Raw genomic sequence first — 110,222 nt, 5'->3', positions numbered from 1 at the left:
TTGTCGCACTCATCTGCCTGGTCGGCGTACTGCCTTATATTGCCTTGCAGCTCAAAGGCATCGTGCTCGGCGTAAACCTGCTGATCGGCTCGGGCGCTGGCGCCACCGGCACCCGCGCGCAAGACACCGCGCTGATCGTGTCACTGGTACTGGCGCTGTTCACCATTTTGTTCGGCACACGCAACCTCGATGTCACCGAACACCACCGCGGCATGGTGCTGGCGATTGCCTTTGAGTCGATCATCAAATTGATGGCCTTTTTGGCTGTCGGCGCATTCGTCACCTTCGGTCTCTACAACGGTTTTGGCGACCTGCTTGGCCAGGCCCGCGTCGCGCCGGAGCTGAACGAGTTCTGGAGCGTGGCGGTCAACTGGCCGTCGATGCTGGTGCAAACTGCCGTGGCCTTTATCGCGATTGTCTGCCTGCCGCGCCAATTCCACGTCACAGTGGTCGAGAACATCGAGTCCGGCGACCTGCGTCTGGCGCGCTGGGTGTTCCCGCTGTATTTGTTGCTGGCCATGCTGTTCGTGATCCCCATCGCACTGGCGGGCCAAATGCTGCTGCCAAGCGGCGTCACGCCCGACTCCTTCGTGATCAGCCTGCCGCTGGCCGAGGCGCATCCGGCGCTGGCACTGCTGGCCTTTATTGGCGGCGCTTCAGCGGCCACGGGCATGGTGATTGTCGCATCGGTCGCGCTGTCGACTATGATTTCCAATGACATGTTACTGCCCCTGCTTCTGCGCCGACAAAACACCGAGCGCCCTTTTGAAGCGTTCAGGCACTGGATGCTCTCTGCCCGGCGAGTGAGCATCGTCCTGATTCTGCTGATGGCGTACGTGTGTTACCGCCTACTGGGCTCCAGCACCAGCCTGGCCACTATTGGCCAGGTTTCCTTCGCCGCCATTGCCCAACTCGCCCCGGCGATGTTTGGCGCCTTGGTCTGGAAACAAGCCAACCGCCGGGGCGTATTTGCCGGCCTCGCGGTTGGCGCGTTCTTCTGGTTCTACACCCTGGTTGTGCCGCTGCTTGCCGAGAGCCTGGGCATTTCTTCCCACAGCGTGCCGGGCCTGCATGCACTGCTTTATGCGCCGGTAGGCTTTGAGGTCGACCCGCTTACCCGTGGCGTGGTGCTGTCACTGGCGGCCAACTTCACGCTGTTTGCCTGGGTCTCGTTCTTCTCGCGCACACGTGTTTCCGAACACTGGCAGGCCGGGCGCTTTATCGGTCACGACTTCGGCCACAAGCCCAGCGGACGCAGCATGCTGGCGGTACAAATCGCCGACCTGCTACTGCTCTCCAGCCGTTTTGTCGGTGAGGACCGTGCGCGTCAGAGTTTCGTGCGTTTCGCTCAGAAGCAAGGCATCGACTTTCACCCGAGCCATCCGGCCAATACCGATTGGATCGCCCACACCGAGCGCCTGCTCGCGGGTGTCCTCGGTGCGTCCTCAACGCGTGCGGTAGTGAAAGCGGCAATCGAGGGCCGCGAGATGCAGGTTGAAGATGTTGTGCGCATCGTCGACGAAGCCTCCGAGGTCCTGCAGTTCAACCGGGCGCTGTTGCAAGGCGCCATCGAGAACATTACTCAAGGCATCAGCGTGGTCGATCAGTCACTGCGGCTGGTGGCCTGGAACCATCGCTACATCGAGCTATTTGAGTACCCGGAAGACCTGATTCATGTCGGCCGGCCGATTGGCGACATCATCCGCTACAACGCCGAACGCGGCCTGTTCGGCGAGGGCAGCGTCGAGGCTAACGTCAGCAAGCGCCTGTACTGGATGCGTCAGGGCACACCGCACACCTCCGAACGCCTGTTCCCCAACGGCCGGGTAATTGAGCTGATCGGCAACCCGATGCCGGGCGGCGGCTTTGTAATGAGTTTCACCGACATCACCGAATTCCGCCGCGCCGAGAAAGCCCTCAAGGGCGCCAACGAAGGCCTGGAACAGCGGGTTGCCGAGCGCACCCATGAACTCTCGCAACTGAACTGTGCCCTGAGCGAAGCGAAAGCTCACGCCGAATCCGCCAACCAGTCGAAAACCCGGTTTCTGGCAGCAGTCAGCCACGACCTGATGCAGCCACTCAACGCGGCGCGATTATTTTCTGCGGCGCTGTCGCATCAGGAAAACGAGTTGCCGGGCGAGGCGAAAAAACTGGTACATCACTTGGACAGCTCACTGCGCTCAGCCGAAGACCTGATCAGCGACTTGCTGGATATTTCTCGCTTGGAAAGCGGACGCATTACCCCGGACCGCAACGCTTTCCCCCTGAGCAATCTGTTCGACACGCTGGGCGCCGAGTTCAAGGTCATGGCGTCGGAGTATCACTGCGACTTCCACATGCGCAGCACCCGCTTGCGTGTGGACAGCGATATCCGCCTGCTGCGAAGGATTTTGCAGAATTTCCTGACCAATGCCTTCCGCTATTCGCAAGGCCGCGTGTTGCTCGGCGTGCGCCGTCAGGCCGGGCATTTGCGTCTGGAAGTATGGGACCGTGGCCCGGGAATTCCGGACAGCAAACGCGCGGTGATCTTCGAGGAGTTCAAACGCCTCGACAGCCATCAGACCCGCGCCGAAAAAGGCCTCGGCCTTGGCCTGGCGATTGCCGACGGCCTCTGCCGCGTGCTCAACCACAGCCTCGAAGTGCGTTCATGGCCGGGCAAGGGCAGCGTGTTCAGCGTTACCGTGCCGCTGGCGCGCAACCCGCAACCCAAGCCGCAGCTTGCACCTGCTCACACGGAACAACCGGGCCAACTGCTTAACGGCACGCAGGTTATCTGCATCGACAACGAAGACAGCATTCTCACCGGCATGCAGAGTTTGCTCTCGCGCTGGGGGTGTCAGGTCTGGACAGCGCGCAGCCGCGCCGAATGCGAGGCGCTGTTCAACGAGGATGTGCGCCCGCAACTGGCGCTGATCGACTATCACCTTGATGAAGGCGAAACAGGCACTGAGCTGATGGGCTGGCTGCGCACGCGTCTTGGCGAACCCGTGCCTGGCGTGGTGATCAGCGCTGACGGGCGACCTGAACTCATCGCCGAGGTGCATGCCGCAGGTTTGGATTACCTGGCCAAGCCCGTTAAACCGGCGGCCTTGCGCGCCCTTTTGAGCCGTCACCTGACCCTGCGCTGATGTGTAACGAGGCTGTGTCTCATCTGCGCAGCTAGACTAGGGAGAACTTCGGTGATGGGACACCCGCATGACGCCAACAGTCGAGTTAGCCCTGAATTTGCTTACAGCCCTGGCGCTGGGCTTACTGATTGGCACCGAACGCAGCTGGAGCCAGCGTAGCGAGGAAAGCAACAGACTGGTGGCCGACATTCGCACCTACGGCCTGGTCGGCTTGCTCGGCGGCCTGGCTGCATTGTTTGCGCAAAAGTTCGGCATTGCCGCCTGGATCAGCTTGTTGGTGGTCTTTGTAGTGCTCGGCTACACCAGTGAACAGCGCAAAAAGGGGGCGGGCGGCCTGAGCAGCGAAATCGCCATGGTGCTGACCTTTCTTCTGGGCAGCCTGGCAGTCAGCGAATACCGCGAAATCGCCGCCGGTTGCGCGGTCATCATCGCCTTGCTGCTCAGCTTGAGAGAACCGCTGCACAGAGTGGTCGGCCAGCTTACCGCTGCCGAACTCAGCGGCGCGCTGAAACTGATGTTCATCTCGCTGGTAATGCTGCCGGTGCTGCCGAATGTCGGCTACGGCCCGTGGCAGGTCTTCAACCCTTACACGACATGGTGGATGGTGGTGCTGATTGCCGGCATCGGCTTCGCCGCCTACGTGGCGATTCGGTTGGTGGGCACCCGTTACGGCATCGTCGCCACCGCCCTGCTCGGCGGCTTGGTGTCGTCCACCGCGATGACTCTGACGTTAGCCCGCCTGCATGACAATAAGCGCTTACGCTCGATTCTCGCCTGCGGCCTGCTCGCCACCTCGGCTCTGATGTTTCCGCGCATCTTGCTGATCACCGCCGCCGTTAACCGTGAACTTCTCGCTCAGCTGATTTTGCCGCTTGGCCTGGCCGCGTTGGTCTATGCATCCGGTGCGCTGCTGCATTTTCGCACTGCAGGTGAAGAATTGCAGGGCGAGGTCGAACCGCCATTGAAGAACCCCTTCGAGCTGGCGCCGGCATTGCGCTTCGCCCTGCTTTTGGTAGCCATTTTGTTCATGGTCGAAGCCGGTCGCTACTGGCTCGGCGATACCGGGGTGTATCTGGTATCGGCGCTGTCCGGGCTTACCGATGTCGATGCCATCAGCCTGACGCTGGCGCGCAGCTCATTGAGCGACCTGAGCGCAACCGTGGCTTATCAGGGGATATTCATCGCCGCGCTGGTCAACAGCCTGGTCAAGGCACTATTGATCATGCTGATTGGCGACCGGGCGCTGGCGTGGCGCACGGTGCCGATCATGCTGGCCGGGTTGGCAGTCGGGCTTGCTGCGCTGTTCTTGCAGTGAGCGTGCAGCCACTGCGCGAACGGCTATTCCTCCAATGGCAAACCTGCTGCCTGCTCAAGTAACTCGGGAGACAGGCTTTTGCTGGCGCGCGCGCCTAAAAGCTTGAGGTTCTCGACCCGGCTGATGATATTGCCACGGCCCTCACAGAGCTTATTGCGGGCGGCGCTATAGGCTTTGTCGAGTTGCTGCAAGCGTGAGCCCATTTCATCGAGGTCGACGATAAAGGCGTAGAACTTGTCGTAGAGTGCGCCCGCGCGCTCAGCAATTTCACGGGCGTTCTGGCTTTGCCGCTCCTGACGCCACAGGCCATCGGTGACGCGCAACGTCGCGAGCAAAGTGGTCGGGCTGACCACCACAATATTTTGCTCGAACGCCTCCTGAAACAGCCCCGGATCAGCCTGCAGCGCCGCCGCAAATGCAGCCTCGATAGGAACGAACAGCAGCACAAAATCAAGGCTGTGCAGCCCTTCAAGGCGCTGGTAATCCTTCAGCGACAACCCCTTCAGGTGACTGCGCAACGACAACACATGCTGCTTGAGTGCTTGCTGGCGGGTTGTGTCATCTTCTGCGGCCACATACTGCTGATAAGCCGTGAGGCTGACCTTGGCATCGACCACCACCTGCCTGTCGCCTGGCAGATAGATCAACACGTCGGGCTGAAAACGCTCGCCTTCGGTGCTGCGCAAGCTAACTTGGGTCTGGTACTCACGCCCCTTCTCAAGCCCGGCATGCTCAAGCACACGCTCCAGAATCAGCTCACCCCAGTTGCCCTGAGTCTTCTGGCCCTGAAGGGCACGGGTCAGGTTAGTTGCCTCATCACCCAGACGCTGATTGAGTTGCTGCAGGCGTTCAAGCTCCTTACCCAGCGAGAAGCGCTCGCGGGCCTCTGTCTGGTAGCTTTCCTCGACGCGCTTCTCGAAGGCTTGTATGCGTTCCTTGAGCGGGTCGAGTAACTGCCCGAGGTGCTGCTGGCTGGTTTCGGCGAAGCGCTTTTCGCGCTCATCGAAAATCTTCCCGGCAAGCTCGGCAAACTGCGCACGCAGCTCATCACGTGAACCCTGCAAGTCCTGCAAACGCTGCTGATGGCTGTCTTGTTGTTCACGCAACTCGGCGCTGAGCGCTGCTCGTTCGGCTCCCAGACGACGCAACTCGGCTTCCTGCTGCTCGCGCTGGGTTTGCCAGGATTGCGCCGCCTCGCGGGCGACCTGCCGCTCATGCTGCAACAGTTCTGTCTCGCGACGGGTCGCCGCCAGCTCAGCTTGCTGGTCGGATTTGATCTCGCTGATTTCAGCTAGTTCGTGGCGGGCGTCATCCAGCTGCGCAGTTAATCCGGCTTGCGCCAGTTGCGCGCCGCTGAGTCGTTCCTGGAGCAATTCGGTTTCGGAGCGGAGCGCAACGATGCGCCGCTGGATCACCAGCGCCAGCCCGAGCATGGGAATCCCGGCAGCCGCGAGGCCGATCATTAAGGAAGGCAGATCGAAAGGCATGGGCATCTCCGCTTGAATATAACTGGAAGTATAACCAGTAGTTCAAGCGGACGTCAGTGCCTCATTAAACCTCGTCGAGGAGTTTTTTGGCTTCTTGCGAACCACGAGCTGCCGCCAGTTCCAGCCAATAGCGTGCGCGCTGTGGCTCATTGTGGCGTGGCTTCAAGTAGTAACGGCCCAGCTCCAGCGGAGCATGGCTGTCACCGGCACGCGCGGCGTGGCGCAACAGCTCCATGCCCATGCGGCGGTCACGCGGGTTGCCACAATCGCGGCAAAGCATTTGCCCAAGACGGCTTTGCGCCAACACTTCCCCTTCACGGGCCGGCTGTTTGAGCAGTCGTCCAGCGAAACGCTTAACACTTGGCGCATGGCCAAGGCGTGGGCTATCCAGCAACCAGATCGCAACCCGGGTGGGCAACTTGGAAGAGGCATTGGAGGTATCAGCAGTGAGACGTGGCAGAACGCGAGGCATGAGAAAACAGCGGTAGATGGAAAGGCGCGCAACTCTACTCCTTTTTTCTCAGAGGTAAACCCCTGCAAACAGCAATTTTTGCTCGGACCGGTAATGCCGCAAGACAATCCACAGAAGCTGTGGATAACTCTGGGGGTAAGATGGGAGCAATTCCTCAAAGCGCTGATGCTACGGGGCCTGAGGTTAAACTGACGATTTTTTCACCAGAAAAAAAATTGATATTTTTCATTGACTTAAAAAATGTTTAAGCAGAATCAAGGATTTACGCGCGGGACTGAATCAAGCGTCATAAGGCGCATCTTCTATGTGCACAAGTCAATTTAAAATAACTGTTTGATGCCCTTTTTCAGGGCATTTTCAGTCGCTTTATAACCACGGCTCATTACACCGCCAATCGGCCACCTCGCTGAAATCCACAGCCCAAGCGCATCGCGTAAAAATCAATAAAAACTTTATTATCCTTTAGTGCGACAACACGACGCGCACAACAATATGACAATTGTTCGTGTGGCCAACCGAAAATGCCTGACGGGTAAAAAATCTTCCGGCTTTAAAAGCGCTATTGGCCCGTCGATTGCTGGCGATTGATTACCACTATTTCTTCCTTCAGCGCGCACTCTGCGCGCAGTTAAACCGCCCGCAGCTTTATTGCCGACGCCACTGATGTGGATAACTCCTGGCTAATTGAGGGTGGCAGTGCTGAGGCCAGTGGCGCAGACGCCCCGCTCTGCCCAGAATTACAGCCCGTCGATTGGCACGTATCCCTGCATGCGGTAACGTCCACGGCACATTCAGAGCTCGGCTAAACTTGCAGCCATCTGGTGATCGCTTAAGGCCGTGCAAAGGACGCAAAGCCCTGATGGAACAATTGTTGTGAAAATTCGGCGACTTGGGCACAGCCTCATCGGCCTGCTGGTATTGCTGATCGTGCTCGCTGTCCTGGCCTACATAAATACCCAGCGCGTGCTGCAAAGCCAGGGCATCGACGACATTGACTGGCAGGGACTGCAGGTATCGCTGCAAGGCGTCCATGTCGGGCAACTTAGCCTCAGGCAACACGGCAGCGAGGGTGCAGCCTTGCAGCTGGAACTCGGCGAGGTGGATTTGCTGTGGCGGCAATTCAGCACCCTGCCGCCGTTCTGGCAACATGTACGTATTGGCCAGGCCACTGTTGACTGGCAGCCAGGCACGGCGCAGGAAACCACTCAAGCCAGCGCCGAAAGCGTCCTCAACCAGTTGAGTGAGATTGCCGGGATGCTGCCCCTCACCGGCCAAATCGACAACCTGCGCGCCACACTGCCCTGCACCAGCGGTCGCTGCACCTTGCTCGGCTCTGCAACGCTGAACAAACTGGCAAGCTCGCCCGCCAAGCTGCAAGTGCAGCTCGACCTGCGTGAACAGCAACAACGCATTGCTTTGTCCAGCGAGCTGGAAATTAGCCCGCAAACCCTGCAACTCCAGCTCGGCGTATTGGTTGACGATCAGCCGCAGCTGGGTCTGCACTTTACTGCGGATAATGCAGCCGACGGCCTTGCGCTGAGCGGCAATCTCGCAGCGCCCGATCTCAATCAGGCGACCACGTTGCAACGCTGGCTCAGCCATTGGGTATTGCCGGCGAACACCGCATTGCCACAAGCACCAGGCGCAGCATCGCTGGCGGCCAATTGGGATTTGCACGCACCCAGCCTTGATCAGCTGATCAGCGCAACGGGCACTGTTGATGTACAAGCCAACCTGCCCGAGCCCTGGCCTGTACCGGGGATCGGCCAGTTGCAAGGCAAGCTGGCGCTGGCGGCAGACAGCAATGAACAAGGCTGGCTGATCAAGCGACTGGAGGCCGACCTTGGCCTTGAATACCTCTCGGCGGATCTACTCGCCAAGCTGCCTGCCGAGCTAAAGGTCGAGGCTTTGCAGTTGCGCGTCCAGCCTACAACCGCTGCGGCCCATCTAGCGCCCACACTGGCGGATCGCTCACTGCCGCTGACACTCGATTTAGTCAGTAAAGGGGCCAGCAATATCAGCCTGCAAGGCAACCTTACGCTCGCCAACTCCCTACCATGGGCACTGCAACTGACCGACGCCACCCTGACTGCCGACACCCCGCGCCTTAAATACACAGGCTACAAACTGAGCACGCCAAAAGCGCAACTGCAGCTGGATGCTTACGCCGATGCAGAGGCCATCGAGTTGAGCATCAAGAAAAACTCGACGCTAAGGTTGAGCCAGTTAAGTGGCGCAGGCGTAAAACTGAGCAACCTCGAAGCCAGCACCAGCGGCCTTGAATTCAGCGCAAGCACGCCTTCTATAGCCGATAGCTGGCAAATGGACGGCGCACTCAAACTTTCAAGCAAACGCCTTCAACATGAACAATTGCACAGCATGGGCTGGGATTGGCAGGGATCGATCAAAGGTTCCGGCCATGCCGGTGACACGCCGCTGCAGCTGAACCTGAATGGCAAATTCAGTGCCGATAGCGGCCTGCAACTGCCGGCAAAAATCAGCTACGCCAGCAACGGCCTGACAATTGAGGCCGAACTTGCTGAGCTGTTTTTACGCGCCGGCAACCCTCTGGCCAAGACTCTGAAAAGCTGGCCCGCCTTACTGGATCTCAATCAGGGCAGATTCAAGGCTGATGCGACGCTCAAGCTGCCAGCCGGCAATGGCAAGCTGAAACTGGACGCCAACATCACTGGCAAGGGCGTTGGCGGGATTTATGATCGAACTGAGATCAGCGGGATCGATGGCAATGTGCGCCTACAACTCGACGGCCAGAACCTGCGCGCCGATATCAAAACGCTAAAAATCGAGGAAGCCAATCCGGGGATTCCGGTCGGACCGATCCAGCTACGCGGCAGCTACAACACGAAACTCAACACACTGGACGCTGGCCTGCTCAAATTGAATCTTGCGCAGGCTGGCTTGCTCGGTGGCAACGTCAACATGGCGGCCGGCCAATGGGACATGAGCCAAAACCAGTGGCGGTTCCCGGTTAATGTGACGGGGCTGCAGTTACAAACACTGTTCGCCCTGTACCCCGCAGAAGGGCTCTCTGGCAGCGGGCTGATTGACGGCTACCTGCCGATGATCGCAACTCGCCAAGGCGTGCATATCGACAAAGGCGAAATACACGCACGTGCGCCAGGCGGTCGCCTGCGCTTCGATAATGACAAGATCAAAGCGCTGGGCCAGAGCAATCCGGCGATGCAGTTGGTGGCACAATCACTGGAGGATTTTCACTACACCACGCTTAACAGCGACGTTGGCTACAGCGAGCAAGGCAAACTGCAATTAGGCTTGCGCCTGGAAGGGCAAAATCCGGCAATAGAGAACGGTCGCCCCATCCACTTCAACATAAACCTTGAAGAAAACATCCCCACGTTGTTGGCCAGCTTGCAGCTGAGCGATAAAGTGAGTGAGATTATTCAGCGGCGGGTGCAAAAATTCATCCTGGAGCGCAACAATAAATCCACCTCGCCCAAAACCCCATAAGGGAGTACGCACAATGCGCATCAACTACGCACTCGCTGCGGTGTTGCTAGCTTTACTGAGCACAGCCTGTACCCCAACGGTGCAACTGGCGGTGCCGAACGAGCCGATCAATATCAATCTCAACGTCAAGATCGAACACGAGATCTACATCAAAGTTGATAAAGCGCTGGACAGCATGTTCAGTGAATCAAGCGGACTGTTTTGAGGAGCCACACCATGACCCTGCCTAAACGAATTGCCAGCCTGATGCTGTTACTCAGTTTGAGCTTGCCGGCCCTTGCCATGAACCTCAACGAGGCCATGTCCGAACTGGGCAACGCCAAAGCCAATGGCTTGGTGGGCGAAATGCCCAATGGCTACCTCGGCGTGGTCAAGTCCGCTGGCGAGGCAGATGCGATCACCAAGTTGATCAACCAGGCGCGGGCCAACGAATACCAGAAGCTGGCTCAGCAGAATGGCATTCAGAAGACCGATGTCGAGGCGATTGCCGGTAAAAAAGCCATCGAGAAGACCCCGGCAGGCCAGTACATCCAGCTAAATGGGAAGTGGATCAAGAAATAACTGTGGCAGGCGCACCGGCTTCGGGCCGGTGCTTGCCCAGTAACCAAGGACCTCTATACTCAGCGTTCCTGCAGAATTGATTGTGCCCGCTTAACTTAGCCCTGATCGGGCCGATATACATACTAAGGATCAGTATTGGTTGACGCGCACGCTGTAGTTTCTGAATTGACAGGAAGCGGTATGAGTCCAGAAAGCCCAAAAGAAAAACAACACCTACTCTCACTGATCTGGCCCTTTATCGGCATTGCCCTGTTCCAGGCCCTGCTGCTGCTCATCAGTCTGAATGTGTTGTCTTCGGTCCGCGCCTACGTCAATGGTGAAAGCCTCTGGTCCAAAGGCTACAAGGATGCAATCTTCTTTCTGGGCTTGTACGTCGATAAGCCGGATGAGATCTACCTCAAGCAATACCAGCAGGCCATAGCTACCCCGCTGAACTTCCAACACGCCAAGAGCGCACTCGAAAGCCCGGTTTTTGATCCGCATGCCGCTCAAAGAAGCCTGGTTGCTGGCGGAATCGACCCGCAAGATGCCCCTGGCATGGTGACCCTGTACCGCAATTTCAGCCGATTTGGTTTCATGAGCAGCTCCATTAGTATCTGGAATGAGGCAGATTCGTTCCTGATCGAAATCGAGCAGCTGGCAAGCACTATCGAACAAACAGTTGCAAGCGGTCAGGTGAATGAACAGCAGATAGCCAACTGGAAAGCCCAGATATACAAGCTCAACCGCAACGCGACCCCGCTCACTGAACAGTTCAGCGTTGAGCTGGGGAGAAGCTCGCGCTCACTCAATGAGGTCCTGATCTGGCTCAACCTGAGCATTGCTGCTGCTTTAATTCTGCTGGCCTTATCCCGCACCGCAAAGCTCATGCGCCAACGCAGCGAATTTGAAGACGCACTGGCAACGGAGAAAGAGCGGGTGCAAATCACTCTGGCGTCTATTGGTGATGCGGTTCTGACCATCGACGATGCCGGCAAAATTGACTACATGAACCCGGCTGCCGAGCAACTGACCGGCTGGCGCGGAGCGAACGCCTCGGGTCTGGCACTGGACAAACTGCTACCCGATGCCGGAACGCAGTCAGTCGCACCGGCGACCGCTATTCTTGAGCAGATGTCATCAGACAACAACGAGACCACTGCACATAAGCTCATGCGTGCCGATGGCAGTGCCGTGGTGGTCACGCTTATGGCGGCGCCGATCCGTAATCAGGACAAAATCAGCGGCATGGTGCTGGTGTTGCACGACATGACCCGCGAGCATCAATACATCGCCAATCTCTCATGGCAGGCTAGCCATGATGCTCTCACCGGCCTGTTGAACCGCCGCGAGTTTGATCGCCGGCTATCGCGCAGCCTCGAAAATCTGCAACAACAGCAGAGCGAGCACGCGTTGATGTACCTCGACCTCGATCAATTCAAAATCATCAATGACACCTGCGGCCATGCGGCTGGCGACCAGTTACTGCGCCAGGTTTGTACGGCGCTGCAAAGCTGCCTGCGTGAAAACGATACGTTGGCCCGCCTCGGCGGCGATGAATTTGGTGTACTGCTGGAAAACTGTCCGGCGGATATCTCCACAAAGCTGGCCGAGCAATTACGCCTGGCTGTGCAGGCGTTGCGCTTTAGCTGGAATGGCCGCAGTTTCAATGTGAGCGCCAGCATTGGCCTGGTCACGTTGGGTCAGAGCCAAGTCACGCTTGAGGAGTCCCTGCGTGCGGCGGATGTCGCCTGCTACATGGCCAAGGATAAAGGCCGCAACCGCGTGCAGTTGTATCATCCAGAAAACACCGAGCTGTCGTTGCGCTTCGGTGAAATGGCCTGGGCACAGCGTATTCATCAAGCCCTTAAAGAGCATCGCTTTGAGCTCTACGCCCAGGAAATCATGCCCGCGCAGAAGGACCTCGACGGCGGTATTCATATCGAGTTGCTGCTGCGCCTGCGTGACGAAGACAATCAACTGGTCGCGCCCGGGCACTTCATGCCTGCCGCCGAGCGTTACGGGCTGATGCCAATGCTCGACCATTGGGTGGTGGAAAATGCCCTGGGCATTATTATCGAGCGCAAAAATGCCGGGCTGGAACCGATACAAACCTGTGCAATCAACCTCTCGGGCAGCACCATCGGCGACCCCGAATTTCTTGCGTTCCTGCGCCAGCAACTCAAACGGCCCGGCATTGATCCGCGGCAAATCTGCTTTGAAATCACCGAAACCAGCGCCATTGCCAACCTGACAGACGCCATGCATTTCATCAAAGAACTGCAGGTGCTGGGCTGCAAATTCTCGCTGGATGACTTTGGCGTCGGCATGTCTTCATTCGCCTACCTGAAGAATCTGCCGGTCGACTATCTGAAGATCGATGGCGGCTTCGTCAAAGACATGCTCAGCGATCCGATTGACCGAGCGATGGTCGAGATGATCAACCGAATCGCCCAGGTGATGGGCAAGGCAACCATTGCCGAATTCGTCGAGAACGAGCAGATCCGCCAAGAGCTTGAAGATATCGGTGTCGACTACGTACAGGGCTACGGCATCGCCAAACCCCACCCGTTCAACAAGGAAAGTACGCTTGTCAGTGGTGCTGCTTTTGCAAATCGCAAGCGCACTGTTCAGACGAGCCATTGAAGGCGTGGGGCTCGCAATCAGTTGCATTGAAATAAGCAATAAACGCCGAAAGTGATCTTTGCCCAACTGCGACCAACTCTGTTTCTACGATTCACTGTCAGCGCTGACGTCTACTACAGGAATGGGCTCAATTGCCCACGCTTTGGCGTTATGCCGCTCGGGGCTGGGGATTGCGCAGGCCTTGCGCCCGGTAAATTCTTGGGCGAGACGCGCCTCATCAATGCGCCAACCCTGTTGCTCAAGTTGCTGCACACGCTTGCGAAAGGCAATTTGCAGCGTATCCGACTTAACCGAGACCTCCGTCTGCCAGGTGTCCGGGACTCGCTCCGGCCGCACATTTTTCAGCACCGCATGGTCTTGGTCGAAAATACGAATATTGCTGGCGATAAATTTTCGATCCAACAGGCGCGAGCGCAAGAACGTGCGCCCCATCATCCACCAGGTGCGCGTATGGGTGGCGTCGATTGGGGTATGCGCAGAGACAATATAAATCCGCCAGCCCTTGGGCAGTTCTAACGCCAAGGTGGTACATGGGCCGGATAAATGAAAGCCTGGCACCGTCCCGACACTGACCCGCTCTGTTGAAGATTTGCGCCGCAACATACCCAGGCGTTTTGGCCTGTGCATGATCATGTGCGCCTGAGCGCTCCAGTCGGCAAGCTCAACATCGAATGCGTCCATTTCCGGATGCTCGGCATCACCAAATGTAGAGCCATGGACAAACGGCGCGTGCGCGAAATCCAGGCCGTTTTCGATAATACGGTCCCAGCTCGCCTGCCAATCGTAGTGCCCGGACACCACACGTACCTCGGGGTCGTCCAGCCAATCGAGTGTGGGCAACGGCGGACGCTGCGACTCCGGCAGATCGCCCAGAAAAGCCCAGATCCAACCATAGCGCTCCACGGTTGGATACGCATCGACCCGCGCCTTAGCCGGAATGCGCAGCTGCGGCTGCGCAGGAATATGCGTACAAATACCATCTGCAGCAAAGCGCCAGCCGTGATACGGGCACTGCACACTGTCGCCTACCTTGCGCCCGGCAGACAACGAGCCACCACGATGCACACAAATATCTGAGAGCAATTGCGCCCTGCCCGCACTGTCGCGAAACGCGACAAAACGCTGCCCGAGCAACTGCACAGGCGCTAATTCAGCGGTTAGCTGTGACGCGGGAAGCACGACGTACCAGAGGTTTTTCAACATAGGCGCTGCTCGATCTAAAAGGTTTCAACGTGAGCGGTTCAAGTCTTATGAACCCTGGCAGCGTGAGCAGTTCATTAGCAGGCCAAACAGCACTGATAACACCCGCCACTCAGAGGGCAATTCGCGAGAATGTATGACCTTCTACAACTGACGCTCCATGGGTAGCCAACCCAATATTGTCGACATCACTCTGCGCCCGATTCCCGCCTCAGGTTCGCTGTCATGCTCAATGTTGCCATCAGTCCAGTGAAGCTGGTCGTCACGCAGCTCCAGGCGCCATGCGTGCTGCGCATCTGATTGCACGCGGAACAACGCTTCAAGTTGCTCTGCCACCGTGCCCTGACGCATAAGAACTCCCTGTTCGGTATTGAGCTCATTGGATCTGGGATCGAGGTTGTAACTGCCCACGAATACATTGTGGCCATCGACCACGAGCGCCTTGGCATGCAGGCTGGCGCCGGACGAGCCAAACAGGCTCGCCCGGGGTCGCTTGGCCGATATCGGTTTGAGCTCCCAAATTTTCACCCCGGCCTCCAACAGACGCTTGCGGTATTTCTCATAACCGCTGTGCGCGGCCACAACATCATTAGAAGCGAGCGAGTTGGTTATCACCCTGACATCCACCCCTCGTTTGGCCAGTTCAGTAATCACTCTTGCGCCATTGGGCCCTGGCACAAAATAGGGAGACAAAATCCATAGCGCCTTTTTAGCGCCCTTGGCCTGAGCCAGTATCTGGCCGTATATATCTGAAACCCCATCAGCAGCAAATGCTTTGAGCGGCTCGTCACTGAGGAACCTGAACTGATCCGTCCAGTGCAGACGCCAGTTACCCAAATTTATCTTCTCAACCAGCGGGTCACGTCGCAGCGTATCAGCCAATTGCGTGGCTTCTTCTGACTGTTTGAGGCCGCTTAAGGTATGCCGCAAGGCTAACAAGGAATCGTGATTGACGTGGTCGGGAGCCAGCAACCCGGCTGGATAACTCAAGGATGAATTCCAATAGCGATCAAATGAATCGGAGGCTTCGCGCACCACCGGCCCGACCATAACCAATCCAAGATCAACGAAATTCACCTCATCACTCGCGCCAAAGTACTCGTCGCCAATATTTCTGCCCCCGACAAAGGCAATGCGGTTGTCGACGATCCAACTCTTGTTATGCATTCTCCGGTTAACCCGCTCGAAATTGGCAACCATCTCGGTAAATTTGCTGAAGGTGCCAGAGCGAGCACTGAACGGATTGAAAAAGCGCACGGAAATATTCGGATGTGCAGCCATGGCCGAGAAGCTGAGGTGTTCTTCTCGCGCATCCATGTCATCGACCAAAATCCGCACCTTTACCCCGCGATCGGCAGCGGCCAGCAGGGCATTAACGATGAAAGCCCCTGTGTTGTCCGGATGCCAGATGTAGGTTTGCACATCAATACTGCGCTCACCGATAGCCGCTGACGCAGAGCGCAAGGCGAATGCTTCATAACCATCAGCCACCAACCGAAATCCACTTGCTTGCAGATGTTGCTTTTCTACTGATTCAAGTGCTTGGTCAAGATTCGTCGTTGAGCCAGGGGCTGAAACCGACTCAAAGGGACGATTAGCAGGCAACTGCGGAAGCTGAGCGCACGCACTGACGAGCACCACGATGATGGGCGCAATGAGCTTGTCTATGCACTTCATTGCTAAACCTTTCCTAACCTGCACAAGCCAGAACCGCCTAACCAGCCTTGGTTAAAGCGCCAGATTGCCAGAGTTTGCGGCGAATGTTTGGTAACTACTGGGAAATTCTAGACGGGAATTGCCTGTTGCATCCCTCACTTCATACCAGAGCGCCTGGGACGCTGCTGAAAAGCAGCGAGTACCGCTGGTGCCTTGGTTGATTAGACGGTAAACACGATTCGCTCATCCGTGGTGCGTGACCATGCTTCTTCAACTTGATCCAACGCCACGGCCTGAGCTTCGACCTTAAGCCCCGCGGGGGCAATTGCGTTGAGTAACTGCCCCACAACTTTAACCAGGTCGGCATTGGAGATACTCCCTAAACCGCTGCCCATGATCTCCAGTCCGGAGCCACGCAGCGGCCCAGCAGCCAACGCCAAGCTGGGACCAGCCAGACCACCGATATTAACGAAGCGAATCCGCGGCGCAGCCTTACCGCTGCCATAACTAACCGCTGCATTTATAAAGCAGTCAGCGGGTGCACCCCATAAGTAATCCAACACAACGTCGATACCGCCACCTTGTATCTCTTCACGGAACGCCGCGGTAAGTTGCTCTACAGGCTGATCCAAGCAAATAAAATGGTCGGCCCCCAGCTTACGTAAATCCCCTTCTACAAGTGGATTACGGGCCGTTGCGATAATCCGTGAAGCCCCCAGGTAACGTGCAACTTGAATGGCCAAACGCCCGGAAACACCAGCAGCGCCATTAATTAGCACCGACTCACCGGCTTTGAAATGCGCACGCTCTTGCAGCGCCGCCCAAGACGACATGCCAGGGTTGGCAATAGCCGCAGCAGTTATATCATCAACACTGTCGGGCAGCCCGACGCATTGATCAGCACTCACCGCTACGGTTTGCGCCATTGCACCCACAGGCCCTCGCGGAAACGCGAAGTAGACGCGCGAGCCGTCAGCTAACACACCCACACCATCTGCGCCTGGCACCATGGGCATGGTCTTGCCGCTGCTGTAATGCTTGCCACTTGCCTGCGCCCTTACCAACTGGCTCAGCGCCGCAGCCTTGACCTGCACCAATACCTCACCCGGCTGGATAATCGGTGTAGCAATTTCGCCGAAGATGGGCGGCTCGCCGAATGCATGAACGATAGCGGCTTTAATCATGAAAAAGTCCTTTGTAATGCTGAGCTGCACGCAAATGCGCTGCAGTACTGTGAGCAACACTCAATCATTTAACAACCTTGGCGCTTTTGCGAAACGCAAAACACAGCGTGTGCCCGCTTGTGACAGGCACACACTGTGTAGCTTGATAAATGCAAGTTAAAGCAGTGCCCGGCGTTCGTGGCTCCGGGCACTGGCATGAGCATCCTGTTCATGGCTTGAAGGCAATTCATCAGTGCCTTATTCAGACATCCAGTCCTCCCCCATATGTGAGGGTGAATACGCTATATCTGAGACCCCATTCAGCCTTCAGTTGCACGGTCAGGACGCAGCCGTGGAAATAACCGGTACGCATTGTTGCGCGCGATTCCTTCATGCTCAGCCTTGGTCAAGCCGCTCAGTTCACGGGCACCTTTTACATTGGCTGCAACCATCTTCGGCGGCGTGAAGGGGAAATCACTGCCAAACATGATATGGCTAGTGCTCGTTATCTGGCGCAGGCTTTCAATTGCGCCATCATGGGCCGAGCCGGCTAAATCGTAATACAGTGATGCCAGCACTTGGCGCACCTCTTCCCCTCCACCCTCAGGCTTAGGCTCTAGAAACGGCAGCGCGGCGAACGATTTAAGTCGGTACGCGAGTGCAGGTAATGCTCCCCCCGCGTGCGGCACGATCATGCGCACATTCGGGTGGCGCTTGAGCGTTCCGGCAAACAACAAATCAGTAACAGTGCGGGCAGTATCCATCGGAAACTCGATGATCGGTGCTGGTCGACCTAAGCCCACTGCTTCAAAGCAAGCTGGTGATGTTGGATGCAGAAACAAGGTGGCTTTACGTTTATCCAGCGCTGCAAAAAGCGGCTCTAATTTCGGATCCCCCAGATACATACCGTCTAGGTTGCTTTCAATTATTACGCCATCGAGTTTCAGATGATCGAGCGCATATTCAAGCTCTGCCAGTGATGCGTCGAGATCAGGCAGTGGCAAGGTAGCGAAGGCGCCGAATTTTTTCGGGTTACGACTGACAACATCCGCGGCAAAATCATTCAACTGACGCGCTAGTTTTTGCCGTGCTTGCGGCTCTTTGAGAAAGCCAACTGAAGGGGAAGACACCGACATCATCATGGCCTCAATGTCGTGCTCCGCCATTAAATCCAACGCTGCCTGCTCCGACCATTGAGGAACGGGGAACCCGCCATCTAAAGTTACCAGGCCCGCATCTGCCAGTGCTTGGGCATAAAACGGTGGTAAATAATGCGCATGCACGTCGACCAGGCCGCAGCTACAGGGCTTGCCCGGCGAGCTTAAAGCGTCAGGACCTGGCTCAGCAGCTACAGCGCCAATCGACGCAACAGCCAATGCAGTACCTGCCACAGTAGTTCCGGCAGCAGTAAGAAATGACCGTCTGTTTTGCTTGAACATACACTCAACTCCTAAATCGATTATTTGAAATATTCTGGGTTGCTTTAGGCATTCGCCAGTTTCAAGCCTCGATATTTACTGGCTGGCATCCTTGGCGGTTTGATATTTTTTGACCTCATTGCCGTAGTGCAATTTGTCAGCAAGCTGAGGATTCCAAAGAATGCCGTTACGCTTCTGACAGGTACTCCACTGCTTCAACAACTCGGTTTTAACCTGTGGCTGCTCATCGCTTAGATCATTAATTTCTGACGGATCTCGTTGCATGTCGAAGAGCTCGAACTCACCCGTACCCCAAGGCTTGTTACTGAAAGCGAGCTTCCACTGCCCTTTGAACAATGCGACGCGTCCAAACAGCTCAGTGCATTGCACATCGTCGGGATTGTGCACGCTCTTCTTGGAGTTGCGTAAAAAGCCCAGCGCCGAGGTACCTTCAATCTTTGCAGCGTTTGGATTGATGTCTGTTGGCTGCTCCGCACTAGCGACTTCGAGAAAGGTCGGAGCAATATCCTTAACACTCACATAGGTGTCGGATATTTCACCGCTACGCATGCCAGGGCCACTTATGAATGCAGGGGTTCGGATCCCTCCTTCATAGGTTGAAGTTTTGTACATACGAAACGGTGTTGAGCTGACTAACGCCCACTGAGGCCCGTAGCTGGCAAACGAGCCTTGCTTGCCAATATTGCCTAAGCTGTTATCGAAATTCTCTCGGATCCACTTCGGGTTCACGGGGGTAATGTCTTCTGGCCCACTGCCCTCTGCGCCGTTATCAGAAAGGAACACGAAGATCGTATTGTCATATTCACCCGTGTCCTTGAGATAAGTCACCAGCTTGCCAACGTTGTCATCCATATTGGTGACCATGGCGGCATAGATCTCCATACGACGAACTTCTAAGGCACGCTCTGTGGCCGACAGATCTTCCCAGACTGGCCACAGACCGGGGCCAGGATTTGAAACAACATCTTTAGCGATGATTCCCTTGTCTTTCAGGCGCTGCAGGCGAGCGTCTGCAATGGCTTTATAGCCTTTGTCATAAACACCTTTATAACGCTGCAAATAGGCTTCGGGCACCTGTAATGGCCAATGCGGTGCGGTGTAGGCCAGGTAGCCGAAGAACGGTTTGTTGTCTTTACGTGTGGCAATATCGCTGATCAATTGGTCGGTATAAAAATCAGTCGAATACTTAAAGCTTTTAGGCAGATCGACTTCTTTACCGTCCTGACGGTAAGTGGCCTTAGGCCGCATCGGGGTAACACCACCCTGGGTAAAATGGTGAGCCGAACCATCCAGCAGAGCAAAGGAACGCTCAAAGCCCCGGGCTGCCGGGCTCAACTCAGGGGTTTTGCCAAGGTGCCATTTACCGGCCATAAAAGTGTGATAACCACTCTCCCGTAATAGCGTTGGGAATGTAACCACACGGTCAGTCAGATACCCCTCATAGCCCGTTTTGCCCTTTTGCTCAGGTAAAATTGTCTCAGCCATAGTGCCCACACCTGCAATGTGGTTGTCAGTGCCGGTAAGCAACATAGAACGGGTTGGTGAGCAGGTAGGCGCCGCATGAAAATTGGTTAGTTGCACGCCGCTGTCCGCCAGGGCATCCAAATGTGGTGTCGCAATCTCACTACCAAAAGCACCTAAGTCCGAATACCCCAGATCATCGGCCACAATGAGCACGATATTCGGTTTATTTGAGTCGTTGCTCACACTGGCCGCCTGACAACTCAGGGTTGCAAGTACATTTAGCGAAGCGGCTAATGTAAGCATTTTGAGCACACAGAATTTATCGGCTAAGCGCATATTTCACCTCATCAATCTGTTTTGATATCGAATTGGGTAGGGACAAAAAGTCCGTTTCTAAAAGAGGAATTGGGTGTAAATGCCCAGGTAATCACTGTTCACCCCATTGATGTCTTTCAGGGCCTGTCCAGCCTGAACATGGGTGTAACCGACATGCACTTTGGCGAAGCGGTTTACCTGCCAATCGAGATAGAGGTTGGTATTGGTTGCGACATGCCGAGCGTCTCCCTGATTGGCCGCATAAGGGGCAAGTGTTGGGTGGAAATAAATTCCATCGTCCGTACTTTGCCGGGCCAGGTATTCAACCTGCAGGGTTGTTGTCAGCTTCGGCGTCCAATCCAAGGTCAGTTGTGGGCCAACATTGATCAGGTTCATCGCGGCAAACCAGTTGGCATCGGTGAACAGCAAAGCGGGGGCCGCTGATATCGGCGCAAAGGTGTTCAGGGTTGAGTCTGATGAATCCTTGTCGCCACTAAAGGCGTTGGCACGAACGCCCAAGCGCGGAGTCAGAGGCAGATCGGTGAATCGATAGCCGGCATCGCTCATCAATCCCCATGCACGGATCTTCTGCCCTGCTGTGCTGCCGCTTTGCCAAACGGCTTCCAGGTCATAGTCCCAGGCATCAATGCCGCCATACAGCCGAGAACCAAAACTGTTACGGCGCTCTTTGCCAACAGCGTTGTTGTAGACCGCCAGGTCTCGACCGCTGCTGTATAGATAGAGATCGAGCTTTCCGTCCTCAAATGGCGAGGCTATGTTTGTGGCATAAACACCTGAATGATCCTTGGTTCTGTCCGGTTGATTATCGAACTCGTCAGGATCGATATCGGTAGGGTGAACAGCAAAGGCATCAATCCGAGTTCCGGGTTTGAGTAACAATGAAGCTTTAACGCCATCGTATGTGTAGCGAACGTTGGCGCCCTCACGCAGGCCCATCAAGCGGCCGCTTCCCAACGGCATAACGAATCGCCCGGCGCGCAAAACAGCGGTGCCAAGCTGATTGACCGGTGCCGATAGATCAACAAACATTTGCTGTACGTCAGTGCGATCATTGTTGTAGCGCGTAGGCACATCAGCCCCAAACTCACGGTTATCGCCAAGCTCGACAAACAGGCGAAACGCAGAGCCCAGATGCAGGTCACCGCTGAGGCGAATACGCTGCTGAAGCATGCTATTGCCCTTATCGGCTCCACGCGTACCTAACAGAGAGTGCTCATAGTCCAGATACTGGTAACGCAGCTCTCCCCCAAGGGAAAAGTAGTCTTGAGGGTCAGCCGAAAGCGGGATGTAACGCAACGCTCCGAGAAAGTCCGAGTTACGCAGTTGCGGGTCAGCCAAATAGCTGGGGTCATCTGCCCAGGGTATGTTGGCGGCCGCCGGCAGCGATCTCTCAGCGGCGTGCACATTATTTAGAGCAAAAATTGCAAGACAGCACAGCGCAGTAGCCGCGCCCGCCAGGGTTTTGTATGGGTTATTCATCGGATACCTTTTTTGTTTTTGTTTTATGCAGCCGAGCACACAGAGCATGCCCTGACGCTGGTCCAGCTAAGAAGGTGTCGTGTTTGAGGAGCGCGATACGGGGCGCAGAACAGCGCCCCGTATCGAAGTGTTAACGCACGGCCACTTTGGCTTGTGACAATTGCGCGCATGGTTCGCGCTTAAGACTTACTTCATCGCACAGGCTCTGCACGAGCGCTGGAATCTCAGAGTGCGTGCTTACGCCGCCATAGAGATAGAAGTCCGGGCGCACCAACACAGCTTGCAGCTGGTTTTCTTCAAAGAACTGATGGTACTTACCCGAGACATCACGGCACGTCCCTGGCGCGCCATCTTTGCTCAAGCGCACGCTGCGCACACCCAACTGATTGAGTTCTCCCAGCAGCTTCTCATCAAGTGATTGCAGCGGGTCTTCACCAATACTGAGCAAGAAGAACCCACGACCGAATGCATCATCGAAGCGTTCAACTTTGTCGTTACGCTCGATAGCGCCGTGTATGCCCAGGCTACCCGATACGCCCGCTTTGGCCGTTTTGAATACCAGCCCCTGTTCAAGGCCAGGAAACGGCGGTAACGGCGGCACTTGGCCAGAGAGGAATTTAGCATCGCGCTCAGCTGCGGCTTGCGGATCTGCAACACAAACCACTTTGCCCATCGCCATTGAGGCCTCAATTACCGCTTGAATCTGAGGTTTACGCTCAGTGGTGTAATTGTTCAGCAACTCTTCTGAGCATATGCCCTTAAGAACCAAATCCAGGCGCCAAGACAAATTCCAGGCGTCTCGTATACCGGAGCACATGCCCTGCCCCATAAACGGAGGCATCAAATGCGCAGCATCACCGGCTAGCAAAATACGACCCTGCTGCCAGTGTTCAGCGATACGGGAGCGGAATTTATAAACAGCATGGCGCACCAGCGAGGCTGTTTCTGGTGTTACCCAGGGCGATAGCAGTTGCCAAACCTTCTCGGTGCTTTGCAGGTCTTCCACGCTCTCGTGCGGCAGACGCATGAACTCCCAGCGACGGTACCCAGGCCCACCAGGCACCATGGTTGTCGGCCGTGCCGGATTACACCACTGACCGATGTCAGGTACATCCAGTTCGACCCCAGCATTCGGTTGCAGGTCAACGACGAGCCAATCCTCATCAAAACCAAGGTCGTGCCACTCAATACCGCACTCACGGCGCACAATGCTGTTAGCCCCATCAGCGCCAATCACATATTTAGCCTGAACGGTACGCGTTTCACCCGCCCCGTCCCCTTCAACTTTGCGCATGTTCAGTTCGCAAGTTGCGTCATTCTGGCTTAGACCCAGAACCTCCCAGCCCTGGTGTACTTGCACATTACCAATGGCTTTTGCTTGGCGGTCGAGGATGGCCTCAAGTGAAGGCTGATTGAACAAGTAGCCAAAGGGACCATCGCTTATCGACTCAGCAGACCAGTCAATTTCAACCAGCACTTTCCAGTCAGCGTTGAACCACTGGTAACACGCCGACGGCTGCGATACTTTTTCCAGTTCGTTTTCCAAGCCCATCATCCGAAATACGCGGCGGATTTCGTGATCATGGAAGACAGCTCGCGGCAGCGGGTAAAGAGCTTGCCAACGTTCATACACGGCAACGTTGTAGCCCATGCGCCCCAGCAAAATAGCCAAGGTCTGGCCAACAGGTCCGTAGCCGACAATTGCAACGTCGAGAATTTTATTGTTGTTCATAGCAGTAACCTGAACCTCGTGTTTCAAAAGACAAGCCGATCCCGCTCACCTACAAGTAGGTGAATTTGTATGGATGATCTGCTCTGAAAAGACAAAAGCTATGCGCTTACGTCTCTTGGGCCTCAGTATTGAAGATGAAATACTCGGGCACTTCCGGCCCCCACAGGTAAAGCGAGTTTTCCGGCGGGAAATCACCTGTCGGCCACTCAATATCCGCTGCGATATAGTCCATTTCTGCAGAGTACTCGCAGAATGAGCCCCAGGGATCGCGGACATAGTGGAAGTAGTTTGAGCCTAGGCAGTGGCGCCCTGTGCCCCAGCCCTCGACGTAACCTGCCGTCGCCATCTGCGCAGCACCATTGCCAACCTGATCAATGTCTTCAACTTCCCATGCAGCATGGTGGAAGCCCTTGGCGCTGCTCTTACAAAATGCGACCAAGTGATGATCGCAACCATGACGAGCATGAGTGAAGGCAATAATGTCTTGCGAGTGGTCTGAGAGTTTCAGCCCTAGCGCTTGTTGATAAAACGCAACCGATGCAGACACATCAGGGCTGAACAGGAGCACATGGGACAAACGATTTGGACGCACTTGCGCCACCATGTCGCGAGTTCCGGCACCGCGTAATGCAGATGGATGGTTTGGGGTTCTGCTGCGCTGATCAGGCATGGTTTTTTCACCTGCCTTAACCTGCAGCAAGTTCCCGTCCGGGTCGCGAAACCAGAAACCAACGCCATCGCCTGGCTCGAATAGTGCACCAGCCGCTTCGACTTGCTGGCGCAGTATTGGGTAGTCCTCGTCGAAGCAATTGAAACTGATGTACGCCAAAGATTTACGCGTAGCCGGCAAGATTCTTGCCCACGTATGCCCATCTGCAGCGCGCAGTTCCAGGCCAGCAGAGGTCTCAAGGACATCTAGACCGAAAGCACCAAAGAACGTTTGTGCCTCAGACAACGAAGGCACAAACAAAGCGTAATGATCAATCGAATGCACGCCACGGGATGTGTGCGTCATGATCGCCTCCATTTTTTTGTAGTCGACGCCCCGGAGGGGAGCTTCGCTTTTTAGCTAACGAGGCCTCAGTCAGGCTTCATCAACTACCGAGTTGACCAGCTTGCCGATGCGTTCAATCGACACTTCAACCACGTCACCCGCTTTCAAGTAGACTTTCGGGTCCATACCAAAACCGACACCTGCAGGCGTACCGCTGACGATAACATCACCCGCTTCCAGCGTTATCGCTTCGCTCAGGGTGGAAATCACAGTTGCGACATCAAACAACATGTCGCTGGTATTGGCTGACTGCACGACCTTGCCGTTCACTCGGGTTTCCAACAGCAAACCTTTACCGCCGGCGGGCAGCTCATCGGCAGTAACGAGCTCGGGACCAAACGCAGCCGTATCGTCAAAATTCTTACCAACTGTCCACTGCGGGGACTTGAACTGGTATTCACGCACAGAACCTTCATTGAACACCGCATAGCCTGCAACGTGCTGCAGAGCATCTTCCTTGGCGATGTGACGGCCGCCACTCTTGAGAACCACAGCCATTTCGCCTTCGTAATCCAGAGTATCTGAGATACGTGGGCGCACCATCGGCTGGTTGTGAGCAATCAATCCAGAATTGAAGCGCGGGAATAATGTTGGGTAGTCAGGCTGAGCATACGGCGACTCTTTGGTGTGATCCGCATAGTTGAGGCCAACGCAAACAATTTTACCGGGCTTGCGCATTAGCGGCAGATAAGCATCTTCAGCAACCTCGACGACTGGGCCTACTGCCTCTGCACCATAGGTGCTGAGATCAACGCCACGCGCCAGCAAGGATTCCAGTGTTTCTTCACCAAGAATTTTTACGCCCTCGGGTGTGCTCACACCCAGAACAGCGCGGTCTTGATGGGTGAAATAAACATAACGCATGGAGCTGACCTCTTATTTTGTGTTTTGCCACGTCCGCCAGGCAGGACGGTTTGAAAACAAATTAGACCGGTAGAAATATATCGTCAACCACAAAATATATTTTTTTAAGATTTTAGATAAACTGCATACTGTGTATTATTCGGTCATACGCTCGCGCCACGGTTGTGAACATGGATCAAACTGCACATCGGTTAGCCCCCACAGAACTGTCAGACAAGCGCACCATGGCCTCCCAATTGGAAGCCATGGTGCGTCAGGACATCATCAACGGTCGTCTAGCCCCCGGAACACGCCTAAGGCTCAAAGAGCTAGCAGATTTCTATGGTGCAGGGGTTATTCCACTGCGTGAGGCGTTGTCACGTTTAGCGGCTACGGGATTCGTCTCTTCAGCCGATCAGAAAGGCTTCAGCGTGGGCCTGATTTCTGCAGTTGAACTGCGTGATATCACCAACACGCGCCTGCACATCGAATGCAAGGCACTCAGTGAGTCAATACAACGTGGAGACGTAGACTGGGAAAGCCGCATCATAGCCGCGCATCATCGGCTGGACCGTCTGCAAATAGTCGAAGGCCCCGATCGCCTGCTTGCCCCTGATTGGGAACTGGCCCACGATGCATTTCACTCCGCACTTATCAGTAGCTGTGGTTCACCTTGGCTGCTGCGCTTCACTCACACTTTACGAGATCAAACAGCGCGCTACCGGATGCTGTCCATGCACTACACCAAAAGCATGCATCGCGACGTACCTGGCGAACACAGAGCGCTACTAGAAGCGGCGCTGGCAAAAGACATTGACCGTGCATGCGAGATCCTCAGCGCCCACTACGAAACAACAGCCCAAAGCTTGCTGCAGCACGAGAGCCTCAATTCCAAGGGGTAATTCAGAGAGGGTTGTCTAGCGTCTGCTGGCAAATGGATCAAGCGACTCAATTGTCTTGTCACTTGCCAGGCAGAGCTATAGCAATAAAAGGATGAACCCGAGCCACACATAGCAAAGCATCAGGCTTGCAAGCGAGATGAAGAGAGTTAAACAACTATCTTCGACCCTCAAGGTTCGGGCTTTTCACGCAAATTGATTAGAAAGGCTGAGTTTGTCCTGAAGATTCACAGCGCATGCGATACTCCTGACTTATTGCAATGGCCGCTGTCTTTTACAGGTTTCACGGTCAGCTCAACTTCTTTTGAGTTGACCGTGCCGGTCTCGCGCAACAGAAAATGCGACAACGCGGGAATCAGAATCAGTGCACCGAGCATGTTCCACAGGAACATAAAGGTCAGAAGGATGCCCATGTCCGCCTGAAACTTGATCGGTGACCAAGCCCAACAGACCACGCCAGCGGCCAGCGTGATACCGACCAGGCCAACCACTCGCCCTGTAAACGACACCGCTTTACGGTATGCATCCGCTAGCGATAGCCCCTGACGTTGAAAGCTCAACTGCACGCTAAGCAGGTACAGCGCGTAGTCCACTCCGATGCCAACGCCCAGTGCGATCACGGGCAAGGTCGCCACTTTAACGCCGATCCCCATGCCAACCATCAAGGCTTCACACAGAATCGAGGTCAGCACCAACGGCAGCAAAGCCACTACTGTTGCGCGCCAACTGCGGAAGGTGATCAGGCAGAATATGGTTACGGCTGCGTATACATACAACAGCATGCTTCTATTGGCCTCGCGCACCACAATATTGGTGGCGGCTTCGATACCCGCGCTGCCAGCCGCCAACAAGAACTGACGATCCTCCGTGCTGTTCTCCTGCGCAAATTTACTGGCGATGGCCACCACGGCGTCCAACGTCTCGGCCTTGTGATCTTTGAGATAGGCAATCACGGGCATTAGCGAGCAATCTGTATTGAACAATTCGGGCGAGTTGACCGAGGCTTGCTGCGCTGCGTAATTGAGCACGTTCTGATTACGTTGAATACTATTGAGTTTGGGGTTGCCCTCGTACGTACCTGCCGTAATTTGACGCACCGCATTAACCAGCGATGAAGTTGCCTGAACACCGGGGTACTGCTGTAACTCCCAAGCCAGGCGATCGGCAAGTACCAGTGTCTGGTAGTTCAAACAGCCTTCAGGCGGGGTTTTGACCATCACCGCGAACAAGTCACTGGAAAGGGCATAGTGGCTGGTGATGTAGGCGTTATCCCGGTTGTAGCGCGAGTCCGCGCGTAACTCTGGCGCTCCGCTGTCGAGATCACCGATTTGCAATTGCAGGCTGATTACATAACCGCCTGCGCCCAACAGGGTTGCGACGAGTACAGCCCCTGTCGCCCACTTACGTGTGGTGAAGCGATCGAGCAAACTCCACAGCCTGCCAAAACCGTGATCCCCTGCTGACTGCATATCGATTTTCAAAGCACGCTCAGCCGCCTTGCTGCCGACGCCTACGTAAGACAACGCCACAGGCATGAGTAACAAGGAGGTGAAAATCAACACGGCAACACCGATGCTGGCGGTGATGGCGAGATCCTGAATCACCGGAATATCAATCAGCATCAACACCGCGAAGCCCACTGCATCGGCGAGTAATGCAGTAACTCCCGCAATAAACAGACGCCTAAAGGTGTAGCGTGCAGCGATCCATTTGTGCGTGCCTCGCGCAATGTCCTGCATGATGCCATTCATTTTTTGCGCAGAATGGGACACACCAATGGCGAATATGAGGAAGGGCACGAGCACAGAATAGGGATCAATGGCATAGCCCAGCCAGGCGACGATGCCTAACTGCCAGATCACAGCGATTAGCGAGCAGCCCACAACCAAAAAAGTGCTGCGCCAACAACGCGTGTAGAGGTAGATGATGAGCAGCGAGGTGAACACTGCCAAGCCGAAAAACATCATGACCTGAACTAAGCCATCGATCAGATCAGCCATTAGCTTGGCAAAGCCAATGACTCGAATTTTATACGGGCCATTGCCCTCCGCACCGGATTGATGCGCGGTGCTGTCGCCAGCAAACTCAATTTTTTTGCGCAACTGCTGCTCCAGCATGCGCGAGAACTGCTGGTAGTCGATAGCCTGCCCTGTCGCCGAAGCTTTATCCAGCAATGGCACAATCAGCATGCTGGATTTGAAGTCACTCGCCACCAAACTACCAACGATTCCGGCACGGCTAATATTACGCCGCAGTTGCTCCAGGTCCTCGGGGGTTCCTTTATAGGTGTCGGGCATCACCGGCCCGCCCTGAAAACCTTCCTCTGTTACTTCAGTCCAGCGAACTCCGGGGCTCCACAACGACTTCATCCACGCGCGGTCGACTCCATCGGTGAGAAATAACTGATCGTTAACCTGCTTGAGGACTTCAAGATACTCAGGGTCAAAGATATCGCCCTGGGTATTCTCGACCACCACCCGCACCGAGTTGCCCAGCCCGCGCAGTGACTGACGGTTATTCAAAAAGTTTTGAATATACGGCTGGCTTTGGGGAATCATCTTTTCAAAGCTGGGACGAATCTCAAGACGCGTGACCGCCATATACCCGAGCACCAACGTGACCAAGGTCATGAGCAGCATGAACAGAGGCCGATAGTTGAATACCCATCGTTCCAGCCTGTTTCCGGAGTGCTGATCGAAATCGCTTAAGTCACGAATCACCGGCATGAGGTCTTGCTTGATATTGCCCATGTCTGGGGTACTCACTCTTATTATTCGAGATCTTATTGCGCAGGCAGAGTCTGTGCGCCACGGTTGCCCACCACCACTAGCGATCCATCAGGCGCAATTGCGGCGCCAGCTACCGGGGACAAGGGCTGCTCGGCGAGCGGCTGTAGTTTTTCAGCGCCGGCTTGATCAATCAGCGCATCGCCGGCCTGCGAGAAAAATTCATACTGGCCCTGCGCATTGATAACGGCGGCGGTGATGCTGACCTGCGTGTTGCTCGGCACATCGCGCCACTGCTGGCCACCGTCAGTACTGCGCACTACGTTGCCACGCAGGCCGAAAGCCATGACGTCGCCGGGCTTGCCAATCACACCGAAAAAACTGCCTTGATACGGCGTCTGCAAGGCGTTGAAACGCTGCAAGGCCGCATCCCATTTGAGTAGTAAGCCCTGCTCGCCAGCGATATACAGCGCATCGCCAGTGGAGGCGATAGCGTTAAGGTGAAACCCTTGCGGGTTATCAGTACGGTCCTGAAACGGCGTCCAGTTTTGGCCACCATCTTCGGTGCGCAATATCAGGTTGAACACACCAACTGCATAGCCGAGTTTGTCGTCAGCGAACCAAACATCGAGAAACGGCTTGTCGGCGCCCTCCTCAACCAAACGCTCACCCTCGCTGATAAAGCCTGGCCAGCTTTCGTTGTCCGGCTGCGCGTGGGCAAGCGCTGAATAATATTTGACTACCAAGTCGCCGATTTGCCGTCCATCCAGCTGTTTGCTCCAGGTCGCTCCTGCGTCACTGCTGTGCAAGACAACACCATCGTTACCGACGGCCCAGCCCTGTTGAGGGGTCGGAAAATCTACGGCATTCAGATCACTACTGACAGGAACCTGTGCCTGCACCCAGTGCTTGCCTGCATCATCTGAATAAAGAATGTGCCCGCGCTGCCCCACCGCTACCATGCGTTCCCCCGCCCGTGTCACACCGAGCAAAGGGCTGCGCGTAGCCAGAGCCGTTGGTTTGGCAGGCATGTCCAGCACATCGACATAGCTGCTCGCCTGGGCTGCGCACGGCACTAATCCGCACGCTGCGCACAGAATTGCCAGCAGAGTGTTTTTCAAGGAATCCATACAGCACCCTTTGAGGGAGCGACGCAGAAATGCACTCAACGCGCACACCAGCATCGAAATCGCTTCGCCACGATGAGCGACCGTTATTGCGCTCATCGACCCGTCATGCTGCCGGGGCGGTGCCCCGGCCTTGAGTGGCTATTGCTTAGCGAATGCCCGCGCCCGCCAATGCATCCGGTGCCCACTGCACTTTCGACAAAGGCTCGCCGTACTTGATGCCGCCGTATGGCCCAACAACACCGTTGATGTTGTATGACCCACCGACCAGGTCATAAATAACGAAAGGTGAAGTATCAGGGGCTTGCTTGTCATAACTCTGAGTCAGAAAGGCAAACGAGCCGCGATAGAGTTTGCCGCTTGAGTCGTACTGATCAGAGGCCAGTGCGATCCAGCTGTCTTCATCTATGTAGAAGCGGCGCTTATGGTAGATGTGTCGGGCGCCCTCTTTAACAGTCCCTTCCACAACCCAGACACGGTGCTTCTCCCAGCGCACATAATCCGGTGCGAGATGATTAGGAGTTGTCAGCTGCTTGGCGTCCTGAGCGTAAGTCAACTTATAGGTGTTGTAAGGCACGATCATTTCCTGTTTGCCGATCAGCTTCCAGTCAAAGCGATCAAGCGCGCCATTGAACACAAATACGTCATCGTAAGTTCCTGCGCCGGCAGTACCCGGATTAGGCGTGTCGTAAGCAAGATTTGGTGCCAGCTTTACCCGACGCTGACCGGGCAAGTACTGCCAGGCTTTGCGCGGTTGCGCTAACGGGTTGGCAGAGTCCTTGAGCATGATTGCCTCACCGGCTCGGCGCGCAGGACCGGTGTAATACAGCTTCATCTGATAAAAAATATCATCGCCACGGATCGGTTTATCCATGTCTTCATAGATTGGATAGCTCATGTATGAACGCCCGGTTGTAGCAAGCGTTGCAACACCGGCCGAGTCCACATTCCATGAGTCGTACTTGGTGGAGAGACTGACGCCCAGGTAGCGCAGTAAGTGATTCCACATGGCTTCGCTGCCTGAACTCGGGATCGGAAACGGCACGCCCGGCAGCACGTTATCAATCGACAGCCCACCCTCTAATGACTTTGCACCTGTGGCGTTTTTCAGGGTGTTATCCACCACTTTTTCAGGCAAGGCCACGGTGCGGTGGCTCGGGTATACATTGACGCGGAAAGTCGGGAATCGCTTAGCCAACTCCACCGTGGTTGCCGTCAGCAAACTTGCATATTGATCAACATTTTTACTGTCGATCACCAGCAATGGTTTCTCGTCGACAAAAGGGTCCGGGCGCATGGTGTCACCCGCTTTAAAACTGGCAGGCGGGGTCGTCATACCCCCGGTATAGGCGGGTATGGAGCCATCTGCATTGCCCGCCATTTCAGCGCCGATCCCGGTAAGGCTGGTGCCCAGCTTCGCTGCGTCCTCGGCGGATACAGCCGCCTGAACTTGAGTAGTCATTAATGCCGCCACCGCAGCAGCCAGCAGGTTTTTAAGACATTTCATCTGAGTTCTCTCCGGTTATTTTTGTAATCTGAGCGTCAATCAGAAGGTGGTTTTGAACGAAGCCGTGACCATTCCCCGGTCCTTCAGCAAGGGGACCAAACCTGCCTGCGAAGTAATCTGTCCGGGAATGCACTGGTATTGGCCATTAGCGCCAGGCGTGTTGTTATCGAAGCCGGTTTCACAGGTATCGAATGGGCCGAAAGCATCCACATACTTCAGGTCAAACCGGTACTTCTGGTAGACGTCCGCCGAGATGCCGACGGAATAACTGCCGGCATCTTCGTTGCCGCCTAGCTGAATGGCAGAGTTGCCTTTGAGCCCCACGTTGTAGGCCATAGGCATGGACATATCGACACCCGGGAATACCTGATACCAGGTCGGGGTAAAGTTGGCTGCGATGGTGTATGCGTTGGTATCAACCTTGTCGACGCCCTGATAACTGGAGTCGCCCTTAAAGGTCTGCTGGCCTTTATCCACGCTGACTAAATGCGTCATTGCGCCTTCTACAGCGAGCGATGAAGCATCCCACAACGGGGTATCACCAAAGGTCGCCAAACCGTTAAGCACTACATGGAAAGTCTTGCCGCGCGCCAGCCCCGTTTCACCATTGTCCGGAACTGCCCCAATAAGGTTGGCGCCGTTAATCAGCCCTGCTTCTGCTGCTGCATTGAGCGAACCATTAATGGTGCTGAAGTTACTCACCAACGGCATGTTTTCACGGTAGTTCAGGTCGAGGCCGACACTGACAGGCCCCACGCTTTTCGAAAGACTCAGGCCATAGATGTCGATGTCATCGGCGTATGCGGTGAGATACTCAACACCTTCAAAGCCCGCAACTCCAGGCTTGTGCAAGTTCGGGGCATTGATCAGCACCGCCGGTAAAGTGTCCGACGTATTGCGGTAGTAAAAGCCTAAGGTTCCGTTCAGCCAGTCCGGACTCCACTTGGCCATTAAGCCGAAATCGCCCGAGTTGTGCGGTTTAACGTCGTGCCCTCGCGGCGCACCGTAGAAGGCACCAGCTCCGCCCAATAACGCCGGGACCGGCAGCCAGAACACATCAGCGCCTTCATCGAGCATGTCGTAAGCACCCATGTAGGTGCCTCCTTCGGGCAATCTGGAGTTCTGAAATTCCAGGAAGTATTGCGCGCCTAAGGTAAGTTCCGGGTTGACCGTGAATGACATCGATAGCTGATTGCGCGGTAGAAACAACTCTTTGGTTTCAGTGCCCGGCACGTTATACAGCTTGGCCAAGTCCAGAGCGGACTGACCGTAGTTAATCCCATTCGCTGCGTTGAATAAGGTCTCTCCCCAGTAGATGTTGTGTTTACCAAGCTTTGCGCTCAGCAAAGACTCATCACCAATCTCTGTGCTGTAAAACACAAAGGCATCGAGGATTTCACCTGAGGGACCATTGTAGTAACGGTCGGTATAGCGACTCAGGCCATGCTTGCGTGATCCATGGCCATTGAGCGAGTCACCGGCTTGAATAACACCACCAACAGGCCGGGCAGCAACCAGATTCCCGGCATTATCTCTATGGCCAGGGAACGGGTTGGAGTTTGAGCCGACGCTATCATAGGCATGGTCATACCAACTGGCGGCGCTGACCCGAAAGCCCATTCTGCGCTTGAAGACCACATCCAGCTCAGTCAGTAAATCGAGGCGTTCGGTCACAGCACTGCCGACGCTAAAGTTCTTGTCACCGTCGTTGAGATTGGAGGTGTTGGCGATCTTCGCGTTCTCACCCTCAACTCGCTGGCCATAACTGGCTTTGAGGGTGTTATCGAATCGTATAGTCCAGTCATCGCTGCCATTTTCGACTTCAAAAGCGTGAGCAGCGGGTAAGGCGGCGAGCATCACGGACGTGGCCAAGAAACTCTGCCGAAGGTATTTATTAGCGGCTGTATGTTTCACGATGTTGTCTCCGTTTTTTTGTTTTTGTTGTTTTTTGTGCGAACAACGCCCGCACCCGGCATTCGGGCGATGCGAGCTCTAAAGCGGTGTTTGTGCTACTGAGGCTTAGCCGTCCAACTGATTGATCAACGCATTAGCCTCAGGCCACTCGCCAAAACCGGCGGCTGGATTGAGATGGCCAACGGCACCGAGGTCCACCCGCTGGCTACCCCAGTCTTCAGCCATTTGGCCAGCGGCTTGCAGGCTGCAGAGTGGGTCATTACTGCTGACCGCTAAAATGGATGGGAATGGCAGAGGCTCTCGCGGTAATGGAATCCATCCGTTGGCTTTGAGGGTTTGCGCGGTTGGATAGCCTGGCGGCCATTCGGCCTCAAGATCAGGTGGCGCAACCAGCAGAGCACCCTTGATCGGACGTTGATTGAGCGCAGCCCAATGCACAGTCATCAGCACACCCGCGCTGTGAGCCACGATAATCACCGGCCCGTCAATCTGATCCAGCTCGCGTTGAATAGCCTCCAATCGTGCGACGAGGCTGAGCTTGTTGTCTTCCAAAGGAGGCACTGAGCGAACCCGTTCAAGCTTTTTCGCCAGCAAGGTTTGCCAGTGATCCGGCACCTCATCACGCAAGCCTGGAATAATCAAAACAGTGGTTTCACTCATCGCCACATCCGCCTTTGGATACGTCACCGATCGGTCCGCTGATATCTCGAACCCTGTAAGCAGACAGTAGATTTCGCCTAACCCTGGCGCTTCACATTTAGCGTCAGGCACTTTTCATTTGGTGACACATCACTCTGATGAATTGATTAAGTCATTCTGACTTTCCATCCAGCGACAAACTCTCTATAAATGGCGGACAAAAACGACACAGAGACCTTCTATGTCACTTGATTGAAGGTAGATAAGCCATGACCGCACTCTCTCGATCTGCCGTGCTCACCAACTACTTGGAAGTAGCCCGCCACCTGCAGCTCAACGTAAACACACTGCTGGCTGACGCCGGTTTGAGCGTTGCGATTCTCAGCGACCCCACACAGCAAATCTCGGTCAGTGCAGCTATCGACTTGCTGGAGCAGTCAGCCAAGCTGAGTAATTGTGAAACCTTCGGCCTGCGCATGGCCGAACTTCGTCAGTTATCCGACTTTGGTGAAGTGAGCCTGCTGCTCAGCCACCAGAAAAATCTTCGCGATGCGCTGCAGGTGATCGTGCAGTACCGTCATCTGCTCAATGACTCACTGGCGATCTTCATTGAAGAAACCGGGAAAACCGTGATTATCCGTGAGGAGTTGGTGACTGAGAGCGGTACGGACAACCGCCAAGCGATCGAGCTTGCCATCGGTATCATGCATCGTTTTTGCGCCGCGCTGCTGGGCGCTCACTGGCAACCGATGAACGTATGTTTCACCCATGAAGCACCAGCCGACCTCACGGTGCATCGGCGGATTTTCGGCTGCAAGATTGAATTCGGGTGCGAGTTTAATGGCATCGTTTGCCCATCGGCCAATCTTGACACCACCAACCCTCTCGCCAACGAAGCGATGGCCCGCCACGCTCAACGCTACCTTGACTCATTGCAAGGCAAGGTCGACCACTCGCTGGCATTCGACGTGCGCAAATCCATCTACCTTTTGCTGCCAATGGGGCGCGCGACCATTGAGCAAATTGCTCAAAGCCAGGGCATGAACGTGCGCACTTTGCAGCGGCGCCTGGACGAAGAAGGAGCCAGTTTCAGCGATTTAATTAATGGGGTTCGCCGCGATCTGGTGATTCGCTACCTGGAAAACCCTTACTACTCACTGGGGCAAATCACCGACATACTGGGCTACTCAATGCCCAGCTCCTTCACGCGCTGGTTTATTTCCCAATTCGGCATGCCTCCAGCCTCTTGGCGTAAAGCGCATAATATTGTACCGCGTAAGGAAGGCTAAACACCCAGCCTTCTCCCTGCGATTTGTACTTGCCGGGTGCGTAAAAAGCGTAAACCGCTGGGGGCGTTATTCGACTGAATTTGCCCCCACTCCATCCCCACGCAAATCACTACATTTCTACAAGCCCCAATGCATCAACAGCAAGACCAGAGCTACTAGGAATACCGTCTCCCCAACCATCAGCAGAATGGGTTTCAGACCTACTGCAGCCAGCTCCTTGAGCTGAGTCTTCATCCCCAGCGCGCTGATTGCGACGACCAAGCACCAGCGTGACAGATCATTGGTGAAACCCTGAATCGCCGGGGCAACCCATCCTGTGCTGTTTACACATGCAAGAATCAAAAAGCCCACCGCAAACCATGGTAATAGTGGCGGTCGTTTGCCTGCAGGATCAGCCCCTTGCATGCGGGTGATCATCGCGGCGCAGACGATGACGGGAAGTAACATGGCCACGCGCATTAACTTGACGACCGTGGCGGTATCACCGGTTTCGGTCGACATGCTGTAACCCGCCCCGACGACCTGCGCAACATCATGAATGGTGGCGCCCAAAAATACGCCAGCCTGTTCAGGCGAGAGCCCAAGGCCATTAGCAATCATCGGATAGATGATCATCGCCAGCGTCGAGAGCGCTGAGACACCAATCACCGTGAATAAGGTCGCACGTTCCTTCTGCGGATGATTTGGCAACGCAGCCGCCAGCGCCAAAGCTGCAGAAGCCCCGCAAATCGCCGTAGCGCCACCGGTTAGCATGCCAAACAAACGCTGAAACCCCATGAGTTTGGCGGCTACCACTGACACCAGAATTGTCACCACAACCAGTGTCACCACCAGCGCCACTGGTTTCCAGCCGAGCGCGGCAATTTGCTCTAAGGTAATGCGCATCCCCAACAGAGCAACACCTATGCGCAACACGGTGCGCGCGGTGAACTCAATGCCCAACTTGCAGCTGCTATCAGCTGCAAGAAAATTAAGGGCCATGCCGAGTAACAAGGCAAACAACATCACGGGCGCGTCGTAGTGCTCCGAGAGAAAGCTGGCAGCGGCGGCGACAATCAGGCTGACAATAAAGCCGGGCAGCAGTTCGCGAGCGCGAGAATGCACAGAGACCAAAGCGAAGGTACTCATACCGCACATTCCTCAGCATCAACGATGATGAAAACTTGGTCGTCTTCTATCTCGACCGGGTAGTTGGCCACTTTGAAGCTGGTCGAGTTGACTAAATAGCCACTCGCAACATCGAAACGTAAACCATGTGCGCAGCACTGAATCACCCGGCCTTCCAGGCGCCCGCCACACAATGAAGCGCCCTGATGCGGGCAACTGTCATCGATTGCATAAAGCTGCCCCTCAATATTGAATACAGCCAGGCTTTTATCTGCTGATCTCAACAACGTGCGCATTCCCAGCGCTGGAACTTTGCCTTTCGGCACTGCAATACGCTGACTCACGCCTGCTGCCCCCCGACCGTAACGTGATCAAGCGCTTCATGCATCGCCTGCAACAACACACTGGCAGGCTGAGCACCGCTCACTAAATACTGATGATTGAAGACAAAGTGAGGCACACCGTTGCTGCCCCTGTTATTCGCCTCTACCGGTTGCGTGCTACCCGCAATGTATTCATCCAAAGTTGCTTTCGAGAAGCCGCATTGCTCAGCGATTGCCAACAGCGTGGTGCGCTCACCGATATCCTCTCCCCGCACAAAATAGGCAGCGAACAGGCGTTCCAATAAAGCGTCACGCTGCGCCACAGTCCCCAAACTTGCAGCGCGCTCAAATAAGCGATGCGCCAGGCCTGTGTTGGGCATTTTTTCAATGCGGCTCAAATCAATCTGCAAATCGACGGCTGCAGCGCTTTGCTCAACCTGTGCCTGACGCATGCGGACCGCTTCGGCACTGCCAAGACGCTGAAGATAAAACGCGGCAAAGGGCACGCCGTTTTCGGGCAGATGGGGAAGCAACTGCACGCCGTGCCAGCTCAATTCGACCTCAACATCAGGGCGGCTGGCAGCCAACTGAGCCAATGCCCGCGCTAGTTGACGCTTGCCAATCAAACACCACGGACACACAAAATCGAAAAATGCATCAATCTGTAAAACAGCTGTCACGACATCACCCCAACCGACTTTTTAAGGCACGCCTCAGACGACTCGTCACCTTTGGGGCGCGCGATGTCGGCGATGTAATGGCGCTTGATATAGATGAACACCGCCGCAGAGCCAATGCTTATCAGCGGTACTAATTGAAATGCCTCGTGCAGACCGATGAGGTCGGATACGCGCCCGGTGATGAACGGCCCTGGCGCGAGCCCAAGCATGTTATTAACCAGGGTCAACGTAGCAAACGCCGTACCGTGCACTTTGTAGTGGGTCAAATTCGCCACCATCGCGCCTGTGGTGCCGTTGGTGCCTGCGGCGATCAGCATTCCCAGAGCAATCAGGATCACCTGCAACGGCCCCGCCGTAAGCGCGAACGCCAGCGAAAGCAGCAGGCAACTACCCAGACAGTAGGCAATCGAAAGGTCAACTTTACGGATCTGCGAATGGCGACACAGCCGATCACTGAGCATGCCACAACACACTGTGCCAGCCCCGCAGCACAGCACAATCAAAGCGGCGAGCCCGCCAGCCTTACCCTCGTCCATCGCGTAGTAACGATTGAAATAACTCGGCAGCCACACAAGCACCGTACCCACCACAAATAGCTGCAGGCCGCTGCCCACATAGGCGCCTATAACTGAGCGCGTGCAGTAAAGCGTGCGCAATGGACGACTGATTGCCGCCTTACTCTTTTGGCTGATAGCGCCAAGACGCTTGGGGGCGATACGCGATTCTCTGACGATGATCGGATACAGCACCGCCAGCACCAATCCAAACAACGCCATGCTCGCGAATGACCAACGCCAGCCCAACTTCACCGCAATAGCCCCGCCGAGAGCCATGCCTAAAACTGAACCGAACAAGCCACCCGCCATAAAGGCGCTGGCAAGGGTTGCGCGCATGCTTTTAGGAAAGACCGACATCACCACGGCAATACCCACGCTGCCATAGGCGGCCTCGCCAAGCCCCACCATAAAGCGCGCTATCAACATGTGTTGGTAGTTCTGCGCCAGCGCGCATCCCAACGTTGCGAGGCTCCACAGCAACGCCATCAACGCAAGGCTTCTGACACGGCCGAAACGGTCGGCTAGCAACGACAATGGAAAGGTCAGCAACCCGACCATCAAGGCAACAATGCCGCTGAGTAATCCGAGCTGACTGTCACTCAGCAGCCACTCACTCTTAAGCACCGGGAACACGGCATTAAGCACCTGCCGCGACATGTAATCTGAAATCAACAAGCCAAAGGTCAAAGCGAAAACGATCCACGCGTACCGACGCGGGATACCTATAGACGTATCCTCTTCATCGTCCACAGCGCTGTGGTGAAAGGCCATGATGCCTCCTGGGTGTGTTGCACCCGTTTTTATTGTTTTGAATATTTTTTAACACGCAGCAGGAGCCTGCCCCTGCTGCGCTAGGCATCAGCCGCGTTGCGGGACGCCTTTCTGGCCTTGCTTGCGATTTGGAGCCATCCCGTTGGCTAGCAGCGTTTGCTCAATGCTTGAGTACTGCACACCAATGCGATAGATCTCACGGGCTTCTTTACCGTTGGCAACCTCACGACCCAACTCATGAGCGATGCGTACCGTTTGCTGGATCTGTTGCACGGAAGTGAAGCGTTTGCCGTGTTGGTCAATAATGGTGTCTTCAGTGCCGACCCGAGGGTGCAGGCCCATGGCCAGAGCCATGGTATTGAGGGGCAACATGTTTTTCAGCAACGATTCGGAGGTCAAGGTGCAGCCATCCGGCACGCGGTGAATGAAGTTGAAGAAGTTGAATGGGTTCGGGCCGTCAAAGCCACCACCAATGCCAATCCACGTCAGGTTCAATGGCCCCATGTAAATGCCTTTGCGCACCAGTCGCTCAAGGGTTTCGAAGGCATGGATGCCCGTCAGCTGAAAGTGCGGCTGGATGTTGCTGGCTTGTAAGCGCTTGAGGTGCTCGGCGACCCAGGCAGGGCCAGCAGGAACCGTCATTTCACTGTAAGCAGCCTGATAGGCAGGGTTTGCCAGGGAAGTGCCTTCCAAATACTCTGGATAGAGCAACTCCATGATGTTCATTTGCGTGGTGTTGATCGCTACGGTGACTTGATCCGGCTTGGGTGACAATTCCGCCAGCATGTGCCGGGTATCGTCAGACAGCCACAAGGCAGCCTCACCGTCGCTCTCTGGCGCGAAGGAGATCGAACCGCCCACCTGAATAATCATGTCGGGTACAGCCTCACGTACCCCAGCAATCAATTCATTGAATTTAGACAGTCGCTTGGACCCCTTGCCGTCCAACTCACGCACATGCAAGTGCAGAACAGTAGCGCCCGCTTCATAGCAGTCAACCGCCTTCTGTACCTGCTCATCCATGGTTACCGGAATGTCTTCCGGGAAGTCTTCTGGCATCCACTCCGGGCCGTAAGGTGCGACGGTAATCACGACCTTTTCCATATTTTCCGGGTGCAGGGAATCATCGAAGAACTGCATGTTCGTCTCCTTTTTTTATTTTTGCCAAACGGCTTTAATGCGCGCGATTGTGCGCTTGATAATTTCCGCCAGACTGCTCAGTAGGTCTTTTCGCCAATCACACCAGCGCGCTCCATCTTGCGATGGCAGGCGGGGTAATCCATTACGGCGTAATGCTGAGTGCTGCGGTTATCCCAGATAGCGATGCTGTTGGGCCGCCAGCGCCAGCGCACCTGATACTCGGGAATACAGGCCTGGCTGACCAAATAGCGCAGCAACTCAGACGCGCCATGGCTGAAGTCCTGGCCAAACCGAATCCGCTCAGGCGTGTGGAAGTTGGTGAAATGAGTGGTGAAGCTGTTAACAAACAACACCTTCTCACCGGTTTCGGGGTGAGTACGCACCACGGGATGCTCTGCGTCCGGATATTGTGCTTTCAGCGCCAGACGTTTCTCGATTGGCATCGCCGCGCCAAAGCTCGCTTCAATGCTATGACGCGCGCGCAGGCCTTCGATTTTCTCTTTCACGTCTGCCGGCAGTCGCTCATAAGCCACCACCATGTTGGCCCACATCGTGTCACCGCCCACCGGAGGGCATTCAACGCAGCGCAGCACACAGCCCATGGGAGGTGCATCGCGCCAGGTTGCATCGGTATGCCATGAGTTTTCGTAGCGGTCTATCGGGCTCTCCGGGCTCTTGTAAACCTGAACCAGCCCGGGATGATCCGGATGGCTGCCGACAACGGGATGATCTTCCAATTCGCCAAACAAGCGGGCAAAAGCTACATGCTCAGCACGGCTAATATCTTGATCTCGCAGAAACAGCACGCGATGCTTAAGCAATTGGGCGCGGATCTCAGCGAACAGGCCGGCATCATGAATTGCATCGGCAAGATTAACGCCCAGCAACTCTGCTCCAATGTTGCAGGTCAGTTGTTCAACTTGCATGACTAATGATCTCCTTAAATGATGAAAATCGAAGAGCCTGTGGTCTTGCGTGACTCCAGGTCACGATGCGCCTGCACGGCGTCCTGCAAACCGTAGTGCTGGTTAATCTCGATTTTGATTTTGCCGCTGCCGACCAAGTCAAACAGCTCGCCGGCCAGATCAGCCTTTTCCGCCGGATCGGCGATGTAGTCAGCCAGTGCTGGGCGAGTCAGATAGAGCGAGCCTTTCATTGCAAGCTGTACCGGGTCGAATGCCGGAATTGGCCCTGAAGCCGTGCCCACACAAACCATCAGACCGCGGCGCTTCAACGAGTCGAGTGAACCCATGAATGTGCTCTTGCCTACGCTGTCGAAAACGACGTTTACACCTACCCCGTCGGTCAACTCCCGCGTGCGTTTGGCCACATCTTCATGGCTGTAATTGATCACATGATCACAGCCATGTGCGCGGGCAATGTCACCCTTGGCGTCACTGGATACAGTACCAATCACGCGCAAACCCAATAACTTGGCCCACTGCGAAACAATCAGACCAACGCCGCCGGCAGCCGCGTGCAATAAAATGCTGTCACCGGGTTTGAAGTCATGGATGCGCCGCAGCAAATACGCGGAGGTCAGGCCGCGCATGGTCATCGCCGCTGCGGTCTCGAATGAAATGCTCTCTGGAAGCTTGATCAACGGCGCAGCCGGGATCAGACGCTCAGTGCAATAGGCGCCGAGCGTATTGAGGAACCCGGTGTAAGTGACACGGTCCCCGACACAAACATTGCTCACGCCCTCACCCACTGCCTCTACGACACCAGCGGCCTCAACGCCCATGCCATTTGGCATTGGAATTGGGTACGTGCCGTTGCGAAAGTAGGTATCGGCATAGTTAAGCCCCACAGCAACCTGACGGAGTCGTACTTCACCTGGGCCGGGATCGCCAACCTCCACGTCCTCGTACTGCATAACCTCAGGACCACCGGTTTTATAGAAGCGGACGGCTTTTGGCATTTACTTGATCTCCAATCTGCGCTCGGGACGCCCTATGGCGTATACGTTGACTGAAATGTAATGCCCAGACGCTTCATCCGCTTCTCATCGAACGACAATGACTTTTCATTTAATGACAAACCCGTTCAGAGTTACCGCCGCCTCTGCATCACGCCCCAAGCTGGGCCAGCGCAAACGTCGCGGACGCCGTCGCTCAGGCGTAACCCTGCATGGCTTGTGGCTGAGAGATAGCTTTAAAAGGCTTGCTGCGAGCCACAAACAAAAAAACGAGGCCCGTTTACCTCGGGCCTCGTTTCACTGTGAGAAATGCTGAGGGTTAGTTGCCGTGTATAAACCAACACCCCTCTGGTTTTACAAAGCGCGTTAGCTGCTGGCGACTTTGCGCAGGGGCGCATTGCTGCGCTGACGGGACTCCCAACCCTGCGCAAGCCCAACTTCAATATCAACCGGCGGCAATGGCGGCAAGCCTCGGACGAGATCAGCAGCGCGCTCGGCCAGCATGATCGTCGGCGCATTCAGGTTGCCGTTGGGCTCGGTCGGAAACACCGATGAATCAATAACTCGCAAGCCTTCGATACCGCGTACACGTAGCGCTGAATCAACCACGGCCATTTCATCCTCGCCCATTCGGCACGAACCACAAGGATGCATGGTGCTTTCCATATTCTTGCGCACAAACGCATCGATCTCCTCATCGGTGTTAACGTCAGGGCCCGGAGCAATTTCGTAATCGCGATACGCATCCATTGCCGGCTGACCAATAATCTCCCGGGTCAGGCGTACACAACGACGGAAACCCTCGCGGTCCTCTTCAGTTTGTAAGTAATTGAAGACAATTTCCGGGTGCGTGTAAGGGTCTGCCGAACGCACACGGACATAACCGCGGCTGGTTGGTTTATTCGGCCCGGTCAAAACCATGAAACCATGGCCCTTCAGCGGTTTGCCACCGTCGTACTGCATCGCGGCGGGGAGAAAATGAAACTGAATATCGGGCCAGCTCAGCCCCACCTCAGAGCGAATAAAACCACCCGCTTCGAAGTGATTACTGGCCCCCAGACCATCTTTGAATAACAACCAGCGCAGGCCAATCATGGCCTTGCTTAACAGGCCCATCTTGCTGTTCAGAGTGATCGGCTGTTTGCAGGCGAACTGGATATAAATTTCCGAGTGATCCTGCAAGTTTTCACCGACACCGGGCAGCTCATGCTTCACTTCGATACCGGCGTTGCGCAGCACTTCACCGGGACCAATCCCGGACATTTGCAGCAACTGCGGCGAGCCAATCGGCCCCGTCGAAAGCAGCACTTCGCGGTTGCAATGCACGGTGTGGGTCTGGCCGTCATGATCGTAGAGAATGCCAACAGCCCGTTTGCCTTCCAACAACACCTGACGCGTCATTGCGTGGGTGATCACGGTCAGGTTTGGACGTTTCATCGCAGGTCGTAAATAGGCGTTGGCGGTTGACCAACGCACACCATTTTTGACCGTCATGTGCATCGCGCCAAAGCCTTCCTGCATGTAGCCGTTACAATCCTTGGTTTCGATGTAACCGGCTTGAACGCCCGCCTCAACCCAGGCGCCATACAGTGGGTTTTGCATATTGTTGCCATTATTGGTGCTCAGCGGCCCCCCTTCGCCACGGTAATCATCGCCGCCAAACTTGTAATTCTCGGCACGTTTGAAGTACGGCAGGCAATTGCGATAACCCCAGCCCTCTGCACCCAATGATTGCCATTGGTCGAAGTCTGATGCGTGCCCGCGGATATAGACCAGCCCATTGATTGAAGAAGACCCACCGAGTACCTTGCCGCGCGGACAATGCAGGCGGCGGTTATCGAGGAAGGGTTCAGGCTCGGTCTCGAAATGCCAGTTGTACTTCTTGGTGTTCATGGGCATTGAGAAGGCACTGGGCATCTGGATCAACACACTGCGATCGCTGCCGCCATACTCCAACACCAGTACCGAGGTGTTTGGGTCCTCACTCAAGCGGTTGGCTAACACGCACCCAGCAGAGCCCGCGCCAATAATGATGTAATCGTATCGTTTAGTCATGGCTCAAGCCTGTGCATCTAAATTCAAAGAGTCGTGCTGACGCTTAGCGCGCGGAGAGTAGGCGCCCCAGCCTAAACGCTCGGCAAAAGCCCGGGTCAGCACAAAATGGATCACGCCGGCCAGCAGGCAAGACGGAATGGAAGCGGAGATGAAGCGAAACCAGGACGCGTTGGCCAGGCTCTGGGGATTAAACAAGAACACGTAAACCCCAACACCCACTAACAGCGCGAATAAGCCAATCGGATTGAAGCCCTTCCAGTAGCGATAAGGTGACAACGCCTCACTGGCATACAGATGACGCAGATTCATCCGCTGCTGGCGCAAGAAGTAGTAATCGGCGATTCCGATTCCTGCCAGCGCGCTGTTCAACGCCGAAGTCCACACCAGGAATATGAAGAAGCTGTCATAGACTTCAGGCGCAAAGCTGACAATCAACAATGGCACAGCGCAGAACATCACCACGAGCAGGGTCCAGCTCATGTCGCGGAAGGTTTTTCCCGCCAACTGACGCAAGCCCACAATAGAGGTGTAGAGGATGTTGATCATGCTGGTGATGTTGGCAAATGCGACAAACCCCAGCGCGATGACACCAAATGCCAGGCCTCCGATGTGGGTCATCCAGATGGTTGGATCACTGTTGCCTAATGCGGCAGATGCCAGCAAACCGACAACCTCTCCCAGCACCGCAGCGGCGAATATGCCGATAATGTTGGGCCAGAATGCTGTGCGCTGATTCTTGCTAAGCCGCGCCAGATTGCCGATATACGGCCACCAGGACAGCCCGGCTGCCATATTGACCTCCACCGCAATCATGAAATTGACGCGTTTATCGCTGAATGGCGCATCGAGTGCCGGCAGCGCCAGCAGTTCCGCCATGCTGTGATCACTGAACACCATGTACAGCATGGCGCCCATGATCAGTACCAGCGCCGGCGCGACGATGGTGTTGAATACCTTGATCGAGGTAGGACCTTTGGCAACAACAAAACCCGCCAGCAGAATTGCAAACAAGCCTGACACCAGCACCAGCGAGCCGGTTGGGTTCGCTTCATGTTCAGTCAGAAGCCCTGTCAGCCCGTCAATCGAACGGCCGAACATGAGTCCCAGAACGGCGAGCCAGCCCATGGTCAGAAACACCACTGCCAAGACATAAACCAGGCGGCTGCCGTTACCGCCGAACATGCTGCGCAAGAAGGTAAACTGCTCTGTACCGTACTTGCCACACGGCACACAAGTGGCGAAAGACGCCAGCAGAACACCCAGAATATTACCGATTACAATCGCCGCTATTCCTTCCGTGACGCCCACAAACAATGCAGTTGCGCCGCCAATCAAAAAGGCCCAGGTGGCAATGGCCAGCGCGGAATTGGCGTAGGTGAACTCCCAAAATCCCCATAGCCGCTCACTGGGTAGCAACGGCGTATCTCCGCGTTGGGCTTCAAGGCCAGAATCAACCGAATCAGACGTTGCCATGGCTCAATACCCCCAAAGGTAGAAGCCGACGACCAATACCAGCGTCATCAGGACTATCACGGTGTAGTCGAGGGCGCTGAGCGCACCCGGCCACTCATCTGCCAGCTCCATCTCCTCATACACGCGAATGCGTTTTTCCAAGTCCTGCGCCCTCAGGTTTTCGGCTGCGGTATTCATATGACCTGAACCTCGTATAATTCTTCTTATTGGTTACGCTGTGTCTCGGCATAACGATGGCGTTATGCCGAGGGGTTTAACTCACGGCAGGGTGATCCATACCGCCTTGGTTTCCAGCAGATAATCGAGCTGCTCTGCGCCCAAGTCCTTGCCAAAGCCCGATTGCTTATAGCCACCGAATGGCATGCACGGATCAATGGTGCTGTGCGCGTTAACGTACACAGAGCCGGCACGCAGGCGCGGTATCAGGCTGTGAACACGGCCGAGATCGTTCGAGTAGATCGCTGCTGCCAGACCAAACCAAGAGTCATTAGCCAACTCCACCGCTTCGTCATCCTCGTCAAAGGGTGCAGTCACCAGCACCGGACCAAAGATTTCCTCCTGAACGATGCGCATATCGTTGCGGCAATTGGCGAAAATAGTTGGCTCAACAAAGTACCCGGGACCGGTGATTGCTTGGCCGCCATACGCCACTTCTGCGCCTTCCTGCTTGCCTGCCTCGATGTATTCCAGAACCCGCGCCTGCTGCTGTGCAGACACCAGCGGGCTGATAAAGCACTCGGCATCTAAACCGGGGGCAACCTTCAATGTGCGGGTATAGGCGATCAGCTCTTCTAAAAATTGGGCATAGACACTGCGGTGAATATAGGCGCGGGTTCCTGCGTCACAAACCTGCCCCGAGTTGAAGAAAACACCGTTGGCTACCGCCTGCGCGGCGGCCTTGATATCGGCATCTTCGCGAACGATTACGGCAGACTTGCCGCCCAGCTCAAGGGTCAAACGCTTCATCTGATCCATAGCTGTTTTGCCGACCGTAATGCCAACAGGCGTGGAGCCAGTAAAACTGAGTTTGTCGATGCCAGCATGGGTCGCCATCGCTGCACCCACTACGCTGCCACGGCCGGTCACAATATTGATCACACCATCCGGGATCCCGGCCTCCTGCACCAACTCAGCAAAGCGCAGTGCCGATAAAGACGTTAACTCAGCCGGTTTAACCACCACTGTGCAGCCTGTGGCCAATGCCGCGCCCAGCTTCCAGGCCATGGTTTGCAGCGGAAAATTCCACGGCACAATGATGCCCACCACACCGACAGGCTCCTTTCGGGTGTATGCCAGATAGTTACCTGGTAAAGAGGGCTCTGCGGTGCGCCCGTGGATTTTTGTGGCCCAGCCAGCGAAATAACGGAATGTATCAATCGTGCCTTGGATATCGACTTCAAGCGCTTGGCTGACCGATTTACCCATATCGATTGATTCGATTTCAGCCAACTCATGCGCATTTAGCTCAATAAGATCGGCCAGGCGTTGCAGCAAGCGCTCGCGTTCTGCGGGCTTGAGCGCGCTCCATTCACCACTATCAAACTGCTCACGAGCAGCCGCGACGGCACGGTCCAAGTCTGCAACTGTGCCCATCGGAATGTGTGTTAATAGCCCTTCGGTCGAAGGCTCCGTCACCTCTGCGTTCGCGCCGTCACTGCCGTCGACCCAAGCCCCGCCAATGAACATTTTTTGCGCCTTGCTCAGAAAGCGCTGAGCGGCCTCACTAATGCCATAGGTTTGCAAATATTGCTTAACAATCGCGTCCATGGTTATGCCCCCTGCGCAGTGCGCGCCTGTGCACGCTCGTGAAAAATAAAGCCGATGCTATTGAGCAGCAGTTGTGCGGCGAGAATTGAGGTCATACCGGTCGGGTCGTAAGCAGGCGCAACCTCGACCAGATCCATGCCCACGATGTTGCCCTGGCTGCGTTTGGCCAGCAGTTGAATGATTTCGAGGATTTCGTAGTAGAGAAAACCGCCGTGGCTTGGCGTGCCTGTACCGGGGGCAATCGATGGATCGAAGCCATCAATGTCGATGGTGATGTAATACGGAACCCCAGTTGGGATTAAGTCCAGCACGCCTTGCGCGCCGAGGCGGCGAACGTCACGGACCGAGAGAATCTGCGAACCGGCATCACGTGCTGCGTCATAGTCATCACGATTGGATGAGGACACGTTGCGGATCCCCATTTGGGTCATCCCGGTGATGTGATTCATCTCCGAGGCCCGGCGCAATGGGCTGCCATGGCCATAGCGGACACCGTGGCGCTCATCGACGAAATCCAGATGCGCATCAACGTGAATGATGTGAATCGGCCCCCGCCCCTCGAACGCCTTGATCACGGGCGCATGCACTGAGTGATCGCCACCCAGAACAACGGGCATCGCGCCAGCATCCAGGATCTTGCGCACTGCAAACTCAGTGTTGGCATTACTGCTGGCCATATCGGTATGGACGATGTCTGCATCACCCACGTCAACCATGCGCACATCGGCTGCGGTCAGGTACATGACATCGTCTTCATGGTCATAAGCGCCCGCATGACCGAACGAAAACAGCGTTGAAGCCTCGCGAATTCCACGGGGCCCAAAACGCGCACCAGAGCGCCACTGCGTACCCATGTCATTGGGCGCACCAAGGATCGCCACGTCGGCATCAAGTGCATCCCAGTCAGTGCACACCGGCGCTTTGGCAAAGGTGCAATGCCCCACAAACGGAAGATTCAGGCGTCCGGAATCATAGTTATTACTCGACATACTCGGGCATCTCCAACTGTTGTTCTTGTTAGCGAGAACGACGTTCATCGGCCTCTGCGGTTGGAGTGACTATGTGCGCAGCTTAGGGTGGAAAAAATACTCAACATCAGATACTTATATCGGCATATCCGATGTATAAAAGTGCGAGGGTGCTTGAATGATTCAGCTGCATGACGTCGACTTAAAACTGCTCAGGGTCTTTGCAGCAATCGTTAAATGCGGTGGGTTTTCTGCAGCTCAGGCTGCGCTCAATGCAGGCCAGTCAACCATCAGCGAACAGATGGCACACCTCGAAACCCGGCTTGGGGTGAAGCTCTGCCAGCGCGGCCGAAGTGGCTTCCAACTAACCGAACAAGGCGTGGCCATTCATGAAGCAACGCTGCGCTTGCTCGCCGCCGTCGAGCACTTTTGCTCGGATGCAGACGTACTCAAACAGGACATCAGCGGCCAGCTCAATCTGGGCATAATCGATAGCACCATCAGTGATCCCGATTCGCCTATACCGCGAACCACGCAGCGCTTTGTATCCCGAGGGCATGATGTGCACCTCAACGTTTACGTCGGCTCGCCTGCCGAGCTGGAAGAACGGGTACTTGATGGTCGCCTGCATCTGGCGGTTGGCCACTTCCCCATCCACGTGCCAGGCCTGCATTACTCATCGCTCTATCAGGAAGCACTGGGCGTGTATTGCGGTCGCCGCCATCCCCTGTTCGCAAGCAAAGCTCAGGGCGCGGATCAGCTCAAGGAAATATCAGAAAGTCGAATCGTGGCTCGGGGCTATATGCAACAGCACGATCTGGAGCAGTTGGGCGTGAGCAAGGCGGCCGCAACAGTCGATAACATCGAAGCGACTGCCATTCTGATTATTTCAGGCGCTTACATCGGCCTTCTGCCTACACATTTTGCGGCGCAGTGGGTCAAAAATGGTGAAATGCGCCAGCTAATCCCCAACCAGTTACAGCTCATGTCACCTTTCGATCTCATCAGCCGCCGTGGGGTTGTTCCGCCACCCATACTTCAAGCATTCCTGGAGGACCTGGCGGCCTGTTCACGTCAAAACGGCTTGGACACAACGGTCTTCGCCAATAAAAGTTGAATGTCCGCGTTTGCTTGAAAAGCGCTGTAAAGCGCTGTAAAGCGTCCGATTGTGACCCTATTCCAAACCAATCAAATATCAAGCTCAGAAAATAGGGCTTGATATTTTGAACCCAACAACAATAATGACACTACGTTTTTGACACCAAAGGCTCCCGCTATGTCCCGCATCTTTGCTTACAGTCGTGTTAGCACCATTGGACAAACTACAGAGAACCAAATCCACGAAATCAAAGCTGCTGGGTTTGATCTACAACCGCAACGTGCAATCGAAGAAACAATCAGTGGCAGCACCAGCAGCAGTGAACGACCTGGCTTCAACAAATTGCTAGAACGCATGGAGTCCGGCGATGTATTAGTCGTGACCAAGCTAGACAGGCTCGGAAGAAACGCAATTGACGTGCAATCAACTGTCGAACTACTCGAAGGCAAAGGAATAAAAGTTCATTGCCTGGCTTTGGGAGGTGTTGACCTAACCAGCGCTGCTGGGAAGATGACCATGGGTGTATTAGCAGCTGTCGCCCAGTTTGAACGCGATCTATTGATTGAGCGAACCCAGGCTGGATTAAAACGGACAAAAGCGGCAGGAACAAAGCTGGGTCGTCCAGTGGTTGCCTCTGCCGAAGATGTCCGGAAGCTAAAACTTGAAGGGTTATCACAATCAGGGGTTGCAGCCCGACTTGATGTGAGCTTATCCACGGTAAAGCGGCTTTGGGTAAAATAACTCGTGAAACTCTCAAAAAGGCCCCTCGCGGGCCTTTTTCTGTTTTTGGTGGTAATCCCTCAGCACACTCATATTCAAATTGATGCAATGTGCTAGAAGTCGTTTACAAGCAAATACGCTCGACAACCAAAGGGCAGGCAGCAGGAAGTAATGCCGGGGGAGGAAGTAAAATTATGGTACCTAACGACCAACTAGCTACAAGCGAACCCGTGCGGCTAGGTGTTATTTAATTAAATACCGGGCGTTGCAAGAAGTCACAAATATGGTTAACACTCATATACAGAATAAATTAAAATTAATACGCAATTAATTTATTAGTAATATGCGATCTCTACAACTCGTCTAGGATGTAGAAAAAACAACCTGCCAAAATCAATTATTGACTGAAAATCTATAAAATTAAAAAAACCAGACCTCCCAATAAATATCACAAACACCACAATCAAAATCACCCATGATAAATTCGTTAGAGCATTTAGCTTAGTCTTTGCCGCACTTGATGATTCCTCAAGACTGCTGAAAGAGCTTTCTATTTCAGCTTTCACATCTTCAACACCCACCACAATATCATCGTATTTTGATATAGACCTTTTGAATTCCTGAATAAGAAGGTCTATATGGCCGACCACATTATTATTCAGCGACATCACCATCCAAGTCGAAATTGCAAAACCAATAAATATTACGAGTACTTCCCAGTAATTATTAGATAATTTTAAAATAGCTCCAACAGCTATCAGACTGCCAGGTATAGCAAAGGCTTTCGTCTGCTGTGACATGATTGCGTCTTGGATTTTGCAGAGAAATCCTATTCTTTCATTTTCTATTTCTGATAAAATTTTATTGACAGAAAACTTGCTTACATAAACCTTATAACGCTCAGTATAAGCATCATAGAATCTATTTATATTCGACATTAGATATAATAAATTTCTTGAACTCTCATCCTTGAAAAACTCAACCACTGCCTCTCTCATGACATGTTTGCGCTCATCGCAATGCACATCATCTTCTTGCTGTACTGATACTTTAAGAGTTTCAGCTCTAACGACAGACTGATTGTCAATGCAAACAGACTCGAACTCCGACAAGTCCATTGCATAAGGAATTTCTAGCTTTGTTAAATAGGATTCCTTGCTGCTAAAAAACACATACTTCATAGGCTGTGTATCATCACCAACCTGATGGCAAAGGCCTTTTAAAGTTGAACGCAATGCAAAGTAAAAATTCAATCTAAGCCGAAGCGCATCCATTTCTTGCTGATCAACACCGATAACAAAGTAATGCTCAGGTTCATTTGGTTTATCTCGAAGATTGTGCCACAAGCTATTCACACTAACAAAAAACGGCACATACTTATTTTTCCAAAAGCCACTCTCAGATAAATGAACCTGCCCATCCAGAGAAAATAATTTGTCCGGCTGTTCACAGCCTAGGCTTTTTAAATATTCTTCTACATCAACTGACGATGACTGACTTGCATCTAGTATTACTTGATCATCATCTAGATATATTTTCTCAAGCATCCCTGCACACCTCAATCTTTACCCGAACCCAGCGCCTTCAGCACAAGGGAGGCTTCGGGTGGTAGTTTTATGGTGAGATAAACGAAATCCTTATCAACACTCAAATCCGAACCTTGCTTGCCGATTTCAATTGCATCTAGCTTTACGCGCCCATTGAAATCACCAGAAGGTAAATTTACATCTACATACCCCATGTTTTTGGCGGCTGAATGTGATGGCTGAAATTCTTCGCTTACTTTAAAACGCTCAGAATTACTTTTGATAAAATCATGAAACTTACCGTTATGCAGAGAGTTTGCGGGCAAACATTTATCAATTTCTCGCTGTATCTCTGAAAGATGGACCCGGTTACCTGCCCTATTTTCGACATACGATACAACCCTACTGTAAATCTTTCGTCTCTCACCAGAGTTCAAATCACTAGCAGACTCTCGGAGGTATGCTGAAAGTGCACTTTTTAAATTTTCGACGCAAACCTTGCCAGGCATAGAGTCGGAGCAGCCTAACGCAGCATTAAAGAATTCACTTTTAGAATTGCCTTTTATGAAATAAAGATAAGAATCACCTTTATTCTCAGGGAAAACAGTAGAGAAACCTGTTAAATCCATACATGCCGCTTGCCGAAAGTCCTGCAAATTCAAACTTTCAGTGCTCTTAGGTGTCATGTTCTCGTTATCGTCAAAATCATAGCCACCCTTTTTGCCCAACATAACTACAAGAACCTGATCTCTTCCTTGGAGATTCTTATAGTGTGCAAAAACAACATACCCTACATTTAATGAGCTTCGATTTGGATCATTTGCCTCAGCACAAAGCCTCTCCATTACCCCATCTACAAACTTTGTAAAATCATAGCCGGTTAGATAATTCGTGAAATTTTCTGCTGCCGTCACAATTCCGGGATCGACGTAGCCGTATATTCGTCCCCCTCGGGAGAATTTCTTCCCAATCAGATTGACGAAATCTACACAGACGTTAGTAGCAAGGTCCCAGTCTTTGCCTTTAACGCTATCGTAGAAAGAGTGTCCACCCAATGACGCCTTGAAAAACCTAGCAGCACACGCGGCAACAACAACAAGGCCTTTTTTTTCTGGCTCGACAATTTCTACTTCGTCCATTTCTTTTACTTGATTGTCCATATCCTGTCCTATCAGCATTTTCCAGTTGTTATCAATACAGCTACCGAGAAGCTGTGTGCTGAAAAATTCAGCGATAGCACTATGCCTTTAACGAAGACGAGCAATCAAGGTTCGGACTGCTGGAACCAACTAGGTTTACACCCGCTTGCGCCGAATTGATGGAACGACAGATATGCAGGTTGCTGGACAGACCCATTAACTGTACATGCATACAGTATAGTCATCTCTGATAACTCGGCAAGCGCCTTTGAAAAATCGATCTCACCGGGAGAGGACTCCGGTGTTGCTAATGGCATGCTCATTGAATCCAAATAGCCAGCCACACCTCTCTAGGGCGGACCTAGATGCAGCCCACGCGCTGGGTAGAAATATTGGATAGAACAGAAAAAGAAAAAGCCCCGTAACTCATTGAATTACGGGGCTTTTCTATATATGGCGGGAAGATAGGGATTTGAACCCTAGGTACCATCGCTGATACAACGGATTTCGAATCCGATAGCAACCCACATTTAGCGCCGCTGATTTTCATAAGATCCAGTAATTACGCCACCTACATGCATGCATACAGATTATGGTGCGTGATCATTTGGGGGAGCCATTCCCCCAAAATTCCCCCAGCAGATAGAAATTACTGGTCGACTAACTTCACAACACACCCCACGATTGACGATTCCGCCGGTGACCCTAGACACACTGGAACCTAAATCATGCGTACCCACCAGAACACATTATAAATCAGCAGGTTACGACGCCCGCATTCGTCACAACCGTCCCACATTTGCCCGCTGTGTCACAGCGTGTCGCCGCGTGTGACACAATCCTGTCACAGCGCCCTTCTCGCCCGTCCTGGGCAACGCATACCACCAATCAATTGATCGGAAACTGCTCACGGGCCAACTCACCGTAGTAAGCCAGCTCGCAGTGCCGGATATCGCCCTGCCGGTCGAAGAAGAAAAGCGCGTTGATAAGCGACTCAGCCCATTCGATCTGCTCGCGATGGGCGCGACTGCTGATTGTTTCGTCTGGCCAGCCAGCAAACAAGGTATTGAACAGCTGATCAACGGCTATCAGGAAGGCGAGCCAATACGAGCGTTTTTCGTAGTCGGGCTGGTAGAGGTCGAGCTTTGTCATGCTATGGCCCGCTATTCGGGAAAGGCCCAGCGGCAGGGGTATAGTCGGATGTATAGCGAGCGCTACCGATAGTTATGCGCAACTCGTCTATGTAGCAACGCCCACCAGCGCCAGCGCCAGCCACCGCAGGGGCCGAACCAATTTGTAAATTCGGCGCAGTCGTCTGGTTTGCAGTTTTCGTGAATGACGCGCCTTGCTGAACGCCATCAACAAAAAATCTAACGTTATTACTGGCATCCCTTGTTATAGCGATCGCCTGCCAAACTCCCGGGGTATATGGGACCGAAACTGTCTCTGTGCCTGCGAAATATGCACGGATGGATGTTGAGTTGGACCTCACCCAAAGGTAAGCGCTTGATGTGTTTGATACAAATTGAAACGAGTTCGAGAGCTCGTTCATAAGCAGCCTGAACTCAACGCAGAACTCACCAACCAGCTTCAAGCTGTCGGCAGCAGCTACATCAACACGCGAATCGTTGGTGGCCGTGAAGCGCCCAGAGGCGCCGCCAAACACGGATTTATCAGTACCGATCACCCCGCCAGCGTTGGCAGTAAGCGTTTTAGGGCTGGCACTTGAATCGACGAATGTCGTACTCCCGTTCAATCCATCCATGTGCATAAGAAGTTGCACATTGGCGAAAAGCGGATCTGTACCGCCCGCGGCTCGCCTTACCTGGCTTGCCAGAACACCAGCGTTAATCATGCTGCCACCAAGCGGCCGACAAGATTCCAGTCGTCAGCCCCGAAGCGTGACAACTGAGCAGCTGAGCCATTCCCAGCCAATACAAGCGTGTCGGTAGCGTGGCACTTGATAGTGAAGCCAGCGCCAGCAACAGCTACAGCTCCTGCGCCGCGCTGGAATATCTCAATGTCGGTGTTGGCTGGCCATGCTGCAGTAGCCTCTGCGTTCAGGGTGAGGGTAACAGGACTGGCATTCGTGCACTCGATCTTGCGCCCTGCGTCCGCGACCGTGATGGTTCCTGTGGTGCCTGTGATGGTTCTGATCGGGGCACCTACATATGAACCGCCCGAGGGAATCTCTACATCGACCACGCCGCTACCGGCGTCGGTTACGGTAGCGCCAATAAAATTGATCGTTGTGGCTGTTGCGACTGGCGAACCACTGTTTTCAATATCGACGCCAGAGCCACCGCCACCACCCGAAAACACCTCCCATGCGCTTCCGGTGTACTTGTAGTAAACATCCTCGTCGTTCACATGCACCAACATGCCTTCACGCGGAGTGACGTAGTACCAGGCTGGAGTGCCTGATGTAAGCCAGTAAGCCAACTGGTTCTCTTTGCCGGCCCACACACCCGTTGCCGTGGCAGTGATGATGTAAAGCGCCTCATTTGCCGGCGAGCCTGGCGGGGTTGCAAGTCGATCCACCACGCCAGCCTGCACAAGCTGGTTGAGCTGGGCAAAGGTGGCGTTGGCGTTCAGATAGTTCGCCTGCCCATTGGCAAGATCGGTTAGCGCCAATTTAGTAGTCACAAAGTCACCTCACGCACGTAACCGCGCCCAACTATTTCGCTGAGCTGGTAAATTCTGAAAGTTATGGATGCCTGTGCAGAGCCGAAGTCGGTTGTCTGATTGGCGGCGGAGTAGCTGAAAGCTGGAGTGGCTGACGCGATCGTACGCTTTACTGTCAACCCACTCATCACGTCGATTTCGTACGCCTGTGTTGTTTCACCAACCGGGGCTTCCACTCCGGATGACCACCACGTACTTCCAAGCCGAGAGCGGCGCGTGAAGGTGGCGGACAGGTTTCCGGAGCCGTCTCGGGTGGCGCGAACACTCACCGGTGACAGGCACTCGAGGTTGACCCCTTTGTAAGTGAAGGAAGTGTTCTCCGCGTCATCTACTGACGCCCCAGACGTCACAGCGCGGTAGTCCCGAGCAAGGCCAATGGTCTGCACGGCGGTGCCGATAAATGCGTTGTCAGGGTCATCCAGCAGGATGAAGTAATCCCCAGCCACGTGGAGGCCGGTCGCCCACTCAGTGCCCTTGTCTCCGCGGACGAATCCGCTCAGCGTGTAGCTGTTATCGGGATTAAGGGTTGCGGTCTGGAAGCGCACAATCTCCCAGCGCCCATTAACGCCGTAGGCGGCGTAGTTGTACCCTGTCAGCAACTGATCGCGCGTTATCGACTCGGGCTCACCAGAAAGAAAGCCTACAGCAAGGGAGCCTTGGTCGATCAAGTAGCCGTTGCTGGCCTGAAGAATGCCGAGGGCGTACCCAATTCCACCCTTGCCTGTATAGGCCTGCAGATCCTCCCATGTTTGCCCGCCGTCAGCGGAGCGAACGAGCACTGCGCCGGGCCAGCCGTTCGTATACCCGGTCGCAGCGGTTACAAACCCAACAGCGTTTTGGCTTACTTCATCGACTAAGGGAATGTCCAGCTCAACGACTAGCGAAGGGCCAGGCAATCCAATAGTGCCAGGCGGTGTAATCCCGGTGCCACCTGTTGCGGTTGAAATGTAAAGCGCTGCTCGGTTTGGTTTGGCCTTGCACTCAGGCCGACCATCTGGTGTGTAATTGATTTCTGTCAGGCGCAGCTCGTAAACAGCATTTTTGCTATTCACCGTCACTACGTCAGAAGGCTCAAGACCGAGATATATCGGTGGCAACGTGATACTGAAATCAGTCCGCTCGAGCCAGGCTATGCCCTGCAGAACCTCGGCAACTTGCGCGGCCTTATCATCAGTAAGCACCATCGCCAGCTCAAGGTCAGTTCGATTCACCGCGGCAGTGTTAATGCGCTGAGCAATCTGCTCCCCGGTTGCATACTCTCGCTCTGACGATAGATAGCTAACAGCTGTGATTGCCGGCAGCTGCGAATCCATTTCGCGGGACTGCGTGATCAGGTCGCCAGCTTCATCAGAGTCATTTGCCCCTAAGTGCTCCCAAGGGATGGTTGCAACACTCGTTTGGCCGCGCGGCACGCATTTGATCTTGTATCCTGACTGGATAACGTCAAACGGATATGCACCTTGCGGCTGTTCAAGCGCGGCGCGAATAGTTCCACCGGATACGCGATATCCCGGCACGCCGGCCGTGATAGAAAGCGTGTCGAGATCCACGGCAGAGACAAGGGAGGATCGCGACACCTCTTGCTCAATGATGCTGGCAAGTGGGTAAACATCCGGCTCGACCGGCTGGGTTAGTTTATAGATTGCGCCATTGCGGACCGCTATCTCATCGATTGGCGCGCCTGATATTCCGGGCGCAACGCCAGCAACCGTTCCACCAGCGTAAGTAAGCAGCACAGAATGATCGACATAATCCAAAACCACAAAGCTTGCGCCGTCTACCGCCAAAATCCCTCTTGAGTGCGCACCCGTAACAACCGTCAATGGCGTAATGGTTGAAAGCACCGCCATTGTTGCGGTATCGAAAACGACCACAGAAACATTGGGATTAATGCCATCACTAAATCCAGCCCCAATATCTCGCGCCATCACTAGTTTCGACCCATCCGGGGACAAGAACAGATCAACCCCATCATTTGGGTTAGTAGTTGAATAGGCTGAGTTCTGCCCTTCCAGTATCAGCTCACGATTGCCAGTACCGGGATTCAGCCCAACTGTTCGCTTCTGGACTTGGACCAGCGAATTGAATGGCTCGAAAAGAACCATGTAATAAGTGTCGCCGCTTTTCAGGAATGAAGACCTGAACGACAGGGATGAGCCAGCCGACACATATGCCTGACCGTTTCTGTATAGCCATGGCGTTCCGCTTTTGGTTGCAACAAACTCGCTGGCGGAGTTCAGCACGCCGGTAACAGTCGCCCCCGTCTGCCCGATTTCATAATCTTTTTTGATTGTCGCGAGCTTGGTTCCGTCCAAGTTGAAGCGCTCTATGTAATAGCCATCCACCCAGCCGAAAGCGCCCTTAAACAATCCGATACGGAGAACTTCAATCCCTCCATTCCTGAATTCAACCCCACCTCTATTGGTCCCTGAAATGCTCGAGCACTGACCAAATGCGGTTGAGTAACCTTCATTTGAGCCAGTGGTGACCACCTCAACCTTGAACTGCGCACCCTGCAGGCTGTTGTTGTAGTCCGCCAACTGGAAGTCTTTGAACTTGATGTAGCTCATGCCGCGCAGCGCCGGCGCATTGCCCACGCCAACATCCGCTTCATAGTCTGGATCGGGCATCTGATCGTCAGTGCCGGTGTAGATCGTCCAGGCGTTCGCGGCTTGGTTGCTGGCAATTATCGTTTCGAGATCGTCAGAACCGGCGTTGTAGATTAGCTTGTCCAGGCACCAGATGCGGCGCACGCCTGCGATTGGACCACCCAAACCGAGAATGAATGTCCCGCTGTAGGTGTAGGTCTTGGTGGTTGTTCCACCACCGCCACCCTTGCCTCCCTGCTTTTTCTTTTTGACGTGCTCGTCCAGTTTGCCGCCTTTGAGCCATAGGACGTTGCCATGTACCGGTACGGTTCCGTAAAAGCGGGTGATCGGGGCGCCGTATGTGGCAGTTTGGACTGTTAGATCAGACAGGCGCGGCCCTGATACGGTTGGGCCTTTTGGCGGGTCGAGCGCGCCGCCGAGCGCAGAGCCCAAGGTGTAGCCAGCCGCAATTGCAGCCGGGTTACCTACCGTAAGAAACGCACCAGCAGCAGCACCGATGACGCCGCCAATTACCGATCCCCATCCTTGACCTGAAGACATTATTCAGCCTCCATGAGTCGGTAAACGCGGACAATACGGAACGCTGCCAGGTCATCAAGCCGGTGCTCTACGCACCCACCATGATCTGAGCTGCCATGGATGATGTAGGGGTGCCCATAGCGCGGTTCGGAAACAATCGCGATGTGCTGCGGGGCGAAGGTGACGCGCATCAGCAGCACGTCGCCTGTGGTCATATCTGCCTTGGCAACTTCGGTAAGCGCTGGCTGAGCATTGAGGATTTTTTCGAGCATTCCGTCATAGGGTGTTCGCGGGTAACCGGTTGTGTCGTCGAACGGAAGCCCCAGACGGCCAAGCACATGCACCAGCACACCGGCGCAATCCATTCCCTTGCCAAGTACTCGCCCTTGATGCTTAAACGGCGTGTCGAGGCATTCGCGGGCAGCAGCGATAACAGCATTCATTGGCCGCGCCCTATCTGTGCGTACTGTGATGGTGTAGGCACGTGCGGCTGCGCCTTCATGTTGATGACGTTGCTGTACTTGTTCTTGCAGGCGTTAATGTCGCGGCGGCATCCGGGGATCATTTCGTACTGATCGCCCACGGTCGGCAGGTAGAACATCGCGTCGAATAGCTGGATGTTGCCGGAGCTGAACGCCTTCACCTGGATAGGCTTGAGCCCGAGATTGGGGCCGGTCGTGAATCGAATCGCGCCATAAGCAAACCAGTCATCAGCCTCACCACGCGCAGAGTCGGTGAAGTAGTACTGGTCAGTGACCGCAGTCAGGGTGCCGGTGACTTTGTAGGCGGACATGACTGGGCCGTCTGGCGCGGAGCGCGGCCCGCTGCAGCGGCTTTGCGAGACAGGCAGCATGGTGCCGTCGAGGCTCTGGTCAAACAGCGTGTTGCTGCAGGTCGGCGAATAGGTCTCGCCGGTTGACTGACTGAGCGCATCGATCAGCGCCATGAACTGAACGACATACTGGTTTTCGTTATTCAGCTCGGCCTTGCCGAAGATGTAGGCCGCACAGGGCTCTTCGTCTTCGATAGGCGACACAAAGCTGGTGGCGAAGATGTATGCCCGGGCGTTATCCCAAACGCCTGAACTCACCTCGTCGAGCGAAAGATGAGTGATGGCGGTTTTCATGATCCCTTGCAGGTCCATTGACGACGCAGCAAATGATGATGTGGCGCTGTAACCGCTGAACTCATAGCCGGAGCCGGCCATGTAGACCTCGCCATTGCTCATAGGCATGTCGATTGGGTATTCGGTAAAGCGCACCACCCGGCCATTGGTCGCGACAATGCGCACGCAAGCCGTCCTCGTCTTCCAGTCTGCGACGTGTGGTTTCATAAGGCCTCAGAAACGAAAAAACCCGCTCAAGGCGGGCTTATTTAAAAGTGGGATGGTCAGTCGAATGGGTTGAGAATTTCCACTATCTGCAAGCCGTTGGCGCTGATCGTGTCCCAGTTTGAGAAGTTACCGCCGAGGTCCGCGTTAAACCGCATCGGAATATCAAACAGGCATCCAGCGGTTACGGCCTCGCCAGCTTGCGGTCTGGTATTGAATACCCCTCCGCTTGTGTAAGCGCTGAACAGGGATGAGTTGATGTTGAGCGTGAACTGCGAACCGGTGCGTGCAGTGACCACGGCGCGGACGCCGTTAATTTGCGTCATGCCAGCCACGCCAGAAATGATAAGGCTCTCGCCAACCACCAACGTATTTGTGGCAGTAACCACGGCGCTCGATGCCTGACTAATCGCAGAAATGCTTCCTGTTTTATTTGCTGCAAGGGTTACGATGCCGGTCGTGTTGTTAACCGACCACTGCGCTGCCGGATACGAAGCCCCGCCTACGCCCACCAGTACCGAGCCGGCTACCGGCTTGTAGATGTGCCTGCGCGAGCTGTCGCCACCATAGCCACCAAACCATTCCACGATCTGGTAAACACCCGGCACAGCAGGGTTAGCCAATATCATTGGCTGATCGTTGAACGTTGGCGTGTCGCGGTAATTGTTGGTCGAGAAGTCGACCGGATGCATCACGCGAAACCCGCGGAGCTTGCCCCCTGCCCTGTTATTCAGGTCAATTACCTCCTCAACAATGAAGTTGGTCTGGCGTTCGAACTCAATGTTCATCGACGCCTTGATGAATGGGTTCATCTGCGAGCGGTATTCATTGCCCCCGGCTGTTTGCGTGATGTAAACCTGATAGCTCGACGCAAAGTCGCTGCCGTAGTCGATGTTTTCTGGCAAGCGCTCTTCGAGAAAGGTGGCCACTAATTGAACCTCGCCGTGCTTTTGAGAATTCCAGTGATCTTCCGCGCGCCTGTTGCAGCCGCCTCACGAACATCCTTTGAGGTGCTGGCATTGGGGAATACGAGCTGAACGCTGGTGTTATTGGTACGGTTGCCCAGCATTTTTGCAGTGTCTTCTCTGCCGGTTACCGATACTGGGCCTCGCACGATTTCAGGGCCGCGCTCGCCAACAATGCCGAACTGCCCTGATGGGATGTTTCCGCCGCTATCAAAGAGGCCGGCAAAGCTTGAGAAAAGCCCCGCCATTCCTGCACCGCTACCGCTCGAAAATAGACCGCCTAATGCCCCGCTTAGCCCTTCCGCAGCCGAGGCCACAATCTGCTTTGAACCGATGCGCAGCAGATCGTCATTGATCGAGTTAACCAGGTCCTTGAATGAAAGCTTCCCAGTCTTGGCGAAGTTGAATACAGCATCCTCGGACTCTTGAAGCGCATTCTTTACCGCGTCACGCATTTGGGCGGCGCCGTTATTCGCTTCGTTCACGTAATCCTGCAGCGCACCGGCGGCACCTTTCAGCCAATCGCTCTCAGCCTCATCCTTGCGCCGAGCGCCCTCTTCAACAATGCGCACCTCTTCCTCCATTGCAGCGCGAAGGGCTTCTACCCTGGCCGCATAGGCTTGCTCGGTCAGTGCATTTGAGGTCCCTTGCGCCCGAGCCAGATCCTCCAGGCGCTTTGCATACTCGAATTCAAGCTGATTGATTTCACGAAGCTGATCGGCTTGCTTGTCCCCAAGGCCAATGGCCTTGACCTCGATATCAATGGCGTTTTGCCGTGCACGCAGCTGATCTTCAAGGGCCGCAGTGAACTCCTTGGTGGCTTCGGCCTCCTCCCTGTTTTTCTTGATCTGCTCAAGGCGATCTAGCTCAACAGCCAGACCTTGCAGGCGCTCTTGCTGCGCCTTGTTGAGCTTAGACAGCTCGCCGTTTTCGATTTCGTAACGGACTCTGGCAGACTCAGTAGCGACACCGAATAGTGCGATTTGCCGCTCAAGCTGCTGCTCGTTCGTGCTATACAGAGTCGAAAGCCGTTTAGCTGCTCGTTCCGTCTCTTTAGAGTCAGTTCCCGAGCCGCTTGAGAGCGGACTTGTACGCGCGGATGCTTGCTCACGCAAAAGCTTGATCTGCTCTTCGCGTTCCGCTTTGGCTTGCTCTCTTGCTTTGCGCTCATCCTCAAACTTGGCTCGCGCGGCTGATCCTGCTTGCAGGATGGCGTCACGCTCGGCAAGCGCGGTGCTCAGGCTGTCGTTGCGCAGCTCATTAAGAGCGCGAAGCTCAGTCTCAAGCTGAGCCGATGCTTGCGCCTGTGTAGCGTCGGTGAATGCCGCCTTTACGGCATTTCCCGCGTACTTGGCATAAGCAACTGTTCTGTCGAACAGCGACAGTATTTCAACCGTAGCAATCTTCACTGCCGCCTGAATGTTAGCGGGCATATCGCGGAAAGCGGTGCCAATGAAGGAGGCAGCATCACCGCCATGTTCTCCAAGCACGTCAAAATCGAGAGCGAGACTGTCAACGTCAGCCGCCATTGCGTCGAAAGTGGTAGACCACGTTGCAAAAGACTGGATGATCGGACCTGTTAACGCTCCAGAGTCAATGAGCTTGGAAAGGTCAAGGATACCGTTTGCCAGACTTGCACTGGCGCCTGTTGCGGTATCAATCTCGCCAACCACGCGCGTAAGGCTGTTGCCGAGAACAGTGAAGGCCTGGCCACCCGTTGCCTGTATTTTGCTGAACTGATCATCAATAGCCGTGCCTTGCTTTAAAAGGGCATCGATAACGTTCTGAGCACTTAACTTTCCTTCTTTGCCCAACTCACGAAGCTGGCCGACCGAAACGCCAAGGCCGTCAGACAGCGCTTTAGCCAATGCTGGCGCACTTTCAAGCACAGCATTCAGCTCGTCACCACGCAGAGAACCAGATGCGAAAGCCTGTCCAAGCTGAACAAGCGCCCCTGACGCTGCTTGCGCGGTCGTCCCGCTAACGGCAAGAGACTTATTCACCGTATCAACTACAGCGGCTACACCAGATGCTGAAAGCCCAAGCTCATCTGCGTTGGTTGCTATGCGCTGATATAGCTCTGCCGTAGCATCCAATGGCTGGCGAGCATTCTGAGCCAGCGAGAACACTGCTTCCTGCGCAGCGATGAGGTCAGTCGTGCCGTCCGTAACAAGCTTCAATCGGTTCGTCAGATTGACGTAGGACTCGGACGCCTGTGCGATCTGACGGGCGCTGAATACCGCAGCCAAAGGGCCAGCAAGACGCCGAAACGCCGACCCAAGCCCGTCAGTCGACTTTTCGGTTTTACCAGCAGTCGCATTCAGCTTTTTGAGGTCGGCGTCAGCCTTTGAGACGGGCCGGCTATCAACGCTGATAACAAGCTTTGCGTATTCAGTCATATCCAGACCCGTTGGAGTGATGCCAATAGATCAGCCTCCCATGCACGTAAATTGCGATGAGTTAGCTGAGACCAATGAGATAGTTCGGTAAATGTGACTGGCTTGGGGATATGCCAGTACCAGTGCCAAATGTATTCGAGCTCTTGCGGGCAATCTGTCTGATCGGCCAACTCAGGCGGCTTGAACCCGGTCTTCTTCCAGATGGTTTCAAGATGCTCGCGAAGGGGCCTGTCTGATCCGGGGGGCGGCCTGAGTAGAACGATCTCAGACTTTCCCCAGTCAATTAACTGATCGATCAGTCTCCGAAAAAACGGCTTCCGTCCTCGGCGATACGCTCAACGTGGGCAAGAATTTGAGGCGCCTCCAAAAGAAAGTCTGTCACCGCCTCGCTGCTGAACTCCAGATCAAACGACCAGCCAGCGATAAGAGCGGAGGCAGCACCTGCGCGACGGCGTCGGTCTTGCTCCTTGCGCAGCTCCTTAGCCTCCTCAGGGCCGGCTTCGGCAGCCTGCCTTCCATCTTCGATTGACTGACGGACAAGCTCTGTGCGAGCGGCCTGATATTCGTCTGACCAGACAGAGCGAATCTGCAGCCATTCCTCTGTATGCTTGCCGTCTGGGGTGCTGAGCGGAATACGCACGCCCTCATTGGCCTTGCTGCGCGTCTTGAAAACGTCAATACCTGTCATATTTAGCTCCGATCCTCGCCGAAGAACCCCGAGTCAGACCCGTCCTCATAGCTAAGCGGCATTTTTACGCCCGAGTTTGATTTTGGGATGGTGTAGAAATCTTCTTTTTTCATAATTTCCTCTGGGCAATAAAAAGCCGCCCGGAGGCGGCTTGTTTGATTGTGTAAAGCTATCTTGTAGAGATGAAAATAATGACCCCAATGGCTAATGCAGCCGCTAGGACTATAGGTAGATGCTCGCCAAACGCCCCGTCCATAGGGTTGTCATCTTCCGCAGGGTATTCAGATTTCTCAGCAGCGTGAGAGCTTACAGGCTCGAGCTCAGAGCCGCAGTGCTTGCACTTAATAGCTTCATTTAAAACGGTCTCCGCACAAAATGGACACTTCCGATGCTTATCGGAAAGCTCCAGACTTTTTGTGCCCGCCTGAATCTTGCCCCCGCCACTCTCAGGCTCGGGCATGAACCACAGAAAAGCCAAAGCCAGAAAAGAAAAAATGAAACCAATGACAAACCAAAGCGCTGGATTCCGCCCCTTCACTCTCGCGAAATACGCGCTAAGCGCTGCCACAACTAGCCAAATAAGCACGTATTCCACAACCATTCCCCCTTTTATGTAAGGGAAGAATGTAGCGATTTGGGTCTTAAGTGGCTAGGCCGTCATAGCTCTTATATTTGCTTCCTATATTCCAGGATATCCATCCGGCTCAAATTCGAACACCCGCTCACCAGCTTTATAGAATTCGATTCCTACGCGAAATGGCTTTCCCGACTTCACGATTTTTTCCAGCTGTTTTGCATCGCGAACGAACATCAAATCACTATCATTTGTTGTGCTTTGCAAGCCCGTCCATTTCTGGACGGGGCCGTCACTCACTCGAATACTAAATCTGCAATCTCTGTAACTGCATTGCATCTGCCCCTCATCGATTCTGAAATACGCATCGAAATCGCTCCCCTTACCCCTAAAACTTAAAGTTAGCCTAGACCCTCCAGCCTTGTTATAGGGGAACTCAAACACGGTATTATTGGTCGATTTCGCCGAGACGACCGTTGTTACCTGATCGGTCATAGCGTCTTTGAACTCGCTTTTCGACCATTTCAGGGGCTTTGGTTTATCGGCGACATCAACAGATAAAGCTGGAGACTTTGCCAAATTTTCTGAATTATTTTTGCCGACTCCAGTTCCTATCGACCATGCCACTGGCAGCACAATGAATATGACGAAAATCCATCCAATAACTCCGACTGACTTCTTCGGCTTTGCACCGCACCCAGGACAAGCTGAGGCTTTGCTAGAAATCTGCCCGCCACACTCCCTGCATTTAATTAATGCCAATTCACATCCCTCCCGATTTAGGTCAGGAGGAATGTAGCGTCTTGAGCATCAAGTGGCTAGGCCGCGATAACTGATTGGCGCGACAGCGCACGGTTACATGCATTGTTTGCTGCTTCTTCGGCTGACTTCATTTCAGCGCCAAACCGAAGCTTTAGAGCTTTCGCCGTAGCGGCGGCACTGCCAACGTGGTCATGAAGCTCGACCCCAGCATTAATACCGAAAGCTTTGAACCCCTCGTACATGTTGTACTTTGTGTATATCCGCTGTATCCAGCCAGCGTGGACAATCAGCGCGTTCAGATTAAGAAGGTCTCCGCTAGTCATGACCTGCGGATTGATTGCCTTTGGCGCGCCGATCCACTCACCTTCCCACTCGTAGCTATCAACGAAAGTGCAGGCTTCTTCAAATTCTTCCTGCGGGATATCGCGATACTGAGCCACCTGATGGCGAGCTTTCAGGTTTGACCAAAGCTCACTGTATCCGGCGCGGCGTCGAGCCTTATCGAGAAAAGCAACCTTGCCGTGAACTTTGGCCGAAAGGTCTAGTTGCTGCTTAGGGCTCAGCGCTTTGCGAAGGCATTCAGCGGCAACTTCTGGAGCGATCTTGCGCAGTTGCTTCTCGCAGTCAATGAAGTATCGGCGAATCCGGCGGCCTGCCTCTGTACGCTCAACCATGGCCAGCTCTTTGGCCATATCGACGGAGAGGCTGTACTCCTGTGAGCGGCGATCACCCCCGCGGCCTTTGGTTACTCGTTTTTGAGTAACCATTGAGAAGTCTTGCCCTTCGATAAAGCCGTACTCAGCTACGCGCCGTGACACCCAGTCATTAAATCGAGTGGTCACACCAAGACAGATATACAGGTCGCGTGCACTGCACAACTGCACCACCTCTCCGTTCAGCTCGCCAAAGCGCACAGGGATAAGCGTTCCGTAGCCCATGACTTGGTTGTTTTCTGTCTGAATTGCAGTAATATTGTTCATGTGAATTGACCTCGAGAATTAATTCGCACCTGAAGCCCCGGCCTGCAAGCTGGGGTTTCTTCGTTTTAGGCTGCAGCTTCCTGCCTTTTCTGGGCTTCTCGCCACTTCAACCCCTCTTCGATCAGAAGCCCGATTTCTGCATTCAGGCTTCGGCGATTCTTGCCTGCCTCAATCTTCGCTTCCTCTTTCACGTCTTCCGCCAGTCGTAACGGAAACGGTGATGGTCTCTGGATCTCTTTCATGGCTTCACTCCTACGTCTTTGTGGATTCATATTGCATCCACATGAATATGACGTCAAGTGGATTCTTGAATCTTTACGAATCCACCTCCACAATTCGCGAAAATTAGTGGGGTAATCCAATGTCAGACCGTCACGCCCTGCCGCCGTATTCGCTTCGAATGACCTCGGAGCTAAGACAGTTGCTCGAAGAGTCGGCGAAGAAGACCAAGCGCAGCCTGAACGCGGAGATAGTTGCTCGCCTTGAAGAAAGTTTTTCCCCGCAATCAATGCTCCTTGTTGATGAGGCTGAACTTTTGCTCAACCCGAATAGCAATATCAGCGAAAAAGAATTCAGAGCGGCCGTCAAAGAGATCTGCGATGCAGCAAAACTAATCTCGAACCATATGCCGAAAGCCGTCCTTGGCGATGAACAAACCTGAGTCAGCTGCGAGTAATACGGATAGAGGTCGTGCCGTCATAGCCTGCGCTGACGGTGTACTGCGGGATCACCGCGCCCGGACCTGACACTTGTTTCTGGCCTTGGGTGTAGCGAACCTTCGGCAGTTCGATGGTGTAGGTGTCGGAACCCTCTTCCAGTACCACAGTGTGGCTGGTTTCAGCTTCTTGCAGAACCTTGGCCCACAGCGTTCCGTCTTTCAGGTACGCGCTCATGCTGCCAGTTACCGTGGCAATGCCGTTGCTGATGCAGTAGGCGCTGCGTTGGAACAGGGAGAAAGCTGCTTCCATCCCGTTATCTACAGTCACCTGCCACTCGGTGGCATACGCGATAGGCGCGCCATCTTCGGCAAAGGAGCCGTTGGTGGTCACCATCATGTCGGTAGTAGTAGCGGCGGCGAACGTTGCGCCAACTGGAAGCGTGTATTCAGCTGCCTCAGTGCCCAGCATGCCGAAGGTGATGCCAGCCTTATCGCCCAGGGGTGCGGTGATGTTCATGGTCGCAACACGGCATCCGGTATAGATGTAGTCCTCACCGATATCCGTGTGACGCTCCAGAACCGCAAAGCTTCGCTCAGTCGAACCGATGATCAGTTCATTAGTTGCCCAGGTGCCTTGAAGTGCAGCTTCAATTAGGTCGTCAAAGCTGCTAAAGCTGACCTCGGCCGCAATCTCACCCTGGGTGCTGTAGGTGCCGCCACGGCTTGGGGCGCGCTGGCGAGCCTGGTTGATTTCGTTCGACTCGATCTGGTTAATGCTCGGGCTCAGACCTTCCGACACAAAGCGGATCGGCTTGAAAACCGGATTTCCGGGGATCGAGCCTTCCATGGTGATAGTCACTGCATCGCCAGCGGCCTCATCAACTAGAGTGACGGCAGTGCCATCCATTGCTGTGACGGTCAACTTTCCGGCAGCGGCAGTGGCTACCTTGAACTTGCCGTTGTTCTCGGCAGAAGTGAAGCCAGCAACCGTGATGATGTGGCCAGCCAAGAAGCCAGCAGTCAGGAAGCCTGTGCCGGTGTCATTGAAGCTGCTGTCACTGGCTGTGACGCTGAATGTGTCGTCCGCGATTTCCGCGAACTCTCGAACGTAGTAGAGCTTTGTGGCTGAGCCATTCGCAAAGCAAGACATGGGTTATACCTCCGGACGGGTAGTGGTGGCGCTGTAGTAAATGGACACGTTGGTTTGCTGCCAGCCGTCTACAGGCCGGATGTTGTTGCGGGTTACGCGGTCGATGTGGACGCATTGGCCCGAGTAGGTCAGGCGGCGCCCTGCAACGAAGTAATCGCGAAGTTTTTGCACGGCAGCAAGAATGCGGCCTGTGCCGTCGTTCATTGGGTAGTTCAGATTGACTTGGAATATCCCAATGGTCTCGTCATTGCCGCCCACCCCCAGACTGGCAACGTCTGTTGATGCGGGGATGTTGAACCAGGCAGCCCAAGGCAGAGTGACCGCCGGCGGAGTGAAGTCTTTTCCCTCATTGCCTGTAGGAATTCCAAGCGCTGCCGCTGCCAGCCCTGTCACAAGGGCAGCATTGATATTTACTTCGGACATTGGCTAAACCCTGTACTTGGATATCGCGGCGTTGACGATGCGCTGAACGCGGGCAAGGTTGCGGCGAACCATTCCCTGCGGTGACTGCTGGCTGCTACCGTTCTCAAGCTCTTCGATATACGGAAGATTGCTCATCATGTAAGTGATGTCGCCAGCGCCCTTGGGTGTCTCCGCCTCAATCTCTGCAAGCGCGGCCGATCCGCTTGGGTCCAGGCGATCAGGAGAGGCTGCGGGCTCGGAGCCAACTCCAACCGTCCATGAGCCGCGCGCCGCCCCTTTATCAACTGGCGTGTCTCGCACGGTTCCACCAAAGAAGTCGAGCGTGGCCGTGCGAGCTATCTTGTCGTGCGCCTCAATGATTCGCTTGGTAGCTGCGCCCATATCACCTGAAAAGCTCATTACTTGCGGCCGTGGATTTCGTAAACCAGCGGAGTTCCAGCCGGATTGGAAACTTTGATATTCACGGCTCGCCATATCGCACCATCGGCCGTGATGGTTGTCGTCAGCGCTGGAGCCCATGAAAGCCCTTTCGCTGCGATCAATATTTTCTTGTCCCCGGTGAGCACTTGTGTGCCCTCGGCATATTTGGCGCCTGACTCTTGCAGGGTGTAGTCGAGCAGAATCAACTGGCAAGGCTGGGTAATCGGCAAATCACCGGATGTTTCGCCTGTAATCGGGTCATATGCGCCGGGAATCACGTCATCAAAGCGTGCTGCTTGGCCAAACTCGCTGATCAGGTCAAGCGCGACCGTTGCCATATCGTCATAAAACGCCATTAGCCGCGCACCAGCTTGAGCTGATTGGAGGATTCGAGCAGGCCAGCGAACTGCGCTGACGACTGGCGAACTGCTGCGGCTTTGGTTGCCGAGGTCTTGGCCTCCGCATACTGCTGCTCAACAGCACCTTCCACGCGGTTTTTGGTAACCGCCCCTTTGCGCTGAGCCGGAGGGTCAATATCGTCCCTGTATATCTCGGCCGCCAAAGCCATCTGGCCTTGCTTAACCTGCGCCGGGATAGCATCTGAGGCGATGGTGAAGCCGTTGCGGCAAACGCCATAGCGCGGCCATGCACCGGTTTGATCCGGGCTGACTGCACGCCCCTTCCATGGCATCGAGGTCATTTCGAGGTAGCCACGGCGCAGCAGCGACTCTTGCGCCGTTTCGTCTGCCGGAATGGTCAGACCGTAGTTGGCGGCGTAAATCACCAGTTCAGCAGCCGTCGAGAATGAATCGGCGCCGGGAACGATTGAGCCGTCTTCGATTACCAGCGCCATAAATTACTCCGCGTCGTCCAGCAGTTTGGCAAGCTCAGGCTTGTTCGCACTTTCGCTGAACTCAATACCTTTCTCGGTCAGCGCGACTTTGATTTGATCGACGTTGAGACCTTTCGATGCCTTAGGCTGTTCATCAAACAACTTGTGCAGCTTCGGGTCGAAGTCAGATTCGTTGATCAGTACGTGATCGCCCTGATCTTTGCCCCATGCCTTTACTTTGATTACGCTCATCTCGTTCTCCAAAAAACTGCCGAGGGCCGAAGCCCCCAGCATTCAGGGTTAGCCCAACAGCAGGCCGATGTGTTCGGACTTCACGGAAGCACAGCCCCATGCAAGCGCGATTTCATACTGCATTTGGCGGTACTGCGCGTACATGGAGACTTCGAAACTCAGGCCGGTGAGCGGGTCGGTCACGATCATGCGATCGACAGCCGAGTCGCCTTGCTCTGGCAGCGCGGGTGCGCGAGTAGCCAGTGCAATAGCAGAGCGAGCGAAGAACATGTTGCGGTTGCCAGTCACCGACAAGGTGATAGCAGTCGCAGCGGCCGGGATGGCTTGGCGCAGACCAGGCGCGGCCAAGGTAATGGTTCCGCCTCCAGACACATCGGCATCACCAGCCACAACCACGTACTTGTTGGCATCACCAGCGAAGGCAACAACATCGCCAGCCAGAATGGTGCCAGTACCGGCCGAGGCCAAGGTAATGACGGTTGCGCCAACTGCGTAACCAGTGGTGTCAGTGGTCGAGGACGCACCAGTACCAGCGGTGTGTCGTTTGATAGCAGCTGACTGACGCAGGGCCAAGCCCTGCAGGCGATCAGTGATACCGTTGCGCAGCATGTCTTCACGGCCCGCTTCGTTCACATGGAACAACCCAGACTGCTTGCCACGCATGTTGAACATGGCATCGCTACCAAGCACCATCTGGAAGTCCAGACCTTGAGCGCCGTTCTCTTCCAGAATGCGCAGCGCACCAGCGGTATCGCTCAGATCGTTTGCGGTAGCAAATGGGGCAGTGCCAGAGGTGCCGTATGCGCGCGAAGCCTTCACATGCAGGGCGGCAAGATCAGCCTCGATCTCGTTCACCAGAGTCCGCATGCCTTGCTGGATCTGGTTGGACAGGATGACGTTGTAGCTTGCGCCGTTGTTGTCCAGGCCGCGCTTTTCCTCGCCATTCCAGCGGATCGGTACGCGGCGAGCTTTGGTGATGGTCATCGGCACATTGCCAATTACCTGGTCACCATCGTCTGGCGGGGTTACAGCCGGGGTAATGTCAGATGCAGTTGCAGCAGGCACAACCGGAGACATTACAGTCTGGCCAACGGCCGCACGGTCATAGGTCATGTCGGAAGTCACAGCCGGGATGAACCCGACCAGTTCGCGGGACACTACATCCAGCGCGTTATACAGAGTAGGCACAAGCCCGGTAAGAGTGTTAGCCATGATTGGCTCCTTGTTTGATCGATGGTTGAGTGTTCAGACTTGCGGGCCATCCGACCCAAGCACCGACCCCATCCGGGCATCGGCAAATTCGGCATTAGTCAGTGACCGTGCCGCCTTCGCGGATGAAGGCCGACTGTTGGTCAGGCTTCATGCCGTCGAAACTTGTACGAGAAACAGAGTTCTTTCCGCCTTGGCCTGCGCCATGTCCAGCGCCAGTGCCGTTTGCACCAGACGACTTGAGAATGTGGTTTTTGTGCGGGTAGGACTCGACCAGAAGCTCAATGGCTTCATCAGCCGTGGCCAGCTCTCCCGGGCGAGCGCGGGAGTAAATCTTTCCACCGTTGGCGTCATAGCCAACAACCTTGCCCTCTTCGACCTTAAGGCTGTTACCGAACAGGGCGCGAGCGATCTCTACACCGGCCGGGCCTTCTGCAGCGAACTTCTCAGCAATGAACTTGGACGAAGAAAACGCGCCGCCGATCAAGTGGCTATTCAGCTGGCCTTTCAGCGTTTCGTTGTCCTTGACCATTGGAGCGTATTTATCTTCAACGGCTTTAATGGCCTCGGCCTTGATCTTGTCGACCTCGCCCGCGTCCATCAGCTTTTTGTCGTCAAAGCTCTTGATGGTGCTCAGCGCCTTGAGTGCTGCAGCAGGGTCATCAATGCCCTCGAAACCTTTCAGCTTGCCCTCGGCCGCTTCTGCGCGTTCGCGGTTGGTCTTGGCCTCGCCGTTCAAGCGCGAAATAGTGGCTACAGTTCCAGGCGCATCAAACGCAACCGTCTGTCCATCGTCGTGCGTATAGACCGGCTTGCCGTCTTGCACTTCCGCGTACTGTTTGCCTTCTACTTCAATGGTTTTCAATTTCATGTGAGTCTCCGGGCATCCGCCCAATTGGTTGGCCATCCGGCCATTTGCGCCCCGCCTCATCCGAAACCAAGGCAATAAAAAGCCCCGCATGAGCGAGGCTTGAATTTGAGTCAATAAAAAGGCCCGCCGAAGCGAGCCATGTGATGTTTAAACCATTTCCGGTCTTTCTAATCCTGATTTCATCTGAACCGCAACATCGCGATGCTTCCAGCATGTGGCGCATATGTTGCGATGGATTATGGCTCCCTTCTTGAGCTTGCCCTTCACAACCATGGAGCCAGCTTCAATGGTCAGCTTTGCCCTTCCACCGCAATGAGGGCACTGAATCATCCCCTCGGGCCTAGGCATAGCCTTGATGCGCTCAATCACCGCCTCCTTGGGAGTCGGGTCACGCTTCGGCACGATGGATAGATGAGGCTTTTCGGTCATGCCCGGATCTTACGCTGCTATCCCTACCCGCTCAAACAAATCAGCATCACGCTGCTTGAGCTGGTCAAGCGTGTAGACCCTGCCTTTGTTGTTGGTAAACCTGTCGACATTCACCTTGCCTTCACGGAATAGTTTGCCGCGCGTTGGGCCGAGCACATCATCCTGGAATGCGGCCGGTTTATTGCGAAGCCAGTCGCTGTAATCGATATCTGCCGCTGCGTATCCGTCCATACTGGCTTGAGTTCCTTTGTCGATTTCATCTGGCGACAGACCCAGCTCTTCCCAACCCTTGATAACTGGAGTTGAAGTGCTGCGGCATCCGATGTGTCTTGGCGGCTGCGGGCCCGAACCAATCGGGAACGTCTTACCCGACAGGCTGGCGCATGTAATCGTTGTGCGGCCATCCAGCGTGGCTAGAAACTGCCACTCACCTACCAAGTCATCGTTGGCTGCGTAGAACGCCTGCCGAGCAAAGTTAGATGTGTGATTAACCGCCGTCCGAACAATCGACTCAGCGCCGCGACGATCAATCTCAAGCAGACCGTCAGCGTAACCGTTGGTTCTGGTGCCGCGTATCCGGCGAACCATCTGATCAATCGTTTCGCCTTCAACAAAGCCGATCCGGATTGCATCCCTAACACGCGTCATGCGCGCCGCTTCCATGTCCTTGGTGAACTCAGAGAGCAACTTACCTTGAAACGGCCTCGCCATAGCGGCGGCGTAAACCTGACTGGCGCTTACCTGTGCAATTGGGAAAACAGCCTGAACTTGCCCAGGTATCGCGCTGGTGAATAGCTTGTACTGATAGCCCGCCTCGTATTCGGCGTAAGACTGCAGTTCGGTATTAAGATCATCGCGCAGAGCACTGTAAGCCGCTGCATTCAACTCACGAACCGACTTTAATAGCCGCTCAAGCCGCTGAACCGTGAATGTTGCCGGGTCCATCTTGCTAATGGCGACAACGATCTGGTCTTGCATGTCGGCATCAACCCTGTTCAGCAGCGATACCATGCGGCGCACTACGCCATTACTGAACATCTGCATACTGACTGCGTGCGATACCTCGGCATCAGCTAAGCGTTCGTTAACGGTCGGCATTAGAACGTGCCTAGTGCTGGGCCTTGCCCCTCAATACGTTCTTTTTCTTCTTCCCAATCCAATTCGTCAGCCAGCACGCCACGGCGCTTGATCTCGCTGAACAGTGACTCATCGCTCAGCTTGCCCGCGGCATTCATATTGAGCAGGAATGGCAGCGTGGTTTGCTGGTCGTAGTCGACTTCAAAGTTGCCTTCTACTTTCACCGAGCCGCCGCTTTCCAGCTTCAAGTACTCAGCGAAGTACTGGAACACCTGATCAATGCAGTCTTCAAGCTGGCCAGCCATGGTTTCTAGCGGGCTCATTTCCTGAGCTGACTCTTCCTCGGCTTGAGTGGCGGTCTTGGTTGCCTGCTTCTCTTTGTAGAGCAGCTTGGCACCGGCAATGCGCATGTCGTCAACGAGGTCTTGCAGAGATACGCGGCCGGCGTCGATGGCTTTACCGGTGTGCTCGACCCACTTCATGTCGCCGCCTACCGGCAGTTTTGTCGCGGCGCTGGTCCCAATTTTCAGCTCCCACTCATCGTCGTCTATGCCGCTAACCATAAGCATCGGCACCCGAGCAACATGCAGAATGTTGTCCTGATCGCTCTGGGACTGCCAGTGCTTGATGTTCAAGTGTCCCAGTTCGAGCAAAGGCGGCGTTGCCGTCATGAAGCCGGTGCGCTTGGTGTAGTAGGTGGCCAGCGGGATGTGTTTCAGGCTTGTGGTGCCTTCTTCATGCACCGCCCATACAACCTTCTTGTCCGTGCTTTCAGTCTTGCGGTAGGTCGTCCACTTGCCAACCTCAAGCACGCGAATCTGATCAATGCTCTTCAGAGCAAACTCGTTATCGGGGTCTTGCTCTTCCACCGACTCCATATAGCGGAACTGGCTAAGCATCTGCTCACCGTTCCGGCTATCGGATTTCCAACCGAGAACCTGCCCTGGGCGAATGATGACGGCATAAGGCCGGGCGCCTAATGCAATCTCGTCGGCGCGGGTTTTGACGTCTTTGGTCTTCGGGTAATCGACGAACACATGGCAAAGGCCTTTATCTAAGCCCGTGCGAAACAGCTCTTGAGCCCACACCTGCAGGTTATTGCCTTGCCGGTCGATGTTCTCCGAGAAGGCAGCAATCTCTTTCGGGACGTCATCACCCAGAGTAATCGGCTCGGCAAACACCCGGCCGGTCATATTGCTGATCGTCTCGCTGTACGCCGGCAGGAGCGTGGACAGGCTCAGTCGGGCTTCGTATGCGTCCTGCTCTTCCTTTGGCCACTTCGGCAGGAACTTAGTCGAGGCTGCGCGCATCGCTTTCGTACCGCCCATGAGCGCGTCAACGATTGCCCAGTCCTCGCGCATTGCCGATACGGCTGCTGATACTGTGCTGGGGTCGTTTGCCATGCTTTTACATCCTGAGTGATTGGCTTGAAGCGGTTCGTTTGACTATCGGGAATCGCTTGATGATGAAGTAACCGAGTGCATCGTTCGGGTCTTCGGTGCCGTCTTTGTTCGGCTCACCCTTGTCGTTATAGGTCTGCTGCTCAAGCACGCCTGTCGTGACCGGGCAAAGCTCCGTGTTGACCAAATAGCGCCGGTCGCCCTCGCCATTCAGGAACATGGCGTTGACGGCCAGCACTCGATCTCTTACGCCGGGGTTGCCGGGGTTAACGACCAACTTAAACCCTGCCGACTTGAGCAGGCTGTGGTCTGTCTCGCTGCCGTTGACGCTCTTGCGGTTCTTGCCGCTGGCATCCGGATAGATTGATATGTGATGCCCTGCGTACTGATCCTGTAGCTTTACGATCATCGCTGGAGTGTCGAATACGTGAGTGATTTCACCCAACAGCATCGGCCTGCCGTCGCGGATAACGTGCACCGTCGCAGCCATCCGATTGATGTTGAAGTCCATGCCGACATGCAGCGCCTCGCCAGGCTTGATCGTCTCGCTGGTGTGGTTTTTAACCCGGCAGAAGTTCGGGTAAACCGAACCACTGACCAAGTTTACAAACAGGCCGTCAATGTAGGCATCGACCAGATTGGCCGGGTATGACTCCTTAAGCGACTGGATATAGTCTTTCGGGAGGTTCTTAGCGTTCTGCCGAGTACTGGCATGGACAATGCCGTAAAGACCGCGCTGCGATGGGCTGGCAGCAAGCTCTTTGACGAATTTGCGATAAACCCAGTTGTAACCTTCTGGTGTGGTTGTTACATCAACCGTGTTCTGCTCGCGTCCCGGCCAAACCGTGGACATACGCGCAATGATCTTTTTCCACGCACTATCAGCCTTCTTGATCGGCATGCAGTCGATTTCGTCGACCAGCGCATGGGCAATGTTGAAGCCGACAATGCGGTGCGGGTGCTCCATGCTCTTGCACACAATGGTGCTCAGGCATCGCCCCTTGTTGTCTCGTAGATAAACCCGCTTCTTGCTGGCAACGATGTCAGCGAACAGCCCGAACGCCGCAGCAACCTCCGGCATCGTCTCGAAGAAAATATCGGCGATCTGGGGATAGGTCGGCGCAAAGTAGCCTTGCGGTATGCCAGGATGCTCAAGCGCGTTGATGCACATCCGAACACAGCCAACAAACGTCTTGCCGCTTCGGTATCCACCAACGAATGCTGAGAACTTCTTAGGGTGGCTGATGAAGTCGAACTGTGGCTTATTGAGCTTCAGGGTCGCTTGCATCTTCCACCCCGATAATGACTTGCTTAGGCTCAGGCAAGCCCTTGTTCGGGTCTTCCAGTTCGCGGCGTAGCTTCTCGTTGGCCAGTCGCTTGTTCTCGATCTCGATGCGCTTCATCTCGACATCCAGGTCAGCGTGACCTTTCGGAATGAACAGGCCCAAATGGCGACCCATTTCAACGAGCGCGCCTTTCTTGTCATGAAACTTGACTTTGAGCCCTTCGCGACCCTCTGACACTTCGGATATGGCGGCCGCGGTATCATCATCAATTTGATCAGAACCGAGTAAAGCAAGGCCATGGAAAGGCATCAGCTCGCCTTCCTCACCCTCAGAAACTCGAAGCTCTGTTTCGCCCCACTTGACCGCCTTGCGAATGTCGCTAAAGCCTATCTTGGCCAGCTCTCTAAGCACTCGGTCTTGGGTGATCTCGGTTCTTTGCTCGCGGTCTTTCATTCTCTTTGCGATTGCGTGCTGAATCTCAACATTTCTCAACATGCGCTCGCCTTGAGAGGCTGCTGTCTTTGCGCTGTATTTCGCCCGTATTGCCGCCTGTGTTGCATTCAGATCAATCAGGTACTCGTCAACGAACCGGCGCTGCTTGGGAGTTAGCGCCATATTAGTTCCTTGAGACTTTGGTGCCTCGCTCGGGCTTGACTTGTAATGGTGGCGTGTTGCCGGTATTAGTGAAGATCAATCAACGCAAGGAAAGCAACATGTCAGACATCAGTAAAAATGTGATCGAGGCTTCATTTAGCACTAACCCCAAAGAAGTCCACCGCAAATACGCCGTTGCTGCCGCCCTAGAGGTGATTGCTGCTAGAGCGCCTGCAATGACCTCTACCGGCCAGCTTGAGCATGAAATGAGCAAGCTATCCAAATATGCCGATCAGATTCAGGCGGCACTTAAAGCTGAATGATCCATCGTGCCGCACTCACCTGCGGCACACTCACTCAAACCACCCAAGCGCCTCTACGCCACACTGCCGGCATCTGACCTCACCGCTCACATTCCCAGACTTGCGCATGATGAAGAAGTCTTCGCTACCACAATTGCAGGTATAGCTGTCATCGCCCACTGCCGGGCCGAATGGATACTTGAATGCGCCCTGCTCGGTACTGCACTCGGGACACTCCAGCTGAGTTACGCCAACTGGAGCAACAGCAGCCCATTCGTGTTTGCAGTTCCGGCAAATCGCTTCACCAGAAGCATGCGGCTCTTTGCGGCCAAATTCCACTACGTTGCCGGTCATCGCTTCACGCCGATCATTTCAACGGTGCAGGCCCGGTCGTGCCACTTCTTGAACTGATGCTCGTCGATATCCCGTTGCATGATGTAAGTGATGACGCCTACGCCGAACTTGTAGATCGGCCACCACCAGGCATAGGTCAGCTTGGCTTCAATGGTTACCTTGGCCATCACTCCACCCCCTCAATGCGTCCTGCTTGGCCCGATAGCAATCAAGCGCTGCCTGTTGGTCGATAGCCAGATTGAGCAGATCGCCTACCGTGTCGCCGGCCATCACCGGGCTGGCGCATGGTGTTATGGCTATCTCAGGGATTTGGATCAGTTGCGGCCTTGGGCAGCAGGCCGAGAGCAGCATCAGGCAAGCGCTGATCAAACAGAACCGGATCATTGGCAATTACCTTTGCTGCTTCGGTGCGTTGCTTTGTGTGCTTCTGGGCTTTGGCGTCTAGGTCAGCAACCAGCTCGCGGGTTATTCGCAGGGTGTTGTTCAGCGACTCAGCGCGGGCGGTTTGGGTGTTCAGTTGGCCTTGCAGTTCAATCACATCAGCTTGGGCCAAGGCCAGCCGGTAATGCTGGATGGCGAATGCGGCGCAGGCGGCCAGCAGCAGCCAAGCCCATATAGGGATCAGCTTGAGAATGGCTGTCACGACAGCACCACCCCAAGGCAGAACATTAGATCCATCAGAACCAGAAACAGGCAGGCCGAAGCGGTCAGCACCCAGTCAAAGTAGTTTCCGGCGCGATGCCGCTTCACTGTCACGCTGGCGAACCAAAGCGATAAGCCGGTCAGCACTGCGATGACGAAGTAAGCGAGGATCATGGGACGTTCTTGAAGAAAATGTGATGGCCGATCTGCGTGGTCTTGGTCGCACCCTTGGCCCATGCAGGCTCTTTCACTGATCGCGGGGCGTAATAGTGGGTAGCGCCCAGCGTTGGGTCTGTTTCGTGACCATCCAGCACAGCAACGACAGCCTCACGGGCCAACATGTATTCGCGTGGCGGTATGGTTTTACGGCCGCGCAGGTAGGGGGCGCTCGGGTCGCCGTCATTCCAGCAACTGAACTGCCACTTTTTCAGGCACACGCCTTCAAGTGTATTGCCCCACCAGCCGCCCTTGTCGGCGCGGTTCTTGATTACCCAGGCAACGGCGACCATTCCAGCCGTGCCCTCACTGCGCGCTTCGCCCCATACAGTCCGGGTTACAACGTCAATCTCGGCAGGCGTGCTCATTTCCACACCGCGCCTTTAATCTCGCTGATCATGTCGATCAGGCTCATGCTTTTGCGCAGCTCTGCATAAACGAATAGGGCCCGGACCAGCACCCATGCCGGAAGCCCGCAAACGAATATCACCGCCGCCAAAGCAACCAGGCCAATGTCATCATTCGCCCAATGCTGCAGGTCAAACCAGCGGATCACGAAGGCGCCAATGCCGAGGCTGGAAACCACAGTTGAGATCATTGCGGCTACAAACTCGCGGACGGTCTTTGGCAGGGTCATTGCCATTACGACAATCGTCACCAGCACGGCTGAGAACGCACTAAGAAGCCCCAGCTTGTAAAGCGCGATGCCGCCGAACGCGGTAGAGGCTGGCTCAGTCATAGGTCTTGATCTCATTGGCGTTACCTTGGCTCATCGCCGAGCCCGCGCATCGTTTAGATCCGGCACCGCAATACTTCGCCATCCGCTCGGAGCAAAGAGGCGAGCAAGCGGGCCGGAATTCAGGAATAAAAAAGCCCGATCAGTGGCGGGCAAGGGGTTGCATGGGTATGCAAATCAGATCGCCGCGCCTAAATGGGTAAGGCACTGGCTATAAAGTCGGTTTTGCGTTTTTCCATCCAGATCATAGGGCAGCTTTTTAACTGCCAGCGCACACACAGCCATCTTTGTCCGAGCCTTGTTCGACTCATCGATGCTGTAGGTGCGGTCGTAATCAGAATGAGGGGCGCAGCCGAGTAGCAGGAGCGCCAGAACACATGACTTGATCATGCTGGGCTCTCCCGTTACAGGAATTCATGCGCGGCTTTCGCCAAAAATGGAGCGGATATGGAGATTCGAACTCCAGCAGCTCGGCTTGGAAGGCCGGCGACTCACCTTGAGCGTACCCGCTTAAATCTGGAGCAATAAAAAAGCCCCACCAGTTATGGCAGGGCTTTTGAGCGGACAAACCGCAAGTTAGGAAAAATTATGATCACTCGATCATTCGCTGTAAAGCTATTTTTGGCAGAAATATCGACAACCGGACAAATACGACCACAACCGGACTCTAGGCGGCTGCCTTTAATATCAAGTTACTGCCCTGCAGAACGCGGGTTACGTCCGCAAACGCATCATCAACTTGACTCTCCAGCCAACGGTTAACCGCCACCCGCCACCGCCGAAGAGTACTCTCTGGAGTGCCGTCTGCATCCCAAGAAGACAGCTCGTAGAACGAATCTGGCAGCCCACTTGAACGCTTGGCGCCCTTCTGGCCGCGCATCTGCGGGATTGCCCAGGCGGTTACCGCCTTCATGCGGAAAAGATGGTGTGCCGGGGTCACTACTCGCGGTACAAGGTAATGCACGGCCTGCGCCCGCTCTATATCGTTAATCGAATACTTGGCCACTAGAACCGCCCACAGCACCGGGCTCAATTCCTTGTGCAGCCGACTGCGCGTCATACTGTCTTGCGTCAGGCGCTCAGAATCACTCAGCGGGCAAGGGTTAGATGCGGGCGGCTCTTCCGCGAAACCCGGTTCGTACTGGCGCTGCCACGCTGCCTTCTTCGTGCCGTCGATGGTTTCGATTGCCATGATTCGGGCTATGGCGTGTGCTGCATCTCGGTAAACGGACATTATTGCTCTCCCCTGCAAACCCTAATTATTCAGCCTGCTATGCACGGACAATGCTCGGCACTGCATTCCGGGCACCGCTTAAAACCGCTTTCACCAATCGACTGCTGCTTGTCGACCTCGATCACTTCATGCGCTTGAGCCTCGGTATCCACGTAGAAGCTCGGTGATGTTTCGCCGGGGCGCGTAATGTGGAACCGCATGCGACCGGCGCCCGTATCTTGGATTTGGTAACTCATGCCGGATCATCCTCCCCATCAATCAGCGCTATCGGATAAGGCAAAACCTCTTGAATGATGAAGGTAAGGACGCCAACCATTTGCGCTTCGGTCATGCCGTCTTCAATGCCCTTCTTGACCACCTCGATTACGGCGGATTCGAAAAGGCCCTCGTTTTTCTCGTTGACCTCGCGCACGGTCGGAGGCTGGCGAAGCTGGGTTACGTTATCGACCATCACGATTCTCCTGCTGGTGTCGTTCGCAAGCGGTCTTTGCGTCTTGTAGGCTCTGGCCGGCATAGATAATCGGCGCGGTCTTTGGCGCCCGGGCGACATAAACAACTGCCGTTTCGCTGACTCTTGAGCGACTGATCATGTAGCCCTCGGGCGACTCGATCCGGTATTTGCTTTTCTGATCCCAGATCATGTGGTTCACGGGCTCAGGAAGGTTCATTGCCCACTCTCATGGCTTCTCGCTTATCGCGCTGAATGATCTGAGTACAGCGCTGATCCTTATGGGCGCACTCGTCTGGCATTCCGCTCGAGAAGGTCATGCAACAATCAGCGCAAATCCATGCGCACTGCCCACGCGCAGCATCTTGCGTCCACGCTCGCGTTGAACTGCTCATCCCCTCGAGGAATTCGGGAAGTTCTTTTTCTGGAAGGATGGTTGTAGTCAGAATCATGCTGCAGCCCTCTTGAGTTCGCGCACCAATGCCCGGTACTTGGCCGTGATCGCTTTCAGGTCGTCGATGGTGTACTTGCGGTTGGCTTGATCGGCCTCCAACGCCTCCACTGCCTCGCGCCCTATGCGCTTGATCAGGCCAATGCGGTAATCCACTGCGTTGCCGGATAAGTAGCGGTTGTCCTGCTTGCTTTGGGCGTGGCAATTGCGCTCATCAAACCGAAGATGCGGCGCAGAGCCGACGCTGCGATAGTGCCCGGCATCTACTGCGTTCCCTGCCCAGTCGAGTGGACGCGCACTTGATATGCAGTTGTGACCGGCGACCCGATCGCGCCAGCGGATGAACTCGTTGAATGCCTTCTGGGCCTCGCGCATGTAATCGCCGCGGCTTTTCAGCTTCTCCTTCCGAACCTTGATTTCCGCACGTTCAACCTGAGCCAATGCCTTGCGGGCCTTAACCTGGTTAACGTCTTTGGTTGCCAGTGCACACTTTGGGCTGCATACCGATTGCCCGAGGCGTTGCGGGACGAACTTGGCGGCGCATGCTTTGTTCTTGCAGGTCTTTGGCTTTGGCTGCTTGGCTGGGAGACTCATTAGTGCCTCCCCAGCATTCGCCGTTGCTTGCGCGCTCGCTTTTTCTCACCCTTGCTGCGCCCGCCGCCGTGGAACGGATCTGATGAAGCAAATGTCTCGCCTTCTGGTGAGCAAACAGGATGAACAGGCAGCGATTGAAGCGACTCACCGAGGCGCTGCATTACCCCTATCTCACTAGCGGATTTCTCTCTCAGCACATGAAGCACGGCAGCTAACTCTGCGGCGCCAGAGCCTATAATCAGAATTCGAGAAGACCTCACGCCATCACCCCCTTCGCCATTTCAACGCCAGCCATAAGCGCCCACCAGCACAGGCCGGCAACGATCATCATCAGGATCATGGAATCGACGTAGCTCATGCCTTTCTGCTTGGATTTCATGCTGCCACCTCCCCTAACAGGTCATCGAAAACCACGCCATTTGCGGTGAATTCATCAACGATTCGATTGGTGTATGCGATGCCCTGGGCGCGGTTGAACAGCCGGGTTACCGGGAAGCCATCAGGGCCGAACAATGGATTTCCGCCCATAAGGTCCAGCTTCTCCTCGTAGGCCAGGTGCTTCATGGTCCGATCCCACGCAGCACGGAAATCCACGTCTTCGTTCATCAGGATCTGTACGCCCATATGCAACTTGCAGTACTTGCGAGCCTCGTCCACGTCGCCGATCTGGGTCATCTGCGATATGCGCTGATAAAGCGCAAACCAGAGGGCGTTTTGATCGAGCGTGCGGTCTTTGCCCGGGCGGAAAGTAACCACTACATACTTGTGCGCCTTGTAAAAATTGTTTAGCTGCTTCATGGCTTCGGATAGCTTTTGCGCGCTATTGACGCTGATCTTGTCAACCATGGGCCACCTCCCGCACTGCCTCGCCAACACGCTTGCGCATATCAGAGACAAGCTGTTCATCTGCCTGGCTGACATGCACCACAAGGCCCGAAACAAACTCGCCTTCGTTGCACAGCGATTCAGCCTCAGCAAATGACGACGCTTTAACGGTGCGGCCGTACTGCCGGAAGTCACGCACATAGGTGATCTCGTAATCATCCACGGCGCACCTCCGCGATCTGCTGGCAGTCGACGCAGAGCTGGCAGCCCTTCACCGCCTCACGGCGTGCGCGAGGGATCAAGCAGTCACAATCGGTGCAACGGGTAGCGCTGACGCCTGCAAACACCACTCGGCTTGCGATCTTGTTGCTTAGCATTACTTCGGCGTAGTCATTCGCCTGATCGATTACGTCAGCCATTAGGCGGCCTCCACAGGTAGTAGCCATGAACGGCTTGGGCTTGGCGCTTGGAATGTGCCGCCGTCTTCGCGAGTGAACCGGCGCAGTTCTTTGCCGAGACGGACAAAGATCAGTTTTTCAGTGATCTTCGAGACCTTTCCGGTTACCTGGCCGTTTTGGCCCTGATCGACGATTACTCGAGATCCACGCTCTAGCGATTGCAGGAAGTCTTGGGTTGGGCGATTCATGCGGCCACCATCGAGCGACCCGAGCGACGCAATAACGCAGACAGTGCCCACTCTGCTTTCGATTGCTGGCGGCATTCGCCAATACGCACTTGATTTAATCTCGCGTGATGCTGAGCCTTAGCCTGCTCTTGTTCATTACGGTCTTGCTGCCTAAAAAGAACTTCTTCAAGAATGTCGCCCATCAATGAGGCGCTGGGTGCTGGCCGCTTAATTCCCGCCCGAATGAACCGTGATTGATATGGCTGCCCAAGCCCCTCACGGACAACACTTCCTAGTTCGTGAGTAGTGAAAAGCACCGCGCCACATTGGTGTAGGGCTGTTAAATACCCACCAATCACTTCTAGTCCGCATGTCCGCATATCTCCCCACGCAAATATGACCGGACAACCTGCAGCGTCTTGCAAATCGCGAGCCTTATCAATTTCCAGCTGCGAAGGCTTCGGTCCTTTCACTTCAAGATAAATCCCTGCACCAGGCAGGTAGAAATCAGGCAGATACCAGCCATGACGGGTCTTAACCAGTTGTGGCTCATAAATCCACTGGATGCCTAGCGCATCCATGACTTCAGCCCAGCGGGTTTCGGAGTGCGACCGCATCATGTAACCCTGATGCTTGAAGATCGTTTGCTTATGCATTGCTAGCCTCCTTGCCTGACTGATCGGCATTGATAGCTGCTCGTTCAGCTTTGGCGCGGGCAACACGTAACTTCTTGCGCTCACGAGCCGCCTGCATGCTCTCCTGCTTCCTACGTGCCTCGGTTGTTTCGGTAATGGCCTTGCGAACTGCCTGCCACTTTTCTCGCAGATGCTCGCTTGGTGGCGCCACAGGGCTGCCAGTCAGCAATCCAGCAATGGCCAAGCCGTCATTTGTGATTGGCTCATGGGTTAGCTGCAGGCCGTATTCGTTGGCCGCTTCCTGTGAGATTCGCCCCATGCGCACCCCCTCCTGAACAGCCACAAGGCGTCGCTGAGGATCGAAGCCCATCGACAGGGACCACTTAACCGGCTTTGCTTCGCGGCGGGCGGTGTCGACAAATCGGGCGTAGGCAGAGATAAACGCCATACGCGCACCAACCTTGTCTTTGGCTGACAGGATTGGTCGTGCGGCACCCAGCGCGAGCTGAATTTCCTCGGTGGTAACAACGCTGTCCGACTCATCGGATGAAGCCAGCGCAATACCCCATGCCTCGTTAGGGTCAGGGCGGCCATCGGCGGCCTGGATACGCTGCAGGATCGCCGCCAAGGTCAGCTTGCCGGTCAGCTCGCGGCGGCACGCCTTAAGCGCACCAGCAATCTCAGCAACGGTGTAATGTGTCAAATCTTCGGCAATCATTTCGGCAGCGCTTGCGCTGATGGTTTGCCCTAGCGTTTCAGCCGTTGCGCACACAGCGCCGACAAGTTGAGATAGCTCTTCAGAGGAAAGCATTCTTCACCCCCTTCTCAATGATGCGGCTGGATGCTTCCTGCGCAGCGTTGATATTGGCTTGAGTGCTTTCCATCTGGCGGGCTGTGGTCCCGTTGATCTGGCGACCAGTCACCCACTGGGTATGCAGTGACTCAGCCTTGGCCAGCAAACCGTTCAGGCTATGGCAGTCACTGATCAGTCGGGCGTCGTTCACCCCCAAGTAGAACGCGGCAACCTGCGGAGCCACTTCAGCGCCAAGGCGGTCGATTAGCTGGGAAACCTGGCCGCCAACCTTAGCATTCCAGACCGGCCACGCCGAGTAACGCTTCCGGTAAGCAAATGCGTAGTTGGCCCAGGTGCGAAAGGTTTTACAGGATTGATCTTTTGGCCCAGGCATATCGGCAGGAATTTCAACTCGAGGCTTGTCACGCTTACCGCCTTCGATCACAACCAGCCCGGTAGCGCTTGCCGCAGCCGGTAATTCTTTCAGGTTTAATTCCGGGTTTAATTCCTGGTTAAAAGATTCCTGTTTTATAGGTCTGTGTGACCCTACCCCCTCAGTTCCCCGTGAACCCACGGTGGGTTCAGTCTGAACTAGGGTAGGTTCATCCTGAACGGGGTCAGGTCTGTGTGACCCCACCCCAACCTCAAGACAAAGCCGGTACTGGTTTGGCAATTTAACGCTGTTGGCCGAGCGGTTTTCGGTGACAAGAAAGCCGGAATCTTCAAGTACCTGAATGGCACGCTTAACGCTTGATACGCTCATCCCGCAATCTTCGGCAATGCGCTTATGTGATGGGTCACAACGACCTGTGTCGTGGTTAGTGCGGTTGGCCAGCATCAGCAGGACGAACTTCTCTCGCATGGGCAGCTTTAGGTCTACCGCCCAAGCCATTGCTTGAAAGCTCATGCCGACACCTTTTTGGCTAGCTCGTACTCAGCGACACGTACTTTCTTGCCCTGTGCGTTGGTGACGGCAATCTGCCGAGAGCTGATCTGCATACCTTCCGCGCGCAGATCGTTGATGCGGGCAGCTAAGCGAAAGCATGAGAACTGCTTTAGGGCTTCGCCTGCTGTGATGGTCTTACCGGCCTCAAGCCAGCTACGAATTGATGCTGACTGGGTAGAGCAGGTATTGATGTTTTGGTTTGTGCTGTCCATAATCACCTCACTTACTGCTGTAACGAATTAGCCACCCTGCCCGGTGGCTTTTTTGTTTCTGGAATCAGTGAACCGCTTTGATCTGAGCGGCCTTGTCGGCCATCGCTACGCAGTAAGCGGCAAGCGCCCGGCAGTGGCTTTCCATCGCGCCGGCGTTCGATGCGTCCAAGTGGTCGAACACGCCATCTGCAAACACTTCCCCGCCTATCCCGGCCAAGTGCCCGAAGTTGGTAGAAATGCCAGCGAAGACCTGCATGGCATCACCTGAGTGAGCTGACACAGGGCGAACAGCCAGAAGGCCGTAACGGGCTGACAATTCGATCAGGCAGCGCTCACGCCATTCAGGCAGCAGCGCAGTTACCCATGGCTCTTCAAGCCACGACGGGATATCAACGTCGTTGCTAAGCCAGCGCTGAACACGTTTGAGCCATGTGTCGCTCACCTTCATGAACGTGTCAGCGTCTGCGGTGTTCATGGATTCAAAGTTGGGAACCGAGTGCTCACCATCGGCATCGCAAATGCTCGCGTGGAATGACTGGCTAATCGCAGTAGCAAAACCGCGAGCGCTCAGGTTGGTGCGGGCGATCATGTCGTTTGCATGGGCGCGCAAAACGGCGTCTCGGGTTTGGGTGTGGGTTTGTCTTGGGCTGGACATTTTGTTCTGGCCTCCAGGCCTCTAACCTGCAATCACTGAATAAGCCGAGAGGGAATTCCCCATGCGCCCGACTACTGTTGAAACACTCCAAGGCGAACTGCTTGCCTTGCGTTGCCATATCGCGGCTTTGATTGAGCTGATGCCGCTTTCTGCTCAACTCCACTTACCTGCCAGACTTGAGCGAAATATCGAGTTGCTACGGCCTTGCCAGAGAACGGATGCGCAGGATGGTTTCGACCGCGCAGTAAGTTCGCTGGCGGTTAAGCGGCTGAGCGTTCAGGTTCGCGCCACGGAAAATCAGGGCGCAATTCGTGGCGCGTGATCTCGCCATCAGTGGCGGACTCAATCTGGATGGCCCGCTCTGCGGTAATACCGCGATTGCCGGAAGCAAGTCGGGAGAGGTAGGAAAGTTCTATATTCAGAATGCTCGCGAGGCGCTTCTTGCCACCCCGAGGAAGCTTCTTGTAGTAAGAGGAGAAGTCCATCGCAATTTACCTTCTGGTTCATTTACCAGCAAGATTACCAGCGATGTTTACCAAGTCAAGGGAATTTACCGGCCTGCGATTTCAATATCTAATCGAGCGATGGATATTCGTAAAATTCGACAAATGCGCCTGCGTCAGCTGATTGATGATCAGTTCGGCGGGGTCGACGCTGTGTTCGCCGGAAAAATAGGCAGGGCACCGTCTTATATCGCCCGCATGTTCACCAAAAAAGCTGAGCATCACCGAAACATCAGTGAGCAAATGGCTCGAGAAATCGAGAGGATCTGCGGGCTTGAGCCTGCATGGCTTGACCGAGCACCTGAAGGTGGCGAGCTTGAATTGATCTCTGACCCTTCTGAAGCGGTGATGGGCGGAAAAGTCGAGGTTTGGGGTGATGAGACTCCCCTTCCTGAAGATACTGTTGCTATCCCATTTCTTAAGGAAGTTGAATTGTCTGCAGGGAGCGGAAGGTTGGCAGTTGAGCTGAACGAGCAAAGACGGCTGCGGTTTGGCAAATACAGTCTGCGTAATCAGGGTATAGACCCGGCGAACGCGCGATGCGTATCAATCACCGGCAACAGCATGGAGCCGGTATTGCGCAATAACTCCACCGTAGGAGTTGATCTTGGCAATACACGCATAATTGACGGTGACATGTACGCGGTCAATCACGGCGGGCAGCTCAGAGTTAAGCAGGTGTATCGACTCCCCGGCGGCGGGCTAAGGCTGCGCAGCTTCAATCGAGACGAGCACCCGGACGAGGAATACAGCCAATCCCAGGTACAAGAGCATGACATCGTGGTTCTTGGCCGGGTCTTTTGGTCTGGATCATTCCATTAGCAATAAATTGACAGGGATTATGTTATGCGTTTATTGACACTGTTTTTTGTGCTCCTCTTGGCGGGCTGTGCAACACGCGGAACTGAGATAACTCAGGATGTTCTGCAGTCCATTCACGTTGGCCAGACAACCAAATCCGACCTTACCGCTAAACTGGGCAATCCCGTAGGTCAAACCTATACGCAAGAAGGTCTTTTAACTGCAAATTGGATGTACATCCATGTTGGCCCGTTTGGCTCGGGCATGAAGCAGCAGACTCTTTCGGTGCTCTTTGATGACAACGAGGTCGTCAAGAAATACAGCATTATCGGACCATAAAACCAAAAACAAGGAAGGCTCTATGCAGCACCAAAATACCGCGGGTGAGAAATGATCAGGAATTTAGCGTTAATTGCCTGCGTCCTCCTGATGACCGGCTGCGCGGCCACAGTCAAGAAAGGCCAAGAGGCCAGCGTTGCCCTCCCCGATGACGCTAGGTCGAACCTGGTGGTTAACTTTCAAGGGACCGATCGAGTGCTTGCCCATCCTGACTGGGGAAGGCTTAAAACAGAATGGCGCGGCGCCATGCAAAGCGAAGCGTCTACCGCTGGCTACCGAGTTACCGAGCAGGCAGGAACGCCACGCGCTGAGGGTAAGCCGGGCGTACTGATTGTGATCGACGTAAGCAATTTCAGATACCTGACTGCGGGTACGAGGTATGCCGTTGGCATAATGAGCGGTAACGCCTGGATAGAATCGAAGGTCAATTACTCCAGCCTTTTGACTGGCGCCAATTACGGTTCACGGACGTACAACACCAGCTCGACTGCATGGGAAGGCGTCTTCTCAGCCATGACCGAAGAGCAGATACAGGCCATATCAAAAGAGATTGTTGCCGAAGTCCGCGCGGCTCCAAGGGCTCCTGAGCAGCAGCCAGCCGCTCTGTCGAAGGCCGGGAGCGCTGCGCTTTCCAAGGATCAACGCATTAAGCTACTCCAGCAAGAGAAGCTGAGCTACGAGGATTACCAGCGCCGGTATAAGGAGATTGTGGGTGAGTGAGCGAGGCGCCAGCCTTAACTGGAGCGACCATGGGCCTGAATAAACCTGAGCAAGAATTAAAGCGCGACCTTCAAGGTATCGCCTCCGACCTCAAGTGGTCAGCCGTCGAGCTGATGCGCATCGCTGAACGATTGAGCCAAGCTGGGAATGAGGCAGACGCGCAGGCTGTGCTAAAGATGTGCGCAGTGTTCAATGCGGCCGAGGATAAACTTGCTGTGCTCGTTCAGGATGTAAATGAGGAGCGGATAGTGCGGGCGAAGGCTTCGGGTTAGAGGTAGTCCTGCTTGCAAGGTTGCGATTGAAGTTGTCGTGCCGGCCAATGATAAAAACCGGACCGCCTAAAATATGCCAACTTGCGATTTTGCGCAATTTGGCATAATAAGCTCGACCTTATGGAGTTGACATTGATACCACTATGGAGTCATCAGGGGATCATCCCGCCTATCGACGAAAGTGATCCGACTTCGCCAACTCGATCACCATATTCGACGGATGTCAGGCAGGTCGTTGATAGGTATTCAACTACAATAGAAAGATGTGATGTCCTTGAAGGGTTTCTAGCTCATCGAGCTGAAGTCCATCGAATGGGAATTACCTCTGGCTTCCAATGGCTCGACGGTAGCTTCATGGAGGACGTTGAAATGTTGCTAGGGCGCCCGCCCAACGACATGGACGTAGTTATGTTTGCTGACATCCCTTTGGCAATCGAGCAGTCGTTGCAGCCATTAGACGTCAAAATACTCACTAACAACCATTGGATAAAGGCTAATTACAAGGTTGATTTTTACTTAGTCGAGCTGTCAGTGAATCCAGAAACCCTAATTGAGCTATCCACATACTGGTACAGTATGTGGTCGCACAGGCGAACTTTGCAGTGGAAAGGGTTTCTAAGCGTTAGGCTAGACCCGGGGTTTGATCAAGAAGCATCAACCCTTTTGGGGATTCGTAGGCAGGAGCTCCAGAATGAACAGAACTGAATTCACTCACGCTCAGGCAGAAGTCGGGTTTCTGGATCGTATTTCGCAGAAAACCGGCTTAAGCACTCTCACGCGACTATCCCTCCAGTCTAGAAAAGATCAGATTAATGCAAGCCTGAGAGACCCTGGGCGTGGAGCCTTTTCCCCTGCGAAAGCTATCGTCACATACCGTGGCGGACCTGTTCGTGGAGTGCATGGGATCGTCGCTGAGTTCGGTGCGGTTGCTACTGCCAGGTTCTCTGATGCAGTTGCAGCTATTGCCGCATCAATGAACGGAGTCCTTAACGATTTCGGGCCCATTCCAAATAAACCCCAAAATCAAATCCTGATAACCGGAACGGCATTAGGTTCATTTGGATTTGAATTTGAAGAAGCCCCTAGCCCTGAGGCGCAACTTTCTCTAGAGGGCACTACGGCTGTTTCGCAAGCATTCGAACTTGTTGCTGAGCTCCTTGAGGCCTCCACCAAAAGCGACGAAGAGCTTTCGGAGCCCGCGTCAAGGCTTGGGACTCGCGCAATAACCATGGTGTCAGACTATTTGGACAAACTCATAGCCTATGATGCGTTCTGCTCAGTCTCCACTAAAAACCATACTTTCTCATTCTCAAGCGTGGATCAGGTCCGCATCAGTCGATCACGTCTTGGGATAGAAAATATCGCCGAGATGACTGTTAGTTTCACTGGGGAGTTTCTAGGCGCTTTTCCTGCTGAGCGCAGGTTCGAGTTCAGAACCCAGGACGGGATCGTTATCCACGGAAGGATTGCAGCAGATGTAGAAGATCCCGCAGTCATCAATGCCCATCTCAATCAGGCATTTACAATTGAAGTGAGCGCTAGGACGGTTGGTAGCGGCAGGCCACGCTATACAATATCCTCCTTGCCTTGGTAGGCGCGAATGCAGCCCTATGCCTGCACTAGTCTTATGACTCAGCAACTAGCCCGCCACCCAGCGGGCTTTTTATTGCCCGCGATTTGCCGCCAGGTAACCGCCCTGCCCTAGCCTGAAATTCCGAATCGCCGCGCCCGCCTCTGAGCGGGCTTTTTTGTGGCTGTGATTCCTTGCCGCGCCATCCCGCCCGCTTGCAACTGGTCAATGTGAACCGGTTCGCCCCTCGAAAAATATTTAATCCCTTTAAGGATCAATGATTTACCTGAATTAACCTCGCTTTATGGTAAATATTTACCATTTACAGGTTGACGACCATTAACCATGTGGTAAATTTACCTCAACGCCGGTCAACGCCGGCAGCAACACAAACAAGCCGGACTCCACACGGAATCGCCGGAACGCACGGGAAGAGCGATAGATCCCACCAGCCTCCTAACCGGAGACCGACTGGTAGCCATAAGCAGCCAAAGAGCTGTGTGATCTTTGAAATGTTGGACGCCCTGCAAGAAGCCAGTAGCTGCGCAGAGTGAGCAAGACCCAATGATTACTTGAGCGCCTTCCATGAGGGCGCTCTGTTGATCAAACGGGAGAAGCGAAATGAGCGATTCATACCAAGCAATTTTTGATGCCGTGCGCAGCAAGATGGGCAATTTAGATGTTGGTGACGCTGTTGAGCGATCGTTCCGCGACATGAACATTGCTCACTATTTTGAAATGGCCAGCGGCGAAGCTCGCATGGCTATTTGTTCGATTCAGGAAGAGATGACAGCACCAAGCACGGTTTATCGGCCATCTATCAGCGTCGACGGCAATCAGTGGTGCGCGCTTTACGGTGACGATCTTCAAAGCGGCGTTGCGGGTTTTGGCGATACGCCAGAGTTGGCAATGGCTGACTTCAATAAGAACTGGCGCGAGCCTTTGCGTAACTCGCCAAGCGGTTTAGCTAAAGCTGTTTAACGCACACCGAGGCTGTTATTGGTGATTGATCTGCGGCGTGGAAAGCAGACACGCAGCGCAACGTAACTCCGAGCGCACCTGAACAACCGGAGGCATGGTTTCCGCGCTTACAAATAGGCGGACTAAGAGTAATCGGCGGAACCACGGGGCCATGACCGTCCGCAGAGAGTAAGGCTTTGACGGCCTAAGAGGATAGCCGGATTTGCGACCGGCCAGATCAATCAACCAATACCAGCCAAAACAGAGGGCAGATAGATGGCTAACTTGCACGTTGTACCATCACCGCTAACCAATCGAATTTATTGCGGCGGCGTCGCTAAGAATGGTCAGACATGGCTGAGCAACAAAACAGACGTAACTGGCGAAACCTGTGCGGCCGTAGCAATGCACGTTATTCAAAATGGCGCGCCGGTAGTTGTCACAGCTAATGGCGTTCCAGTCTACCGCATAACAGTTGAGAAACTGGACGCCTAACCAAGTCCCGCAACGACACGGGAGCCACCGCGCAAGGCATGACGCCGCGCGCGGCAATGAGTGGGCTAGCCCGCCACGGCGTAAGGGCTTTGAGGATGTATTGAGAATGGGTGTATCGCGCAGTGGTGATGCGCAAGTGTAAGACCTGATGGGTCGCGGGAATCGTGGTGTTAGCAAAGTGAGTAAGCGCCCAGATGACCACGGCGAGCCCAATAATAATCGGCTGAAACCTTCGCCCCGGCGAAACTCCGGTGTCACTAAGGCCGCTAATAGTCAAGCCGGTTTCACCTCCGGCCATCCATTCTCAATGCACCCTATTCATGGGCCAAGGATGGCTCCCCTAATCAATTCCAGAGCGAGCGCCCGCCATTTTAACGGCGCGATACCAGAGGGCTTGGCTATGTGAACTCCTGCCAGCGCTGGCATGACTATGGCGCACTGTTAAATAGAAAGCCCCGCCCACCCATCGCGGGGCTTTCGCCATCTAAATCAATCAAGCGCATAAGCGAGCGCTCCCCATCTGAATCTTGCGGAAGGTCTGCAGGTGGGCGGGTGTTCGACTTATGCGCTGGAGAACGACATGAGCGAATACACGGAATCGATCAAAAAGGCAGCCGATGCGCTTGATCTCGCCGAACAAGCATTTGCGCTTGCCACTAACCGCCTTGCGACTGTTCGCTGTCACAACGGCCAGTCGGGCTACTCGGTCACGGTCAATGGCGTAACCGTCGCGGTTTCGCAGTGTGATAGCAGGACCTATCAAGGCACGCTAATTCGTGGCCGCGAAATGATCCACCTTGGCGCGCTGAAAGCGCTAGGAGCTGAGGTTCAAACAGCTGCTGATCGTGTTCGGGATTGCCGGGCATATCTCGCATCAATCGTTGTCGCCTGACTACTTCCGAGGTGAATCATGAACCACGCAATCAGCACTGTAAGCAGCTCTGAGGCTGAGTATTACCGCGCCATTGACGCCGATGAATCAGCCCGCCGCGCACACGACCAAATGCAAGACCGGCTGCGCGACAACCTCACCTGGCGGCAGCTAGAAGAAGTCATGGGCAACGCCTCACCATCGCAGCGCAAAGCGTTCTGGACTGAGGTGCTTAGCTTGATCGACGTTGAACCCCGGTTCATGTGCAAGAAAAACGTATCACTGCTGGCTGAGCCGCTACAGGACGCGCTGGCGATTGATCTGGATGCCAAGGCAACGGAGGCGCTTAAGCAATGACTACGCCTCTTGTGCCCAGCACTACCGACGACTTACTCATTGACCTTGAGCTGATGCTGAGCCAGCGCAATCACCACCGGGCTTTGAAGATCGCAAACCCAAAGGTCAGCGAGTTATTAGCACGGCGCGCCTTGATCGACAGGGCCATTCATGCCGCATTGCAGGAGCAGCCCACATGACAATCACAATCGACGTACTCAAGGCCGTTCAGATGCTTATCTCTACGGCCTTTTTCTTGGGCGGGATTTGGTGTTTCGCGGTTGCTGTGGTGGGCGGGTTATGAGCGATCGAATTACAGCATCAGAAGCCAAAAGCCTGGCGCAGGCAAAAGACCCTGCTTTTGCAGTTGAAACCATTCTGGCAGGAGTTAAGAAGGCTGCTGAGGAAGGCAAGTACGAATACACCACCCGAGATTATGGGTTTAGCACCAGCACCTATTGCAATGAGCGCGATTACCCGCCGCTTTGTATTGCCATCCTGAAAGAGCTGAGGTCGCTCGGCTATACCTGCGAGGTGCGTGCAGAGGAGCGCCAGTTCGTTGACCTTTGGCTTGTCGTGAAGTGGGGTGGCAAATGAGCACTCACCAGCGCACCCGCCGCCTATCAATCTGGATTGACGCCCTATTCGGCCCTTTCGTCTTTATCGCGGCAATAGCTGTGCCGCAGATCATTAACAGTTATCTGGTTGGGAATTGAATATGAACGCACAAACAAAAGTGGCGCTGGAAGATATCAGCGAAGAAAACGCACCGGCCATTTATGTGGCTGGCGGGCTTAGCCAGTTCTTTGATGCGGTTAAGGCTGAGGTCACCACTGAGGTGCCAGACGTTAGCACTCGCAAGGGTCGTGAGCGCATCGCCTCTCTGGCTGCAAAGGTCAGCAAGTCCAAGACCGCAGTTGAAAAGCCAGGCCGTGACTATCTTCGCAAACTCAAAGAAATGCCGAAGGTGGTTGAGGCTGAACTTCGCGAGTTCGTGACCGCTATGGATGCCCTGCGCGACGAAACACGCCAGCCCTTGACCGAATGGCAGGCCGCAGAAGATGCGCGGATTGACAGCCACCAGGCAGTTATCGACGAACTTAACGAGCGCGGCGCCGAGGCAGGCACTTATACCGCTGACTATGTGCGCGGCTCCATCGCCACAGTTGAAGCGATGATCATCGATGAAAACCTCGAAGAGTTTGAGGCCGAAGCGCATCGCGCCAAAGAAAAGGCTTTAACCGCTTTGCGCGCAGCCCTGGCTGCCCGTGAGAAGCAGGAAGCCGAACAGGCAGAGCTTGAAGAGCTGCGCCGCAAGCAGGCCGAGCAGGAACAAAAAGACCGCGAGGCACGCATTGCGCAGGAGGCCGCCGACCAAGCGCGCCGTGATGCCGAAGCAGCCTCACAGGCCGAACGTGACGCCGCCGCCAATCGTGAGCGTGATCTACAGCTACAGGCTGAGCGCGCAGAGCGTGAACGTCTTGAGGGCGAGCAGCGCGCAGCACAGGCAGCGCAAGAAGCCCAGGCGCGCCTTGAGCAGGCCCAGCGTGACGCTGACGCCCGAGCAGAACAAGCAGCAGAACGAGAGCGCCAGCGCCAAGCCGCAGAGCAACAGCGCATCGCTGATGAGGCGGCAGCGCGTGAGGCTGATGTAGCTCACAAGAAAGCGGTCAATAACGAAGCATTGGCGGCGTTCATTGCCGGCGGAATGCCGGAGGATTGCGCCAAGCAAGCTGTAACGCTGATTGCAAAGCGCCTGATCCCGAATATCTCTATTACCTATTGAGGTGCTTCATGAATAACGCAGTAGCCCAGCGCCAAGATACATCACCAGTAGTTCAGGCCGGAGAGTCAGCAACAATTCTCCAAGTGATCCAGCGTGCAGCAGCAGACCCTCAGTGCGACATTGAGAAGATGGAGCGGCTAATGGCCATGCATGAGCGGATGCAAGCCAGCCAAGCCAAGCAGCAATACGATGAAGCTCTGGCGGTAATGCAGGAGCAATTGCCGGTTATCGGTGAGCGCGGCGGTATCAAAGACAAGAGCGGCCGCATTCAAAGCACGTACGCGCTCTGGGAAGACATTAACGAAATGATCAAGCCTGTTTTGGCTGCTCATGGGTTCGCAATCACCTTCCGCACGCCGCGCAACGAAAAAGGCATTGAGGTGGAAGGCGTACTCAGCCATCGCGGCGGACACCGCGAGTCAACCTCTCTTCTTCTTCCGGCAGATACCAGCGGCAGCAAGAACGGCGTTCAGGCAGTCGCATCAAGTGTCAGCTACGGCAAGCGCTATACAGCAAGCATGCTTTTGAACATCACAACAACCGGCGAAGACGATGACGGCAATGGAGCAGCCGTAACACCTCGCGTCACTTCGGCCCAGGCAACGCAGATATCCATGCTCCTGGAAAAGTGCAGCGAAAAAGCCAAGTCTGCGTTCGCAAATATCCATGGCAGCCCTGCGCAAGTCGAAAAGGCAGTATTTGATCAGGTCCTTGGAATGCTAACCAAATCAGCAAACCAAAACGCACAGACAGACCAGGGGGCAGAGAATGAAGGTAATCACTGACATTGATCAGGGAACACCCGAATGGCTTGCCTTGCGCCTTGGCATCGCCACTTGTTCAGAGTTGGACGTACTGCTGGTTAACGGGAAAGGCGAAGCTGGTTTTGGTGTAGCGGCGTTCACCTACATGGATCAGCTAATTGGTGAGCGCATCACCGGTGAAGCGGCTGAAATACCGTTTCAGACGAAAGCAACTATTCGCGGCCATGAGCTTGAGGGCGTTGCCCGCGGCCTTTATGAGTCGCGCGAGGAAGTAACCACGCAGTCAGTCGGGATCATTCTTAACCACGGAATAGGCTACTCACCTGACGCGCTGGTCGGTACTGACGGCCTTACGGAAATCAAAACCAAGCTCCCAAAGTTTCAGGTCGGCGTCATCCTGGCTAATGAAATCCCAAAAGAGCACGTCACGCAATGCCAGAGCGGCCTGTGGGTAAGTGAGCGCGAATGGATCGACTTCATTAGTTACTGGCCAGGTATGCCGATGTTCGTAAAGCGCGCATACCGAGACGAGGCATTCATTCGCAAGCTGTCTGAGCGAGTGGCCACATTTAACGAACTGCTAGAAGAGCGCATGCACCGCGTTCTAGGCATTGCAGCTTAATAAGGAGCATTTCATGCCAGTTTCAGAGTTTGGCCGAATTGGCCGTGACGCAGAACTTCGCTACACCAGCGGACAAAACCCGACTGCTGTTTGCAGCATTCCGGTCGCCATCGACTATGGCCGCAAAGGTCAGGACGGCAAAAAGCCTACTCAGTGGTACGAGGTAACGCTTTGGGGTGCGCAAGCCGAGGCGCTTGCTCCGTATCTAGCCAAAGGTAAGCAGGTGTTTTTCTCGGGCACTGACCTGCATATCGAGCAGTTCAATAAAGCCGATGGCAGCCCTGGCGTGAAGCTGGTTTGCCGTTGCAGTGAAATCAAGTTTGCCAGCGACGGGCAAGGCCAGCAGCGCCAGGCTCAACCACAGCCACAAAGAACCCAGCCGCAGCAACGGCCACAACAGCAGCAGAGCGCAGCAGCCACCGACTACGACAGCTTCGATGATGACATCCCGTTCATCGACCCGTATCGCGGCACTCGCTGCCTGATCTGCTAACCAAAATGGCCTCAATCGAGGCCTTTTTCTTTTGAGGTGTTAGACATGACCGATTTAGCCCCCATCGAAGAAGACAAAACCTCAGCTGATGCTTGGGCAGGTGCTGCCGAAGCGTGCTGCAAGACCGGCCCCTTCCAGATCCACCAGACAGAGCTTGAGCGCTTAGAGGCTGAGTTTCTGGCGCGTGGCGGGCGCATCCAGAAAGTAGGCATCGGCACTCGATCTGAACCGGTGATGTTCAACAACCAGGCACGCAAGACGGCTGACCAGTTCGCCGAAACCCGCAAGGCGCATGAAGCAAACCGCGTTGCCCGTCTGTATGAGCAGGATGCTGAGCTTATTGAAATGATCGCAGCGGTACTGCCGCGCATCACCAAGAAGCAGGAGTTGGTCAAGGCCTGCAGCTGCTCCGATGACCGTGTGCAGCGCATTCTGCGCACCTACTTTACCGATGATCCGGTGGCGCAGCGGTTCATGCGCAAGTGCCAAGCGGCGTGAGGAATCTCAACGGACGCCAATCAAACCCCGCGCCATACCCCTACTGATTATTTGGAGTCACCATGAAGCTCATCAAGAACGCGATCGTTTACCGCGCCTCACTTCCTGTGGCCAAGGAACTTGAGCAGCACCTGGCTGAGAAGCCTTTTCACCCAGTGCTTGAGTCCATGCAGTCATCGAGCGGCTTTATCCCTAACCCGCACACCGGTTTGCTTGTCTCTGAGGTTGCGGGCGGCTATTCGTTCCGCTTCCGCCGTGACGCCAAGCCTTTGCCTGTAGGGGCGCTCAAGCTCGCGCTGACTGAGCAACTAACCGCCCGGGCGGAAGAGCTTGGCCGGCCTCTGGAAAAGGACGAAGCCGAAGAGGTCAAAGACCTGATTATCAGCAACCTCATTAAGTCAACGCTGCCTGAGCGCACCGAGGTCGACCTGTTCTATCACCAGGACAGTCGCACATTAATCGTCCCGAGCACCAGCAAAGACCTCGCTGGTTACGCCCTTTACCACCTGGTGGAAGCTTGTGGCGCCGTGGAGACAAGCACAATCCATGTGAGCGACATCAAGGGCGGCCTTACCACTCGGCTACGCAATCACTTTGACGGCCAGCCAGAAGCGTTCAACGGCTTCAAGGTTGGCGATTCTGTGGTGATGAAGGGTAAAGCGGGCAAGGCAAGCTTTGACCTGGACAACCTCGACCACGCCAAAAACGGAGTCATCGAAGCGCTTGCTGGTGACATGCAGGCCGAGCGCCTTGAGCTGGTCCATGCCGACGCCATCAGCTTCAAGCTGACAAAGGACTTCCATCTCCGCGGCATTCAGCTTGTGGCGCAGGAGGATGATGATTCGCATGACTTCGACGATATGTCAGAAGCATGGACTCACCACGCAGGCGTCCAAGTGCTGCTGGTAGTCGCTGTAGTCGAAGCTCTGTGCGAGCTGTTCGGCTATCAGGAAAAGCTGCCAGCCGACGACTCTAAAGAGCCCACAGACGATGAGATCGACCCTCTCTATCAGGATGCGGTGGCGTTCGTTAAATCCAGCGGCACCGCTTCTGTTTCAGCAGTCCAGCGCAAACTCAAGATTGGCTACAACCGCGCGGCACGGATGATTGAGCGGATGGAGATTGAGCAGATCATCACGCCAATGCGGGCAGATGGCAGCCGCGAGATTATTCCGGCGCCCTAATATCGAAGCGCTTTGCATGCGCGAGTCTCGCAAAGAGGCGGCGCGCATCGTTGAGGATTGAATATGAATGCTGCCGCCAAAGGCATCAAGATAGTTAATCCAGCTGCTCATCGCGCAACAATAATCAAACTCCTAAATGCCAACGCTTACCAGCACAACCTATATGACGTGTTTAGGGATTTCTGTGAGTTGGCGGCCCTGGCGATATCGAACTCAATCGACCTGATGCAACGGGAAGTTCGCGAAGCCCGATATATGAGCATCGTGAAACGCTACACCAAAGATGAGGTGAACCGTTTTCCGCAAATACTCGCAGAGTTGGTCGTGACGCTTGAGCTTGAGCCAGGGGATGTACTTGGCCAGGTATTTAGTGAGCTGGAGTTGGGCAACAGCGCACGAGGTCAGTTTTTCACGCCTTACTGCGTGTCTCAGGCCATAGCAAAATTGCAGGTTGGCGATGGCGCTGATATGCGGGAGATCATTAAGCAGCGAGGGTTTGTCACTGTCAGCGAGCCTACCGTTGGGGCCGGGGCGATGGTTGTGGCGATGGCAGATGCAATGCAGGCGATCGGCATCAACTATCAGCAGCACATGCATGTTACCGCTCAAGACATCGATCAACGAGCGGTTCACATGGCATATCTGCAGTTCAGTCTGCTCGGTATTCCGGCCATTGTGATTCTCGGAAATACGTTGATGGTCGAAGAGCGAGAGCGCTGGATCACACCCGCACATGCACTTGGTATGTGGCCGCAGAAGCTGGCCAGAGGTTACGCCCTGGGCAGCGCAATGGATGTGCCGCCATCAGCAGAGATTACAGAGCCCGCCGGCCCACATCTGGTAGCTCTGCCGCGTCAAGATTTCCCCCCACCTCAGAGCCAAGCGGCCGAAGTTCAGTTAGACCTGTTTTAGAGGCAAGTCGATGAAAACACCCACTGGGATCGCTGACGAGGCGGTGGCCGGTGCGATGCGCCATGCATCGCCCAGGGCTCACTGGTCGAAGGCGCAAACGAACCTGCTTATCGAGCACTACCCGGACACTCCCATGAAGCGCCTAACCGAGCTTCTAGGGCGAGATAAGAATTCGATCTACTACAAAGCGCACAGTCTGGGGCTGAAACGCAGTGCGGCTTACTTAGCGAGCGAACACGCTTGCAGGCTGCGGCGGGGCGATAACCCAGGAGCCGCGCATCGCTTTTCAAAAGGCCAGACCCCATGGAATGCAGGCATCAAAGGCTGGAAGGCCGGCGGCAATTCAGTAAAGACCCAGTTCAAAGAAGGCCAAAACCCTCACAACTGGAACCCAATAGGCCATGAGCGACTGACCAAGGACGGGTATCTGCAGCGCAAGATGACCGATACCAAGTGCACAAGAAAGGATTATCGCTTTGTGCATCACATGCTGTGGGAAGCAGTAAATGGCCCGGTTCCGCCCGGTCATGCGCTTGCGTTCAAGGATGGCAACAAGGCCAACATCACAATCGATAACCTTGAGTTGCTGACGCGGGCTGAGCTCTGCCGGCGCAACTCTATCCACCGATATCCGCCAGAGCTAAAGGATCTAATCCGACTACAGAAAAAGCTCGAGCGAACCATCAGGAAGAGAGACGATGAAAAACAAAATGACTGACCTTCGCAACCACTTGTTCGCGACGCTTGAGGCACTTCAAGACGAATCAAAGCCAATGGACATTGATCGCGCCCGAGCGATCGCAGATGTTGGCCGTGTTCTGGTTGATTCAGCCAAAGTTGAGGTTGCCTTCCTGAATGTAACCGGAGCATCCAGCACGGGGTTTATTGAGTCGACCCCTGCTCTTCCGCATCAAAGCTAACCCTTCCCAATTCACCGATCACGCCAATGGCGAGGATAGAGTCATGCCTACTGAAACCCTTAAAGCCTACCAAGTAGGCGATAACGACATTGTTGCCGCTTACACGCCAGAGGGCGCAATCAAGGTTCTATGCGAGCACAGCGGTTACCCAGACGATGAGTTCACCGCCCGTGAAGTTGAGCTGGTCGGCGACAAGATGCTCGACAACACCCAGGCATTCGACATCGACGAGGGAGTGACCGTCACCCTCGAAAAGACCCTGCGACAAGAACTGTCCGAACTTACTGAGCCAGCTTACATGCACGGATGGGAATAGGCATGACCATCTACTGCCGCACCTCTCCCCGCCTCCCTATCACTGAATGCCGCTGCCTTAGATGCCAGCCGGTAAAGGAGTGAGCTATGCAACGCATATACCTCAGCGGCCCCATGACGGGCTGCCCGGACTTCAATTACCCAGCATTCCACGCCGAGGCTGATCGCCTGCGCAGTTTGGGCTTCGACGTTGAGTCGCCTGCCGAGAACCCGCCTCAAGAATCTTGGGAAGAGTACCTGCGCTGGGGTCTTGCCCAGATGCTGACCTGTGACAGCGTTGCGCTGCTCCCGGGCTGGGGGATTTCAAAAGGGGCTCAGCTTGAAGTCAGCGTGGCAGAGAAGCTGAAAATGACGATCGTCATGGCTGAAAGCATTCAGGCGAGGGCTGCAGCATGAACGGCATGATCGAAAGCGCAGTACAGCGGCGCATCACCGAGCAATGCGCTGGCCTGCCCCGCACTGCTTTGCAGCTCACAACGAATATCACTCACCAGGTAGTGCGCATCCTCCCCGGCCAGTTCGTCGATCTGTGCAGCACTGAGCGCCGGGCGAAGCGGGTTAGCTGGGATGAGTGGACCAATACTGAGATTTGGAGGCAGGTATGAGTGAAGTTAAGCGATTTGCCATGTTTGGGCAGCATCTAGAGGAATCCGGCGGCCAGTTTGTTTATGCCTCCGACTACGACAAGCAGGCGCAGGAAATCGAGCGGCTTACTGCCGAGCTTGAACAACTCAAGTCAGAAAGTTTTGAGAGTCTATACAACGCAGCCGTTGACGATCTCGACGCGGCACTGGCCGAGCTTGAGCAGGTGAAGAAGGCGCAGGGTCAGGAGGTGCCGGAAGAGTGCCCGCACATGATCGTGTTCGATGATGCCGACAGAGAAAACGAAGTGTTCGCGGGTGCGGGGGCGCGCCCTGCTGCATTACGGCGCTGGGCGCAGATTTCAACCGCGTGGAATGCGCACTTGTTCGTGCGTACTGCGAGCAATTCCCGTGACGACAAGCTGCCGTGCGCAACGCTTACCGCCCCGCCAGCCATCCCCACCACCCAGGTGCTTGTAGAGCGGGAGTTGCTGGAGCGTGTAGAGCGTTATTTCAGCGGGTTTGTCAGCGACGAACCGCCAGCTTACGCACTGGGCAGCAATGGGCTGGCAACTATCCGCGCCATCCTCTCAAGAAAAGGCGGTGATGTATGAAGAACCTGTATACCCCTTCGTGCCTAATGAATATCCCAAGGCAAAAAAGCCGCACAGCTGAAACAAAGCGCAAAAAGAAGGTGCGTGAGATCGGCGAGCTGGCGGTTATTGAATGTATTCAGCGGCTAAAAGCCGAGAGGCGCAGCAAGCCGAAAGACTGGGATCGCGGGTATAACTCTGCAATTACCGCACTGGAACTGTTCAAGGATGAGATCAGTAACCGCGCCTGGGCGCCAATTGAAGGGCCAGTTGTAAACCAGCAGCTTACAACTGAAGACCAGATATCCTGCGCGTGCGCCCCTGGCGGCGGCTGCACAAACTGCACCAGCCAGCAACGGAGTAACGACCGATGAGCAAGTTAAAGGCTTGTCCGTTTTGTGGGGAGAATCCGCCAGATGACAGCCACACGCTAACCGATGGCGGGTTCAAATATGGCGCTGTTGTTTGTGGTTGTGGGGCTGTAGGGCCAGACACCCGCACCGACTACAAAGAATGGCCGCACTGGAAGACTGCCGCTCTTGCGGAATGGAACCGCCGCGCAATCCCCGAAGGCTATGCGCTTGTGCCGGTTGATCAGCTGAAAAAGATTCACCGCGACTTAGACGCCTGCCAGAAGTTGATCTGGGCAAACATGCGCGGCTGCGATCCAGCGTACTACGAGGACGCACAGGCAAGCCTTGCGCACATTGAAGCCATGCTCGCAGCGGCGCAGGAGGTTGAGTGATGCACCACGACTTGAAGATTCGGAAAGCATTCTTTGAGGCTGTTCTGTCTGGTGATAAGACTTTCGAGATACGAGACAACAGCGACCGGGGATTTCAGCGGGGCGATACGTTCAAATTGATCGAGATGAGCGATTCAGCGCCGACGACGATCCGAAGCGGACGCACCTTTGAAGGCGTGATCACCTATGTGCTCGACTACAAGCAGCAGCCGGGCTATGTAGTGTTCGCGTTCAAGAAAAGCCCAACGGATAAATAGGGGTAAGTGATGAATCGCGCAAGCCAAATCGATCTACGCAAGTCACTGGAAGCGGCGAATCACCTTATAAAGGCCGGCATTGCCTTCGTGCCTATGCCAGCCAGTAGCCCGGAAGAACTCGCAGAGCTTCAGCAGCAAATGCTTGCTCGGCTTGAGGCGATGGAAGCCGAGTAACCGCCCCACCCTCGCTGCATAGCTCAAACCCCTATCTATTTATCACTGCCCTATGGGCGGGAGGATTTACTGTGCTCGCATTAATCAAAGCATGGCTGTCAGCCAACGTGTTTCGCGTTAATCCACACCAAGAAAAATTCGTGATCCTGCGCTTTATCGATCTGTATTACAAAGGACAGAAAGACAGCATTGTCGGGCTGCTAATCCAGTCTGGCGATGATGAATACCCAGGTAACAAGATCGTGGCCCAGGTATGGAGGTACTCGGCCTACATATCCATCCCTAAGCTGCTAAACCCTTTCAGAGCTAAGCGCACTTTCACGACCCTATCGCCCGAGCAAAAAGCTAAGCGGATCGAGCAGTATGGTCATCTGAACTACTTCGAAATATTTAACCGCGAATATGGATTTCACCTGATGCGCAGTGGAATCCACTGGAGCAATGGTGCTCAGACTCACGACTCAATCACGAGTAAGTCGGGGTATGTTTCATTTCCTTGGACAGAGTTCGACCTGCAATCGTCAACCATCTGCGGCGCTGACGGTATCGAGCGCGTTGAACCGAAAGACTACAAGGCCAGCAGCAATCTAAAGGACTCACTGATCCGTTTTGTATTCTTACTCAGAGATCATGACGGCGAAGAGATACGCGCTTATTGCTACCTCGAAAAGCGCGTCTATCGGGTGGGTACGGGCTGGATCAAGAAGTACTTCGGCGCAATTCGTCCTCGCCGCACATTCCTATCAATGGATATCCGTTTCGATGGCGAAACAGGGACAGAAAAGGGCTCTTGGAAAGGCGGAACTGTCGGCGCGGGAGTTCTTGCGGGGGAAGGTGACAAGTTCGAAGCCCAATACCTGATTGAGAAATACTGCGCCGGCCAGCATCGTGCGAAGGGCAACAACTACAGCATGACGCTGCTGGGGCGCGAGCCTGACTCAGTATTCACCCACGAAATGTATCGCAAGGCTGCAGCTGAGCGGCGTGGCGAAGTTTATACGCCTGCCTAGCCCACCAACTCCCCGCTAATGGGTAGAGAGGAATTATGACTGCACCAACGATAACCGATGATTTAGTGGCTGAGCTTGAGGCTTTGGCGAAATCCGCTACTCCTCAAGACCTAGATAACGCAGAGGAAATTATCAAGGCGGACCCTGGCGCAATGATCGACTGTCCTGTATGCGGAGGCGAGGGATATGCCTCGCTTGAGAACGATTACTGCAACTTCGACAACCATGCTATCGGGGTGCAGTTCTACGGCATCGGGTCAGAGTTTGGCGCAGGCGAGCGCTATTTCCGTGCCGCGAACCCCGCAACTATCCTCGCTCTACTCGCCGAACGAGCAGAGCTAAAGCGGGATGTTGGGAGGTATAGGTGGCTGAAAGATAATGCCAAGAGCGAGTTCTTCGGCGACCAGCTGATAGATATGTTCACTTGTTCAGGCCAAAAAATAGACCGGCTTGTTGACGCCGCCATGCAAGAGCAAACCCCATGAACCAGATGATCGAAGTGAAGGTTGCCGATGCAACTGGCCCGACGCTGGACTGGCTCGTCGGCACCACAGAAAGATTGAGCCTGCAGGTGATACGAGGCGAGTACGGCACTGGGCCGCGGGTATTCCAGGTCGATGGCCGCGGGATGATTCGCTACCGACCATCGACCGACTGGAGCCAGGGCGGACCATTGATGGATGCGCACTGCCGGTCATACGGCGCGGTTCAAAACAACTCCGGCGTCATCAGGTCTTTTGCATATAGCAAGGGCGAGCCATACGATCCGCTGCGCCCTATGCGACTTTCCAGCGGCCCCACGATACTCATCGCATTCGGTCGCGCACGGGTCAGGGCCATGCTGGGCGACACGGCGATGGTGCCGGCTGAACTGATTGGGGGTGATCTATGATCGAGCCAGAAATTGTCCATGTTCCAGAGTTGGCGAAGATTATGGGGCGCACCGAGTCATCGATTCGGAGCGCCGTCCAATCCAGGCCGGATTGGCTCCCGCCATACTTCAAGCAGGGTGCGAGGGTGTGCTGGCGGGTTGAGAGTGTTCGGCGCTTCCTGCGCGAATACGAGGCAGGCGAACACAAGGCACCCAAGGTCGGACGACCTCGACAGGCGCCGCCGACATTGCGGGCGGCAGGGTGATAGGGATACCAGGCAGGATCAGCCGAGCTTGTCTGCAATATCCTCTGGACGGAGGTGTGTATACCGGGCAAGCTGACTCAATGTCTTGTGCCCGGTCACTGCGGCAGCCTCCATCACTGGAAGCCCCATTTCGAATAGACGGCTGGTTGCTTCGTGCCGCATGTCATGCAGCCGCAAGTCTTCGATGCCCGCAGCATCGCGAGCGAGTGCAAAGTAGTTCGATACTGAGTCAGGCTTGAGGCTGAACAGCCTGCCATCGAGGCGCGCAGGCAGCCCCTTAATCAGCGCAAGTGCCCGCGTTGATAGCGGTACGGCACGGCGCTGACCATTCTTTGTGTCCTCAAGATAGGCCACCTTCCCCTTCACTTGCTCCCGGCGCAACAGCACCAGCTCTGAACGCCGCATAGCAGTATCCGCAGCAAGCGCAATGATGACCGGAAGCTCAGGATGAATGTCTGCGGCGGCAGCGTAGAGCTTTTCCAGCTCAGCTGTTGTTGGGCGCCGATCCCGAGACTTGCTTGTCGACGGCAAGCGCAGGTTATGAACAGGGTTGTTTAGCCCATCCATATTCCACTCTTTTGACGCGACAGTGTATAGGTGGCTGATGATTGCCAGATCCAAGCGCACCGTTGCGCCCGAAGCACCGAGCGCTATTCGTTCGTCGCGATAGCCTGCTAACTGGCTTGATGTGATCTCTGCAAGGGATTTGTCAGCCAAAGGATGCTCTAGCCATCGGGCTATGCGTGCGGCCTCTTGCTTGGCCCCCTTCTTGTGATCGCTGACTTCTGCGCGGTATCGCTTCAGCGCCTCGGCAAGCGATGTGCGCTCAGCCTCGCGCTGATCAACATATCGTGAGCGAGACATATCACCCTCAATACCTGCGGCCCAGCGTTGAGCTTCTGCCTTGGTATCAAAGGTGGCTGATAGTGTTGGGTAGCCCTTCCGCCGAACTTGGGCGCGCCAGGCTTCACCGCGTTTTTCGTAATAGGCCATACACGAACTTTAGCTTGGGGGATGGGGGAATGTCACGCGAAGTCATTCCCCCAAAAATCCCCCAAACGAAAAAGGCTCCAGAGGCGTAAACCTCTGGAGCCCTTGAATAATGGCGGGAAGATAGGGATTTGAACCCTAGGTACCATCGCTGATACAACGGATTTCGAATCCGTCCCGTTCGGCCACTCCGGCATCTTCCCACAGCGGCGCGAATAATAGCAGCTTGTTGGCGTTTGGCGAACCCCCTGAGCAAAATTTTTCGCATATTTTCAGGTGCTTGCGTGTTTTGAGCGGATTAGCCCGCGCCTGCGCTGGTGAAGAACGATTTTCGGCGGGCATTAAAAAGGGCGCTTTCGCGCCCTTCTGTGCAGCCAGGAACAGTTACCTAACTTATGCGGTGAGCTTGGTCAGGGCTTCGCGGTATTTGTCGGCCGTTTTCTGCGCGACGTCTGCTGGTACGGTTGGCGCCGGGGCTTGTTTGTTCCAGCCGGTGGACTCCAGCCAGTCGCGTACGAACTGCTTGTCGAAGCTCGGCGGGTTGCTGCCTTCGGCGTAGCTCTCGGCCGGCCAGAAGCGGCTGGAATCGGGGGTCAGCACTTCGTCCATCAGGGTCAGGGTGCCGTCTTCATCGAGGCCGAATTCGAACTTGGTGTCGGCGATGATGATGCCGCGGGTCGCAGCATATTCGACCGCAGCGCTGTACAGGGCGATGGCGGTGTCACGCACTTGTTCAGCGAGCTCGGCACCGATGATAGCCTGACACTGTTCAAACGAGATGTTCTCGTCGTGGTCGCCAACAGCGGCTTTAGTCGACGGGGTGAAGATTGGCGCAGGCAGCTTTGAAGCTTCTTTGAGGCCAGCTGGCAACTGGATGCCGCAGACGGTGCCGCTCTTCTGATATTCCTTCCAGCCGGAGCCTACGATATAACCACGCACGATGGCTTCTACAGCAACCGGCTTGAGGCGCTTGGCAACGACGGCGCGACCTTCAACCAGCGGCAACTCGGCAGCACTGACGACGTCTTCGACTTTGTCGCCGGTGAAGTGGTTGGGCACCACGCCTGCGAGTTTGTCGAACCAGAAGTTGGAAATCGAAGTGAGGATTTTGCCCTTCTCGGGGATGGGCTCGTCGAGGATCACGTCGAACGCGGAAAGGCGATCGGTGGCGACCATCAGCATGCGCTTATCGTCGATTTCATAGAGGTCGCGGACTTTACCCGAGTAGATTTTCTTCAGGCTCAGGGAGGTTGGCGTCGTCATATCGGGGCTTCCGTCTTTGGCAAACGAAACAGGCGTAACCATCGCTGCGCCTATTGGTTTCATCCGGGCCTGAGGTGGCCCAGTACATGTGGGTGGAACCTGCACCGCGCCGAGTTATGCGACCGGTAAAGGCAAACCGGCTAAAGGTTTCGATGCGTGAGCACCTGAACACTTCAGCCGGCTTTGTCTCGGACTAACAGACGACGCACGCGCCGCCTGACGGTTTAGCCGAGGTTGTCCTGGATAATAGTCAACACACGGCGGGCCACGTCTTCCGGGGCCGAGGTGTTGATATCCTTCTCTACAGACACTTGAACGCTTTCACCAACGGTTGTCAGGCGAACCTGATAACGCTCGGCGCGGGCTTCGATTTCTTCTTCATCGGGCTCACTGCCAAACATGCTGCCAAAGAAGCCTGGCTCTTCTTCATTGACCTTGGCGCCTTCGGCGAGGTTGATGTAGTAAACGCCAACGCTGCGGTTGATGTCGTCTACCCGCACATTACCCGATTCGAGTGAGCGACCGACGCCAGACCAGGCGCGATCGAAGTCCGAACCCAGATGCAGTACCGGATTGCCGTTACCGTCTTCGGTCATGCTGACCTGACTTGGCGCATCGTAGTCACGTGCAGCCAACAGGGAAACCGAACCGCCCTGCTCCGAATTACGCGCCATGCTCACGAGCATCTCGTCGAGCAGGGCATTATCGAGGCTTGGATTGACGCTGCCTTGCGTGAAGGCGACATCAGCAGTGCTGCCAGCAGGACGCTGTGCGCTGACCACGAAAACCTCACTGGTGTTGCGCTGCACGCCTGGCTCGATACGCACTCTTACGCGCGTTTCTGCACCCTCTTCGATGTCACTGGCTTTGCTTGCCAGACGACGGGCAAGGCCAGAAGACAGGCTGCTGAGCGGCTGCCAGTCGGTGCTGAACTCACCGGTTTGCGGGCGCTCATCAACGATGTTGAAGCCGCTGTCAGCATAGAACTGACGGGCAACCGGCCAGACTTCGGCCGGCACGCGACGGGCAAGAATCCAGCCCGACTTGCCGCTTTTCTGCAGGCTGTATTCGCTGACGTCTTCTGTGACTGCAATGGCTTGCGGGCGCGGCACTTCGTACTCACCGGTTGCGGTGCTGTCGTTGATTTGCGCAGGCACCGGCAACAGTGGGTCAAGGCGCTTGCTCTGCACGTCGGCAGGCAATTGCATAGGAGGTGTTTGACGCTCGGTGAGGTAGTCACTACCCCGGTCACGGAAATAGCCATCTTCACCCCAGATCCAGCCACAACCGCTGGTACTGGAGATGATTAGTGCAAGTGTTGTGAGTCCGGCCAGTCGCTTCATGCGCAGTAATTCCTCAATTAAACCAACACGCCGCATTGGCGCATGGCCTGACGCAACGGCTCCTGATAACGCTCACTGAGCCATGTCAGTGGCAGGCGAATGCCATCCGGCATCATGCCCATTTCATGCAGAGCCCACTTCACTGGAATCGGATTGGATTCGGCGAACAGCGCTTTATGCAGCGGCATTAAACGATCGTTGATGGCGCGGGCAATGGCGGTGTCGCCACGCATGGCAGCAGCGCAAAGATCGCTCATGGCGCGTGGCGCAACGTTGGCGGTTACCGAGATGTTGCCCTTGCCGCCCATTAGCATCAGCTCAACGGCGGTTGGGTCATCACCGGAATAAACCAGGAAGTTCTTGTTGACGCGGTCGAGCACTTCGCGTGCGCGGTCCAGGTCACCTGTGGCTTCCTTAATACCGACGATGTTGTCGATCTTCGACAGACGCTCAACGGTCTCCGGGAGCATGTCGCAAACGGTGCGGCCCGGTACGTTGTAGAGAATCTGCGGAATCGCAACGGACTCGGCGATATGTTTGAAATGCAGATACAAGCCTTCCTGAGTCGGCTTGTTGTAATAAGGCGTAACCAGCAACGCGGCGTCTGCGCCAACGTCTGCTGCGGCGCGAGTCAGCTCAACCGACTCACGCGTCGAATTACCGCCCGTGCCGGCGATGACCGGGATACGACCCGCCACCTGATCGACTACGCGACGAATCGCCTCAATGTGCTCAGACACCTCTAAAGTCGCGGACTCACCTGTGGTGCCGACCGCGACAATGGCGTTGGTGCCCTCTTGCAGGTGGAAATCCACCAGTTTGCTCAAGCTGTCCCAATCAAGACCGCCTTGCGCATCCATGGGCGTAACCAGTGCCACCATACTGCCCGCAATCATGCAACCACTCCTGCCGGAAAAAGAGAGCCGTAATGGTACTGGCGCTACCAGCCTTGCACAAGACAAGTCCGCTGATGAGTCATCAGATGCCCTGATTTTTCATCAATTTAACCACTTTGACAGTTGCCATCCGGCAATTTGCCGGCCACTCGCAAGGCGCGAGGATAAATTTCACGCTCAGCGCTGCGCTACCAAATGGCCCACCCGCTGGCTTTTAAGCTGAAATGACGACTATCGCCCTGCAAAATGTGCGGCGGTTGCAACGACTGGCATTCCCCTCGGCGGTGCTTTTCGCTACCCTTCGG

General features: G+C 54.9%; 130 protein-coding genes, 2 tRNA genes and 2 pseudogenes (1 of these 134 running past the window's edge). 47 read left to right on the top strand and 87 right to left on the bottom strand.

All coding sequences use genetic code 11. From position 1 onward, the window contains the following. Positions 1-3,128: the 3' portion of a hybrid sensor histidine kinase/response regulator gene (locus PMYSY11_RS08020; protein ID WP_150548840.1), read on the top strand. The gene continues 355 nt to the left of window position 1, outside the view; only the last 3,128 of its 3,483 coding nucleotides appear in the window; its start codon lies off the left edge, out of view; its stop codon occupies positions 3,126-3,128. A 67-nt stretch (positions 3,129-3,195) separates the two neighbouring features. Next, positions 3,196-4,443: an MgtC/SapB family protein gene (locus tag PMYSY11_RS08015; protein ID WP_150548839.1), complete on the top strand. Its 1,248-nt coding sequence runs from the start codon at positions 3,196-3,198 to the stop codon at positions 4,441-4,443. Positions 4,444-4,466: 23 nt separating this feature from the next. On the opposite strand, the gene PMYSY11_RS08010 is transcribed toward PMYSY11_RS08015, so the two are convergent. Continuing rightward, on the bottom strand, positions 4,467-5,816 hold the full coding sequence (locus PMYSY11_RS08010; protein WP_172970710.1) for a DNA recombination protein RmuC: 1,350 nt from the start codon (positions 5,814-5,816) through the stop codon (positions 4,467-4,469). 178 nt (positions 5,817-5,994) lie between these two features. Continuing rightward, positions 5,995-6,402 (bottom strand): tetratricopeptide repeat protein, encoded by a 408-nt coding sequence (locus PMYSY11_RS08005; protein ID WP_090510755.1) that lies wholly within the window; start codon positions 6,400-6,402, stop codon positions 5,995-5,997. 873 nt (positions 6,403-7,275) lie between these two features. On the opposite strand from PMYSY11_RS08005, the gene PMYSY11_RS08000 reads away from it, so the two are divergent. The 4 genes from PMYSY11_RS08000 to PMYSY11_RS07985 all read left to right on the top strand — a co-directional run bounded on the left by PMYSY11_RS08000 (position 7,276) and on the right by PMYSY11_RS07985 (position 13,077). After that, entirely contained in the window at positions 7,276-9,891 is a 2,616-nt protein-coding gene (locus PMYSY11_RS08000) for an intermembrane phospholipid transport YdbH family protein (RefSeq protein WP_150548837.1), read from the top strand. A gap of 13 nt (positions 9,892-9,904) precedes the next feature. After that, the gene (locus tag PMYSY11_RS07995) at positions 9,905-10,096 is read left to right on the top strand and encodes a YnbE family lipoprotein (protein WP_090510762.1); all 192 of its coding nucleotides are present in this window, start codon (positions 9,905-9,907) and stop codon (positions 10,094-10,096) included. Between the two features lie 11 nt (positions 10,097-10,107). Further along, on the top strand, positions 10,108-10,452 hold the full coding sequence (locus tag PMYSY11_RS07990; protein WP_150548836.1) for a YdbL family probable chaperone protein: 345 nt from the start codon (positions 10,108-10,110) through the stop codon (positions 10,450-10,452). A gap of 180 nt (positions 10,453-10,632) precedes the next feature. After that, entirely contained in the window at positions 10,633-13,077 is a 2,445-nt protein-coding gene (locus PMYSY11_RS07985; RefSeq protein ID WP_150548835.1) for an EAL domain-containing protein, read from the top strand. Between the two features lie 84 nt (positions 13,078-13,161). Here PMYSY11_RS07985 and PMYSY11_RS07980 read toward each other — a convergent pair whose 3' ends face one another. The 9 genes from PMYSY11_RS07980 to PMYSY11_RS07940 all read right to left on the bottom strand — a co-directional run bounded on the left by PMYSY11_RS07980 (position 13,162) and on the right by PMYSY11_RS07940 (position 25,464). Next, positions 13,162-14,280: an aromatic ring-hydroxylating dioxygenase subunit alpha gene (locus PMYSY11_RS07980; protein ID WP_150548834.1), complete on the bottom strand. Its 1,119-nt coding sequence runs from the start codon at positions 14,278-14,280 to the stop codon at positions 13,162-13,164. Positions 14,281-14,421: 141 nt separating this feature from the next. Next, entirely contained in the window at positions 14,422-15,954 is a 1,533-nt protein-coding gene (locus PMYSY11_RS07975; protein ID WP_150548833.1) for a phospholipase D-like domain-containing protein, read from the bottom strand. A gap of 200 nt (positions 15,955-16,154) precedes the next feature. Next, positions 16,155-17,117 (bottom strand): quinone oxidoreductase family protein, encoded by a 963-nt coding sequence (locus tag PMYSY11_RS07970; protein ID WP_239655551.1) that lies wholly within the window; start codon positions 17,115-17,117, stop codon positions 16,155-16,157. 299 nt (positions 17,118-17,416) lie between these two features. Next, positions 17,417-18,535, bottom strand: coding sequence for an amidohydrolase family protein (locus PMYSY11_RS07965; RefSeq protein ID WP_150548832.1), 1,119 nt, complete (start codon positions 18,533-18,535; stop codon positions 17,417-17,419). Positions 18,536-18,610: 75 nt separating this feature from the next. Continuing rightward, positions 18,611-20,335: an arylsulfatase gene (locus PMYSY11_RS07960; protein WP_150548831.1), complete on the bottom strand. Its 1,725-nt coding sequence runs from the start codon at positions 20,333-20,335 to the stop codon at positions 18,611-18,613. 57 nt (positions 20,336-20,392) lie between these two features. Then, complete coding sequence (locus PMYSY11_RS07955) at positions 20,393-21,814, bottom strand: alginate export family protein (RefSeq protein WP_150548830.1); 1,422 nt, start codon at positions 21,812-21,814, stop codon at positions 20,393-20,395. 130 nt (positions 21,815-21,944) lie between these two features. Further along, on the bottom strand, positions 21,945-23,546 hold the full coding sequence (gene mhpA / locus PMYSY11_RS07950; RefSeq protein WP_150548829.1) for a bifunctional 3-(3-hydroxy-phenyl)propionate/3-hydroxycinnamic acid hydroxylase MhpA: 1,602 nt from the start codon (positions 23,544-23,546) through the stop codon (positions 21,945-21,947). A gap of 106 nt (positions 23,547-23,652) precedes the next feature. Further along, positions 23,653-24,561, bottom strand: coding sequence for a VOC family protein (locus PMYSY11_RS07945; RefSeq protein ID WP_150548828.1), 909 nt, complete (start codon positions 24,559-24,561; stop codon positions 23,653-23,655). Between the two features lie 69 nt (positions 24,562-24,630). Continuing rightward, positions 24,631-25,464: a fumarylacetoacetate hydrolase family protein gene (locus tag PMYSY11_RS07940; protein WP_150548827.1), complete on the bottom strand. Its 834-nt coding sequence runs from the start codon at positions 25,462-25,464 to the stop codon at positions 24,631-24,633. Between the two features lie 170 nt (positions 25,465-25,634). Between PMYSY11_RS07940 and PMYSY11_RS07935 the strand changes: the two genes are divergently transcribed. Beyond that, positions 25,635-26,345, top strand: coding sequence for a GntR family transcriptional regulator (locus PMYSY11_RS07935; protein WP_239655550.1), 711 nt, complete (start codon positions 25,635-25,637; stop codon positions 26,343-26,345). 224 nt (positions 26,346-26,569) lie between these two features. Here the strand turns inward: PMYSY11_RS07935 and PMYSY11_RS07930 are convergent, their stop codons facing one another. The 5 genes from PMYSY11_RS07930 to PMYSY11_RS07910 form a co-directional block, all read right to left on the bottom strand. Continuing rightward, positions 26,570-29,092 (bottom strand): efflux RND transporter permease subunit, encoded by a 2,523-nt coding sequence (locus tag PMYSY11_RS07930; RefSeq protein WP_150549677.1) that lies wholly within the window; start codon positions 29,090-29,092, stop codon positions 26,570-26,572. Between the two features lie 32 nt (positions 29,093-29,124). After that, positions 29,125-30,198: a WD40/YVTN/BNR-like repeat-containing protein gene (locus PMYSY11_RS07925; RefSeq protein ID WP_150548826.1), complete on the bottom strand. Its 1,074-nt coding sequence runs from the start codon at positions 30,196-30,198 to the stop codon at positions 29,125-29,127. Between the two features lie 145 nt (positions 30,199-30,343). Continuing rightward, a complete protein-coding gene (locus tag PMYSY11_RS07920; RefSeq protein ID WP_150548825.1) occupies positions 30,344-31,702 on the bottom strand; it encodes a DUF1329 domain-containing protein in 1,359 nt (452 codons plus the stop codon). A 39-nt stretch (positions 31,703-31,741) separates the two neighbouring features. Continuing rightward, complete coding sequence (locus PMYSY11_RS07915) at positions 31,742-33,574, bottom strand: DUF1302 domain-containing protein (RefSeq protein ID WP_338051126.1); 1,833 nt, start codon at positions 33,572-33,574, stop codon at positions 31,742-31,744. A 147-nt stretch (positions 33,575-33,721) separates the two neighbouring features. Continuing rightward, positions 33,722-34,276, bottom strand: coding sequence for an RBBP9/YdeN family alpha/beta hydrolase (locus tag PMYSY11_RS07910; protein ID WP_150548824.1), 555 nt, complete (start codon positions 34,274-34,276; stop codon positions 33,722-33,724). A gap of 248 nt (positions 34,277-34,524) precedes the next feature. Between PMYSY11_RS07910 and PMYSY11_RS07905 the strand changes: the two genes are divergently transcribed. Next, positions 34,525-35,544 (top strand): AraC family transcriptional regulator, encoded by a 1,020-nt coding sequence (locus tag PMYSY11_RS07905; protein WP_150548823.1) that lies wholly within the window; start codon positions 34,525-34,527, stop codon positions 35,542-35,544. 117 nt (positions 35,545-35,661) lie between these two features. On the opposite strand, the gene PMYSY11_RS07900 is transcribed toward PMYSY11_RS07905, so the two are convergent. The 12 genes from PMYSY11_RS07900 to speB all read right to left on the bottom strand — a co-directional run bounded on the left by PMYSY11_RS07900 (position 35,662) and on the right by speB (position 48,324). Continuing rightward, entirely contained in the window at positions 35,662-36,672 is a 1,011-nt protein-coding gene (locus PMYSY11_RS07900) for a YeiH family protein (RefSeq protein ID WP_150548822.1), read from the bottom strand. Next, positions 36,669-36,995 (bottom strand): Rieske (2Fe-2S) protein, encoded by a 327-nt coding sequence (locus PMYSY11_RS07895; protein ID WP_150548821.1) that lies wholly within the window; start codon positions 36,993-36,995, stop codon positions 36,669-36,671. Before PMYSY11_RS07895 ends, PMYSY11_RS07900 begins: the two co-directional genes overlap by 4 nt. Continuing rightward, positions 36,992-37,654 (bottom strand): DsbA family oxidoreductase, encoded by a 663-nt coding sequence (locus PMYSY11_RS07890; RefSeq protein WP_090510795.1) that lies wholly within the window; start codon positions 37,652-37,654, stop codon positions 36,992-36,994. The genes PMYSY11_RS07895 and PMYSY11_RS07890 overlap by 4 nt, the downstream gene beginning before the upstream one ends. After that, complete coding sequence (locus PMYSY11_RS07885; protein WP_090510799.1) at positions 37,651-38,982, bottom strand: MFS transporter; 1,332 nt, start codon at positions 38,980-38,982, stop codon at positions 37,651-37,653. Before PMYSY11_RS07885 ends, PMYSY11_RS07890 begins: the two co-directional genes overlap by 4 nt. Before the next feature lie 87 nt (positions 38,983-39,069). Next, entirely contained in the window at positions 39,070-40,122 is a 1,053-nt protein-coding gene (locus PMYSY11_RS07880; protein ID WP_090510801.1) for a beta-keto acid cleavage family enzyme, read from the bottom strand. Positions 40,123-40,199: 77 nt separating this feature from the next. Then, positions 40,200-41,048 carry a TauD/TfdA dioxygenase family protein gene (locus PMYSY11_RS07875; RefSeq protein ID WP_090510804.1) on the bottom strand — a complete coding sequence of 283 codons (849 nt, stop codon included), beginning with the start codon at positions 41,046-41,048 and terminating at the stop codon, positions 40,200-40,202. Between the two features lie 14 nt (positions 41,049-41,062). After that, positions 41,063-42,043, bottom strand: coding sequence for a quinone oxidoreductase family protein (locus tag PMYSY11_RS07870; protein WP_090510807.1), 981 nt, complete (start codon positions 42,041-42,043; stop codon positions 41,063-41,065). A gap of 363 nt (positions 42,044-42,406) precedes the next feature. Beyond that, positions 42,407-44,095, bottom strand: a complete 1,689-nt coding sequence (gene betA, locus PMYSY11_RS07865; protein WP_090510810.1) for a choline dehydrogenase — start codon at positions 44,093-44,095, stop codon at positions 42,407-42,409. Positions 44,096-44,098: 3 nt separating this feature from the next. Then, entirely contained in the window at positions 44,099-45,568 is a 1,470-nt protein-coding gene (locus PMYSY11_RS07860; protein WP_150548820.1) for a purine-cytosine permease family protein, read from the bottom strand. A gap of 3 nt (positions 45,569-45,571) precedes the next feature. Next, the gene (locus PMYSY11_RS07855) at positions 45,572-45,745 is read right to left on the bottom strand and encodes a hypothetical protein (protein ID WP_170860569.1); all 174 of its coding nucleotides are present in this window, start codon (positions 45,743-45,745) and stop codon (positions 45,572-45,574) included. An 81-nt stretch (positions 45,746-45,826) separates the two neighbouring features. Next, a complete protein-coding gene (locus PMYSY11_RS07850; protein WP_150548819.1) occupies positions 45,827-47,335 on the bottom strand; it encodes an aldehyde dehydrogenase family protein in 1,509 nt (502 codons plus the stop codon). 2 nt (positions 47,336-47,337) lie between these two features. Continuing rightward, on the bottom strand, positions 47,338-48,324 hold the full coding sequence (gene speB, locus PMYSY11_RS07845; RefSeq protein ID WP_090510818.1) for an agmatinase: 987 nt from the start codon (positions 48,322-48,324) through the stop codon (positions 47,338-47,340). A 157-nt stretch (positions 48,325-48,481) separates the two neighbouring features. Between speB and PMYSY11_RS07840 the strand changes: the two genes are divergently transcribed. Both PMYSY11_RS07840 and PMYSY11_RS07835 read left to right on the top strand, forming a co-directional pair. After that, on the top strand, positions 48,482-49,420 hold the full coding sequence (locus PMYSY11_RS07840; RefSeq protein WP_150548818.1) for a LysR family transcriptional regulator: 939 nt from the start codon (positions 48,482-48,484) through the stop codon (positions 49,418-49,420). Between the two features lie 159 nt (positions 49,421-49,579). Further along, entirely contained in the window at positions 49,580-50,143 is a 564-nt protein-coding gene (locus PMYSY11_RS07835; RefSeq protein WP_150548817.1) for a recombinase family protein, read from the top strand. Between the two features lie 314 nt (positions 50,144-50,457). On the opposite strand, the gene PMYSY11_RS07830 is transcribed toward PMYSY11_RS07835, so the two are convergent. The 16 genes from PMYSY11_RS07830 to PMYSY11_RS07760 form a co-directional block, all read right to left on the bottom strand. Beyond that, a complete protein-coding gene (locus tag PMYSY11_RS07830) occupies positions 50,458-51,669 on the bottom strand; it encodes a hypothetical protein (protein ID WP_172970680.1) in 1,212 nt (403 codons plus the stop codon). A gap of 11 nt (positions 51,670-51,680) precedes the next feature. Beyond that, positions 51,681-52,808: a nucleoid-associated protein gene (locus PMYSY11_RS07825; RefSeq protein ID WP_150548816.1), complete on the bottom strand. Its 1,128-nt coding sequence runs from the start codon at positions 52,806-52,808 to the stop codon at positions 51,681-51,683. A gap of 867 nt (positions 52,809-53,675) precedes the next feature. After that, positions 53,676-53,939, bottom strand: a complete 264-nt coding sequence (locus PMYSY11_RS07820; RefSeq protein WP_150548815.1) for a hypothetical protein — start codon at positions 53,937-53,939, stop codon at positions 53,676-53,678. 1 nt (position 53,940) lies between these two features. Beyond that, complete coding sequence (locus PMYSY11_RS07815) at positions 53,941-54,642, bottom strand: LamG domain-containing protein (RefSeq protein ID WP_150548814.1); 702 nt, start codon at positions 54,640-54,642, stop codon at positions 53,941-53,943. Continuing rightward, on the bottom strand, positions 54,639-55,433 hold the full coding sequence (locus PMYSY11_RS07810; protein WP_150548813.1) for a DUF2793 domain-containing protein: 795 nt from the start codon (positions 55,431-55,433) through the stop codon (positions 54,639-54,641). The genes PMYSY11_RS07815 and PMYSY11_RS07810 overlap by 4 nt, the downstream gene beginning before the upstream one ends. Further along, positions 55,430-58,621, bottom strand: coding sequence for a phage tail protein (locus tag PMYSY11_RS07805; RefSeq protein WP_150548812.1), 3,192 nt, complete (start codon positions 58,619-58,621; stop codon positions 55,430-55,432). The genes PMYSY11_RS07810 and PMYSY11_RS07805 overlap by 4 nt, the downstream gene beginning before the upstream one ends. Beyond that, entirely contained in the window at positions 58,621-59,043 is a 423-nt protein-coding gene (locus PMYSY11_RS07800) for an NlpC/P60 family protein (RefSeq protein ID WP_150548811.1), read from the bottom strand. The genes PMYSY11_RS07805 and PMYSY11_RS07800 overlap by 1 nt, the downstream gene beginning before the upstream one ends. Next, positions 59,040-59,891, bottom strand: a complete 852-nt coding sequence (locus tag PMYSY11_RS07795; protein ID WP_172970679.1) for a baseplate hub domain-containing protein — start codon at positions 59,889-59,891, stop codon at positions 59,040-59,042. Before PMYSY11_RS07795 ends, PMYSY11_RS07800 begins: the two co-directional genes overlap by 4 nt. A 98-nt stretch (positions 59,892-59,989) precedes the next feature. Beyond that, complete coding sequence (locus tag PMYSY11_RS07790; RefSeq protein WP_150548809.1) at positions 59,990-60,859, bottom strand: DUF2460 domain-containing protein; 870 nt, start codon at positions 60,857-60,859, stop codon at positions 59,990-59,992. Next, on the bottom strand, positions 60,859-63,294 hold the full coding sequence (locus PMYSY11_RS07785; RefSeq protein WP_150548808.1) for a phage tail tape measure protein: 2,436 nt from the start codon (positions 63,292-63,294) through the stop codon (positions 60,859-60,861). Before PMYSY11_RS07785 ends, PMYSY11_RS07790 begins: the two co-directional genes overlap by 1 nt. Next, on the bottom strand, positions 63,291-63,497 hold the full coding sequence (locus PMYSY11_RS22110; protein ID WP_420830079.1) for a phage tail assembly chaperone: 207 nt from the start codon (positions 63,495-63,497) through the stop codon (positions 63,291-63,293). Before PMYSY11_RS22110 ends, PMYSY11_RS07785 begins: the two co-directional genes overlap by 4 nt. A gap of 92 nt (positions 63,498-63,589) precedes the next feature. Continuing rightward, positions 63,590-63,982 (bottom strand): hypothetical protein, encoded by a 393-nt coding sequence (locus tag PMYSY11_RS07780; RefSeq protein ID WP_150548807.1) that lies wholly within the window; start codon positions 63,980-63,982, stop codon positions 63,590-63,592. Positions 63,983-64,151: 169 nt separating this feature from the next. Further along, positions 64,152-64,577: a hypothetical protein gene (locus PMYSY11_RS07775; protein WP_150548806.1), complete on the bottom strand. Its 426-nt coding sequence runs from the start codon at positions 64,575-64,577 to the stop codon at positions 64,152-64,154. Positions 64,578-64,661: 84 nt separating this feature from the next. Beyond that, positions 64,662-65,318, bottom strand: a complete 657-nt coding sequence (locus PMYSY11_RS07770; RefSeq protein ID WP_172970678.1) for a hypothetical protein — start codon at positions 65,316-65,318, stop codon at positions 64,662-64,664. A gap of 56 nt (positions 65,319-65,374) precedes the next feature. After that, complete coding sequence (locus tag PMYSY11_RS07765; protein ID WP_172970677.1) at positions 65,375-66,298, bottom strand: antA/AntB antirepressor family protein; 924 nt, start codon at positions 66,296-66,298, stop codon at positions 65,375-65,377. A gap of 65 nt (positions 66,299-66,363) precedes the next feature. Then, a complete protein-coding gene (locus tag PMYSY11_RS07760; protein WP_150548805.1) occupies positions 66,364-66,540 on the bottom strand; it encodes an Arc family DNA-binding protein in 177 nt (58 codons plus the stop codon). Positions 66,541-66,659: 119 nt separating this feature from the next. Here PMYSY11_RS07760 and PMYSY11_RS07755 point away from each other — a divergent pair, with 119 nt between their 5' ends. Continuing rightward, a complete protein-coding gene (locus tag PMYSY11_RS07755; RefSeq protein WP_150548804.1) occupies positions 66,660-66,959 on the top strand; it encodes an Arc family DNA-binding protein in 300 nt (99 codons plus the stop codon). 1 nt (position 66,960) lies between these two features. Here PMYSY11_RS07755 and PMYSY11_RS07750 read toward each other — a convergent pair whose 3' ends face one another. The 13 genes from PMYSY11_RS07750 to PMYSY11_RS07690 form a co-directional block, all read right to left on the bottom strand. After that, complete coding sequence (locus PMYSY11_RS07750; protein ID WP_150548803.1) at positions 66,961-68,106, bottom strand: phage tail tube protein; 1,146 nt, start codon at positions 68,104-68,106, stop codon at positions 66,961-66,963. A 3-nt stretch (positions 68,107-68,109) separates the two neighbouring features. Beyond that, the gene (locus tag PMYSY11_RS07745) at positions 68,110-68,529 is read right to left on the bottom strand and encodes a phage tail terminator-like protein (protein WP_150548802.1); all 420 of its coding nucleotides are present in this window, start codon (positions 68,527-68,529) and stop codon (positions 68,110-68,112) included. A gap of 3 nt (positions 68,530-68,532) precedes the next feature. Then, a complete protein-coding gene (locus tag PMYSY11_RS07740) occupies positions 68,533-68,928 on the bottom strand; it encodes an HK97 gp10 family phage protein (RefSeq protein ID WP_150548801.1) in 396 nt (131 codons plus the stop codon). Further along, positions 68,928-69,305 carry a hypothetical protein gene (locus tag PMYSY11_RS07735; RefSeq protein ID WP_150548800.1) on the bottom strand — a complete coding sequence of 126 codons (378 nt, stop codon included), beginning with the start codon at positions 69,303-69,305 and terminating at the stop codon, positions 68,928-68,930. The genes PMYSY11_RS07740 and PMYSY11_RS07735 overlap by 1 nt, the downstream gene beginning before the upstream one ends. Then, entirely contained in the window at positions 69,305-69,802 is a 498-nt protein-coding gene (locus tag PMYSY11_RS07730) for a DnaT-like ssDNA-binding protein (protein ID WP_150548799.1), read from the bottom strand. Before PMYSY11_RS07730 ends, PMYSY11_RS07735 begins: the two co-directional genes overlap by 1 nt. Positions 69,803-69,805: 3 nt before the next feature. Continuing rightward, positions 69,806-70,033, bottom strand: a complete 228-nt coding sequence (locus PMYSY11_RS07725; RefSeq protein ID WP_150548798.1) for a hypothetical protein — start codon at positions 70,031-70,033, stop codon at positions 69,806-69,808. Between the two features lie 48 nt (positions 70,034-70,081). Then, positions 70,082-71,245: a major capsid protein gene (locus PMYSY11_RS07720; protein WP_150548797.1), complete on the bottom strand. Its 1,164-nt coding sequence runs from the start codon at positions 71,243-71,245 to the stop codon at positions 70,082-70,084. 94 nt (positions 71,246-71,339) lie between these two features. After that, a complete protein-coding gene (locus PMYSY11_RS07715) occupies positions 71,340-72,113 on the bottom strand; it encodes a DUF6651 domain-containing protein (protein ID WP_150548796.1) in 774 nt (257 codons plus the stop codon). A gap of 147 nt (positions 72,114-72,260) precedes the next feature. Continuing rightward, positions 72,261-72,542, bottom strand: coding sequence for a hypothetical protein (locus PMYSY11_RS07710; RefSeq protein WP_150548795.1), 282 nt, complete (start codon positions 72,540-72,542; stop codon positions 72,261-72,263). A 9-nt stretch (positions 72,543-72,551) separates the two neighbouring features. After that, positions 72,552-73,640 (bottom strand): phage head morphogenesis protein, encoded by a 1,089-nt coding sequence (locus PMYSY11_RS07705; RefSeq protein ID WP_197737972.1) that lies wholly within the window; start codon positions 73,638-73,640, stop codon positions 72,552-72,554. Beyond that, on the bottom strand, positions 73,640-75,022 hold the full coding sequence (locus PMYSY11_RS07700) for a DUF4055 domain-containing protein (RefSeq protein ID WP_150548794.1): 1,383 nt from the start codon (positions 75,020-75,022) through the stop codon (positions 73,640-73,642). Before PMYSY11_RS07700 ends, PMYSY11_RS07705 begins: the two co-directional genes overlap by 1 nt. Positions 75,023-75,026: 4 nt before the next feature. Next, positions 75,027-76,307, bottom strand: coding sequence for a terminase large subunit domain-containing protein (locus tag PMYSY11_RS07695; protein ID WP_150548793.1), 1,281 nt, complete (start codon positions 76,305-76,307; stop codon positions 75,027-75,029). Then, complete coding sequence (locus PMYSY11_RS07690) at positions 76,282-76,920, bottom strand: terminase small subunit (protein WP_150548792.1); 639 nt, start codon at positions 76,918-76,920, stop codon at positions 76,282-76,284. Before PMYSY11_RS07690 ends, PMYSY11_RS07695 begins: the two co-directional genes overlap by 26 nt. Before the next feature lie 98 nt (positions 76,921-77,018). Here PMYSY11_RS07690 and PMYSY11_RS07685 point away from each other — a divergent pair, with 98 nt between their 5' ends. Next, positions 77,019-77,222 (top strand): hypothetical protein, encoded by a 204-nt coding sequence (locus PMYSY11_RS07685; protein ID WP_150548791.1) that lies wholly within the window; start codon positions 77,019-77,021, stop codon positions 77,220-77,222. A gap of 30 nt (positions 77,223-77,252) precedes the next feature. Here the strand turns inward: PMYSY11_RS07685 and PMYSY11_RS07680 are convergent, their stop codons facing one another. The 24 genes from PMYSY11_RS07680 to PMYSY11_RS07575 all read right to left on the bottom strand — a co-directional run bounded on the left by PMYSY11_RS07680 (position 77,253) and on the right by PMYSY11_RS07575 (position 86,567). Continuing rightward, positions 77,253-77,555, bottom strand: a complete 303-nt coding sequence (locus PMYSY11_RS07680) for a hypothetical protein (protein ID WP_150548790.1) — start codon at positions 77,553-77,555, stop codon at positions 77,253-77,255. Beyond that, the gene (locus tag PMYSY11_RS07675) at positions 77,552-77,722 is read right to left on the bottom strand and encodes a hypothetical protein (RefSeq protein WP_172970676.1); all 171 of its coding nucleotides are present in this window, start codon (positions 77,720-77,722) and stop codon (positions 77,552-77,554) included. Before PMYSY11_RS07675 ends, PMYSY11_RS07680 begins: the two co-directional genes overlap by 4 nt. Next, a complete protein-coding gene (lysC, locus tag PMYSY11_RS22105) occupies positions 77,703-77,906 on the bottom strand; it encodes an Rz1-like lysis system protein LysC (protein ID WP_420830073.1) in 204 nt (67 codons plus the stop codon). The genes PMYSY11_RS07675 and lysC overlap by 20 nt, the downstream gene beginning before the upstream one ends. Beyond that, entirely contained in the window at positions 77,857-78,198 is a 342-nt protein-coding gene (locus tag PMYSY11_RS07670; protein WP_150548789.1) for a hypothetical protein, read from the bottom strand. Before PMYSY11_RS07670 ends, lysC begins: the two co-directional genes overlap by 50 nt. Continuing rightward, positions 78,195-78,371: a hypothetical protein gene (locus tag PMYSY11_RS07665; RefSeq protein ID WP_172970675.1), complete on the bottom strand. Its 177-nt coding sequence runs from the start codon at positions 78,369-78,371 to the stop codon at positions 78,195-78,197. Before PMYSY11_RS07665 ends, PMYSY11_RS07670 begins: the two co-directional genes overlap by 4 nt. Further along, positions 78,368-78,781: a cell wall hydrolase gene (locus PMYSY11_RS07660; RefSeq protein WP_239655549.1), complete on the bottom strand. Its 414-nt coding sequence runs from the start codon at positions 78,779-78,781 to the stop codon at positions 78,368-78,370. Before PMYSY11_RS07660 ends, PMYSY11_RS07665 begins: the two co-directional genes overlap by 4 nt. Further along, a complete protein-coding gene (locus tag PMYSY11_RS07655) occupies positions 78,778-79,152 on the bottom strand; it encodes a hypothetical protein (protein WP_150548788.1) in 375 nt (124 codons plus the stop codon). Before PMYSY11_RS07655 ends, PMYSY11_RS07660 begins: the two co-directional genes overlap by 4 nt. A 174-nt stretch (positions 79,153-79,326) precedes the next feature. Next, positions 79,327-79,539, bottom strand: a complete 213-nt coding sequence (locus PMYSY11_RS07650) for a hypothetical protein (RefSeq protein WP_150548787.1) — start codon at positions 79,537-79,539, stop codon at positions 79,327-79,329. 47 nt (positions 79,540-79,586) lie between these two features. Then, a tRNA-Gly gene (locus PMYSY11_RS07645) sits at positions 79,587-79,659 on the bottom strand. A gap of 157 nt (positions 79,660-79,816) precedes the next feature. Next, complete coding sequence (locus PMYSY11_RS07640) at positions 79,817-80,383, bottom strand: hypothetical protein (RefSeq protein WP_150548786.1); 567 nt, start codon at positions 80,381-80,383, stop codon at positions 79,817-79,819. 29 nt (positions 80,384-80,412) lie between these two features. Next, positions 80,413-80,619: a hypothetical protein gene (locus PMYSY11_RS07635; protein WP_150548785.1), complete on the bottom strand. Its 207-nt coding sequence runs from the start codon at positions 80,617-80,619 to the stop codon at positions 80,413-80,415. Next, the gene (locus PMYSY11_RS07630; protein ID WP_150548784.1) at positions 80,616-80,834 is read right to left on the bottom strand and encodes a hypothetical protein; all 219 of its coding nucleotides are present in this window, start codon (positions 80,832-80,834) and stop codon (positions 80,616-80,618) included. Before PMYSY11_RS07630 ends, PMYSY11_RS07635 begins: the two co-directional genes overlap by 4 nt. Further along, positions 80,824-81,051, bottom strand: coding sequence for a hypothetical protein (locus PMYSY11_RS07625; protein WP_150548783.1), 228 nt, complete (start codon positions 81,049-81,051; stop codon positions 80,824-80,826). The genes PMYSY11_RS07630 and PMYSY11_RS07625 overlap by 11 nt, the downstream gene beginning before the upstream one ends. A gap of 228 nt (positions 81,052-81,279) precedes the next feature. Beyond that, the gene (locus PMYSY11_RS07620) at positions 81,280-81,876 is read right to left on the bottom strand and encodes a recombination protein NinG (protein WP_150548782.1); all 597 of its coding nucleotides are present in this window, start codon (positions 81,874-81,876) and stop codon (positions 81,280-81,282) included. A gap of 256 nt (positions 81,877-82,132) precedes the next feature. Next, positions 82,133-82,255 carry a hypothetical protein gene (locus tag PMYSY11_RS21980; RefSeq protein WP_275582052.1) on the bottom strand — a complete coding sequence of 41 codons (123 nt, stop codon included), beginning with the start codon at positions 82,253-82,255 and terminating at the stop codon, positions 82,133-82,135. Then, positions 82,252-82,722, bottom strand: coding sequence for a hypothetical protein (locus PMYSY11_RS07615; protein ID WP_150548781.1), 471 nt, complete (start codon positions 82,720-82,722; stop codon positions 82,252-82,254). The genes PMYSY11_RS21980 and PMYSY11_RS07615 overlap by 4 nt, the downstream gene beginning before the upstream one ends. After that, positions 82,715-82,924, bottom strand: coding sequence for a hypothetical protein (locus tag PMYSY11_RS07610; RefSeq protein ID WP_150548780.1), 210 nt, complete (start codon positions 82,922-82,924; stop codon positions 82,715-82,717). The genes PMYSY11_RS07615 and PMYSY11_RS07610 overlap by 8 nt, the downstream gene beginning before the upstream one ends. Then, a complete protein-coding gene (locus PMYSY11_RS07605) occupies positions 82,917-83,120 on the bottom strand; it encodes a TraR/DksA C4-type zinc finger protein (protein ID WP_150548779.1) in 204 nt (67 codons plus the stop codon). The genes PMYSY11_RS07610 and PMYSY11_RS07605 overlap by 8 nt, the downstream gene beginning before the upstream one ends. Then, positions 83,120-83,347: a preprotein translocase subunit YajC gene (locus tag PMYSY11_RS07600; protein WP_150548778.1), complete on the bottom strand. Its 228-nt coding sequence runs from the start codon at positions 83,345-83,347 to the stop codon at positions 83,120-83,122. The genes PMYSY11_RS07605 and PMYSY11_RS07600 overlap by 1 nt, the downstream gene beginning before the upstream one ends. Then, positions 83,344-83,982: a PDDEXK family nuclease gene (locus PMYSY11_RS07595; RefSeq protein WP_150548777.1), complete on the bottom strand. Its 639-nt coding sequence runs from the start codon at positions 83,980-83,982 to the stop codon at positions 83,344-83,346. The genes PMYSY11_RS07600 and PMYSY11_RS07595 overlap by 4 nt, the downstream gene beginning before the upstream one ends. After that, positions 83,975-84,772 carry a hypothetical protein gene (locus PMYSY11_RS07590; protein ID WP_150548776.1) on the bottom strand — a complete coding sequence of 266 codons (798 nt, stop codon included), beginning with the start codon at positions 84,770-84,772 and terminating at the stop codon, positions 83,975-83,977. The genes PMYSY11_RS07595 and PMYSY11_RS07590 overlap by 8 nt, the downstream gene beginning before the upstream one ends. Continuing rightward, positions 84,759-85,661, bottom strand: a complete 903-nt coding sequence (locus PMYSY11_RS07585; protein WP_239655548.1) for a helix-turn-helix domain-containing protein — start codon at positions 85,659-85,661, stop codon at positions 84,759-84,761. Before PMYSY11_RS07585 ends, PMYSY11_RS07590 begins: the two co-directional genes overlap by 14 nt. Then, positions 85,658-85,912 carry a helix-turn-helix domain-containing protein gene (locus tag PMYSY11_RS07580; RefSeq protein ID WP_150548775.1) on the bottom strand — a complete coding sequence of 85 codons (255 nt, stop codon included), beginning with the start codon at positions 85,910-85,912 and terminating at the stop codon, positions 85,658-85,660. The genes PMYSY11_RS07585 and PMYSY11_RS07580 overlap by 4 nt, the downstream gene beginning before the upstream one ends. A gap of 64 nt (positions 85,913-85,976) precedes the next feature. Continuing rightward, positions 85,977-86,567 (bottom strand): hypothetical protein, encoded by a 591-nt coding sequence (locus tag PMYSY11_RS07575; protein ID WP_150548774.1) that lies wholly within the window; start codon positions 86,565-86,567, stop codon positions 85,977-85,979. Positions 86,568-86,628: 61 nt separating this feature from the next. Here PMYSY11_RS07575 and PMYSY11_RS07570 point away from each other — a divergent pair, with 61 nt between their 5' ends. Further along, positions 86,629-86,889: a hypothetical protein gene (locus PMYSY11_RS07570; RefSeq protein WP_172970618.1), complete on the top strand. Its 261-nt coding sequence runs from the start codon at positions 86,629-86,631 to the stop codon at positions 86,887-86,889. On the opposite strand, the gene PMYSY11_RS22100 is transcribed toward PMYSY11_RS07570, so the two are convergent. After that, a complete protein-coding gene (locus PMYSY11_RS22100) occupies positions 86,828-87,052 on the bottom strand; it encodes a transcriptional regulator (RefSeq protein WP_150548773.1) in 225 nt (74 codons plus the stop codon). The genes PMYSY11_RS07570 and PMYSY11_RS22100 overlap by 62 nt on opposite strands. On the opposite strand from PMYSY11_RS22100, the gene PMYSY11_RS22095 reads away from it, so the two are divergent. The 34 genes and pseudogenes from PMYSY11_RS22095 to PMYSY11_RS21870 all read left to right on the top strand — a co-directional run bounded on the left by PMYSY11_RS22095 (position 86,945) and on the right by PMYSY11_RS21870 (position 105,425). Next, entirely contained in the window at positions 86,945-87,892 is a 948-nt protein-coding gene (locus PMYSY11_RS22095) for a S24 family peptidase (RefSeq protein WP_420830078.1), read from the top strand. The genes PMYSY11_RS22100 and PMYSY11_RS22095 overlap by 108 nt on opposite strands. A 24-nt stretch (positions 87,893-87,916) precedes the next feature. Further along, the gene (bamE, locus tag PMYSY11_RS07555) at positions 87,917-88,210 is read left to right on the top strand and encodes an outer membrane protein assembly factor BamE domain-containing protein (RefSeq protein WP_150548772.1); all 294 of its coding nucleotides are present in this window, start codon (positions 87,917-87,919) and stop codon (positions 88,208-88,210) included. A gap of 51 nt (positions 88,211-88,261) precedes the next feature. Beyond that, the gene (locus PMYSY11_RS07550; RefSeq protein WP_150548771.1) at positions 88,262-88,930 is read left to right on the top strand and encodes a DUF4410 domain-containing protein; all 669 of its coding nucleotides are present in this window, start codon (positions 88,262-88,264) and stop codon (positions 88,928-88,930) included. Between the two features lie 29 nt (positions 88,931-88,959). Further along, positions 88,960-89,202 carry a hypothetical protein gene (locus tag PMYSY11_RS07545; protein WP_150548770.1) on the top strand — a complete coding sequence of 81 codons (243 nt, stop codon included), beginning with the start codon at positions 88,960-88,962 and terminating at the stop codon, positions 89,200-89,202. Between the two features lie 120 nt (positions 89,203-89,322). Next, positions 89,323-89,907 (top strand): DUF6932 family protein, encoded by a 585-nt coding sequence (locus PMYSY11_RS22090; protein ID WP_420830072.1) that lies wholly within the window; start codon positions 89,323-89,325, stop codon positions 89,905-89,907. Beyond that, positions 89,894-90,796 carry a hypothetical protein gene (locus PMYSY11_RS07540; protein ID WP_150548768.1) on the top strand — a complete coding sequence of 301 codons (903 nt, stop codon included), beginning with the start codon at positions 89,894-89,896 and terminating at the stop codon, positions 90,794-90,796. Before PMYSY11_RS22090 ends, PMYSY11_RS07540 begins: the two co-directional genes overlap by 14 nt. Positions 90,797-91,393: 597 nt before the next feature. Further along, positions 91,394-91,753 (top strand): hypothetical protein, encoded by a 360-nt coding sequence (locus PMYSY11_RS07535; protein ID WP_150548767.1) that lies wholly within the window; start codon positions 91,394-91,396, stop codon positions 91,751-91,753. A 255-nt stretch (positions 91,754-92,008) separates the two neighbouring features. Beyond that, a complete protein-coding gene (locus PMYSY11_RS22085; protein WP_420830071.1) occupies positions 92,009-92,227 on the top strand; it encodes a DUF7446 family protein in 219 nt (72 codons plus the stop codon). Between the two features lie 580 nt (positions 92,228-92,807). Then, positions 92,808-93,119, top strand: a complete 312-nt coding sequence (locus PMYSY11_RS07530; RefSeq protein WP_150548766.1) for a hypothetical protein — start codon at positions 92,808-92,810, stop codon at positions 93,117-93,119. An 18-nt stretch (positions 93,120-93,137) separates the two neighbouring features. Then, the gene (locus PMYSY11_RS07525; RefSeq protein WP_150548765.1) at positions 93,138-93,455 is read left to right on the top strand and encodes a hypothetical protein; all 318 of its coding nucleotides are present in this window, start codon (positions 93,138-93,140) and stop codon (positions 93,453-93,455) included. Beyond that, complete coding sequence (locus PMYSY11_RS07520) at positions 93,452-93,634, top strand: hypothetical protein (protein WP_150548764.1); 183 nt, start codon at positions 93,452-93,454, stop codon at positions 93,632-93,634. The genes PMYSY11_RS07525 and PMYSY11_RS07520 overlap by 4 nt, the downstream gene beginning before the upstream one ends. A 100-nt stretch (positions 93,635-93,734) precedes the next feature. Continuing rightward, complete coding sequence (locus PMYSY11_RS07515) at positions 93,735-94,031, top strand: hypothetical protein (protein ID WP_150548763.1); 297 nt, start codon at positions 93,735-93,737, stop codon at positions 94,029-94,031. Positions 94,032-94,152: 121 nt separating this feature from the next. Beyond that, on the top strand, positions 94,153-95,220 hold the full coding sequence (locus PMYSY11_RS07510) for a coiled-coil domain-containing protein (RefSeq protein ID WP_150548762.1): 1,068 nt from the start codon (positions 94,153-94,155) through the stop codon (positions 95,218-95,220). An 8-nt stretch (positions 95,221-95,228) separates the two neighbouring features. Further along, positions 95,229-96,005, top strand: a complete 777-nt coding sequence (locus tag PMYSY11_RS07505; protein ID WP_150548761.1) for an ERF family protein — start codon at positions 95,229-95,231, stop codon at positions 96,003-96,005. Further along, positions 95,989-96,606, top strand: coding sequence for a lambda exonuclease family protein (locus PMYSY11_RS07500; RefSeq protein WP_150548760.1), 618 nt, complete (start codon positions 95,989-95,991; stop codon positions 96,604-96,606). Before PMYSY11_RS07505 ends, PMYSY11_RS07500 begins: the two co-directional genes overlap by 17 nt. A gap of 13 nt (positions 96,607-96,619) precedes the next feature. Next, positions 96,620-97,099 (top strand): single-stranded DNA-binding protein, encoded by a 480-nt coding sequence (locus PMYSY11_RS07495; RefSeq protein WP_150548759.1) that lies wholly within the window; start codon positions 96,620-96,622, stop codon positions 97,097-97,099. A gap of 45 nt (positions 97,100-97,144) precedes the next feature. Further along, a complete protein-coding gene (locus PMYSY11_RS07490) occupies positions 97,145-97,597 on the top strand; it encodes a hypothetical protein (RefSeq protein ID WP_150548758.1) in 453 nt (150 codons plus the stop codon). 62 nt (positions 97,598-97,659) lie between these two features. Then, a pseudogene (gene rdgC, locus PMYSY11_RS21875) lies at positions 97,660-98,529 on the top strand (recombination-associated protein RdgC); the annotation flags it as partial. Between the two features lie 33 nt (positions 98,530-98,562). Then, a pseudogene (locus PMYSY11_RS22080) lies at positions 98,563-98,781 on the top strand (DNA translocase FtsK); the annotation flags it as partial. Between the two features lie 63 nt (positions 98,782-98,844). Further along, complete coding sequence (locus PMYSY11_RS07480; RefSeq protein WP_150548757.1) at positions 98,845-99,693, top strand: N-6 DNA methylase; 849 nt, start codon at positions 98,845-98,847, stop codon at positions 99,691-99,693. Between the two features lie 10 nt (positions 99,694-99,703). Continuing rightward, positions 99,704-100,411: an HNH endonuclease signature motif containing protein gene (locus tag PMYSY11_RS07475; protein ID WP_239655546.1), complete on the top strand. Its 708-nt coding sequence runs from the start codon at positions 99,704-99,706 to the stop codon at positions 100,409-100,411. Beyond that, on the top strand, positions 100,392-100,613 hold the full coding sequence (locus PMYSY11_RS07470) for a hypothetical protein (protein WP_150548756.1): 222 nt from the start codon (positions 100,392-100,394) through the stop codon (positions 100,611-100,613). Before PMYSY11_RS07475 ends, PMYSY11_RS07470 begins: the two co-directional genes overlap by 20 nt. 43 nt (positions 100,614-100,656) lie before the next feature. Then, positions 100,657-100,929, top strand: coding sequence for a hypothetical protein (locus tag PMYSY11_RS07465; protein ID WP_150548755.1), 273 nt, complete (start codon positions 100,657-100,659; stop codon positions 100,927-100,929). Between the two features lie 86 nt (positions 100,930-101,015). After that, entirely contained in the window at positions 101,016-101,324 is a 309-nt protein-coding gene (locus PMYSY11_RS07460; RefSeq protein ID WP_150548754.1) for a DUF4406 domain-containing protein, read from the top strand. Continuing rightward, on the top strand, positions 101,321-101,533 hold the full coding sequence (locus PMYSY11_RS07455; protein WP_150548753.1) for a hypothetical protein: 213 nt from the start codon (positions 101,321-101,323) through the stop codon (positions 101,531-101,533). Before PMYSY11_RS07460 ends, PMYSY11_RS07455 begins: the two co-directional genes overlap by 4 nt. After that, entirely contained in the window at positions 101,530-102,123 is a 594-nt protein-coding gene (locus tag PMYSY11_RS07450; protein ID WP_172970674.1) for a hypothetical protein, read from the top strand. The genes PMYSY11_RS07455 and PMYSY11_RS07450 overlap by 4 nt, the downstream gene beginning before the upstream one ends. Continuing rightward, a complete protein-coding gene (locus tag PMYSY11_RS07445) occupies positions 102,120-102,476 on the top strand; it encodes a hypothetical protein (protein ID WP_150548752.1) in 357 nt (118 codons plus the stop codon). Before PMYSY11_RS07450 ends, PMYSY11_RS07445 begins: the two co-directional genes overlap by 4 nt. Further along, positions 102,473-102,847: a Lar family restriction alleviation protein gene (locus PMYSY11_RS07440; RefSeq protein ID WP_150548751.1), complete on the top strand. Its 375-nt coding sequence runs from the start codon at positions 102,473-102,475 to the stop codon at positions 102,845-102,847. Before PMYSY11_RS07445 ends, PMYSY11_RS07440 begins: the two co-directional genes overlap by 4 nt. After that, a complete protein-coding gene (locus PMYSY11_RS07435) occupies positions 102,847-103,104 on the top strand; it encodes a DUF3850 domain-containing protein (RefSeq protein WP_150548750.1) in 258 nt (85 codons plus the stop codon). The genes PMYSY11_RS07440 and PMYSY11_RS07435 overlap by 1 nt, the downstream gene beginning before the upstream one ends. 9 nt (positions 103,105-103,113) lie before the next feature. Beyond that, on the top strand, positions 103,114-103,278 hold the full coding sequence (locus PMYSY11_RS07430) for a DUF1382 family protein (protein ID WP_150548749.1): 165 nt from the start codon (positions 103,114-103,116) through the stop codon (positions 103,276-103,278). Between the two features lie 71 nt (positions 103,279-103,349). Further along, positions 103,350-104,288 (top strand): hypothetical protein, encoded by a 939-nt coding sequence (locus PMYSY11_RS07425; RefSeq protein ID WP_150548748.1) that lies wholly within the window; start codon positions 103,350-103,352, stop codon positions 104,286-104,288. Between the two features lie 35 nt (positions 104,289-104,323). Beyond that, complete coding sequence (locus PMYSY11_RS07420; protein ID WP_150548747.1) at positions 104,324-104,773, top strand: hypothetical protein; 450 nt, start codon at positions 104,324-104,326, stop codon at positions 104,771-104,773. Then, positions 104,770-105,180: a phage protein NinX family protein gene (locus PMYSY11_RS07415; RefSeq protein WP_150548746.1), complete on the top strand. Its 411-nt coding sequence runs from the start codon at positions 104,770-104,772 to the stop codon at positions 105,178-105,180. The genes PMYSY11_RS07420 and PMYSY11_RS07415 overlap by 4 nt, the downstream gene beginning before the upstream one ends. Further along, positions 105,180-105,425, top strand: coding sequence for a hypothetical protein (locus PMYSY11_RS21870; protein ID WP_150549668.1), 246 nt, complete (start codon positions 105,180-105,182; stop codon positions 105,423-105,425). Before PMYSY11_RS07415 ends, PMYSY11_RS21870 begins: the two co-directional genes overlap by 1 nt. 18 nt (positions 105,426-105,443) lie before the next feature. Here the strand turns inward: PMYSY11_RS21870 and PMYSY11_RS07410 are convergent, their stop codons facing one another. The 5 genes from PMYSY11_RS07410 to dapA form a co-directional block, all read right to left on the bottom strand. Then, positions 105,444-106,418 carry an integrase gene (locus PMYSY11_RS07410; protein ID WP_150548745.1) on the bottom strand — a complete coding sequence of 325 codons (975 nt, stop codon included), beginning with the start codon at positions 106,416-106,418 and terminating at the stop codon, positions 105,444-105,446. 110 nt (positions 106,419-106,528) lie between these two features. After that, positions 106,529-106,618 (bottom strand) — tRNA-Ser (locus PMYSY11_RS07405). Between the two features lie 190 nt (positions 106,619-106,808). Further along, complete coding sequence (locus tag PMYSY11_RS07400; protein ID WP_150548744.1) at positions 106,809-107,678, bottom strand: phosphoribosylaminoimidazolesuccinocarboxamide synthase; 870 nt, start codon at positions 107,676-107,678, stop codon at positions 106,809-106,811. Positions 107,679-107,902: 224 nt separating this feature from the next. Then, a complete protein-coding gene (gene bamC, locus PMYSY11_RS07395; RefSeq protein WP_150548743.1) occupies positions 107,903-109,021 on the bottom strand; it encodes an outer membrane protein assembly factor BamC in 1,119 nt (372 codons plus the stop codon). 17 nt (positions 109,022-109,038) lie between these two features. Beyond that, a complete protein-coding gene (gene dapA, locus PMYSY11_RS07390) occupies positions 109,039-109,917 on the bottom strand; it encodes a 4-hydroxy-tetrahydrodipicolinate synthase (RefSeq protein WP_069901643.1) in 879 nt (292 codons plus the stop codon). Between the last annotated feature and the right edge of the window lie 305 nt (positions 109,918-110,222).

This window comes from Pseudomonas marincola (assembly GCF_900682675.2).
Classification (GTDB): domain Bacteria; phylum Pseudomonadota; class Gammaproteobacteria; order Pseudomonadales; family Pseudomonadaceae; genus Aquipseudomonas; species Aquipseudomonas marincola.
The sequence above is the reverse complement of the archived record's forward strand: the minus strand, read 5'-3'. Positions and strand labels throughout refer to the sequence as shown.

Coding starts and splice junctions, on each gene's coding strand:
- mhpA (WP_150548829.1), bottom strand. CDS start 23,546: ATGAACAACAATAAAATTCTCGACGTTGCAATTGTCGGCTACGGACCT.
- PMYSY11_RS07495 (WP_150548759.1), top strand. CDS start 96,620: ATGCCAGTTTCAGAGTTTGGCCGAATTGGCCGTGACGCAGAACTTCGC.
- PMYSY11_RS07505 (WP_150548761.1), top strand. CDS start 95,229: ATGAATAACGCAGTAGCCCAGCGCCAAGATACATCACCAGTAGTTCAG.
- PMYSY11_RS07580 (WP_150548775.1), bottom strand. CDS start 85,912: ATGGACAGCACAAACCAAAACATCAATACCTGCTCTACCCAGTCAGCA.
- PMYSY11_RS07965 (WP_150548832.1), bottom strand. CDS start 18,535: ATGTTCAAGCAAAACAGACGGTCATTTCTTACTGCTGCCGGAACTACT.
- PMYSY11_RS07765 (WP_172970677.1), bottom strand. CDS start 66,298: ATGAACAATATTACTGCAATTCAGACAGAAAACAACCAAGTCATGGGC.
- PMYSY11_RS07600 (WP_150548778.1), bottom strand. CDS start 83,347: ATGAATCGCCCAACCCAAGACTTCCTGCAATCGCTAGAGCGTGGATCT.
- PMYSY11_RS07825 (WP_150548816.1), bottom strand. CDS start 52,808: ATGGACAATCAAGTAAAAGAAATGGACGAAGTAGAAATTGTCGAGCCA.
- PMYSY11_RS07660 (WP_239655549.1), bottom strand. CDS start 78,781: ATGAGCACGCCTGCCGAGATTGACGTTGTAACCCGGACTGTATGGGGC.
- speB (WP_090510818.1), bottom strand. CDS start 48,324: ATGTCGAGTAATAACTATGATTCCGGACGCCTGAATCTTCCGTTTGTG.
- PMYSY11_RS22085 (WP_420830071.1), top strand. CDS start 92,009: ATGGCTAACTTGCACGTTGTACCATCACCGCTAACCAATCGAATTTAT.
- PMYSY11_RS07955 (WP_150548830.1), bottom strand. CDS start 21,814: ATGAATAACCCATACAAAACCCTGGCGGGCGCGGCTACTGCGCTGTGC.
- bamE (WP_150548772.1), top strand. CDS start 87,917: ATGCGTTTATTGACACTGTTTTTTGTGCTCCTCTTGGCGGGCTGTGCA.
- PMYSY11_RS07450 (WP_172970674.1), top strand. CDS start 101,530: ATGAGTGAAGTTAAGCGATTTGCCATGTTTGGGCAGCATCTAGAGGAA.
- PMYSY11_RS07400 (WP_150548744.1), bottom strand. CDS start 107,678: ATGACGACGCCAACCTCCCTGAGCCTGAAGAAAATCTACTCGGGTAAA.
- PMYSY11_RS07635 (WP_150548785.1), bottom strand. CDS start 80,619: ATGAGTTACCAAATCCAAGATACGGGCGCCGGTCGCATGCGGTTCCAC.
- PMYSY11_RS07805 (WP_150548812.1), bottom strand. CDS start 58,621: ATGTCTTCAGGTCAAGGATGGGGATCGGTAATTGGCGGCGTCATCGGT.
- PMYSY11_RS07970 (WP_239655551.1), bottom strand. CDS start 17,117: ATGATTAAAGCCGCTATCGTTCATGCATTCGGCGAGCCGCCCATCTTC.
- PMYSY11_RS07870 (WP_090510807.1), bottom strand. CDS start 42,043: ATGCCAAAAGCCGTCCGCTTCTATAAAACCGGTGGTCCTGAGGTTATG.
- PMYSY11_RS07960 (WP_150548831.1), bottom strand. CDS start 20,335: ATGCGCTTAGCCGATAAATTCTGTGTGCTCAAAATGCTTACATTAGCC.
- PMYSY11_RS07570 (WP_172970618.1), top strand. CDS start 86,629: ATGCGCCCGACTACTGTTGAAACACTCCAAGGCGAACTGCTTGCCTTG.
- PMYSY11_RS07530 (WP_150548766.1), top strand. CDS start 92,808: ATGAGCGAATACACGGAATCGATCAAAAAGGCAGCCGATGCGCTTGAT.
- PMYSY11_RS07575 (WP_150548774.1), bottom strand. CDS start 86,567: ATGTCCAGCCCAAGACAAACCCACACCCAAACCCGAGACGCCGTTTTG.
- PMYSY11_RS07945 (WP_150548828.1), bottom strand. CDS start 24,561: ATGACGCACACATCCCGTGGCGTGCATTCGATTGATCATTACGCTTTG.
- PMYSY11_RS07725 (WP_150548798.1), bottom strand. CDS start 70,033: ATGAGCGTAATCAAAGTAAAGGCATGGGGCAAAGATCAGGGCGATCAC.
- PMYSY11_RS07690 (WP_150548792.1), bottom strand. CDS start 76,920: ATGGCGCTAACTCCCAAGCAGCGCCGGTTCGTTGACGAGTACCTGATT.
- PMYSY11_RS07605 (WP_150548779.1), bottom strand. CDS start 83,120: ATGGCTGACGTAATCGATCAGGCGAATGACTACGCCGAAGTAATGCTA.
- PMYSY11_RS07655 (WP_150548788.1), bottom strand. CDS start 79,152: ATGACTGAGCCAGCCTCTACCGCGTTCGGCGGCATCGCGCTTTACAAG.
- PMYSY11_RS07445 (WP_150548752.1), top strand. CDS start 102,120: ATGAAGAACCTGTATACCCCTTCGTGCCTAATGAATATCCCAAGGCAA.
- PMYSY11_RS07595 (WP_150548777.1), bottom strand. CDS start 83,982: ATGCATAAGCAAACGATCTTCAAGCATCAGGGTTACATGATGCGGTCG.
- PMYSY11_RS07735 (WP_150548800.1), bottom strand. CDS start 69,305: ATGGCGTTTTATGACGATATGGCAACGGTCGCGCTTGACCTGATCAGC.
- lysC (WP_420830073.1), bottom strand. CDS start 77,906: ATGCTGCTCTCGGCCTGCTGCCCAAGGCCGCAACTGATCCAAATCCCT.
- PMYSY11_RS07480 (WP_150548757.1), top strand. CDS start 98,845: ATGAATGCTGCCGCCAAAGGCATCAAGATAGTTAATCCAGCTGCTCAT.
- PMYSY11_RS07985 (WP_150548835.1), top strand. CDS start 10,633: ATGAGTCCAGAAAGCCCAAAAGAAAAACAACACCTACTCTCACTGATC.
- PMYSY11_RS07780 (WP_150548807.1), bottom strand. CDS start 63,982: ATGACAGGTATTGACGTTTTCAAGACGCGCAGCAAGGCCAATGAGGGC.
- PMYSY11_RS07900 (WP_150548822.1), bottom strand. CDS start 36,672: ATGAGTACCTTCGCTTTGGTCTCTGTGCATTCTCGCGCTCGCGAACTG.
- PMYSY11_RS07730 (WP_150548799.1), bottom strand. CDS start 69,802: ATGGCGCTGGTAATCGAAGACGGCTCAATCGTTCCCGGCGCCGATTCA.
- PMYSY11_RS07830 (WP_172970680.1), bottom strand. CDS start 51,669: ATGCTTGAGAAAATATATCTAGATGATGATCAAGTAATACTAGATGCA.
- PMYSY11_RS07885 (WP_090510799.1), bottom strand. CDS start 38,982: ATGGCCTTTCACCACAGCGCTGTGGACGATGAAGAGGATACGTCTATA.
- PMYSY11_RS07785 (WP_150548808.1), bottom strand. CDS start 63,294: ATGACTGAATACGCAAAGCTTGTTATCAGCGTTGATAGCCGGCCCGTC.
- PMYSY11_RS07975 (WP_150548833.1), bottom strand. CDS start 15,954: ATGAAGTGCATAGACAAGCTCATTGCGCCCATCATCGTGGTGCTCGTC.
- PMYSY11_RS07615 (WP_150548781.1), bottom strand. CDS start 82,722: ATGGTTGACAAGATCAGCGTCAATAGCGCGCAAAAGCTATCCGAAGCC.
- PMYSY11_RS07740 (WP_150548801.1), bottom strand. CDS start 68,928: ATGAGCTTTTCAGGTGATATGGGCGCAGCTACCAAGCGAATCATTGAG.
- PMYSY11_RS07860 (WP_150548820.1), bottom strand. CDS start 45,568: ATGGCAACGTCTGATTCGGTTGATTCTGGCCTTGAAGCCCAACGCGGA.
- dapA (WP_069901643.1), bottom strand. CDS start 109,917: ATGATTGCGGGCAGTATGGTGGCACTGGTTACGCCCATGGATGCGCAA.
- PMYSY11_RS07820 (WP_150548815.1), bottom strand. CDS start 53,939: ATGACAAAGCTCGACCTCTACCAGCCCGACTACGAAAAACGCTCGTAT.
- PMYSY11_RS07710 (WP_150548795.1), bottom strand. CDS start 72,542: ATGACCGAAAAGCCTCATCTATCCATCGTGCCGAAGCGTGACCCGACT.
- bamC (WP_150548743.1), bottom strand. CDS start 109,021: ATGAAGCGACTGGCCGGACTCACAACACTTGCACTAATCATCTCCAGT.
- PMYSY11_RS07410 (WP_150548745.1), bottom strand. CDS start 106,418: ATGGCCTATTACGAAAAACGCGGTGAAGCCTGGCGCGCCCAAGTTCGG.
- PMYSY11_RS07540 (WP_150548768.1), top strand. CDS start 89,894: ATGAACAGAACTGAATTCACTCACGCTCAGGCAGAAGTCGGGTTTCTG.
- PMYSY11_RS07435 (WP_150548750.1), top strand. CDS start 102,847: ATGCACCACGACTTGAAGATTCGGAAAGCATTCTTTGAGGCTGTTCTG.
- PMYSY11_RS07720 (WP_150548797.1), bottom strand. CDS start 71,245: ATGGCTAACACTCTTACCGGGCTTGTGCCTACTCTGTATAACGCGCTG.
- PMYSY11_RS07430 (WP_150548749.1), top strand. CDS start 103,114: ATGAATCGCGCAAGCCAAATCGATCTACGCAAGTCACTGGAAGCGGCG.
- PMYSY11_RS07680 (WP_150548790.1), bottom strand. CDS start 77,555: ATGACCGGCAACGTAGTGGAATTTGGCCGCAAAGAGCCGCATGCTTCT.
- PMYSY11_RS07665 (WP_172970675.1), bottom strand. CDS start 78,371: ATGATCCTCGCTTACTTCGTCATCGCAGTGCTGACCGGCTTATCGCTT.
- PMYSY11_RS21980 (WP_275582052.1), bottom strand. CDS start 82,255: ATGAAATCCAAGCAGAAAGGCATGAGCTACGTCGATTCCATGATCCTG.
- PMYSY11_RS07880 (WP_090510801.1), bottom strand. CDS start 40,122: ATGCAGTTCTTCGATGATTCCCTGCACCCGGAAAATATGGAAAAGGTC.
- PMYSY11_RS07990 (WP_150548836.1), top strand. CDS start 10,108: ATGACCCTGCCTAAACGAATTGCCAGCCTGATGCTGTTACTCAGTTTG.
- PMYSY11_RS07715 (WP_150548796.1), bottom strand. CDS start 72,113: ATGAAATTGAAAACCATTGAAGTAGAAGGCAAACAGTACGCGGAAGTG.
- PMYSY11_RS07750 (WP_150548803.1), bottom strand. CDS start 68,106: ATGTCTTGCTTTGCGAATGGCTCAGCCACAAAGCTCTACTACGTTCGA.
- PMYSY11_RS07630 (WP_150548784.1), bottom strand. CDS start 80,834: ATGGTCGATAACGTAACCCAGCTTCGCCAGCCTCCGACCGTGCGCGAG.
- PMYSY11_RS07875 (WP_090510804.1), bottom strand. CDS start 41,048: ATGCAAGTTGAACAACTGACCTGCAACATTGGAGCAGAGTTGCTGGGC.
- PMYSY11_RS07850 (WP_150548819.1), bottom strand. CDS start 47,335: ATGGACGCGATTGTTAAGCAATATTTGCAAACCTATGGCATTAGTGAG.
- PMYSY11_RS07520 (WP_150548764.1), top strand. CDS start 93,452: ATGACTACGCCTCTTGTGCCCAGCACTACCGACGACTTACTCATTGAC.
- PMYSY11_RS07800 (WP_150548811.1), bottom strand. CDS start 59,043: ATGAATGCTGTTATCGCTGCTGCCCGCGAATGCCTCGACACGCCGTTT.
- PMYSY11_RS07755 (WP_150548804.1), top strand. CDS start 66,660: ATGTCAGACCGTCACGCCCTGCCGCCGTATTCGCTTCGAATGACCTCG.
- PMYSY11_RS07685 (WP_150548791.1), top strand. CDS start 77,019: ATGTCAGACATCAGTAAAAATGTGATCGAGGCTTCATTTAGCACTAAC.
- PMYSY11_RS07545 (WP_150548770.1), top strand. CDS start 88,960: ATGGGCCTGAATAAACCTGAGCAAGAATTAAAGCGCGACCTTCAAGGT.
- PMYSY11_RS07745 (WP_150548802.1), bottom strand. CDS start 68,529: ATGTCCGAAGTAAATATCAATGCTGCCCTTGTGACAGGGCTGGCAGCG.
- PMYSY11_RS07760 (WP_150548805.1), bottom strand. CDS start 66,540: ATGAAAGAGATCCAGAGACCATCACCGTTTCCGTTACGACTGGCGGAA.
- PMYSY11_RS07440 (WP_150548751.1), top strand. CDS start 102,473: ATGAGCAAGTTAAAGGCTTGTCCGTTTTGTGGGGAGAATCCGCCAGAT.
- PMYSY11_RS07815 (WP_150548814.1), bottom strand. CDS start 54,642: ATGATTAACGCTGGTGTTCTGGCAAGCCAGGTAAGGCGAGCCGCGGGC.
- PMYSY11_RS07840 (WP_150548818.1), top strand. CDS start 48,482: ATGATTCAGCTGCATGACGTCGACTTAAAACTGCTCAGGGTCTTTGCA.
- PMYSY11_RS07500 (WP_150548760.1), top strand. CDS start 95,989: ATGAAGGTAATCACTGACATTGATCAGGGAACACCCGAATGGCTTGCC.
- PMYSY11_RS07625 (WP_150548783.1), bottom strand. CDS start 81,051: ATGAACCTTCCTGAGCCCGTGAACCACATGATCTGGGATCAGAAAAGC.
- PMYSY11_RS07940 (WP_150548827.1), bottom strand. CDS start 25,464: ATGCGTTATGTTTATTTCACCCATCAAGACCGCGCTGTTCTGGGTGTG.
- PMYSY11_RS07590 (WP_150548776.1), bottom strand. CDS start 84,772: ATGCTTTCCTCTGAAGAGCTATCTCAACTTGTCGGCGCTGTGTGCGCA.
- PMYSY11_RS07640 (WP_150548786.1), bottom strand. CDS start 80,383: ATGTCCGTTTACCGAGATGCAGCACACGCCATAGCCCGAATCATGGCA.
- PMYSY11_RS07455 (WP_150548753.1), top strand. CDS start 101,321: ATGAACGGCATGATCGAAAGCGCAGTACAGCGGCGCATCACCGAGCAA.
- PMYSY11_RS07515 (WP_150548763.1), top strand. CDS start 93,735: ATGAGCGATCGAATTACAGCATCAGAAGCCAAAAGCCTGGCGCAGGCA.
- PMYSY11_RS07465 (WP_150548755.1), top strand. CDS start 100,657: ATGCCTACTGAAACCCTTAAAGCCTACCAAGTAGGCGATAACGACATT.
- PMYSY11_RS07835 (WP_150548817.1), top strand. CDS start 49,580: ATGTCCCGCATCTTTGCTTACAGTCGTGTTAGCACCATTGGACAAACT.
- PMYSY11_RS07650 (WP_150548787.1), bottom strand. CDS start 79,539: ATGATCAAGTCATGTGTTCTGGCGCTCCTGCTACTCGGCTGCGCCCCT.
- PMYSY11_RS07475 (WP_239655546.1), top strand. CDS start 99,704: ATGAAAACACCCACTGGGATCGCTGACGAGGCGGTGGCCGGTGCGATG.
- PMYSY11_RS07935 (WP_239655550.1), top strand. CDS start 25,635: ATGGATCAAACTGCACATCGGTTAGCCCCCACAGAACTGTCAGACAAG.
- PMYSY11_RS07855 (WP_170860569.1), bottom strand. CDS start 45,745: ATGAATACCGCAGCCGAAAACCTGAGGGCGCAGGACTTGGAAAAACGC.
- PMYSY11_RS07675 (WP_172970676.1), bottom strand. CDS start 77,722: ATGGCCAAGGTAACCATTGAAGCCAAGCTGACCTATGCCTGGTGGTGG.
- PMYSY11_RS07585 (WP_239655548.1), bottom strand. CDS start 85,661: ATGAGCTTTCAAGCAATGGCTTGGGCGGTAGACCTAAAGCTGCCCATG.
- PMYSY11_RS07925 (WP_150548826.1), bottom strand. CDS start 30,198: ATGGATTCCTTGAAAAACACTCTGCTGGCAATTCTGTGCGCAGCGTGC.
- PMYSY11_RS08005 (WP_090510755.1), bottom strand. CDS start 6,402: ATGCCTCGCGTTCTGCCACGTCTCACTGCTGATACCTCCAATGCCTCT.
- PMYSY11_RS07510 (WP_150548762.1), top strand. CDS start 94,153: ATGAACGCACAAACAAAAGTGGCGCTGGAAGATATCAGCGAAGAAAAC.
- PMYSY11_RS07415 (WP_150548746.1), top strand. CDS start 104,770: ATGAACCAGATGATCGAAGTGAAGGTTGCCGATGCAACTGGCCCGACG.
- PMYSY11_RS07995 (WP_090510762.1), top strand. CDS start 9,905: ATGCGCATCAACTACGCACTCGCTGCGGTGTTGCTAGCTTTACTGAGC.
- PMYSY11_RS07920 (WP_150548825.1), bottom strand. CDS start 31,702: ATGAAATGTCTTAAAAACCTGCTGGCTGCTGCGGTGGCGGCATTAATG.
- PMYSY11_RS07700 (WP_150548794.1), bottom strand. CDS start 75,022: ATGGCAAACGACCCCAGCACAGTATCAGCAGCCGTATCGGCAATGCGC.
- betA (WP_090510810.1), bottom strand. CDS start 44,095: ATGACTAAACGATACGATTACATCATTATTGGCGCGGGCTCTGCTGGG.
- PMYSY11_RS07620 (WP_150548782.1), bottom strand. CDS start 81,876: ATGAGTCTCCCAGCCAAGCAGCCAAAGCCAAAGACCTGCAAGAACAAA.
- PMYSY11_RS07905 (WP_150548823.1), top strand. CDS start 34,525: ATGACCGCACTCTCTCGATCTGCCGTGCTCACCAACTACTTGGAAGTA.
- PMYSY11_RS07470 (WP_150548756.1), top strand. CDS start 100,392: ATGAAAAACAAAATGACTGACCTTCGCAACCACTTGTTCGCGACGCTT.
- PMYSY11_RS07695 (WP_150548793.1), bottom strand. CDS start 76,307: ATGCAAGCGACCCTGAAGCTCAATAAGCCACAGTTCGACTTCATCAGC.
- PMYSY11_RS07910 (WP_150548824.1), bottom strand. CDS start 34,276: ATGAGTGAAACCACTGTTTTGATTATTCCAGGCTTGCGTGATGAGGTG.
- PMYSY11_RS07705 (WP_197737972.1), bottom strand. CDS start 73,640: ATGCCGACCGTTAACGAACGCTTAGCTGATGCCGAGGTATCGCACGCA.
- PMYSY11_RS07460 (WP_150548754.1), top strand. CDS start 101,016: ATGCAACGCATATACCTCAGCGGCCCCATGACGGGCTGCCCGGACTTC.
- PMYSY11_RS07980 (WP_150548834.1), bottom strand. CDS start 14,280: ATGTTGAAAAACCTCTGGTACGTCGTGCTTCCCGCGTCACAGCTAACC.
- PMYSY11_RS22100 (WP_150548773.1), bottom strand. CDS start 87,052: ATGGACTTCTCCTCTTACTACAAGAAGCTTCCTCGGGGTGGCAAGAAG.
- PMYSY11_RS08015 (WP_150548839.1), top strand. CDS start 3,196: ATGACGCCAACAGTCGAGTTAGCCCTGAATTTGCTTACAGCCCTGGCG.
- PMYSY11_RS22090 (WP_420830072.1), top strand. CDS start 89,323: ATGGAGTTGACATTGATACCACTATGGAGTCATCAGGGGATCATCCCG.
- PMYSY11_RS07525 (WP_150548765.1), top strand. CDS start 93,138: ATGAACCACGCAATCAGCACTGTAAGCAGCTCTGAGGCTGAGTATTAC.
- PMYSY11_RS07420 (WP_150548747.1), top strand. CDS start 104,324: ATGACTGCACCAACGATAACCGATGATTTAGTGGCTGAGCTTGAGGCT.
- PMYSY11_RS07535 (WP_150548767.1), top strand. CDS start 91,394: ATGAGCGATTCATACCAAGCAATTTTTGATGCCGTGCGCAGCAAGATG.
- PMYSY11_RS07490 (WP_150548758.1), top strand. CDS start 97,145: ATGACCGATTTAGCCCCCATCGAAGAAGACAAAACCTCAGCTGATGCT.
- PMYSY11_RS07550 (WP_150548771.1), top strand. CDS start 88,262: ATGATCAGGAATTTAGCGTTAATTGCCTGCGTCCTCCTGATGACCGGC.
- PMYSY11_RS07930 (WP_150549677.1), bottom strand. CDS start 29,092: ATGGGCAATATCAAGCAAGACCTCATGCCGGTGATTCGTGACTTAAGC.